Annotated in this window: 113 protein-coding genes, 5 pseudogenes and 1 riboswitch (2 of these 119 only partly in view); of the genes and pseudogenes, 56 read left to right on the forward strand and 62 right to left on the reverse strand. The window is 59.3% G+C overall.

Features of this window, described 5'->3' with window-relative positions; all coding sequences use genetic code 11:
• The 3 genes in view from fdnG to fdnI are tightly spaced (at most 11 nt apart) and all read left to right on the forward strand, a layout consistent with a single transcriptional unit that may run on beyond the window.
• On the forward strand, nt 1-1410 hold the 3' portion of the coding sequence (gene fdnG / locus OHJ17_RS11890) for a formate dehydrogenase-N subunit alpha (protein WP_087744780.1). Its footprint begins 1638 nt before the window's first position; 1410 of the gene's 3048 nt are visible here — the last part of the coding sequence; its start codon lies off the left edge, out of view; its stop codon occupies nt 1408-1410.
• Nucleotides 1411-1421: 11 nt separating this feature from the next.
• Nucleotides 1422-2306 (forward strand): formate dehydrogenase subunit beta, encoded by an 885-nt coding sequence (gene fdxH / locus OHJ17_RS11895; RefSeq protein ID WP_004143747.1) that lies wholly within the window; start codon nt 1422-1424, stop codon nt 2304-2306.
• Nucleotides 2299-2955 carry a formate dehydrogenase-N subunit gamma gene (gene fdnI, locus OHJ17_RS11900; protein WP_002906457.1) on the forward strand — a complete coding sequence of 219 codons (657 nt, stop codon included), beginning with the start codon at nt 2299-2301 and terminating at the stop codon, nt 2953-2955. The genes fdxH and fdnI overlap by 8 nt, the downstream gene beginning before the upstream one ends.
• 162 nt (nt 2956-3117) lie before the next feature.
• Here the strand turns inward: fdnI and OHJ17_RS26445 are convergent, their stop codons facing one another.
• The 4 genes from OHJ17_RS26445 to OHJ17_RS11920 all read right to left on the reverse strand — a co-directional run bounded on the left by OHJ17_RS26445 (nt 3118) and on the right by OHJ17_RS11920 (nt 5020).
• Complete coding sequence (locus tag OHJ17_RS26445) at nt 3118-3264, reverse strand: CcdB family protein (protein ID WP_228958389.1); 147 nt, start codon at nt 3262-3264, stop codon at nt 3118-3120.
• A 65-nt stretch (nt 3265-3329) separates the two neighbouring features.
• A complete protein-coding gene (locus OHJ17_RS11910; protein WP_004175994.1) occupies nt 3330-3515 on the reverse strand; it encodes a hypothetical protein in 186 nt (61 codons plus the stop codon).
• A 178-nt stretch (nt 3516-3693) separates the two neighbouring features.
• Entirely contained in the window at nt 3694-4512 is an 819-nt protein-coding gene (ppk2, locus tag OHJ17_RS11915; RefSeq protein WP_004180084.1) for a polyphosphate kinase 2, read from the reverse strand.
• Between the two features lie 67 nt (nt 4513-4579).
• Nucleotides 4580-5020 carry a VOC family protein gene (locus tag OHJ17_RS11920; RefSeq protein ID WP_002906451.1) on the reverse strand — a complete coding sequence of 147 codons (441 nt, stop codon included), beginning with the start codon at nt 5018-5020 and terminating at the stop codon, nt 4580-4582.
• 264 nt (nt 5021-5284) lie between these two features.
• Between OHJ17_RS11920 and araJ the strand changes: the two genes are divergently transcribed.
• Nucleotides 5285-6439, forward strand: a complete 1155-nt coding sequence (gene araJ, locus OHJ17_RS11925; RefSeq protein WP_017880161.1) for an MFS transporter AraJ — start codon at nt 5285-5287, stop codon at nt 6437-6439.
• Between the two features lie 6 nt (nt 6440-6445).
• On the opposite strand, the gene OHJ17_RS11930 is transcribed toward araJ, so the two are convergent.
• The 7 genes from OHJ17_RS11930 to adhP all read right to left on the reverse strand — a co-directional run bounded on the left by OHJ17_RS11930 (nt 6446) and on the right by adhP (nt 14748).
• The gene (locus OHJ17_RS11930; protein WP_004151235.1) at nt 6446-7537 is read right to left on the reverse strand and encodes an alkylhydroperoxidase domain protein; all 1092 of its coding nucleotides are present in this window, start codon (nt 7535-7537) and stop codon (nt 6446-6448) included.
• Between the two features lie 9 nt (nt 7538-7546).
• A complete protein-coding gene (locus OHJ17_RS11935; RefSeq protein WP_004184178.1) occupies nt 7547-8533 on the reverse strand; it encodes a putative FMN-dependent luciferase-like monooxygenase in 987 nt (328 codons plus the stop codon).
• Nucleotides 8533-10149 carry a dipeptide ABC transporter ATP-binding protein gene (locus tag OHJ17_RS11940; protein WP_023286493.1) on the reverse strand — a complete coding sequence of 539 codons (1617 nt, stop codon included), beginning with the start codon at nt 10147-10149 and terminating at the stop codon, nt 8533-8535. The genes OHJ17_RS11935 and OHJ17_RS11940 overlap by 1 nt, the downstream gene beginning before the upstream one ends.
• Nucleotides 10146-10994, reverse strand: a complete 849-nt coding sequence (locus OHJ17_RS11945) for an ABC transporter permease (RefSeq protein ID WP_023286492.1) — start codon at nt 10992-10994, stop codon at nt 10146-10148. The genes OHJ17_RS11940 and OHJ17_RS11945 overlap by 4 nt, the downstream gene beginning before the upstream one ends.
• Nucleotides 10991-11935 carry an ABC transporter permease gene (locus tag OHJ17_RS11950; protein WP_032433127.1) on the reverse strand — a complete coding sequence of 315 codons (945 nt, stop codon included), beginning with the start codon at nt 11933-11935 and terminating at the stop codon, nt 10991-10993. Before OHJ17_RS11950 ends, OHJ17_RS11945 begins: the two co-directional genes overlap by 4 nt.
• 10 nt (nt 11936-11945) lie before the next feature.
• Entirely contained in the window at nt 11946-13568 is a 1623-nt protein-coding gene (locus OHJ17_RS11955; protein ID WP_002906226.1) for a TIGR04028 family ABC transporter substrate-binding protein, read from the reverse strand.
• A gap of 169 nt (nt 13569-13737) precedes the next feature.
• Nucleotides 13738-14748, reverse strand: a complete 1011-nt coding sequence (adhP, locus tag OHJ17_RS11960; protein WP_002906221.1) for an alcohol dehydrogenase AdhP — start codon at nt 14746-14748, stop codon at nt 13738-13740.
• Nucleotides 14749-15000: 252 nt separating this feature from the next.
• Here adhP and OHJ17_RS11965 point away from each other — a divergent pair, with 252 nt between their 5' ends.
• Nucleotides 15001-15600 carry an inorganic diphosphatase gene (locus OHJ17_RS11965; protein ID WP_032433126.1) on the forward strand — a complete coding sequence of 200 codons (600 nt, stop codon included), beginning with the start codon at nt 15001-15003 and terminating at the stop codon, nt 15598-15600.
• Between the two features lie 188 nt (nt 15601-15788).
• The gene (locus OHJ17_RS26450; protein ID WP_004176019.1) at nt 15789-16742 is read left to right on the forward strand and encodes a bifunctional helix-turn-helix transcriptional regulator/GNAT family N-acetyltransferase; all 954 of its coding nucleotides are present in this window, start codon (nt 15789-15791) and stop codon (nt 16740-16742) included.
• Between the two features lie 36 nt (nt 16743-16778).
• Here OHJ17_RS26450 and OHJ17_RS11985 read toward each other — a convergent pair whose 3' ends face one another.
• The 4 genes from OHJ17_RS11985 to OHJ17_RS12000 form a co-directional block, all read right to left on the reverse strand.
• Nucleotides 16779-18494 carry an ABC-F family ATP-binding cassette domain-containing protein gene (locus OHJ17_RS11985; RefSeq protein ID WP_004176020.1) on the reverse strand — a complete coding sequence of 572 codons (1716 nt, stop codon included), beginning with the start codon at nt 18492-18494 and terminating at the stop codon, nt 16779-16781.
• A 361-nt stretch (nt 18495-18855) separates the two neighbouring features.
• Nucleotides 18856-19542: a hypothetical protein gene (locus OHJ17_RS11990; protein WP_032433125.1), complete on the reverse strand. Its 687-nt coding sequence runs from the start codon at nt 19540-19542 to the stop codon at nt 18856-18858.
• A complete protein-coding gene (locus OHJ17_RS11995) occupies nt 19539-20234 on the reverse strand; it encodes a hypothetical protein (RefSeq protein WP_008804751.1) in 696 nt (231 codons plus the stop codon). The genes OHJ17_RS11990 and OHJ17_RS11995 overlap by 4 nt, the downstream gene beginning before the upstream one ends.
• Nucleotides 20235-20417: 183 nt before the next feature.
• Nucleotides 20418-22115 carry an NAD-dependent malic enzyme gene (locus tag OHJ17_RS12000; protein ID WP_002906125.1) on the reverse strand — a complete coding sequence of 566 codons (1698 nt, stop codon included), beginning with the start codon at nt 22113-22115 and terminating at the stop codon, nt 20418-20420.
• Nucleotides 22116-22171: 56 nt separating this feature from the next.
• Between OHJ17_RS12000 and OHJ17_RS12005 the strand changes: the two genes are divergently transcribed.
• The gene (locus tag OHJ17_RS12005) at nt 22172-22300 is read left to right on the forward strand and encodes a hypothetical protein (RefSeq protein ID WP_002906122.1); all 129 of its coding nucleotides are present in this window, start codon (nt 22172-22174) and stop codon (nt 22298-22300) included.
• Here the strand turns inward: OHJ17_RS12005 and sra are convergent.
• Complete coding sequence (gene sra / locus OHJ17_RS12010) at nt 22297-22437, reverse strand: stationary-phase-induced ribosome-associated protein (protein WP_004143727.1); 141 nt, start codon at nt 22435-22437, stop codon at nt 22297-22299. The two genes, OHJ17_RS12005 and sra, sit on opposite strands and share 4 nt — an antisense overlap.
• A gap of 177 nt (nt 22438-22614) precedes the next feature.
• Nucleotides 22615-23466: a Vmh family MBL fold metallo-hydrolase gene (locus OHJ17_RS12015; RefSeq protein WP_004189881.1), complete on the reverse strand. Its 852-nt coding sequence runs from the start codon at nt 23464-23466 to the stop codon at nt 22615-22617.
• Nucleotides 23467-23579: 113 nt separating this feature from the next.
• Here OHJ17_RS12015 and OHJ17_RS12020 point away from each other — a divergent pair, with 113 nt between their 5' ends.
• Nucleotides 23580-24473, forward strand: coding sequence for a LysR family transcriptional regulator (locus tag OHJ17_RS12020; RefSeq protein WP_004184171.1), 894 nt, complete (start codon nt 23580-23582; stop codon nt 24471-24473).
• 67 nt (nt 24474-24540) lie between these two features.
• On the opposite strand, the gene OHJ17_RS12025 is transcribed toward OHJ17_RS12020, so the two are convergent.
• Nucleotides 24541-24786 (reverse strand): YmjA family protein, encoded by a 246-nt coding sequence (locus tag OHJ17_RS12025; RefSeq protein WP_002906114.1) that lies wholly within the window; start codon nt 24784-24786, stop codon nt 24541-24543.
• A 196-nt stretch (nt 24787-24982) separates the two neighbouring features.
• Nucleotides 24983-25897 (reverse strand): SDR family oxidoreductase, encoded by a 915-nt coding sequence (locus OHJ17_RS12030; RefSeq protein WP_020316423.1) that lies wholly within the window; start codon nt 25895-25897, stop codon nt 24983-24985.
• Between the two features lie 655 nt (nt 25898-26552).
• On the opposite strand from OHJ17_RS12030, the gene OHJ17_RS12035 reads away from it, so the two are divergent.
• From OHJ17_RS12035 to OHJ17_RS12055, 5 genes are all read left to right on the forward strand, one after another.
• Nucleotides 26553-26738, forward strand: coding sequence for a con-10 family general stress protein (locus tag OHJ17_RS12035; RefSeq protein WP_004143718.1), 186 nt, complete (start codon nt 26553-26555; stop codon nt 26736-26738).
• Between the two features lie 365 nt (nt 26739-27103).
• Nucleotides 27104-27319, forward strand: coding sequence for a hypothetical protein (locus OHJ17_RS12040; protein ID WP_004143717.1), 216 nt, complete (start codon nt 27104-27106; stop codon nt 27317-27319).
• Between the two features lie 23 nt (nt 27320-27342).
• Nucleotides 27343-27849: a ferritin-like domain-containing protein gene (locus OHJ17_RS12045; protein ID WP_004151243.1), complete on the forward strand. Its 507-nt coding sequence runs from the start codon at nt 27343-27345 to the stop codon at nt 27847-27849.
• A 16-nt stretch (nt 27850-27865) separates the two neighbouring features.
• On the forward strand, nt 27866-28048 hold the full coding sequence (locus OHJ17_RS12050; protein ID WP_020324736.1) for a hypothetical protein: 183 nt from the start codon (nt 27866-27868) through the stop codon (nt 28046-28048).
• Nucleotides 28049-28087: 39 nt separating this feature from the next.
• Nucleotides 28088-29713 (forward strand): alpha-amylase family protein, encoded by a 1626-nt coding sequence (locus OHJ17_RS12055; RefSeq protein WP_004184169.1) that lies wholly within the window; start codon nt 28088-28090, stop codon nt 29711-29713.
• Here the strand turns inward: OHJ17_RS12055 and OHJ17_RS12060 are convergent.
• The 3 genes from OHJ17_RS12060 to OHJ17_RS12070 form a co-directional block, all read right to left on the reverse strand.
• The gene (locus tag OHJ17_RS12060) at nt 29710-30705 is read right to left on the reverse strand and encodes an SDR family oxidoreductase (protein WP_004151245.1); all 996 of its coding nucleotides are present in this window, start codon (nt 30703-30705) and stop codon (nt 29710-29712) included. The two genes, OHJ17_RS12055 and OHJ17_RS12060, sit on opposite strands and share 4 nt — an antisense overlap.
• Nucleotides 30706-31023: 318 nt before the next feature.
• Nucleotides 31024-31470 (reverse strand): DUF421 domain-containing protein, encoded by a 447-nt coding sequence (locus OHJ17_RS12065; RefSeq protein WP_004148482.1) that lies wholly within the window; start codon nt 31468-31470, stop codon nt 31024-31026.
• 8 nt (nt 31471-31478) lie between these two features.
• Nucleotides 31479-31982, reverse strand: a complete 504-nt coding sequence (locus OHJ17_RS12070; protein ID WP_023287680.1) for a hypothetical protein — start codon at nt 31980-31982, stop codon at nt 31479-31481.
• 144 nt (nt 31983-32126) lie between these two features.
• Here OHJ17_RS12070 and OHJ17_RS12075 point away from each other — a divergent pair, with 144 nt between their 5' ends.
• The 4 genes from OHJ17_RS12075 to OHJ17_RS12090 all read left to right on the forward strand — a co-directional run bounded on the left by OHJ17_RS12075 (nt 32127) and on the right by OHJ17_RS12090 (nt 34212).
• Entirely contained in the window at nt 32127-32531 is a 405-nt protein-coding gene (locus OHJ17_RS12075) for a YdeI family stress tolerance OB fold protein (protein WP_002906035.1), read from the forward strand.
• Between the two features lie 15 nt (nt 32532-32546).
• Nucleotides 32547-32693: a hypothetical protein gene (locus OHJ17_RS12080; RefSeq protein ID WP_002906033.1), complete on the forward strand. Its 147-nt coding sequence runs from the start codon at nt 32547-32549 to the stop codon at nt 32691-32693.
• 113 nt (nt 32694-32806) lie between these two features.
• Nucleotides 32807-33238: an OsmC family protein gene (locus OHJ17_RS12085; RefSeq protein WP_002906030.1), complete on the forward strand. Its 432-nt coding sequence runs from the start codon at nt 32807-32809 to the stop codon at nt 33236-33238.
• A 104-nt stretch (nt 33239-33342) separates the two neighbouring features.
• Complete coding sequence (locus OHJ17_RS12090) at nt 33343-34212, forward strand: oxygenase MpaB family protein (protein WP_009485847.1); 870 nt, start codon at nt 33343-33345, stop codon at nt 34210-34212.
• Nucleotide 34213: 1 nt separating this feature from the next.
• On the opposite strand, the gene OHJ17_RS12095 is transcribed toward OHJ17_RS12090, so the two are convergent.
• Both OHJ17_RS12095 and OHJ17_RS12100 read right to left on the reverse strand, forming a co-directional pair.
• Nucleotides 34214-34900, reverse strand: a complete 687-nt coding sequence (locus OHJ17_RS12095) for an ABC transporter substrate-binding protein (RefSeq protein WP_004184165.1) — start codon at nt 34898-34900, stop codon at nt 34214-34216.
• On the reverse strand, nt 34890-35072 hold the full coding sequence (locus OHJ17_RS12100; RefSeq protein ID WP_004143707.1) for a hypothetical protein: 183 nt from the start codon (nt 35070-35072) through the stop codon (nt 34890-34892). Before OHJ17_RS12100 ends, OHJ17_RS12095 begins: the two co-directional genes overlap by 11 nt.
• A gap of 49 nt (nt 35073-35121) precedes the next feature.
• Between OHJ17_RS12100 and OHJ17_RS12105 the strand changes: the two genes are divergently transcribed.
• The 5 genes from OHJ17_RS12105 to OHJ17_RS12125 all read left to right on the forward strand — a co-directional run bounded on the left by OHJ17_RS12105 (nt 35122) and on the right by OHJ17_RS12125 (nt 41410).
• Entirely contained in the window at nt 35122-36045 is a 924-nt protein-coding gene (locus OHJ17_RS12105) for a cation diffusion facilitator family transporter (RefSeq protein ID WP_004151892.1), read from the forward strand.
• A 249-nt stretch (nt 36046-36294) separates the two neighbouring features.
• Nucleotides 36295-37212, forward strand: coding sequence for a bestrophin family protein (locus OHJ17_RS12110; RefSeq protein WP_004148478.1), 918 nt, complete (start codon nt 36295-36297; stop codon nt 37210-37212).
• Between the two features lie 315 nt (nt 37213-37527).
• Complete coding sequence (locus OHJ17_RS12115; RefSeq protein ID WP_023287678.1) at nt 37528-39828, forward strand: FdhF/YdeP family oxidoreductase; 2301 nt, start codon at nt 37528-37530, stop codon at nt 39826-39828.
• 149 nt (nt 39829-39977) lie between these two features.
• Nucleotides 39978-40859: a LysR family transcriptional regulator gene (locus OHJ17_RS12120; RefSeq protein ID WP_023287677.1), complete on the forward strand. Its 882-nt coding sequence runs from the start codon at nt 39978-39980 to the stop codon at nt 40857-40859.
• 236 nt (nt 40860-41095) lie between these two features.
• Nucleotides 41096-41410 (forward strand): PTS lactose/cellobiose transporter subunit IIA, encoded by a 315-nt coding sequence (locus OHJ17_RS12125; RefSeq protein WP_004180041.1) that lies wholly within the window; start codon nt 41096-41098, stop codon nt 41408-41410.
• A 40-nt stretch (nt 41411-41450) separates the two neighbouring features.
• On the opposite strand, the gene OHJ17_RS12130 is transcribed toward OHJ17_RS12125, so the two are convergent.
• Nucleotides 41451-42857 (reverse strand): MFS transporter, encoded by a 1407-nt coding sequence (locus OHJ17_RS12130; RefSeq protein ID WP_023287676.1) that lies wholly within the window; start codon nt 42855-42857, stop codon nt 41451-41453.
• Nucleotides 42858-43444: 587 nt separating this feature from the next.
• On the opposite strand from OHJ17_RS12130, the gene OHJ17_RS12135 reads away from it, so the two are divergent.
• Together OHJ17_RS12135 and zapE are read left to right on the forward strand one after the other, a co-directional pair.
• Nucleotides 43445-44125 carry an MgtC family protein gene (locus OHJ17_RS12135; RefSeq protein ID WP_002906011.1) on the forward strand — a complete coding sequence of 227 codons (681 nt, stop codon included), beginning with the start codon at nt 43445-43447 and terminating at the stop codon, nt 44123-44125.
• Between the two features lie 96 nt (nt 44126-44221).
• Nucleotides 44222-45283 (forward strand): cell division protein ZapE, encoded by a 1062-nt coding sequence (gene zapE / locus OHJ17_RS12140; RefSeq protein ID WP_032433124.1) that lies wholly within the window; start codon nt 44222-44224, stop codon nt 45281-45283.
• 34 nt (nt 45284-45317) lie between these two features.
• Here zapE and katG read toward each other — a convergent pair whose 3' ends face one another.
• Together katG and OHJ17_RS12150 are read right to left on the reverse strand one after the other, a co-directional pair.
• A complete protein-coding gene (katG, locus tag OHJ17_RS12145; RefSeq protein WP_009485840.1) occupies nt 45318-47495 on the reverse strand; it encodes a catalase/peroxidase HPI in 2178 nt (725 codons plus the stop codon).
• A 268-nt stretch (nt 47496-47763) separates the two neighbouring features.
• Nucleotides 47764-48696, reverse strand: coding sequence for a LysR family transcriptional regulator (locus OHJ17_RS12150; protein ID WP_032433123.1), 933 nt, complete (start codon nt 48694-48696; stop codon nt 47764-47766).
• A 99-nt stretch (nt 48697-48795) separates the two neighbouring features.
• On the opposite strand from OHJ17_RS12150, the gene OHJ17_RS12155 reads away from it, so the two are divergent.
• The 4 genes from OHJ17_RS12155 to OHJ17_RS12170 all read left to right on the forward strand — a co-directional run bounded on the left by OHJ17_RS12155 (nt 48796) and on the right by OHJ17_RS12170 (nt 52675).
• Nucleotides 48796-49230, forward strand: coding sequence for a DMT family transporter (locus OHJ17_RS12155; RefSeq protein WP_002905764.1), 435 nt, complete (start codon nt 48796-48798; stop codon nt 49228-49230).
• 9 nt (nt 49231-49239) lie between these two features.
• The gene (locus OHJ17_RS12160; protein ID WP_019705686.1) at nt 49240-49716 is read left to right on the forward strand and encodes a DMT family transporter; all 477 of its coding nucleotides are present in this window, start codon (nt 49240-49242) and stop codon (nt 49714-49716) included.
• 198 nt (nt 49717-49914) lie between these two features.
• Nucleotides 49915-51825, forward strand: coding sequence for a penicillin-binding protein 2 (gene mrdA / locus OHJ17_RS12165; RefSeq protein WP_002905759.1), 1911 nt, complete (start codon nt 49915-49917; stop codon nt 51823-51825).
• A gap of 112 nt (nt 51826-51937) precedes the next feature.
• Entirely contained in the window at nt 51938-52675 is a 738-nt protein-coding gene (locus OHJ17_RS12170; RefSeq protein WP_032433122.1) for a glutamine amidotransferase, read from the forward strand.
• On the opposite strand, the gene pqqF is transcribed toward OHJ17_RS12170, so the two are convergent.
• The 7 genes from pqqF to OHJ17_RS12205 form a co-directional block, all read right to left on the reverse strand.
• Complete coding sequence (gene pqqF, locus OHJ17_RS12175; protein ID WP_032424997.1) at nt 52672-54957, reverse strand: pyrroloquinoline quinone biosynthesis protein PqqF; 2286 nt, start codon at nt 54955-54957, stop codon at nt 52672-52674. The two genes, OHJ17_RS12170 and pqqF, sit on opposite strands and share 4 nt — an antisense overlap.
• Nucleotides 54957-56099, reverse strand: coding sequence for a pyrroloquinoline quinone biosynthesis protein PqqE (gene pqqE, locus OHJ17_RS12180; RefSeq protein ID WP_004184158.1), 1143 nt, complete (start codon nt 56097-56099; stop codon nt 54957-54959). The genes pqqF and pqqE overlap by 1 nt, the downstream gene beginning before the upstream one ends.
• A complete protein-coding gene (pqqD, locus tag OHJ17_RS12185) occupies nt 56086-56364 on the reverse strand; it encodes a pyrroloquinoline quinone biosynthesis peptide chaperone PqqD (RefSeq protein ID WP_004143686.1) in 279 nt (92 codons plus the stop codon). The genes pqqE and pqqD overlap by 14 nt, the downstream gene beginning before the upstream one ends.
• A 2-nt stretch (nt 56365-56366) precedes the next feature.
• Nucleotides 56367-57122 (reverse strand): pyrroloquinoline-quinone synthase PqqC, encoded by a 756-nt coding sequence (gene pqqC, locus OHJ17_RS12190; RefSeq protein ID WP_032433121.1) that lies wholly within the window; start codon nt 57120-57122, stop codon nt 56367-56369.
• Nucleotides 57116-58042, reverse strand: a complete 927-nt coding sequence (gene pqqB, locus OHJ17_RS12195; RefSeq protein ID WP_004148467.1) for a pyrroloquinoline quinone biosynthesis protein PqqB — start codon at nt 58040-58042, stop codon at nt 57116-57118. The genes pqqC and pqqB overlap by 7 nt, the downstream gene beginning before the upstream one ends.
• A 54-nt stretch (nt 58043-58096) precedes the next feature.
• Nucleotides 58097-58168, reverse strand: a complete 72-nt coding sequence (pqqA, locus tag OHJ17_RS12200) for a pyrroloquinoline quinone precursor peptide PqqA (protein ID WP_002905689.1) — start codon at nt 58166-58168, stop codon at nt 58097-58099.
• 136 nt (nt 58169-58304) lie between these two features.
• Entirely contained in the window at nt 58305-59324 is a 1020-nt protein-coding gene (locus OHJ17_RS12205; RefSeq protein ID WP_023283754.1) for a dipeptidase, read from the reverse strand.
• Nucleotides 59325-59567: 243 nt separating this feature from the next.
• On the opposite strand from OHJ17_RS12205, the gene OHJ17_RS12210 reads away from it, so the two are divergent.
• The 4 genes from OHJ17_RS12210 to OHJ17_RS12225 all read left to right on the forward strand — a co-directional run bounded on the left by OHJ17_RS12210 (nt 59568) and on the right by OHJ17_RS12225 (nt 64020).
• On the forward strand, nt 59568-60560 hold the full coding sequence (locus OHJ17_RS12210; RefSeq protein ID WP_004189934.1) for an alpha/beta fold hydrolase: 993 nt from the start codon (nt 59568-59570) through the stop codon (nt 60558-60560).
• An 86-nt stretch (nt 60561-60646) separates the two neighbouring features.
• Nucleotides 60647-61387, forward strand: a complete 741-nt coding sequence (locus tag OHJ17_RS12215) for a response regulator (RefSeq protein ID WP_004176065.1) — start codon at nt 60647-60649, stop codon at nt 61385-61387.
• On the forward strand, nt 61384-62727 hold the full coding sequence (locus tag OHJ17_RS12220; protein WP_020802158.1) for an ATP-binding protein: 1344 nt from the start codon (nt 61384-61386) through the stop codon (nt 62725-62727). The genes OHJ17_RS12215 and OHJ17_RS12220 overlap by 4 nt, the downstream gene beginning before the upstream one ends.
• A gap of 102 nt (nt 62728-62829) precedes the next feature.
• Nucleotides 62830-64020 carry a cytochrome c biogenesis protein/redoxin gene (locus OHJ17_RS12225; protein WP_032433120.1) on the forward strand — a complete coding sequence of 397 codons (1191 nt, stop codon included), beginning with the start codon at nt 62830-62832 and terminating at the stop codon, nt 64018-64020.
• 331 nt (nt 64021-64351) lie between these two features.
• On the opposite strand, the gene OHJ17_RS12230 is transcribed toward OHJ17_RS12225, so the two are convergent.
• The 7 genes from OHJ17_RS12230 to tenA all read right to left on the reverse strand — a co-directional run bounded on the left by OHJ17_RS12230 (nt 64352) and on the right by tenA (nt 71739).
• On the reverse strand, nt 64352-65245 hold the full coding sequence (locus OHJ17_RS12230) for a LysR substrate-binding domain-containing protein (RefSeq protein ID WP_032416538.1): 894 nt from the start codon (nt 65243-65245) through the stop codon (nt 64352-64354).
• Between the two features lie 193 nt (nt 65246-65438).
• Complete coding sequence (locus OHJ17_RS12235; RefSeq protein ID WP_004217942.1) at nt 65439-66920, reverse strand: pyridoxal phosphate-dependent decarboxylase family protein; 1482 nt, start codon at nt 66918-66920, stop codon at nt 65439-65441.
• 9 nt (nt 66921-66929) lie between these two features.
• Nucleotides 66930-68315: a diaminobutyrate--2-oxoglutarate transaminase gene (locus tag OHJ17_RS12240; RefSeq protein ID WP_002905540.1), complete on the reverse strand. Its 1386-nt coding sequence runs from the start codon at nt 68313-68315 to the stop codon at nt 66930-66932.
• A gap of 306 nt (nt 68316-68621) precedes the next feature.
• On the reverse strand, nt 68622-69557 hold the full coding sequence (locus OHJ17_RS12245) for an ABC transporter substrate-binding protein (protein ID WP_023287669.1): 936 nt from the start codon (nt 69555-69557) through the stop codon (nt 68622-68624).
• 24 nt (nt 69558-69581) lie between these two features.
• Entirely contained in the window at nt 69582-70322 is a 741-nt protein-coding gene (locus OHJ17_RS12250; protein ID WP_004180004.1) for an ABC transporter permease, read from the reverse strand.
• Nucleotides 70319-71047, reverse strand: a complete 729-nt coding sequence (locus OHJ17_RS12255) for an ABC transporter ATP-binding protein (protein WP_004224984.1) — start codon at nt 71045-71047, stop codon at nt 70319-70321. The genes OHJ17_RS12250 and OHJ17_RS12255 overlap by 4 nt, the downstream gene beginning before the upstream one ends.
• Entirely contained in the window at nt 71044-71739 is a 696-nt protein-coding gene (gene tenA, locus OHJ17_RS12260; RefSeq protein ID WP_015958456.1) for a thiaminase II, read from the reverse strand. Before tenA ends, OHJ17_RS12255 begins: the two co-directional genes overlap by 4 nt.
• Nucleotides 71740-71807: 68 nt before the next feature.
• A riboswitch (TPP riboswitch) is annotated at nt 71808-71909 on the reverse strand.
• Between tenA and OHJ17_RS26455 the strand changes: the two are divergent.
• Nucleotides 71910-72090: pseudogene (locus tag OHJ17_RS26455) on the forward strand (hypothetical protein). It abuts the riboswitch before it with no gap.
• 65 nt (nt 72091-72155) lie between these two features.
• Complete coding sequence (locus tag OHJ17_RS12270; protein WP_004184150.1) at nt 72156-73271, forward strand: DUF4056 domain-containing protein; 1116 nt, start codon at nt 72156-72158, stop codon at nt 73269-73271.
• Between the two features lie 37 nt (nt 73272-73308).
• Here OHJ17_RS12270 and OHJ17_RS12275 read toward each other — a convergent pair whose 3' ends face one another.
• The 3 genes from OHJ17_RS12275 to OHJ17_RS12285 all read right to left on the reverse strand — a co-directional run bounded on the left by OHJ17_RS12275 (nt 73309) and on the right by OHJ17_RS12285 (nt 76651).
• Nucleotides 73309-74481, reverse strand: coding sequence for a Gfo/Idh/MocA family protein (locus tag OHJ17_RS12275; protein ID WP_004184149.1), 1173 nt, complete (start codon nt 74479-74481; stop codon nt 73309-73311).
• Nucleotides 74482-74494: 13 nt separating this feature from the next.
• Nucleotides 74495-75418 (reverse strand): TIM barrel protein, encoded by a 924-nt coding sequence (locus OHJ17_RS12280; protein ID WP_032433119.1) that lies wholly within the window; start codon nt 75416-75418, stop codon nt 74495-74497.
• A gap of 192 nt (nt 75419-75610) precedes the next feature.
• Nucleotides 75611-76651 carry a LacI family DNA-binding transcriptional regulator gene (locus OHJ17_RS12285; protein WP_004176090.1) on the reverse strand — a complete coding sequence of 347 codons (1041 nt, stop codon included), beginning with the start codon at nt 76649-76651 and terminating at the stop codon, nt 75611-75613.
• A 397-nt stretch (nt 76652-77048) separates the two neighbouring features.
• Between OHJ17_RS12285 and OHJ17_RS12290 the strand changes: the two genes are divergently transcribed.
• Complete coding sequence (locus OHJ17_RS12290) at nt 77049-78305, forward strand: sensor domain-containing diguanylate cyclase (RefSeq protein WP_032433118.1); 1257 nt, start codon at nt 77049-77051, stop codon at nt 78303-78305.
• Between the two features lie 97 nt (nt 78306-78402).
• Here the strand turns inward: OHJ17_RS12290 and guaD are convergent, their stop codons facing one another.
• A complete protein-coding gene (guaD, locus tag OHJ17_RS12295; protein ID WP_004199969.1) occupies nt 78403-79713 on the reverse strand; it encodes a guanine deaminase in 1311 nt (436 codons plus the stop codon).
• Nucleotides 79714-79814: 101 nt separating this feature from the next.
• Nucleotides 79815-81311, reverse strand: coding sequence for an NCS1 family nucleobase:cation symporter-1 (locus tag OHJ17_RS12300; protein ID WP_004176095.1), 1497 nt, complete (start codon nt 81309-81311; stop codon nt 79815-79817).
• A gap of 144 nt (nt 81312-81455) precedes the next feature.
• Here OHJ17_RS12300 and OHJ17_RS12305 point away from each other — a divergent pair, with 144 nt between their 5' ends.
• From OHJ17_RS12305 to puuE, 3 genes and pseudogenes are all read left to right on the forward strand, one after another.
• Entirely contained in the window at nt 81456-82172 is a 717-nt protein-coding gene (locus OHJ17_RS12305; protein ID WP_023287666.1) for a GntR family transcriptional regulator, read from the forward strand.
• Nucleotides 82172-83043, forward strand: a pseudogene (gene hpxA / locus OHJ17_RS12310) (allantoin racemase). The gene OHJ17_RS12305 and the pseudogene hpxA overlap by 1 nt, the downstream one beginning before the upstream one ends.
• Nucleotides 82928-83860, forward strand: coding sequence for an allantoinase PuuE (gene puuE, locus OHJ17_RS12315; protein WP_004176098.1), 933 nt, complete (start codon nt 82928-82930; stop codon nt 83858-83860). The pseudogene hpxA and the gene puuE overlap by 116 nt, the downstream one beginning before the upstream one ends.
• 88 nt (nt 83861-83948) lie before the next feature.
• Here the strand turns inward: puuE and OHJ17_RS12320 are convergent, their stop codons facing one another.
• The gene (locus tag OHJ17_RS12320; protein ID WP_023158316.1) at nt 83949-84740 is read right to left on the reverse strand and encodes a sulfite exporter TauE/SafE family protein; all 792 of its coding nucleotides are present in this window, start codon (nt 84738-84740) and stop codon (nt 83949-83951) included.
• A gap of 109 nt (nt 84741-84849) precedes the next feature.
• On the opposite strand from OHJ17_RS12320, the gene OHJ17_RS12325 reads away from it, so the two are divergent.
• The 5 genes and pseudogenes from OHJ17_RS12325 to OHJ17_RS12345 form a co-directional block, all read left to right on the forward strand.
• On the forward strand, nt 84850-85617 hold the full coding sequence (locus OHJ17_RS12325) for an AraC family transcriptional regulator (protein WP_004176100.1): 768 nt from the start codon (nt 84850-84852) through the stop codon (nt 85615-85617).
• Between the two features lie 202 nt (nt 85618-85819).
• Nucleotides 85820-86044: a hypothetical protein gene (locus OHJ17_RS12330; protein ID WP_023287665.1), complete on the forward strand. Its 225-nt coding sequence runs from the start codon at nt 85820-85822 to the stop codon at nt 86042-86044.
• 4 nt (nt 86045-86048) lie between these two features.
• Complete coding sequence (locus OHJ17_RS12335; RefSeq protein ID WP_004184140.1) at nt 86049-86192, forward strand: hypothetical protein; 144 nt, start codon at nt 86049-86051, stop codon at nt 86190-86192.
• A gap of 71 nt (nt 86193-86263) precedes the next feature.
• Entirely contained in the window at nt 86264-86884 is a 621-nt protein-coding gene (locus OHJ17_RS12340; RefSeq protein ID WP_004189986.1) for a histidine phosphatase family protein, read from the forward strand.
• A 110-nt stretch (nt 86885-86994) separates the two neighbouring features.
• Nucleotides 86995-87099 (forward strand): annotated as a pseudogene (locus OHJ17_RS12345) (LysE family translocator); the annotation flags it as partial.
• A gap of 45 nt (nt 87100-87144) precedes the next feature.
• Here the strand turns inward: OHJ17_RS12345 and OHJ17_RS12350 are convergent.
• The gene (locus OHJ17_RS12350; RefSeq protein ID WP_032409460.1) at nt 87145-87654 is read right to left on the reverse strand and encodes a cysteine hydrolase family protein; all 510 of its coding nucleotides are present in this window, start codon (nt 87652-87654) and stop codon (nt 87145-87147) included.
• A gap of 325 nt (nt 87655-87979) precedes the next feature.
• Here OHJ17_RS12350 and OHJ17_RS12355 point away from each other — a divergent pair.
• Nucleotides 87980-88513, forward strand: a pseudogene (locus OHJ17_RS12355) (SDR family NAD(P)-dependent oxidoreductase); the annotation flags it as partial.
• A gap of 6 nt (nt 88514-88519) precedes the next feature.
• Nucleotides 88520-88723 (forward strand): hypothetical protein, encoded by a 204-nt coding sequence (locus tag OHJ17_RS12360; protein ID WP_167317763.1) that lies wholly within the window; start codon nt 88520-88522, stop codon nt 88721-88723.
• Between the two features lie 134 nt (nt 88724-88857).
• Here OHJ17_RS12360 and OHJ17_RS12365 read toward each other — a convergent pair whose 3' ends face one another.
• Complete coding sequence (locus OHJ17_RS12365) at nt 88858-89583, reverse strand: type 1 glutamine amidotransferase (protein WP_023287663.1); 726 nt, start codon at nt 89581-89583, stop codon at nt 88858-88860.
• Between the two features lie 119 nt (nt 89584-89702).
• On the opposite strand from OHJ17_RS12365, the gene OHJ17_RS12370 reads away from it, so the two are divergent.
• Nucleotides 89703-90476 (forward strand): AraC family transcriptional regulator, encoded by a 774-nt coding sequence (locus OHJ17_RS12370; RefSeq protein ID WP_004212113.1) that lies wholly within the window; start codon nt 89703-89705, stop codon nt 90474-90476.
• 460 nt (nt 90477-90936) lie between these two features.
• Here OHJ17_RS12370 and OHJ17_RS12375 read toward each other — a convergent pair whose 3' ends face one another.
• Nucleotides 90937-91836, reverse strand: a complete 900-nt coding sequence (locus OHJ17_RS12375; RefSeq protein WP_004189996.1) for a hypothetical protein — start codon at nt 91834-91836, stop codon at nt 90937-90939.
• Between the two features lie 197 nt (nt 91837-92033).
• The gene (locus OHJ17_RS12380) at nt 92034-92390 is read right to left on the reverse strand and encodes an ASCH domain-containing protein (RefSeq protein WP_072143287.1); all 357 of its coding nucleotides are present in this window, start codon (nt 92388-92390) and stop codon (nt 92034-92036) included.
• A 177-nt stretch (nt 92391-92567) separates the two neighbouring features.
• Between OHJ17_RS12380 and OHJ17_RS12385 the strand changes: the two are divergent.
• Nucleotides 92568-92735 (forward strand): annotated as a pseudogene (locus OHJ17_RS12385) (EamA-like transporter family protein); the annotation flags it as partial.
• Nucleotides 92736-92738: 3 nt separating this feature from the next.
• Here OHJ17_RS12385 and fabF read toward each other — a convergent pair.
• The 5 genes from fabF to OHJ17_RS12410 are packed head-to-tail and all read right to left on the reverse strand — an operon-like array spanning nt 92739 to nt 97295.
• A complete protein-coding gene (gene fabF, locus OHJ17_RS12390; protein ID WP_023287662.1) occupies nt 92739-94013 on the reverse strand; it encodes a beta-ketoacyl-ACP synthase II in 1275 nt (424 codons plus the stop codon).
• Nucleotides 94014-94032: 19 nt separating this feature from the next.
• Nucleotides 94033-95595, reverse strand: a complete 1563-nt coding sequence (locus tag OHJ17_RS12395) for a DHA2 family efflux MFS transporter permease subunit (protein ID WP_015958439.1) — start codon at nt 95593-95595, stop codon at nt 94033-94035.
• Complete coding sequence (locus OHJ17_RS12400) at nt 95592-96635, reverse strand: HlyD family secretion protein (protein WP_004179962.1); 1044 nt, start codon at nt 96633-96635, stop codon at nt 95592-95594. Before OHJ17_RS12400 ends, OHJ17_RS12395 begins: the two co-directional genes overlap by 4 nt.
• Nucleotides 96619-97176 carry a winged helix-turn-helix transcriptional regulator gene (locus OHJ17_RS12405; protein ID WP_009307830.1) on the reverse strand — a complete coding sequence of 186 codons (558 nt, stop codon included), beginning with the start codon at nt 97174-97176 and terminating at the stop codon, nt 96619-96621. The genes OHJ17_RS12400 and OHJ17_RS12405 overlap by 17 nt, the downstream gene beginning before the upstream one ends.
• A complete protein-coding gene (locus OHJ17_RS12410) occupies nt 97173-97295 on the reverse strand; it encodes a hypothetical protein (protein ID WP_032433117.1) in 123 nt (40 codons plus the stop codon). The genes OHJ17_RS12405 and OHJ17_RS12410 overlap by 4 nt, the downstream gene beginning before the upstream one ends.
• Nucleotides 97296-97496: 201 nt before the next feature.
• Here OHJ17_RS12410 and asd point away from each other — a divergent pair, with 201 nt between their 5' ends.
• Nucleotides 97497-98615, forward strand: coding sequence for an aspartate-semialdehyde dehydrogenase (asd, locus tag OHJ17_RS12415; protein WP_023287661.1), 1119 nt, complete (start codon nt 97497-97499; stop codon nt 98613-98615).
• 37 nt (nt 98616-98652) lie between these two features.
• Here asd and OHJ17_RS12420 read toward each other — a convergent pair whose 3' ends face one another.
• From OHJ17_RS12420 to hpxW, 5 genes are all read right to left on the reverse strand, one after another.
• Complete coding sequence (locus OHJ17_RS12420; protein ID WP_004176111.1) at nt 98653-99075, reverse strand: GNAT family N-acetyltransferase; 423 nt, start codon at nt 99073-99075, stop codon at nt 98653-98655.
• An 85-nt stretch (nt 99076-99160) separates the two neighbouring features.
• Nucleotides 99161-99547: an oxalurate catabolism protein HpxZ gene (gene hpxZ, locus OHJ17_RS12425; RefSeq protein WP_002905421.1), complete on the reverse strand. Its 387-nt coding sequence runs from the start codon at nt 99545-99547 to the stop codon at nt 99161-99163.
• Nucleotides 99544-100941, reverse strand: coding sequence for an AtzE family amidohydrolase (locus OHJ17_RS12430; RefSeq protein ID WP_009485801.1), 1398 nt, complete (start codon nt 100939-100941; stop codon nt 99544-99546). Before OHJ17_RS12430 ends, hpxZ begins: the two co-directional genes overlap by 4 nt.
• Entirely contained in the window at nt 100938-101123 is a 186-nt protein-coding gene (gene hpxX / locus OHJ17_RS12435; RefSeq protein ID WP_004179955.1) for an oxalurate catabolism protein HpxX, read from the reverse strand. The genes OHJ17_RS12430 and hpxX overlap by 4 nt, the downstream gene beginning before the upstream one ends.
• Nucleotides 101124-101133: 10 nt before the next feature.
• Nucleotides 101134-102720: an oxamate amidohydrolase gene (hpxW, locus tag OHJ17_RS12440; RefSeq protein WP_004891835.1), complete on the reverse strand. Its 1587-nt coding sequence runs from the start codon at nt 102718-102720 to the stop codon at nt 101134-101136.
• A gap of 179 nt (nt 102721-102899) precedes the next feature.
• On the opposite strand from hpxW, the gene hpxU reads away from it, so the two are divergent.
• From hpxU to hpxK, 7 genes are all read left to right on the forward strand, one after another.
• Nucleotides 102900-103739, forward strand: coding sequence for a MurR/RpiR family transcriptional regulator HpxU (gene hpxU / locus OHJ17_RS12445; RefSeq protein WP_004176115.1), 840 nt, complete (start codon nt 102900-102902; stop codon nt 103737-103739).
• Between the two features lie 214 nt (nt 103740-103953).
• Nucleotides 103954-104739: a transporter substrate-binding domain-containing protein gene (locus tag OHJ17_RS12450; protein ID WP_115244505.1), complete on the forward strand. Its 786-nt coding sequence runs from the start codon at nt 103954-103956 to the stop codon at nt 104737-104739.
• A 9-nt stretch (nt 104740-104748) separates the two neighbouring features.
• Nucleotides 104749-105414, forward strand: a complete 666-nt coding sequence (locus tag OHJ17_RS12455; RefSeq protein WP_004176117.1) for an amino acid ABC transporter permease — start codon at nt 104749-104751, stop codon at nt 105412-105414.
• Nucleotides 105414-106070: an amino acid ABC transporter permease gene (locus OHJ17_RS12460; RefSeq protein WP_004176118.1), complete on the forward strand. Its 657-nt coding sequence runs from the start codon at nt 105414-105416 to the stop codon at nt 106068-106070. Before OHJ17_RS12455 ends, OHJ17_RS12460 begins: the two co-directional genes overlap by 1 nt.
• Complete coding sequence (locus tag OHJ17_RS12465) at nt 106051-106788, forward strand: amino acid ABC transporter ATP-binding protein (protein WP_004143660.1); 738 nt, start codon at nt 106051-106053, stop codon at nt 106786-106788. Before OHJ17_RS12460 ends, OHJ17_RS12465 begins: the two co-directional genes overlap by 20 nt.
• A 15-nt stretch (nt 106789-106803) precedes the next feature.
• Nucleotides 106804-108045 (forward strand): pyridoxal-phosphate-dependent aminotransferase family protein, encoded by a 1242-nt coding sequence (locus OHJ17_RS12470; RefSeq protein ID WP_114505227.1) that lies wholly within the window; start codon nt 106804-106806, stop codon nt 108043-108045.
• Entirely contained in the window at nt 108042-109301 is a 1260-nt protein-coding gene (gene hpxK, locus OHJ17_RS12475) for an allantoate amidohydrolase (RefSeq protein WP_032411097.1), read from the forward strand. Before OHJ17_RS12470 ends, hpxK begins: the two co-directional genes overlap by 4 nt.
• 32 nt (nt 109302-109333) lie before the next feature.
• On the opposite strand, the gene OHJ17_RS12480 is transcribed toward hpxK, so the two are convergent.
• A complete protein-coding gene (locus tag OHJ17_RS12480; RefSeq protein WP_004179941.1) occupies nt 109334-110311 on the reverse strand; it encodes an NAD(P)H-dependent flavin oxidoreductase in 978 nt (325 codons plus the stop codon).
• A gap of 174 nt (nt 110312-110485) precedes the next feature.
• On the opposite strand from OHJ17_RS12480, the gene OHJ17_RS12485 reads away from it, so the two are divergent.
• Nucleotides 110486-111283: the 5' portion of a LysR family transcriptional regulator gene (locus tag OHJ17_RS12485; RefSeq protein ID WP_004218747.1), read on the forward strand. 93 nt of this gene lie beyond the right edge of the window; 798 of the gene's 891 nt are visible here — the first part of the coding sequence; the start codon lies at nt 110486-110488; its stop codon lies beyond the right edge, outside the window.

Genomic DNA, 111283 nt, shown 5'->3' on the forward strand with positions numbered 1-111283 from the left:
GGCAACGTCACCGGCTATATCTGCCAGGGCTTTAACCCGGTTGCCTCCTTCCCGGACAAAAACAAAGTGGTTCGCAGCCTCAGCAAGCTGAAATATATGGTGGTTATCGACCCGCTGGTGACCGAAACCTCGACCTTCTGGCAGAACCACGGCGAGTCTAATGATGTCGACCCGTCGGCGATTCAGACCGAAGTCTTCCGTCTGCCGTCGACCTGCTTTGCCGAAGAGGACGGTTCGATCGCCAACTCCGGCCGCTGGCTGCAGTGGCACTGGAAAGGTCAGGATGCCCCAGGTGAAGCGCGCAATGATGGCGAAATCCTTGCCGGGATTTACCATCGCCTGCGCGAACTGTACCGCACCGAAGGCGGGAAGGGCGCGGAACCCCTGCTGAAGATGAGCTGGCGCTACAAGCAGCCGGACCATCCGGAATCGGAAGAGGTGGCAAAAGAGAACAACGGCTACGCGCTGGCGGATCTCTACGATCAAAATGGCACTCTGCTGGCGAAAAAAGGCCAACTGCTCAATAGCTTCGCGCTGCTGCGCGATGACGGCAGCACCGCGTCGTCTTGCTGGATCTATACCGGCAGCTGGACCGAGCAGGGTAACCAGATGGCGAATCGTGATAACGCCGATCCTTCGGGCCTGGGCAATACGCTGGGATGGGCCTGGGCGTGGCCGCTCAATCGTCGGGTGCTGTACAACCGCGCTTCGGCCGATATCAACGGCAAGCCCTGGGATGCGAAGCGGATGCTGATCCAGTGGAACGGCAGCAAGTGGGTCGGGAATGATATTCCGGACTTCAATACCGCGCCGCCAGGGAGCAACACCGGGCCGTTTATCATGCAGCAGGAGGGGCTGGGTCGCCTGTTTGCGCTCGATAAACTGGCGGAAGGGCCGTTCCCGGAGCACTACGAGCCGATGGAAACCCCGCTTGGCACCAACCCGCTGCACCCGAAAGTGGTCTCCAGCCCGGTGGTGCGGTTGTATGAAGAGGACGCCATTCGCTTAGGTAAGAAGGATAAATTCCCGTATGTCGGGACCACCTATCGTCTGACCGAGCATTTCCACACCTGGACCAAGCATGCGTTGCTCAATTCCATCGCGCAGCCGGAACAGTTTGTCGAAATCAGCGAAGGGCTGGCGAAAAGCAAAGGTATCGCTAACGGCGATTGGGTGAAAGTCAGCAGCAAGCGCGGCTTCATTCGCGCGGTTGCCGTGGTGACCCGCCGACTGCGCACGCTGAACGTCAACGGCCAGCAGGTGGAGACCGTCGGGATCCCGCTGCACTGGGGTTTTGAAGGCGTGGCCCGCAAAGGCTACATCGCCAACACCCTGACGCCTAACGTTGGCGATTCCAACTCGCAAACGCCGGAATACAAGGCGTTCCTGGTCAACATCGAGAAAGCGTAAGGAGCGATTCAATGGCGATGGAAACCCAAGACATTATTAAACGCTCCGCGACCAACCCGATCACCCCCGCGCCGCGCGCGCGGGACTATAAAGCGGAAGTCGCCAAGCTTATCGATGTCTCCTCCTGCGTGGGCTGTAAAGCCTGCCAGGTGGCCTGTTCCGAGTGGAATGACATCCGCGATGACGTGGGGCACTGCGTCGGGGTGTACGACAACCCGGCGGATCTCAGCGCCAAATCCTGGACGGTAATGCGCTTTAGCGAGACCGAACAGAACGGCAAACTGGAGTGGCTTATCCGCAAGGATGGCTGTATGCACTGCGCAGAGCCGGGCTGCCTGAAAGCCTGCCCATCCGCCGGGGCGATTATTCAGTACGCCAACGGCATCGTCGATTTCCAGCAGGAAAACTGCATCGGCTGCGGCTACTGCATTGCAGGGTGTCCGTTTAACGTCCCGCGCCTCAATAAAGAGGATAACCGGGTCTATAAATGCACCCTGTGCGTGGATCGGGTCAGCGTCGGCCAGGAGCCGGCCTGCGTGAAAACCTGTCCTACCGGTGCTATCCACTTCGGTACGAAGAAAGAGATGCTGGAGGTGGCCGAGGAGCGGGTGGCTAAGCTTAAAAAACGCGGTTATGCCAACGCCGGGATTTACAACCCGCCGGGCGTCGGCGGAACCCACGTGATGTACGTCCTGCATCATGCCGACCAGCCGGAGTTGTATCACAAGCTGCCGAAGGAACCGCAGATCGATACCAGTATCAGTCTGTGGAAGGGGGCGCTGAAACCGCTGGCGGCGGCGGGCTTTATCGCCACCTTCGCCGGGCTGATTTACCACTACATCGGTATCGGGCCGAACAAGGAAGTTGACGACGACGAGGAGAAGCATGATGAGTAAATCGAAGATGATTGTGCGCACAACGTTTATCGATCGCGCCTGTCACTGGACGGTGGTTATCTGTTTCTTCCTCGTGGCGCTGTCGGGAATATCGTTCTTCTTTCCGACGCTACAGTGGCTAACGGAAACCTTCGGCACGCCGCAGATGGGGCGTATTCTGCACCCGTTCTTTGGGGTGCTGATTTTTGTCGCGCTGATGTTTATGTTCGTGCGCTTTGTCCACCATAACATCCCTGATAAACAGGATATTCCGTGGCTGAAAGGCATCGTCGAGGTGCTGAAAGGCAACGAGCATAAGGTGGCGCGCGTCGGTAAGTATAACGCCGGGCAGAAGATGATGTTCTGGACCATCATGAGCATGATATTTGTGCTGCTGGTGACCGGGGTGATTATCTGGCGCCCATATTTTGCGGAATATTTCCCGATGCAGGTGATTCGCTATAGCCTGCTGATTCACGCAACATCGGCCATCATTCTGATCCACGCCATCCTTATCCATATGTATATGGCGTTCTGGGTGAAGGGGTCGATTAAGGGAATGATTGAAGGCAAGGTGAGCCGCCGCTGGGCGAAGAAACACCACCCGCGCTGGTATCGCGATGTCGAACGCCTGGAAGCGATGAAAGAGAGTCGTGAAGGGATGAAGTAAGCCTTCACGGCGCGAAACCCGCTCCGGAGATGTCGGAGCGGGTTCCCGGCAGTCAGCAGTTCGTGATAAGTGTATCGATTGAATCGATAACGCCCTGGCGCGCATGACTCAGATTGCAGACGAAATCCTGTGGCGGGATCCGTTTATTAATTAAGTTACTGCTCATTGGCGTACAAAGTAAAAAGCTGTCAATTCTATATTTATCCTTGGTACGGCATGCTGATGCCAGCGTGGTAACTGTTGTGGTCGCATTAAAGGAATAATGACTCTCGTGGCCAGGTCTGCATAATAATCATTCTGCACGATCATATAATATGGCAGGGTTTTATTTGTCTGAGCAGAACAATTTCGATAAACATTGAATTATTCAAGCATCATAGCACCCTGAAAAATTCATCATCAGTAAGAGTGCCTCCTTTTGCAATAAATTCATTCATTGCGGCAATGAATTCCTTGTGCTGTCGCTGTTTATCTGCTTCTCGTAAATCCTTACCTGGCTGTTCTGACGCCTTCTGGACGGGTACGTCAGTGGGTCTTTTACGTAGCGTATTACTTTTCATCATAGGCTCCTTGCGGTTGGTTCTGTGATTATTTACTTTACCCACTAAAAAATAAATACCAGCAGTAAGTTTAATATTTATTTTGCGAGACAGCTTCCAGAGGGAAGTAACAGCCTGAAATATTCATGGTTATAGTAATAAACCTGGCGCTGGCATTAACCAGCGCGACGGGAAATAATCAAAACTTCTCTGGAATGAAGCGGAAAGGAAAATTAGTCTGTTTCATTTTGCCAATTTTGCGCTTCGGCAGCGTCACAGGCTCCACCGGTAAAGCTTCATAGGGGATCTGCGACAGCAGATGGGTGATGATATTCAGACGCACGCGCTTTTTATCCTCCGAGCGGGCGACGAACCACGGCGCCCAGGCGGTATCGGTGGCGGCGAACATGGCGTCGCGGGCAGCGGTATATTCATCCCAGCGGTTGAAAGACTTAATGTCCATCGGCGAGAGCTTCCAGATTTTACGCCCGTCGTCGATGCGATCCCGCAGACGGCGCTCCTGCTCCTGCGGAGAGACCTCCAGCCAGTACTTGAGCAGAATAATGCCCGATTCGACCATGCCGCGCTCCACCATCGGCGCGCCGTCGAGGAACTTCTGCACCTCCTCCGGCGTACAAAAGCCCATCACCCGTTCGACGCCGGCGCGGTTATACCAGCTGCGATCGAAAATCACGATTTCGCCGGCCGCCGGGAGATGCTTGATATAGCGCTGAAAGTAGAGCTGGCTTTTTTCGCGCTCGGTGGGCGAGGGTAAGGCGACGACCCGAAAGATACGCGGGCTGACGCGCTCGGTGATGGCCTTAATGGTGCCGCCTTTCCCGGCGCCGTCCCGGCCTTCAAAGACAATGCACACTTTCAGTCCTTTGTGCACTACCCAGCGCTGCAGTTTCACCAGCTCAACGTGGAGTTTGCGCAGCGCTTTCTCGTACGCTTTGTTGTCGAGCGGCGCGATTTTTGCCGCCGTGTCGACCGGATTACCGCTTTTCTTGTTGCCCATCGCCATGCTCCGTGTTGCCGAGGTATCCCTTTGAAGTGTAATCCTCCCCCGGCGAGGCGGTGGAAAATTATTCGCCGGGTTTTCCCGCCAGGATGACTTCCAGTCCCACCCGCTGCCCCCACGACAGCTCCAGGGTGTTACCGTCCGGGTCGGCAAAGAAAGCGAAATAGCCCACCGGATCGCCCAGCTGCTCCGGCTCCCGGCGTAAAACACCTTCCCGCCGTGCGAGGGCCACTTTCTCATCGATCTCGGCCTGGGTGGCGCAGGCGACGCCGAGATGGCCGAACGGTCCCAGCGGCGTATCGGCCGGATCGTCACTTTGCACCAGCACCAGGGCGAAAGGCCGGGTGCGGTCGCTGAGCCATGCCACTTTCCGCGCCGAGGGGAGGTCGGGCTCGCGCTGGTGAATGACGGTCATCGCGGTATAGCGGGTATAAAAATCGATGCTGCTGGCCAGACAGCGGACGGTAAAGGCGACATGAGTAAAACCGACATCAACACTTTGCATGGATAATTCTCCCAAGGTGAACGATGTTTTGACTTTACAACCTCAAGTTAACTTGAGATCAATGAGGTGTTTATCTCTTTGAGCTCACTGATTTTGATAGGGGATTGTTTCTACGAAACCACGCCGCCGGTATGCCACGCGGCTGGGGAACATGAACGAATCAGGCTGTTGTATGGAGGAAACTGCCGTCGGGCGTTTTTAGCTGGTGTGTCGGGGCGGGATGGTAAATAATGCCGGCCGGCTCTCAATACCCCTATAAGATGTATGAAAAAAACGATTTTTTCACTGGCGCTGGGCACCTTTGGACTTGGCATGGCGGAGTTTGGCATTATGGGCGTGCTGCCGGATATGGCGCACGATGTCGGAATATCCATACCCGCCGCCGGCAATATGATTGCCTGGTATGCCTTCGGCGTGGTGATCGGCGCGCCGATCATGGCGCTGCTCTCCAGCCGATTTTCCCTGAAATCGGTGATGCTGTTCCTGGCTGGCCTGTGTATTCTCGGCAATACCCTGTTTACCTTCTCCAGTAGCTACGCCATGCTGGCGCTTGGCCGGCTGGTTTCCGGGTTTCCCCACGGGGCGTTCTTTGGCGTCGGCGCGATTATCCTGTCGAAAATCGCGCCGCCGGGGAAGGTGACCGCCGCGGTGGCGGGGATGATTGGCGGCATGACGATCGCTAACCTGGTTGGCGTCCCGGGTGGCACCTGGCTTGGGCATCACTTCAGCTGGCGCTATACCTTTGCGCTTATCGCGGTATTTAACGTGGCGGTATTTCTGGCGATCTTCTGCTGGGTGCCCACGCTTTATGACCGGGCCAGCACGCGGCTGCGCGAGCAGTTCCGTTTTCTGGCCTCCCCGGCGCCGTGGCTGATTTTCGCCGCCACCATGTTCGGTAACGCCGGCGTGTTTGCCTGGTTCAGCTATATCAAGCCCTTTATGCTCAACGTCTCCGGCTTTGCTGAAAGCAAGATGATGCTGATTATGATGCTGGCGGGGCTGGGAATGGTGGTCGGCAATCTGTTCAGCGGCAAAATTTCCGGGCGCTACAGCCCGCTGCGCATTGCGGCCATGACCGACGGGGTCATTGCCGTGACGCTGCTGCTGATCTTTGCCTTCGGTGAACACAAAGTCGCTTCGCTGGCGCTGGCGTTTATCTGCTGCGCGGGACTATTCGCCCTGTCAGCGCCGCTGCAGATCCTGCTGCTGCAGAACGCCAAAGGCGGCGAGATGCTGGGGGCGGCCGGGGGACAGATCGCCTTTAACCTCGGCAGCGCCATCGGCGCCTTCTGCGGCGGAATGATGATCGCCCAGGGCTTTGGCTGGAACAGCGTGGCGCTCCCCGCCGCCGCGCTGTCGTTTCTGGCGATGAGCGCCTTGCTCATCTATGGCTGTCATCAGCGGCGACAAGCTTACTAACGACGCCTACTCACGCCAGGGTTCGCCCAGGGTCAGCATCAGGCGGTTGGCCCAGGCGAAAAAGGCCGCGGACTGCAGCAGATCCAGCTGGGCCAGAGTATCTAAGCCCTGCTCATCAAGCGCCGCCAGATGATCGGCGTTTAACGCGGGTGGCGTCACCGATAGCGCGGCGGCGGCGTCGATTTCCGCCTGCCAGCGCGGCGATTGCCCGTCGCGTAGATCCTCTCCCGGCGTCACCGCCAGCAGCGTGTCGACGGCGGTCTCGTCCTTCGCCAGCTGCGCCGCTTTGCGGGCATGCACCGAGGCGCAGTAAATACAGCCGTTGATTTTACTGGCGACCGTGGCGGCCAGCTCGCGTTCGGCGCGCGGCAATCCTCCCGCGGTATAGAAAATGCCCTTATCGGTCAGGGTCCGCTGCTCCAGCACCGGCTGGTTGCGCGCCAGCAGGCGAAAGTAGGGGGAGTCGCTATGGCCATATTTGGCCAGAATCGCCTGTTCTTCAGCGTTGAATTCCGCCAGCGGTTTATCGGCCAGCCAGGGTTCCCAGTGCAACTCGTCGCGGGTGAAGCGAACCGGGGCCGCTTTGCCGCTCTGCGCGTACGGGGTGGTATGCCAGTATCCGGCGACCAGCGGCGTATCTGCGCTGACGATGGGCTTATGGTTGAGCGCCCGCAGGCCCAGCAGCAGTCGGCTCTGGAAGCTGACAAAGGCTACCAGCTGCGCCAGGGTGACGATGCCCCGCAGGCTCCAGCCCGCGCTGGTTAAGGTGTGCAGCGCGCCGGGAGTGGCTTCAACGGGGGTGAAGGTGAGCAGGCGGGCAAAGGCCAGCGCCGGGACCAGACGATCGGTGGTCGGATCGGCGAGGCCGAAACCGGCATAGTGCGCCGCCAGCGCGTCCGCCTGGTGCAGTTTCGCCACCTTTGCGGCCACCGCGAAGCGTTCATCAAGAGGAAAGTCAGCGTCCTGCTGGCGGAACAGCACTTCATAACTTCCCTGGGCGTGACGGGTGGCGGCATCGCGGACGGCGCGCGCCTGATCGAGCGGGGAACCGGGGGCGATCTCCGCCAGTTCGGCCAGAATATCCTGACTCAGCGTCATGGGGACTCCTTATCTGATGTGGGGGGCAATATGCTGAGCGATCAGCTCAATGGAACGCAGCGTATCCCGGTGCGAAGGCTCGACCGAGTGCACCTGAAACGAAATATCGGTGGCGCGGGCCAGCACGCTGTCCTGCGCCAGGGAGGCAATAACATGCTCAGGATCGCCAACGTGGGCATCCAGCTGTTGCAGATAGTCGGTGACACTGTCACCTTCTATCGTATGACCCGCCGCCCGGTGCTGAGTTGCCTGCTTGCGCAGACCGGGCTCGGCGACCTGCAGGGCGTGGGCGTGACTGTCGGCGACGAAGGCGGTGCGCGAGGCGAGGATCCGCGGCGCAACGCCGTCCGGCAGCGCCGCCAGGTAGGCGTCAATGATCGGGTTCTGAATGGCGTCCAGCGGCAGGCGTGGCTCGCCGGACGGCCGTGGCTGAGTGCGGGACAGCATCAGCCCGTGTCCCGCCTGACCGGCGCGGATGGCGCCCTCCGCCGAGAAGGTGGCGATCCAGATACGCTCCGCCAACTGCGGCGCCGGCGGATAGAGACGGTTGTCCGGGTGGCTCAGCGTGTCGCCGCGCCAGGCGCTATGGATCAGGTGCAGATGGTCGGCAAACGCCGCCCCGCGCTGCTCGCTGGTCAGGCCGAAGGGCAGAAATGACGTTGGCGTGCCGCCGGAGCCAAAACCCACCTCCAGACGTCCGTCGGTGAGTAAATCCAGTACCGCCGCGTCTTCGGCGACGCGCAGCGGATTTTCCATCGGCAGAGTGATAATCGCTGTGCCGAGACGGATCCGGTCGGTCTGTGCCGCGACGTGGGCGAGAAACACCAGCGGTGAAGGCAGGCCGCCTTCCTGTTCATGAAAATGGTGCTGGGCAATCCATGCGCTGTCGAAGCCCAAACGCTCCGCGTGGCGGATCTGTTCGGCCGCCAGCCGGTAGCGCGTTTGCGCGGAGCCCTGATCGAGCAGACGGGTAAAAAAACCGAGGCGTTTTGGCATTATGCGTTCTCCGTGTGGGCCTGTGCTAAGCGGGAGGAAACCTGGGGAATGGCGGCGATCAGTTCGCGGGTGTAGGCCTGCTGCGGGGCGGCGAACAGGCGGTTTACGTCGCCATGCTCCACCACCTGGCCGGCGCGCAGCACCGTGACGCTGTCGGCGATCCGCCTGACCGTCGCCAGATCGTGGGTAATGAACAGGTAGCTCAGACCCAGCTGCTGCTGTAGCTGCTGCAGCAGGGCGAGGATCTGCGCCTGAACGGTGACGTCGAGCGCCGAAGTCGCTTCGTCAAGGACCAGTATCGCCGGCTCGAGGATCAGCGCCCGGGCAATCGCCACCCGCTGGCGCTGGCCGCCGGAAAGCTCCCGCGGCGTACGCGACAGCAGCTCGGGGGCCAGGGCCACCCGGGCGGCAACGCTCTCCACACGCTGGCGACGCGTCGCCGCGCTGAGGCGCTCAAAGTTTTTTAACGGCTCTTCGATAATCGCAAACAGCGTCTGGCGCGGGTCGAGCGAAGCGAAGGGGTTCTGGTAGACAAACTGGATCTTGCGCCGCAACTGACGCTGTGCCTCGCGGCTGAGATGCCCGGCGTCGATACCGTCGATGATGACCTGTCCGGCGTCGGCGCGCTCAAAGCCCAGCAGGATCCGCGCCAGGGTGGTTTTCCCGGAGCCGGATTCGCCCACCAGCGCATGGGTGCTGCCGCGGCTGACCTCAAAGCTGACGCTGTCGAGCGCCTGCAGCGCCTGTTTGCCCAGCGAGAAGCGTTTGCTGATCCCCTCCACGCGAATGGCCGGCGTGGCCAGCGGCCGGTGACGAGCCGCCGCCAGCCCCAACGGCGCATCCAGCAGGTCGTGGAGCAGCTGGCGGGTGTAAGGATGCTGTGGACGCTGGACAATCGTCTCGGTGGCGCCTTGTTCCTGAATCTCTCCCTGGCGAAACACCATGATCCGGTCGGCGCGTTCGGCGGCCAGCGCCAGATCGTGGGTGACAAACAGCACGGCGGTACCCGACTCGCGACGCAGGATATCGAGCAGGTCGAGAATGCGCTTCTGCACCGTGACGTCGAGGGCGCTGGTGGGCTCGTCAGCAATAATCAGATCCGGCTGCAGGGCAATGGCGATGGCTATCAGCACCCGCTGTTTCATCCCGCCAGACAGCTGATGCGGATACTGGTCAAAACGCTGTTCCGGGTGGCTGAGACCGACTTTAGCGAGCAGGTTAAGAACCTGCTGTCGGCGCTCAGCGGCGGAGAGGGACTGATGCAGCCGCAGGATCTCTTCCACCTGCTGACCAATGGTTTTTACCGGGTTGAGCGAATTACCGGGATCCTGCGGGACCAGGCTGATGCTCACTCCGCGCAGGCGGTTCAGGCGTTTATCCGACCAGTCGCTAATCACTTCGCCATTGAGGACAATCCGCCCGGCATCCCGGCGGGCATTATCCGCCAGCAGGCCGATAATGGCCTGCGCGGTGGTGGTTTTCCCCGAGCCGGATTCTCCGACGAAGGCCAGCATTTCGCCGCGCTGGATGGAAAAGCTGATGTTGTGCACCACCTCGCGCCATTCGCCCCGCGAGCGGTAGCTGATGCGTAGATCTTCAACGGACAGAACGGTCATGGGCGTGCTCCACTCCACTGGCGGCTAAGACGATTGGCGGCAAGGACCACGGCGACCACGGCGAGGCCGGGGAAGGTGGTCAGCCACCAGGCGGTTGACAGGTAATTGCGACCTTCGGCGATCAGTAGTCCCCACTCCGGGACCGGCGGCGGAGTGCCGTAGCCGAGGAAGCTGAGGGTGGCCAGGGCCAACATCGCCTGACCGAACTGCAGCGTCGCGAAAGCAAGCACCGCAGTGAGCGAGTTGGGCAGAATATGGCGCCAGAAGACGGCGAAAAAAGTGCCGCCGCTGCCCCGGGCCGCCTCGACGTAATCGCTGTGGCGCACGCGCACCACTTCTGCTCGCGCCAGGCGCGCGAAGCTGGCGATAGCCGCGACGCCAACCGCCACCGCCGCATTTACCGTGCCGAAACCCAGCAGAATAATCACCGTGAGCTGCAGCAGCAGGGAGGGGATAGCCAGCAGGACATCGACCAGGCGCATGATGGTGGATTCCACGCGTCCGGCCAGCGCCCCGGCGAGGGTGCCAAGGGCGGTACCCACCACCAGGCCGATGGCGACGGCGATCAGCGCCGCCGACAGGGAATGCACCGCGCCGTAAACCACCCGCGTCCACAGGTCGCGCCCCAGCTGGTCGGTACCCAGCCAGTAGTGCGCCTGCGGCGCCAGGCGCTGAGCGCCGGGGATCCCCTCCAGCGGGTTAGAGGAGGAAAACCACTGTGGGGCAATGGCCATTAACAGGGCGGCGATCATCACCGCCCACGCCAGCCACAGGCCAGGCTGCAGGCGCACTCTACGCCACTCCGGGCGGCGGCGAACCGCGATGGTATAGTCGACCAGGCTCATTTCGCACCTCCGGTCTGTAAATGGAGTCGGGGGTCCAGTCGCGGCATGACCAGGTCGACCAGCAGGTTGATCAGGACGAAACCGAGGGCGGAGATCATCACCACCGCCTGTAGTACGGCGATATCCTGGTTATTGACCGCCTGCTGGGTCAGCTGGCCGAGGCCGCTGCGGCCGAAGACGGTCTCGGTGATCAGCGCCCCGGCAATCAGTTCGCCGAGCAGCAGCCCGGCAATATTCAGCGCCGGCAGCAGGGCATTCCCCATCACATGGCGCCAGAGGACGCCCGTTTCGCTCATGCCCTTGGCGCGGGCGACCGCGACGAAGGGCTGAACCGCCACCTGATCCATGCTGCGCATCAGGATCTGCGCCAGTGGGGCGGAAATGGGCAGTGCGACGGCGATAACCGGTAAAATCAGTCCTTCCAGTGGGCCGGGGTTGATCACCGGGATCCAGCGCAACTGAAACGAGAAGAGCTGGATCAGGGCGATACCCAACCAAAAGGTAGGTAGAGAGATAAACAGCACCGGTAGCGACTGCAGAAAATTGCTCAGCCAGCGCAGCCCCGGCAGCCGCGAGGCGAAAGTGAGGGCGAACGCCAGCGCCACCGCCAGCAGGAAGGCCGGCAGCGCGAGGCTTAAGGTATCCGGCAGGTTGCTGGCAATCAGACTGCTGACCGCCAGACCCGCCTGCAGGGAATAGCCGAAGTCGCCGTGCAGCATCGCCAGCAGCGTGTGCAGGTACTGGCGCCACAGCGTGCTATCGGCGCCGTAGGCCAGCCGCATCTCCGCAATTTGCGCCGGGCTCAGGCCAAGGTCCGGGTTCTGAAACTTGATCAGCACCGCATCCCCCGGCAGGACCTGCAGCAGGAAAAAGGTGAGGGTAAAGGCCGCCCACAGGACCAGCAGCCCCTGGCCGAATCGTCGCAGAAGATAAGCGCTCATAACCGGCCTCTTAGTGCTTGTCCAGCCACGCGCCGTAGAACGACGGACGACCGACGGCCTCGAAGCTGACGCCTTTGACCCACGGCGCGCCGGCGAACACCTGCGGCTCTTCGAAAATAGGGATCACATAGGCGTTATCGATCAGATAGCGCTGGGCGTCACCGGTTAACTGCAAGCGCTGCTGCGGCTCAACCGCCGCGGAGATGCCGGTCAGCAGGTCATTGAGCTTATCATCGCGGAAGCGCTGCACTTTATCGCTGGAGCCGCCTTTCTGCAGCAGCGCATCGCGGTTGTTGGGGAAGAACATACTTTTCACCACATCCGGGTCGGCGCGCCCCACTTCTGAGACGGTGAGCGGGGTTTTCTGCGGGTCGAGGTTATCCAGCGTACGGCTACCGGCATCCCCGGCTTTGACCGTCAACGCCACACCCACCTGGCGCCACTGCTGGGCGATCAGCTGCAGCACTTCCTTATTCTGCGGCTGCGGCAGCGACTCATAGACGGTCAGCGCCAGCCGCTGACCGTCTTTGCTGCGAATACCGTCGGCGGCGGGCTTCCAGCCGGCGTCATCCAACAACTGCCGGGCTTTGGCCTGGTCGAAGGTGAGTTTATCGCTGAGATTGACATAGCCGGCGGCAGAGCTGGCCAGCACGGAGGTGGCTTGCGGGTAGTTAGCGGAGAATAGCGTCTCCACCACCTGCCTGGCGTTGGTGGCATGGAGCAGGGCCTGACGCACCCGCAGGTCGGCGACCAGTGGGTTATCCGGGCGGAAGCTCAGACTGTCGTTGACCCCGCGGGTAGGGGCAGCGTAGATCTTAAATCCCTGATCGGTAGCCTGCTTTTCATCGTAGGCCTGCACCTGGCGAATAAAGCCCGCCTGACCTGCCAGCAGCGCGCCGATACGCACGCTGTCTTCCGGCGTCACAATATAGGTGATGCCGTCGAGGTTAGCGGGCCCCTGCTGGGCAATGTTTTTCGGCCCCCACTGGTAATCCTTGCGCGCCACCAGCGTCAGCTCGCGGCCTGGTTTTTCATCCTGCACGACGAAGGGGCCGGAGCCGATAATATGTCGGGCATCGCCCAGCTCTTCAAAATTACGCTGCAGGGTGCTGAGAGATACCAGACCGGAGCCGATGGTGGCGGTTCCCTGCAGGAAGCCCGGCGACGGCTTGTTGAAGTAGAATTTTACCGTCAGCGGGTCGATCACTTCGCTGCGCTGGTAGTTATTGATGACCTCCGAGACGGGCAGACGATGGGCTTTATCTCCCAGACCATAGGTATCGAAGTTTTTGGCGACGGCGGCGGCGTCCAGCGGTGTGCCATCTGAGAAAGTGACCCCTTTGCGCAGGTGGAAGGTGTACTCGGTTTTATCGGCATTGCTGGTCCAGCTCTCGGCGATCCACGGCTCAATCTCCAGCGTTTTCGGGTTCTGCCAGGTGAGCTTGTCGGTTATCTGATTGAGAATCCCGCCATTCGGGTAAAAGCCGCCGGCGGGCGGATAGAGATTGGTGTGCGGTTGCTGCTCCAGATAAATTAAGGTGCCGCCTTTAACCGGCGTGTCGGCGGCCCAGACGGAAAAGGCGCCGGTGAGAAACAGCGCGGCCAGCGCGGGCAGGCGAAAATGACGATGCATGGTGAATTCCTTTGTTATCTATTGTGTTGCCATCATCGGGCGCGGCTAAAAACAAAGGAACCAAGGAATTGCGCTAAGCATTTGCGGAAATTGCATTTACTTCCCGGGTTGGGAAGCGAGAGGACGTGCCAGGGGGATCGCCTCTCCCGGACGGGAGAGGCGCGGGTGATTAGCTACGCAGATCGATAACCATACGGCCGCGGATCTGACCTTGCTCCATCTCTTTGAAGATAGCGTTGATATCTTCCAGCGGACGCAGGGTGACTTTCGGCACCACTTTGCCTTCGGCGGCAAACTGGAAGGCTTCCACCAGATCCTGACGGGTGCCGACCAGCGAACCGACCACTTCGATGCCGTCCAGCACCAGACGCGGAATATCGAGGCTCATCGCCTCCGGCGGCAGGCCCACCGCGACCACGCGGCCACCGGCGCGAACGGCATCCACCGCCGAGTTAAAGGCCGCTTTAGCCACCGCGGTTACTACCGCAGCGTGGGCGCCGCCGGTTTTTTCCTGAATCACTTTCGCCGCATCTTCATTGCGGGAGTTGATGGTCAGGTCGGCACCCATCGAGGCCGCCAGCTCCAGCTGTCCGTCGTTGACGTCGATAGCGATCACTTTGGCGTTAAACACATTCTTCGCATACTGCAGCGCGAGGTTACCCAACCCGCCGAGGCCGTAGATGGCGATCCACTGGCCCGGTTTGATGTGGGAGACCTTGACCGCTTTGTAGGTGGTGACGCCCGCGCAGGTGATGCTGCTGGCGGCGGCGGAGTCGAGGCCGTCCGGAACTTTTACCGCGTAGTTGGCGGTGACGATGCACTCTTCCGCCATGCCGCCATCGACGGTATAGCCGGCGTTTTTCACCGAGCGGCAGAGCGTCTCGTTGCCGCTGTTACAGTAATCGCAGTGGCCGCAGCCTTCGAAGAACCACGCCACGCTGGCGCGGTCGCCCGGCTTCAGGGAGGTGACGCCCGGGCCGACTTTTTGTACCACCCCGATCCCTTCATGGCCGAGAATGACGCCGGTTTTATCGCCAAAATCGCCGTTTTTCACGTGCAGGTCAGTATGACACACGCCGCAGCATTCCATTTTCAACAGCGCTTCGCCGTATTCCAGCGGGCGCAGCGTTTTTTCCGTGACGTTAACCTGATGGTCGTGGGTAACAACAGCTGCCTTCATGCCTGTCTCCTTGTGGGGGAATTGATTAACTTAATTAATGCAATAGTACCCAATAAGGATTAGACGCTGAGCGGTAAAATACAAGGCGCTTAGTACAGAATGTGGCTTTTTGCTACAGGGATAGCACAAAATTCAGACAACATCGCTATATTTGGTAGGTAATAATATTGACGCTGAATGGTCATGTTTTTGTCATCACTCGAATCTATTGTTTTGCGCATCAATTTCTTATAACAACAGAGTGATACAACAATGCATCTGGTAAAAACCATCCTCACCGCCGGTCTGCTTTTGTCCGCCGCCGCCCAGGCCCACAATGTGCTGGAATTTCCCCAGCCGGAAAACAACCCGGAAGAATTTTACGCCGTCACTGAGATCCCGACGGGCGGGATCATTAAGTACGAAACCGATGCTAAAACGGGGTTTATCGTCGCCGACCGCTTTCAGTCGATGCCGGTGGCCTACCCGGCGAACTACGGCTCGCTGACCCAGTCGCTGGCCGGGGATGGCGACCCGCTGGACGTGGTGTTTTATACCCGCGCGCCGATGGCCCCGGGCACGCTGATTAAGCTGCGGGCAATTGGTGTGCTGAAGATGATAGACGGCGGTGAGAAAGACGACAAAATCATCGCCGTACCGGCCAGTAAAATTGACCCGACCTACGACGACATCAAGACCATCTCCGATCTGCCGAAAATAGAACAGCAGCGGCTGGAGGCCTTCTTCCGGGTCTATAAAGAACTGCCGGAGGGGCGTAAAAAGGTCGAGCTGGCCGGCTTTAATGACGCCGCGGTCGCGAAGCAGGAGATCAAATCGGCCTGGGAGGCCTGGAAGGCGAAGAACCCGCAATAATATTCATCGCGGGCGCTGTCCGGCGCCCGCGGCATTCGCTTTCACGATCCCTGTGGCGGCAAAATCACACGTCACACGTCACACGTCACACGTCACACGACAACGCTTATCCCACCATATTGCATCTTGACGCAGGATGAAGGTGATGGTTGTATTGTACAACCATTTCATTTTCTGGACCCGCCGCTATGCCTGATACCCCCTTAATCCAACAGATTCGTACCGCCTCGCGGTTAATGGTGCGCGAGCTGGGCTTTATGAGCACCACGCTGGCCGCCACCCATTATTCACCTTCGGCGGTGCACACCCTGCTTGAGGTATCGATGAGGGGGGAGATGACGGCCGCGCAGCTGGTCACGTTGCTGGGACTGGAAAAATCAAGCGTCAGCCGGATGGTCTCTCGTCTGCTGGCGGCTGGTGAGCTGGAGGAGCGTCCTTGCGCGGAGGATGCGCGCGCGAAATCACTCGCCCTGACGGCAAAGGGGCACGATACGGTGGCGAAAATTAACGCCTGGGGTACCCGTCAGGTGGTGGAGGCGTTAGACCATCTGGATGAGACGCAGCAGCAAACTGTCGCCACTGGACTGGCGGCCTATGCCCGGGCGCTGGCGCAGTGTCGGGATAGCGCGCTCGCGGATACGGCTCCGCAAATTTCGCTGATGACCGGCTACCAGCCGGGGATGATCGGCCGGATAGCCCAGATGCACGGGGAGTATTACGCCCGTCATCATGACTTTGGCGCTTTTTTTGAAGGCAAGGTCGCCAGCGGCGTAGCGGAATTTGCCACCCGGCTCTCCTCCCCGGCCAACCAGATCTGGCTGGCGATCCGCGAAGGGAAAATCGTCGGCTCGCTGGCTATCGATGGCGAGGACCTCGGCCAGCAGGAGGCGCATTTGCGCTGGTTCATTCTCGATGACAGCTGCCGGGGAAGCGGCATTGGCAGGCGGCTCCTCAGCGAGGCGATGGCTTTCTGCGATAGTCGCCAGTTTAGCGCGGTGCAGCTGTGGACCTTTAAAGGGCTGGACGCGGCCCGCAAACTGTATGAATCCTTTGGCTTCACGTTAATCCGAGAATGGCAGGGGGAGCAGTGGGGAAAGGTAATGACCGAGCAGCAATTTACCCGGTCCGGAAACACCGGCTAAGGGCGTGGCGCCTTAGCCGGTGGGGGGACATGGAGATTACGTCAGTTGGTTAAGCAGGCGGGCAATCTCCTCTTGCCACTGTGCCTGCAGTGACGGCTTTTGATGTTTTGGCTTGCGGGCCATGTCGTCAGCCAGCCACTGCTCCAGGTCAATCAGCCGCGCCAGCAGCGCCTCCTCATCATCGTCAGCCCCGGCGGGTGTACTCTGCAAAGCGAGCCGACTGTCCGGGGCGGGCGCCACGGCCTGCAGACGGGCATAGACCTCCTCCAGGCTGTGCCACTCCGTTAGCCCGGCGCTGTCAATCAGCCAGAAGCGGTTACAGCTTTCGCTAATCAGCTGGCGGTCATGACTGACCAGCAGCACGCCGCCGGGGTAATCGCGCAGCGTCTGCGCCAGCGCCGCTTTACCCTCCATATCAAGATGGTTGGTGGGTTCATCCAGCAGCAGCAGACTGTAGCGCGCCAGCGACAGGCCAACGAACAGCAGCCGCGATCGCTCGCCGCCGCTGAGGGTGCTGACCTTCTGGCTATGTCTCGCCCAGCCAAACCCGGCGGCGATCAGCGCCCGTTTACGGGTGTCCGCCGACGGGGCAAACGGCGTCAGGGCCTCGAGCAGGCTGGCCTCGTTCGGCAACTGCGCCAGCGTCTGGTCATAGTAGCCGGGGTGCAACCGGGGATGCAGGCGCAGCCCCGGGAGAGGCGATGCGTTGTTCATCTGCTGCCACAGCAGGCGCAGCAGGGACGATTTGCCGCCGCCATTACGTCCCATGATGGCCACGCGATCGCCGCTGCGCAGGCGCGCCACGCCGGTGGTGAAGAGGGATGGCTGACCCGGCGCGGGCGAGACGGGAAGGGTGTCCATCTCCAAAAGGCGGTCGGCCGGCAGGGCGTCCCCCTGTAACACCAGGCGCCACGGCGGGCCGACGCTGAGCTCGGTCTGCTCGTCTTTCAGGCGGGCGACCTGCTTCTCCATCTGTTTGGCTTTGCGGGCGAGATCTTCATTGTCATAGACCCGACCCCAGGTGGCCAGCCGCCGGGCGCTGGCGCTGACCCGGTCGATCTCTTTTTGCTCCGCCTTATGACGTAACGCGGCGCTTTCATCCTGCTCCTGCAGTGCCTGACGGGCAGCGCTGCAGGGCAAGGCGAAGCAATGTAGCGTCTGGTCACGGAGGATCCAACTCGCATTAGTTACAGCATCCAGTAAGGTGTTGTCGTGTGACACCAGTACGAAGCTCCCCTGCCAGGTTTGCAGGAAGCTTTCCAGCCACAGCAGGGTGGGCAGATCGAGATGGTTGCCTGGCTCATCCAACAAGAGCAGATCAGGCTGGCGGATCAGCGCCCGGGCCAGCAGCAGACGCGTGTGCTGGCCGCCGCTCAGGGTGGCGGTCTGCTGCTCCATCACCGCCGGGGTAAAGCCCATCTGCGCCAGCAGGCGTTCGGCCAGCCAGCGCTGCGCTTCCCGTACATCAGCGGGTAATGGGGCCAGCACCGCCTGCAGCAGCGACTGCGTATGCAGCGCCTCCGGCAGATGCTGTTCAACGCGGGCCATCAGACACTGACCGGCAAGCGAGACGCTGCCCGAGGTGGGCGCGAGGGTGCCGTCCAGCACCTGCAGCAGGGTGCTTTTGCCGCAACCGTTATGGCCGATGAGACCGATCCGGTCGCCTTTCTTCAGGGTGAAGGAGAGGGAGTTAAACAGCGGCCCAAAAGCCGTCTCCACGTGGAGCGCATGGGCAGTTAGTAATGTACTCATAGTCAACTTACTCAAGAGTTACAGGCATGCAAATGCCTCGTCAAAACTCGCTGACGATAACCCGGTAAGCCGGAGAGAAGGGATTGCGTGAAGGGTCTTCGCTCAAGCCATAGTTATCGCAGCACGATACCGATAACGCTTGAGCTGGCGCAATTGCCTAAGGCATGTGAAACAATAAACATTTCACAATACAGCATGGGGGGCCTCCTTTTTTATTCAGTAAGTGGATGGGTGATGGCAGTGTAGTGGGGAAAGGGAAAGCGCGCCAGTGACAAAACTGGCAGGGGCCGATACCCACCAGTTTTCGTGTTCAGTGCCATTACCGGCGAGATATTGTTGGCGCAAAAGGCTAGTGTGTTTGCTAAAACGTAATGGGAAACCAGCGGGCGTGGTCGCGGGTATATTCCGTCATCGCCTGGGGATCCTTTATCGCCTGGCAGGGAGCCTCGAGAATATTCGGATACGAATCCGGATACCAATCCTCTTCGGTCGTTAAGGTAAAAAAGCGAGACTCCCGGTGGGTTTCACAGGTATAGGCGTTTTTAATATTGTCGACTTTGCGATATCCCCTGGGATCACGATATTCGATATACACGTTGTACTCAGAGCGGGTACCCCGCCACGCGCCAGGCTCCGGTTTCTGCCAGCGTATCGTCTGGTAGTAGCGCTCCCGCTCGCCGTAGCGATAGACAGGGGTTTCCCCGCCGGGAATCACGTCGGGTCTCAGGAAGAAAAACAGCAAACCCGCCAGCAGGAGTAACACCGATGGGAGAGTGTGGGTCAGCAGCCGCGGCGCCCGACGGTTAACCAGCAGCAGCCACAGCAGCGGCGGGATCGTGCTGACGATAAAAGCAAAGAGGATTTTCGCCGGCGTATAGAGTTCATGCACAGAGACCTCGCCGGCTTTCGCCGCGTAAAACGCCTGCTTATCGCCGAAATACCAGTACTCACCGTGAAAGGCGCTGATGGCGCTCACCAGCAACAGTACGCTAAACAGCCCCAGCCAGAGGCGTAATATCGGCTGCAAAACCATTTTTTGCTGGCTCATTTACGGCTCCTGATGGTTTTAGTGACAAGCAGCTCGTCTTCAGAGACCGTATCCAGATCGGCAATCTGACTACACTGGTTGGCAAGGACCTGCGGATTGATGTTCGGAAACCAGCCTTCATTGAATGACAGGGTGTAAAACTGGCTATGCCGCTCCACTTCACAGCGCCAGGCTCGGCCAAGATTGTTTCTGTCGATAAGCCAGCGGGGATCTTTTGCTTCAACAAAGGTTTCATATTTTGATTGCTTAGCGGAATGACTACCTGACCGGGTTTTCATCCAGAATATGGACGCATAATAGGTATTGTGTTTACCGTACTGAATACTGGCATCCCGACCCGGGGTGACCTCCGGGTGGAGGAAAATAAATATCCCGGCGGCAATCAGTACCATCAGCGGTAATATAGGATGCTGTATCGGCCGCCAGGGGATTTTACGTACCGCCAACAGCCAGACCAGGGTAATAATAAACACGTAGAGCAGGGCGAAGAAAAATTTACTCGGTTCATAGATGACGACATCCACCAGATCGCCGGTGGCGGGCTGATACTGTTCCGCCCGCGGGGTGAGCATCCACATATCACCGCTGAAGAGGCACATTCCGGTGATGATGGCGATACCGCCGATAAGAAACAAGACAATACGGATCAGAATCGCATTCGCTTTATTCGCGCCAGGGGTTAATTTTAGCATTTCACATTCCGTTGTGAGGGGGTGAGAAACAACTATTTTGCACAGCGGAGGGCGCGCGGCAAATGCTATCCGTTTTATATTTTTACGATGAATGAATATGGGCGAAAAAAACGTTTCTGTGGCGGGAGATATTATTCTGACGTTATTAAAAACCGGGCCGATATGTCGACCCGGTGAGCGTGATTAAATCGAGGTGCGGCGATAATTGCGATATTCCGGCAGCCAGAAATTATCGCTAATGGCCTGCAGCAGCGCTTCAGCGGAGGTTTTCACCGCCACGCCTTGCTCCTGGGCCACCTTGCCGACCGCGAAGGCAATTGCCCGTGAGACGGTCTGGATATCCTTCAGCTCCGGCAGCACCGGACCTTCGCCGTTGTTGACCAGCGGCGAGTGCTGCGCCAGGGTTTCGCTGGCAGCCATCAGCATCTCGTCGGTGACCCGCGACGCGCCGGAGGCGATCACCCCCAGTCCAATACCCGGGAAGATATAGGAGTTATTGCACTGGGCGATGGGATACTGCTTGCCTTTCACGGTAACCGGGGAGAATGGACTGCCGGTGGCGACCAGCGCCTCGCCGTCGGTCCAGCTCAGGATATTCTGCGGCGTCGCTTCCACCCGTGAGGTTGGGTTGGAGAGCGGCATCACGATCGGCCGCGGGCAGTGCTTGTGCATCTCGCGGATAATCTCTTCCGTGAACAGTCCCGGCTGACCCGAGACGCCGATCAGGATGTTCGGCTTCACGTTGCGCACTACGTCCAGCAGGGACAGCGCCTCGCTGGTGGTATCCCAGCTCTGCAGCTGCTCACGCTTTTGCACCAGCTTGTTCTGGAACGGTAGCAGATTAGGCATGCCGTCGGTTAACAGGCCGAAGCGGTCAACCATAAACACGCGCTGGCGGGCCTCTTCTTCACTGAGTCCTTCGCGGACGATCTGGGCGATAATCTGTTCAGCGATACCGCAGCCGGCCGAACCCGCGCCGAGAAAGACGATTTTTTGCTCGCTCAGCTGGCTACCGGCGCCGCGGCTGGCGGCGATCAGCGTCCCGACGGTCACCGCCGCGGTGCCCTGAATATCGTCGTTAAACGAGCAGATTTCATTGCGGTAGCGGTTGAGCAGCGGCATGGCGTTCTTTTGCGCAAAATCTTCAAACTGCAGCAGCACGTCCGGCCAACGGGCCTTAATCGCCTGGATCACGTCGTCAACGAACTGATAGTACTCGTCGTCGGTAATGCGTGGATGGCGCCAGCCCATATACAGCGGATCGTCGAGCAGCTGCTGATTGTTTGTTCCGACGTCCAGCACGATAGGCAGGGTGTAAGCCGGGCTGATGCCGCCGCAGGTGGTATACAGCGACAGTTTACCGATCGGGATCCCCATTCCGCCGATTCCCTGGTCGCCGAGGCCGAGAATGCGCTCGCCATCGGTGACCACAATCACTTTCACGTTGTGGTTCGGGACGTTCTGCAGGATGTCGTCAAGGTTATGGCGATTCTGGTAGGAGATAAAGACGCCGCGGGCGCGACGATAGATCTCGGAGAACCGTTCGCAGGCCGCGCCTACCGTCGGGGTATAGATAACCGGCATCATCTCTTCAAGGTGGTTGCCGATCAGGCGATAAAACAGGGTTTCGTTGGTGTCCTGGATGTTACGCAGATAAATATGTTTGTCGATTTCAGTTTTGAATCCCTGATACTGGATCCAGGCGCGTTCCGCTTGCTCTTCGATAGTTTCAACCACTTCCGGCAGCAGGCCGAGCAGATTGAAATTGCTGCGCTCTTCCATACTGAAGGCGCTTCCCTTGTTGAGCAGGGGGAATTCAAGCAGAACGGGACCCGCGTAGGGGATGTACAGGGAACGGTTTTTCTTATGGGTAAATTGCATCGCACTAACTCCTTGATCATGACCACAGTCCCGGCGCGGCGATAAGCGAAGGGCGGGTGGAAAGCAGCGGGCAGAGTATAGAGCAGAAGGTCTTCAAGCGGGTAAACAAGCAGTCAATTGCCATAAAAAAACACCATCCTGGCAACAGGACGGTGTTGTTTATCATCACTCAGGCTGAAAATTAACCACCGCGGCGTTTGCGGCCGGTAGCATGGATGTGGTTGATGGTGGTTTCTTCATCGCCTTCCAGCACCACTTTTTTCTGCCGGGAAAGCTTATAGTTCAGACCGAGAAGATGACGTGCCTGATGGTTCGATTTCATTCTGACTCCTTTATCCTGTTCTGGTTTCAAGGGCAAACCCGGTAATGACCGGATGAAATGTAACCCAAAGTCGGCCGCGCGTTTTTTGTGCAGCCACAGGTAGGGTGGTCCATTTTCTCGGTAATAGCAACCCTGGGTAGCCAGATTAAGAACAGTCCTCCTTGCGCGCCGCAGGGGTCACCACTTCATCTCACCGGTATTAACTTTGGCGCTTAACTCCAGCGAGCTGGTCTCCGCCAGGCCCGGCCACTGTGCCTCCATCGCCTTGATCACCCCGGCCGAATCCGAATGCGTCTTCAGCGCCTGCTCGAACTGCTGGAGATAAGTTTTTGTAAAGCGCACCGCGCTGTCTCCCTCCGGCGGGGTGCCGAGATAATGGCCCGGGATCACCCGCTGCGGGTGCAGGGCGATCATCTGGTCCAGCGTATTACGCCATTGCTGACGACTGGCCGGCGTCTGGGTGTCGGCGGTCCAGAGATGCATACCCCACGCCACGCCGGTGCCGCCGAGGATCGTTTTGTTCGCCCGGATCCAGACGAACGCCGCGTAGTCATGCGGCTGCATGATGGTCACTTTCTCGCCATCGATGGTAAAGCTGTTGGCCTCCAGCGCCTGCGGGACATACACTTGCGTCGGCGCGCCGTCTTTCATTTGCGGGCCCCAGTACGCCAGTTTGGCCGCTTTGGTGGCTGCAATATGTTTGACGACCTCCGGCGTGGCGACCACCTCCGCCTGCGGGAAGGCTTTTACCAGCGGCTCAAGACCAAAATAGAAATCCGGATCGCCAGAGGTGATCACAATCCGCGATAGCGGTTTGCCGTTTTTCTTGATCATCTCCACCAGCTTTTCCCCATCTTTGACGCTGAACTGCGCGTCGAAAAGTACCGCTTCATGCGGACCGGAAACGAGGGTCGAGTTGACGGCAAAAAGTCCTTTTTCCTGTGGGTTGTAAGTTTGCAGCGTCAGAGGCGCCGCGAAGACCGCGCCGCTGAACAGGGCGGTAGCAACAGCAAGGGCAGATAATTTCATGATTTATTCTCAGTAACAGGTGAATGCGTTCCATTGTACGGATTTCGCTATTTGATAGAATTCCTGAAACAAGAGATGCTGAGTTTCATAAAACGTGCAGATCAGGGGGAGTGATGGACAGGGTGATTGCTGCGCAGGTGTATCTGCGCATCTGCGAGCTGGGAAGTCTTAGCGCCGCGGCGCGGGCGCTGGGGATGTCGCGCCCGATGGTGAGCCGCTATCTGGAACAAATGGAGAGCTGGGCCGGCGCCCGGCTGATCCATCGCTCAACCCGGCGGCTGACGCTGACCCCGGCCGGGGAGAAGGTATTGCTCAAGACCCGCGGTTTGACGCGGATCGCCGATGAAATCGCCGGCGAGCGTCAGCGGGCCGATCCCAGCGGCACACTGCGCGTCGCCTGCGCGCACTTTACCGCCATGCAGCTGATCTCTCCGCTGCTGCCGGACTTTCTCGCCCGCTATCCACTGCTGCGCCTGGAGCTGGATATCAATAACCATCCGGTCAGCCTGATCGGCGAGCGTATCGACGTGGCCATTCGCATTACCGACAACCCGGAGGCGGGGGCCATCGCTCGTCGCCTCGGAGTGTGCCGTTCGCTGCTCTGCGCCGCGCCGGGCTGGATGCGCCAGCATGGCCCATTGACGACGCCCGACGATCTGCAACGACATAACTGCCTGCTATACAGCCATTTCGCCAGCCAGCACTGGCAGTTCAGCGATGCGCAGGGGCGGGAAGCGTCGGTGGCGGTGAACGGTAATCTGAGCGCAGGGATATCTTCATTGCTGCTGGAGGCGGCGGTTGCCGGGTGCGGCATTGCGATGCTTCCCGAACTGGAGGCCCGGGGCGCGATTGCCAGCGGCACGCTGGAGGTGGTGCTTCCGGAGTGGACGCCGAAGGCGTTGAGCGTTTACGGCATCTATCTTTCCCGCGACTACCAACCTGACGGATTACCGCTATTTCTTGATGCGCTGCAGAGGCGTCTGGGAGAGGAGACTGGCCACGGCTGAGTCTTGGCGCTTCGCGCCCCGACAGCACCGGCGGAAGGCAATTCCGCCGGTAGGCTGACGTTGAGCTTTATTCGTTGCCCCACTGATTAAGGAAATTAGCGATATCGTCAATGCGGTCTTCGTTAATGGCCGCCTCGCGGGCCATTTCTCGCTGCGCCTCTTCGTCAATCTCTTCGTTATTAGTTAACCGCGCAATCAGCAGTTGGAAATAGCGCGCCAGCGCATCGCGTTCTTCATCCTTTACCGGCGCAGCCGCTTCGGTCTCGTATTCGTCCACGATGTCATAAAATTTCAGGGGGATGTCATTACTCATCTGTCGTCCTCAGGGGTGGCGTCGGGGCCAGGGTTAGCGCACAGCGGCGGGCGGACATCATAGCATGCGGCCAGAGTAGCGGAGTGGAGGAAAGAAAAAATTGCCGCAACCGGGAGGCGAGGGGCCAGTATATAGCCGCAAGGGTTGGCCGGGAAAATACCGGCGCGCGCTGGCGCGCGTCGGTATGCCGGGAGGCTTAGACCACACCATCCCCGCCGTCAGAACACCACACCTGTCCGGAGGTATATGAGCAGGCATCGGATGCCAGGGTGACATACAGCGGGGCGATCTCTACCGGTTGCCCCGGGCGCCCCATCGGCGTGTCTTTGCCAAACTGTTTCACCTTCTCGTCCGGCTGGCCGCCGCTGGATTGCAGCACCGTCCAGTAAGGGCCAGGCGCTACGGCGTTTACGCGAATGCCTCGTTTCGCCACCTGTTTAGCCAGCGATTTAGTGAAGATCGCGAGACAGGCTTTGGTCTGCGCATAATCGAGCAGGATCGGGCTGGGTTTATACGCCTGCACCGAGGTGGTATTGATAATCGCGCTTCCGGCCTGAAGGTGAGGCAGTGCGGCGCGGGTGATCCAGAACGGCGCGTAGACGTTGGTTTTGAAGGTAGCGTCGAAATCTTCGGTAGTGAGTTCCTCAAGGGTTTCACAGTATTGCTGACGCCCGGCGTTATTAACCAGGATGCTCAGACCTCCCAGCTGTTCCACCGCGTCGGCCACCAGCGACTGGCAGAAGGATTCTGAGCGAATATCACCCGGGAGGGCGACCGCGGTGCGCCCTTCGGCTTTGATCAGGGCGATAACTTCATCCGCATCCTTTTGCTCTTCGGGCAGATAGTTTATCGCGACGTCGGCGCCTTCGCGGGCAAAGGCGATCGCCACCGCACGGCCAATACCGGAGTCGCCGCCGGTAATTAACGCTTTCTTACCGGCCAGTCGTCCGGAGCCGGAGTAGCTGGTTTCACCGTGGTCCGGGGATGGCTCCATTTCCGCATCCAGACCCGGCGGGGTTTGTTCTTGCTCCGGGAACTCCGGACGTGGAGCCGTCTCTTCTGGCAACATGGAGGTGGGTAACTTCTTCATTGGCGGTTTTTCATCTTGCATAGTCATCTCCTTCAGACAGAACGGGCCAGCTCTAAGAATAGGTCAGCTTCTCCTGGCGACAGACCCTGGATGACTCGCAACATCGCAGTCAATGGCCAATCGTAGGCGTAACGGTATGCCTTAACCGACTGATCCTTGGCGTATTTCGGGGGATAGCGTTGCGTTATTATTGCTGACGTTAAATTAGGATTATTCCATCCTTAATCAAGGGCCAAGGGCTATTTTCGTAACGCGCATGATCTTTTTCTCAAGTTACGATGAAGGTGCTGCCTGAATAAACGATGAAGATGTTCATTCGCAAACCATGGTCTATAAAGTAATACCTCTTTAGGGGTAATATTCCTGGGGTTGTGTTCCGCGGGATAAAGAAATATTTATTCATTAAATCGTTTGCATTTTTTTACAAACGGCCGTTGGACGTTTCTGTTTTACCCGCCGGTGAACATAACCTACGTCAAATAAAGGAGTTGTGTGAGGTATATTTTATCTTACCGCTTCGTTAGTAAAGCTTTATTTTGTCAGTGCGCGGATGGGTATCTGAAATTAATTTGACTCCTGCAGGCATTCCTCTAGTGTTAGATATCGAGGGCGATGATTTGTAACAGGGTCATTTTCCATTTACCAACCGATATTGATCAAACCAAAGGTGAAAATTATGGCAGAGCATAGAGGCGGTTCAGGTAATTTTGCAGAAGATCGTGAGAAAGCATCCGAAGCCGGGCGTAAAGGCGGACAGCACAGCGGCGGGAACTTTAAAAATGATCCTGAACGTGCATCCGAAGCCGGTAAGAAGGGTGGTAAGAACAGTCATGGCGGCGGCCGTAAATCCGGTGACAGCTAGCGACTGATGAGCTGTGACGCCGACAAATCGGCGTTGAGACAAAACCTGTGGGCCAGATGGTCCGCAGGTTTCTGCATATTCAGGGTTTATTTATCTATAACGACATTCATTATCCGCGATGTGGGGAAACTAAAAGGTGAGGAGGAAATCGCCGCATCACTAGCAATTAAAGACGGCCGCAGCGGCAATAAATTAGCCGGACGGTAAAGACAGAAAATAACGGAACGGGACAATACGCAACGCTGTTTTCTTTTTTATGCTTAGGCAAAAGAAAGACATTTTCAGCGTAAGGTTTAGCGCCTGACGCAGCGGTCAGAGCGTCGATAAAATGGTCGCTCAATATTGTTCGGTCCTAAGGTAATAAAATGAAGTTGACGCCAGTGTTTATTAAGCGCTGTCATCTTGTCGCCGCCGTTATGTGGGTGGGTCTGGCGATACCCTCGTTAATCTGGTGGAAAGACAGCGTACTGTGGGTCATTCTCATCAGTATTTATGCCAATATTGTTGGCCATTTATCCGGATATAGCGCAGCGCGAGCTGACCAGGCGGCGGAAGAGAGTGAAGATTCCACGTCAAAATAAAAGGTTAATGATCAGAGGTGTATATGACGGATATTGAAAATTATCACAACTGGCTTCGCGATGCGCATGCCATGGAAAAACAGGCTGAGTCGCTGCTGGTGGCCACCATCAGACGCCTCGATAATGAACCGCAGTTACGCACCCGCCTTGAACAACATCTCTATGAAACCCGACGGCAATTGTCCGCCCTGCAGGATATCATCGCCCGCAACCATATTTCCCGCTCTGCGCTGAAGGATGCGATGAGCCGGGTGGCGGCGTTAGGACAGACCATTGGCATCATGCTGCCCGGTGATGAGGTTATTAAAGTGATTATCACTGCCTACGTTTTTGCCCATTTTGAGGTCGCCTGCTATACCGCTTTATTAACGGCGGCGAAAAGAGTAGGCGACCACAGCGCGATGCATACACTGGAGGGTATCCTGGCTGAAGAGAGAGGAATGGCTGATTGGCTGCTCCATTATCTGCCAGCGCTGACCGGGCAATATCTTATGGATACCGATATGCCTGGCGTTGAGGCCGGGCATTAAGCCGCCGGAGAACGCTATGGTCAAACGGCAAACCATCGCGCTCCTCGCCGCCGAGGAAGAGGTTCCGCTGGTATTAACCGCCAGGCAGCAGGCGCTGGTGGACGCGGTAGCGAACAGGATGCTACCAGCGGAACGCAATCCCGTATCGCCTGTCGGCAAACCGCGCGCGAAGGCCAGGGCGGGGTCCGGATCGCGCTGAGGCGGCTGACAGGGACGGGCAGAACGCGAGGTGAGAGTGATGCAACGGGAAGAGTGGTTTCACAGAGCGGTCATCTATCAGGTTGACAGTTCGCTCTTTTATGATGCCAATGGCGATGGTTTTGGCGATCTCGCGGGCATTCGCCAAAAGCTACACTACATTCGCAGCCTCGGAGCGACGGTGCTCTGGCTGACTCCGTTCTATCTCACTCCTCTGCAGGATGATGGCTATGATATCAGCGATCATCTGCAGCCCGATCCGCGGTTCGGCACTATCGCTGACGTGATTGAGCTGATTGCCCGCGCCCGCGAGCTGGGACTGCGGGTGATCGTTGAGCTGGTGATCCAGCACACCTCCGCGCAGCACCCGTGGTTCCAGGCGGCGCGACGCGATCCCCGGTCGCCGTGGCGGCCGTATTATCTGTGGGCCGATCGGCCGCCGGAAAACGACGATCCTCCCATGTTTCCCGGCGTTGAGGAGAGCGTCTGGCGCTGGGACGAACAGGCTGGGCAATATTATCGCCACATGTTTTATCACCACGAGCCCGACCTTAATCTCGCCCATCCGCCGGTGATCGCTGAAATCGAAAACATTATCACCTTCTGGCTGCAGGCTGGGGTGTCTGGCTTTCGTCTCGATGCCGCGTCACATCTGGTCAAGCAGGCCGGAAAGGGCGACGAGACGCGCGGCTACCCGCTGCTGACCCATCTCCGGCAGGTTGTACAGCGCCTCAATCCCGATGCGATACTCCTGGGTGAAGTGGACGTCGCGGTAGAAGATTACCGTCATTATTTCGGCCAGGGCGATCGGCTGCAGATGGTGCTTAATTTCTGGCTTAACAAATACCTCTACCTCAGCCTGGCGCAGCAGCGCGCCGCGCCGGTGGTGAAGGCCCTGCAGGCGATGGTGACCCCGCCGGACGGGTGCTGCTTCGTCAACTGGCTGCGCAACCATGATGAACTGGATCTTGAGGGGATTGGCGAGCGCAACAAGCGCCAGGTTATCCGCACCTTTGCCCCTGATAAATCGATGTCCGTTTACCAGCGCGGCGTACGCCGAAGACTGGCGCCGATGCTGGACGGCGATACCCGACGCATAGCGTTAGCCCATGCTATCCTGCTGGCGCTGCCCGGCGTGCCGGTGATGCGCTATGGCGACGAGATTGGCATGGGTGACGATCTCTCCTTACCGGAGCGCTACGCGGTCAGAACGCCGATGCAGTGGTCAGCCGCGGCCAACGCCGGCTTTTCCCGGGCGGCGCGGGATGATTTGCCGGTAAAACCGGTGGCCAGCGGGCGGTTCCGCTACCAACGGATCAATGTCGAAACGGCGCTGCGCCATCCCAGGTCGCTGCTGCATCGGGTACGCAATATGGTATTGGCGCGCACGGAATATACTGAACCGGGCTCCCTCCCTTTTACTCTCCTTACCCTAAAGCCCGACGCGGTGCTGGGCTTGCTCTATCGCAGCGAATCGCGGGAGGTACTGATGCTGGCCAACTGCAGCCAGCAGGCGGTAGAGGTCCTGCTCCCGCCGCTGGCCGAGGGCTACTGGAGCCCAATTCTGGAAGATAAGCTCTATCAGGATGGGCTGCACGGCGGGAAAGATGCGCGGCTGGCACTCTCCGGATATGGTTACCGTTGGTTCAGCCGCAGCCTGAGTTAGCGCCGTTTTCCGGAACGACGGAACAACGCCCGCAGCGCCATCGTCGCCACCGCTACCCCGACGCCGGCGGCGACTTTACCCGGGAGATCGGCGCTGATGGTGACTGCTTTACGCCGTGCGCCATCGTTAAAGGGGCCGTGGCCCGGATGATTGCCGCGCACCGGCGTGAACAGGTCGTCCTGTTGGTCTGACGACTTTGGCTGACCGGTAAACTGTCCCTCCCACGCTTTTTTCACCATCAGCCGATCGAGCAGACGAGGGAAGAAGACCTGGCCGAGGATCGACTGGATGGTGCTTTTTCCGACCCACAGCTCGTTGACCGGGCGCTGGATGACGCTGTAAATAGCCTCGGCGGCGACTTCCGGCTGATAGACCGGGGGCACCGGCTGCATGGCCTGATCCATTTTGTTTCGCGCCCAGCCAAACTGGGCGGTGTTCATCCCCGGCAGTTGCACCATGGTCAACTGGATGTGGCTTTTCTCATGCATCAGTTCGGTACGCACGGCATCGGTAAAGCCGCGGATCGCCGCTTTCGCTCCGCAGTAAGCCGACTGCAGTGGGATTGAACGCCAGGCCAGCGCCGAGCCGGCCTGAATAATCACCCCCCGATCCCGGGGGATCATGACCTCCAGCGCCGCGCGGGTGCCGTTCACGTACCCGAGATAGGTCACCTCCGTCACCCGGCGAAACTCCTCCTCGCTCATCTGACGAAAGGGCGCCAGCACGGTGGTCATGGCGTTGTTGATCCAGACGTCGATTGCCCCGAGGGTGGTTTCCACCTCGGCGGCGGCGCGCTGCAGCGCCCCGGCGTCGACGACATCGGCGCTAATAGCCAGCGTTTTAATGCCAAACCGTTCACAGGCCTGTCGCGTCTCCTGTAAACCCGTTTCGTCTCGGGCGATCAGCGCCACGTGATATCCAGCGCGGGCGAAACGCAGCGCGGTAGCTTTGCCCGCTCCCGCGGTTCCACCGGTAATAACCATCACAGACATAGTGACCTCATTATGTTTTGGCTTTCACAATATTGACTGTACGGATCGGTTAATTATTTCTCACCAATGGCAATGACGAGGTGGGAAATATCCTGGAATAAGCGCAGTGTGAATCAGGCGGCATCTCCTGGTTAGTTTCGGCAGATCCTACATACTTCGGCGAAGGCGTTCTATAATTTGTAGGATCCCTGACAACCAGCGAGGAGGAAAAATGTTAATGTTGAACGTTGTTAACGGTGAAAAAGAAGAGGATGACGCCACTCGCGCTCCGGAATCAGGTGATAAACAACCGGAGCGTGATAAATAGCGAAGCCGATACTATTCCTGCTCAGGAATAATGGATATCTGGCCGTTACGCTCGAGAATAGCGAATTTGATCGCTTTCAATTCATAAATGCCATGGTGCTGCCTGGCCGCCAGCAGGATATCATCGACAGAGATATTGACGAGCTTAATCTTCTCGTCGATGACAGCACCATTTTCCACCACGATAACCGGCGTACCATCGAGAAAATTTTCTGCCTGAGCAAATTTTTTCTTAATATAGCCGAACAAAATATCAATACTAACCAGGGTGACGATAGTCAGCATCGACCCGGTAACCGAATAGTCTGTGCTGAGCATTGCCTGCTGGGTGGCTTCGCTGATAATCAGCAACAGTATCAGGTCAAAGTTGGTTAATTGCATCAGGGTTCTTCTGCCGGCAATCTTAAAAATAATCAACAGGATCAGATAGATTGCTGCGGCTCTAAGGACCATTTCCATAGCGACTCCTACGGATAGACAAACTGCTGCCAGGTTACAGAATAGCGATCGTTAACTACCGCCTGCAGAGAGATATTACCGGCCGTTTTTGGGGTAACGGCTAACCACACAGATATCGGTGAAGGGGGGTTCGACCGCTGATAGACGAGATGTAATTTCCCCTCGGCGCTATACATTTTATCCGGCTGCGGACGGATATCACCGATCTGGTAGCGGGTTAATAACGGGGCGGCGAAGCTGATAATGGTGTCGCTGGCCGTATCCGGTTTAATCTGAATATTAAGCTCGGTTTCACTCATCAGCCTGGCATAGCGCTGATAATCGACGCTTAATTCGCCTCCACTGGTTTCCCGGTGTGCTTCACTGAAATAACCGGAGGACCACAGGCCGCTTAACGCGGTAAGAATGATGAGACTCAAAACAATTATCCCATAGCGGCGGAAGCGATATTCAAAGCGTAAGGAGCGTTCATTCTCATCGACGATAGGACAAGGCTGTTGATTCTTAATCATTAATATTTTCCCCGCGTTTCGTTTCGCCAGGAGCGTAACGATAAGGACATTCTTATATTAGACGATATCAGAACAATTGACTTTGTAAAAATGGCCAGCCTCAGCCAGGCTTTATTCTCATCGTCAGCAAAAAACGGAGGCATGATGAAAAAACTAGCATTGGCCATGGCCTGTCTGTTTGCCGTAGGTGTCGCGCAGGCGGACGATAAGGGAGGGTTTAGTCAGGATGCCGCGCCGCCGCCGCCGCACAAACTCGATGACGGCTATCGCGGCGTCGAGGATGGCCGGATCATGACCGTTGAGCAGGCGAAAACCATGCACGATGGCGCGACCGTTTCGCTGCGCGGCAATCTGCTCAAGCGGCAGGGAGATGACCGTTATCAGTTTCGTGATAAAAGCGGCACCATCACCGTTATTATCCCGGTCGCCGCGTTTAACGAACAACACGTAGAGCCAGACGATCTGGTCAATATCAACGGCAGTCTGGATCGCAAAATGACGCCGCCGGTCGTGCGAATCGATCGTCTGCTCAAGCAGTCGCCTAAGTAAGCGGAGCACGTCGATATGAGCACCTTTTCTCACTCGCAAGACGAAGAGCGCGGTAAGCAACCTGCCCGTGAGGCGCCCGGGGAGCAGGGCGAAGTTCCGCGTAAACGGGACGACAGCAAGGATGACAAATCCGATCCCTGGCATCCGCAGGATGGCCGATAGCGTCACCAACGACACGAAAACCACGGGAACGTGGGAGCCAGAGGCTGCAAAAAGACGCAGCTTCGGCATCACGCACTATACTTTTTGTTCGACATCACTACAGGAGGAATCAAATGGCGATTCATAAGAAAGGGCTAGCGCACTGGGAAGGCGACCTGAAGCATGGCAAAGGCACCGTGTCGACAGAAAGCGGGGCGCTGAGCCAGCAGCCCTACGGATTTAACACCCGTTTTGAGGGGGTGAAGGGCACCAACCCTGAGGAGCTGATCGGCGCTGCACATGCCGCCTGCTTTTCGATGGCCCTGTCGCTGATGCTCAGCGAAGAGGGATATACCGCAACGTCCATTGACACTACCGCAGTGGTCACCCTCAATAAAACCGACGGCGGCTTTGCGATTACCGATATCGCGCTGCAAAGCCAGATCGTCCTGCCGGACGTGTCTCCGGCGGCGTTCGATGAGATCATCCAGAAAGCGAAAGCAGGCTGCCCGGTATCGCAGGTGCTGAAGGCCAACATTACCCTCGATTACCAGCTGAATCCGTAAGCCGTCGTGCCCGCGTGCTGCGGGCACTCTTTCCGCAATATCTCTCCCAATGCTGTCCAACAGTGGTATCTTTTGTCCTTTAGTTGCACGTAAGGGATACCATCATGATCGGCATTCGCCGGATGATCGAGGCGCAGGTGCTCGGCCTGACCGGCATGGCGCTAAAAGAGATCGACTTTGAACGACCCAAAGGAGAGCCGGGGCTGTTTGGTCCCCAGTCGGCCATCTGGCAGGTGCACGGCGATTTTACCTCGATGCTCTGCGGCGGCATTAGCGCGCTGTTGCTGCAGATGCTGCATCCTCTGGCGCTGGCCGGCGTCTGGGATCACTCTCGTTTTCGCGAGGATATTTTGGGCCGCCTGCGCCGCACCAGCCAGTTTATTTCTGCCACCACTTTTGCCACTACTCCCGACGCCGAACGGCTAATCGCCAAAGTACAGGGGATCCATCAGCGGATCGCCGGGGTGGATAAGGACGGAACCCCGTATCAGGCGAGCGACCCGGCGCTGTTAACCTGGGTGCACGTCGCCGAGTGCAGTCGCTTTATGGCTTCCCACCTGCGCTACAAGCGGACGGTGGTCAGTCCCGAGCGCCAGGAGGACTATTTTCGTGAGTCGGCGGAAATCGCCCGGCGGCTGGGGGCTCGGGATATCCCTCAGACACCGCAGGAGGTGGCGGACTATCTCGAGGCGATGCGCCCGCGACTGCGCTGCGACGAACGTACCCGGGAGGTAGCCGAGGTGCTGCTCTCCACCCGTCTGCCGGGGCGGATGAGCCAGCCGGTCGGCCGGGTGATGATGAACGCAGGAATTGACCTCCTGCCGGAATGGGCGCAGGAGATGCTGGGATTGTCGCTCACGCCGCTGCAGCGGCGCACGACGCGCCTGATGGTGCATGGCGTGGCCCGCGTACTGCGCGCCTCGGTACGCAACGGCGCCTGGCATTGCGCTATGCGCCGGATGACGGAGGCGTGATTCAGTTCGCTTGGCCCAGGTGACCGGCAATCAGCGCCTGCAGACTGCCATCCGCCCGCCACTCGCTAAGCGCGTCGTTTACCGCGTGAAAACGGTCCACGTCCGCCCGGGCGACGCAGATGGCCTGCTGGATCTCGGTAAAATTATCCGCCAGTACCCGCACCCCGGCGTGCTGACGGGCTGTCGCCTCCAGCGGCTGGCGGATGCCGGCGACCATATCCCCTTCACCGGCGAGGAAGGCGTCGATTGCCTCCTGCGAAGAGGGAAGGCGATGCAGGCTGGCGTGCTGCAGATGGCGGGTTAGCCATAGATCGTATGCGGCGTTTTGTCCGACGTTAATGGTGGTTGCCGGGCGATCCATGTCGGCCACGCTCTGGCAGGGCGAATCAACGCTGACCAGCGCGGTACCCTGGATGGTGATATAGGGCGAGGTAAAGCGCAGGGTGGCTTCCCGCGCCGGATCGATGGCCAGAAAGGCAATATCCCAGTGCTCGCCACCGGCGTCAGCCACCACTTTACCCGCGGCAGGATAGGGAACGAATTCGGCGCTGACGCCCCAGCGCGTCGCCAGCCGATGGCTGAGCTCGACGGTGATGCCCGCGGGCTTTCCTGTCTCCCCGAGATGGGCCAGGACCGCATTGCCCAGATTAATGGCGAAACGCAGCCGGGATGGTTTGTTATGTGACATCGCTGACTCCTGTGGTGGCTAAGCTAAAGTGGCCCGACCTGTGGCCACCCTTCAAAAGATAGTTCATTGGCGCAAGGTTGCAGCGTTCCAACGGCACATACAGTAAATAGTCATTACCGACCGCCGCGATATCGTTAAACGGCAAGGCAATGGCTTTTATATTGTTAAGCATAAACTCAGTTTGTCAGTTTATTCTTCCCGCTCACAAAGGGAGAGAAATAATGACACAACATAATTTTGAAAATGATAATAAATATCATGAGCGTTCGGTGCAGGCGCGAAAGAGTACCCTTGTTAGCGTGGTGGTTAATATTTTCCTTTCTGCCTTACAGGTAGTCGTGGGAATATTTTCCGGCTCTCAGGGATTAATTGCCGACGGAATGCACTCTTTTTCCGATCTGGTCGCCGATGGCGTGGTATTGATGGCGAATAAAAAGAGCCGTCGACCGTCTGACCACGATCACCACTATGGCCACTGGCGCTATGAGAACGGCGCCTCCCTAATCATCGGCGCGATGCTGCTGCTCGTCGGGGGTGGCATGCTATGGTCCGCGGCGGGCCATCTCGCGCAACCGCAAACTATTCCGCCGGTGCACAGCGCGGCGCTGTGGATGGCGCTGGTGGCGCTGGCCGTCAAGGAGGGGCTGTTTCGCTATATGCTGGCGGCCGCCAGGCGGCTGAATTCGTCACTGCTTATCGCCAATGCCTGGCATGCCCGCTCTGACGCCGCATCCTCCCTGGTGGTGGCCCTGGGGATTATCGGTAATCTGGCCGGGTTCGCCTGGTTCGACCCGCTCGCCGCGCTGGCGGTGGGGCTGCTGATTGCGCGCATGGGCTATCGTTTCGCCGTCAGCGCGCTGCATGATTTAATGGACCGTGCGGTTGATGAAGAGATGCAGCAGGCGATCGCCGATACGCTGCGAACTACGCCGGGCGTGGCGGGCCTCCACGATCTGAAAACCCGTAAGGCGGGGGATCTGGTGCTGGTGGATGTCCATCTCGAGGTGGCTGGCGAGATGTCGGTAGCCGAAGGGCATCAGATTGCCCGTCACGCGCGGGAGCGGGTGCTGGCGCAGCATCCGGTGCTTAATGTGATGGTGCATCTCGATCCCTGCGAAGCGCAGGGGTTGACGAAAGCGGTCTGATACACCCGGTAGCCTAAGCGGAAAAATGAATTGGCTCAGCGGTTATTTTTTCTTCTGAGCCATTATTGCTGGCGCATTGATTGCCTGAAATATAAAAAAGGCCCATACTAAAAACGCCATTACCATCGCTAAATAATGGCGCAGATCTGCCCATCGCAGTTAACGATAAAATAAACCAATCGGCTCATAGATAATCTCTATTCTGTATTCAGAGATAATGACCAGAGCGGTAATTCAGGAAGTCAGACAATGATCATTCGGCCAGAACAACACTGGTTTCTTCGCCTATTTGACTGGCACGGCTCCGTGCTGTCGAAAATCATCTTTCGCCTGCTGCTAAATGTGCTGATGTCGATCATCGCCATTATCAGCTATCAATGGTACGAACAGTTGGGGATCCACTTAACCGTGGCGCCGTTCAGCCTGCTGGGGATTGCGATTGCGATTTTCCTCGGCTTTCGCAACAGCGCCAGCTACAGCCGCTTCGTCGAGGCGCGCAATCTGTGGGGGACGGTGCTTATCGCCGAACGCACGCTGGTGCGTCAGCTGCGCAATATCCTGCCGGCGGAACACGATGCCCATCGCCGCATCGTCAGCTATCTGGTGGCCTTTAGCTGGAGCCTGAAGCACCAGCTGCGCAAAACCGATCCGACGGCTGACCTGCGGCGGTTGCTACCGGAGGAGAGGGTGACGGAGATCCTCGCCAGCTCAATGCCCACCAACCGGATCCTGCTGCTGGCCGGCAACGAAATTGGCCAGCTGCGGGAGGCGGGCAAGCTCAGCGACATCACTTACGGGCTGATGGACAACAAACTCGACGAGCTGGCGCACGTGCTGGGCGGTTGTGAAAGGCTGGCCACCACCCCGGTGCCTTTCGCCTATACCCTGATCCTGCAGCGTACCGTCTACCTGTTCTGTACGCTGCTGCCGTTCGCCCTGGTCGGCGATCTGCACTACATGACGCCGTTTGTCTCGGTCTTTATCTCTTATACCTTTTTATCGTGGGATTCGCTGGCGGAAGAGCTGGAAGATCCGTTCGGCACCGCAGCCAATGACCTGCCGCTGAACGCGATGTGCAATACCATCGAGCGCAATCTGCTCGACATGACCGGTCAGCATCCGCTGCCGGAGACGCTGCGTCCGGATCGTTACTTCAATCTGACCTGAGCCTGGCCCACCGGGCGGTTTCGCTGCCCGGTCATCACTTTCCGTAGCAATTTATCCGTCACAGCACCGCGGTGAAAACCGCAAAATTTGCAAATAAGTTAAATTTAACACCTGATAGATAACATCAATTATACAGAATTGTGGTGTATGTTATTATTCAGTTAACAAACGCAGTACCTACGCTTTCCCATCGTACTATCCTTGAGAAACAGCATTCTTTTCAGGTGACGCCATGCGATTCACGCTTCGTCGCCGGGGTTGTTGTACGCCTTTTTCGGCTAGCGACAGCCAGAACAGAGCAGCAGGAGTAAAGAGATGACCAATAAAAGACGCGCGGTTCCCGGTGTTCACCCCTATGACGGTCCGGCAGGCGGGTGGGGCGCGTTGAAGGCCACGGCCATCGCCGTGCGCACCCAGATGGATGCCTTTGAGGCGCCCGCCACGCTGCTGCGTACCAACCAGCCGGACGGTTTTGACTGCCCGGGCTGCGCCTGGCCGGATAAAGAACATAAATCGACCTTCCAGTTTTGCGAAAACGGCGCCAAAGCCGTGACCTGGGAGGCGACCACCAAACGGGTGACACCCGCATTCCTCGCGGCAAATACCGTATCTTCCCTGCTGGCAAAAAGCGATTTTGAACTGGAGGGCTACGGCCGCTTAACCCATCCTTTGGTTTACGACCGGGACAGCGATACCCTGCGTCCGGTGGCGTGGGAGCAAGCCTTCGCCCGTATCGGCGAGATCCTCCGCGGCCTGCAGCCGGATGAGGTTGAATTCTACACCTCTGGCCGAGCCTCCAACGAAGCGGCGTGGCTGTTCCAGCTGTTTGCCCGCGAGTATGGCACTAACAACTTCCCCGATTGCTCCAACATGTGTCATGAATCCACCAGCGTGGGCCTGCCACAGTCGATCGGCATTGGTAAAGGCACCGTCTCCCTCGACGATTTTGACCAGACCGAGCTGGTGATCTCCATCGGCCATAATCCGGGCACCAACCACCCGCGGATGATGGGCACCCTGCATGAGCTATCCCGCCGCGGCGTGCCGATTATCGTTTTCAATCCGCTGCGTGAACGGGCGCTGGAGCGTTTTGCCGATCCGCAGAACGTGATGGAGATGGCGACCCGGCGCTCGACGCCGATCGCCTCGACCTACTACCAGGTACGGGCCGGGGGCGACGCGGCGGCGCTGAAAGGGATCGCCAAAGCGCTGCTGCAGCTGGAGGAGGAACAGGGCAATGTGCTCGACCACGCGTTTATCGCCCAACATACCCAGGGATTCACCGCCTTCGCCGATGACCTCCACGCCACCCGCTGGCAGGATATCGAGCAGGAGTCTGGCCTGACGCGCGAATCCCTGACCCAGGTTGCGGCGGCTTACGCCAAATCCAGGGCCACCATCGTCACCTACGGTATGGGCATCACCCAGCATAACAAAGGCACCTCCAACGTGCGTCTGATTGCCGACCTGCTGCTGATGCGCGGCAATATCGGCAAGCCGGGGGCCGGGATCTGTCCTTTGCGCGGTCACTCGAACGTCCAGGGTAACCGCACTGTCGGGATCAGCGAAAAACCCTCCGCGGCTTTCCTCGACAGCCTGCAGCGGGTGATGGGGATTACGCCGCCGCGGCATCATGGCCACGATGCGGTAAAAGCCCTGGAGGCCATGATCGCCGGCGAAGCCAAAGCGCTGATCTGCCTTGGGGGCAACTTCGCCGTGGCGATGCCGGACCACGAACGCGCCTTCCCGGCGATGCGCGGCCTTGAGCTCAGCGTTCACGTCGGCACCAAGCTCAACCGCTCACATCTCCTGACGGCGAAAGAGACCTTTATTCTGCCGTGTCTGGGCCGCACCGAGCTTGACCTGCAGGCCAGCGGCCGGCAGTCGATCACCGTCGAGGATTCGATGTCGATGGTGCATGCTTCGTCGGGCAAGCTTAAGCCCGCCTCGCCGATGCTGCGCTCGGAGCCGGCGATTGTCGCCGGTCTGGCGAAGGCCACCTTGCCCGCCAGCAAAGTGGACTGGCAGTACCTCGTGGAAGACTACGATCGCATTCGCGATCTGATCGAACAGACCATTCCTGGGTTCGAGGATTATAGCCAGCGCATTCGCCATCCTGGAGGCTTCCGCATGCCGCTGCCGCCGACCGAGCGCATCTGGCCTACCGCCACCGGTAAAGCCATGTTCTCGGTATTTAAAGGGGTGCATGAGAACGTGGTGGTGGAGGGTGAGGACGTGATGCGCCTGGTGACGCTGCGCAGTCATGACCAGTACAACACCACCATCTACGCGATGGATGACCGCTACCGTGGCGTCTTTGGCCGCCGCGACGTGCTGTTTATGAACGAGCAGGATATGGCCGCCCAGGGTCTGGAGCATGGCGATCGGGTGGATATCCATACCGCGCTGCCGGGAAGCGCGCTGACGCTGGAAGATATCACGGTGGTGGCCTACGGCATTGCGCCGGGCACCGTCGGCGCCTATTATCCGGAAGCCAACGTGCTGGTGCCGCTGAACTATCTCGATGAAGAGAGCGGCACCCCTTCGTATAAGTCGGTTCCCGTTCGCCTGACGCTGCGCTCGAAAGAGATCCGTCCGCTGGCCGGCGGGCGCTAAAAAGGTATAGCGCAGAGCGGCGTCGCGCCGTCCTGCGCCCCGCAGCACCTCGTGATGTCCTCGCTTGAATTTATCGCTAGCGAAACTAACATTCTGGTAACCTGTGCGCGGCCCCGGGGGTGAACGGCGGGGTTCAAACGGGAAAGAGAATGGATATTAAGCAACTCAAGTATTTGATCGCGCTCGATCAGACGCGCCATTTTGGCCAGGCGGCGGCGGCCTGTCATATTACCCAGCCGACGCTCTCTATGCGCATTCGTAACCTGGAAGAGGAGCTGAACCTGACGCTGATCCAGCGCGGCCAGCGCTTTGAGGGGTTTACCCCGGAGGGAGAGCGGATCCTGGCCTGGGCGCGGGCGGTGCTGGCCGCTCATGACGGCCTGGCGGCAGAGGCGGCCATCTGTCGCGGGCAGATGGTCGGCCAGCTGCGGGTCGGTATGGTGCCGCTGGCGAGCCTCAATCCGATGCAGTTGATTAAACCCCTGGCGGAGAAATTTCCGGCGCTGCAGTTCAGCCTGTTGTCGATGACCTCGGAGCAGATTATCGATGGCGTCAGCCGTAATCAGCTGGATCTGGGGATTTGTTATCTGCAGCATCTGGATGAAGGTCAGTTCAAGATTGCTCGCTTGCCGCAAACCCGGATGGGGCTCCTGCACGATAAACGCCATTTCGACTTCAGCGCCGGGACGCCGGGATGGGAGACGCTGGCGACGCTGCCCCTCGGCTTTCTGACCAAGGGGATGTATTACCGGGAATCGATTGAAATCAGCTTTAAGGCCAAAGGGCTAACGCCGGGGTATGTCTTTGAAAGTGATTCGACGTTTCAGATTATCCAGGCGGTGCAGGCGGGGATCTGCTGCGCCATTATGCCGCTTAACAACGGCCTCGAAGCGCTAAGCGATAATCTTGAAATTCTGCCGATCGCCGAAACCCATGTTGATTCACAGCTGGCGCTGATTATGCGCCAGCAGGAACCAGTCTCGACCCTGGCGGAAAAATGCTTCGCCGAGGCGCAGGGGATATTTGGCTGAGGCCGGGCCGCCGACCTGGCGGCTTGTCACTAAAATGCCTAAACGCCCCTCTGATGGGAGAGTGTCAATATAGCCCCGGTGATGCTGGACCGTTGGTAAAAGTGGTATTGCGGCGCCGCTTAATGCTGTCCAGAAGTTACAAGCCTTAATGACAATTTTTTATCCCTCCTGCAGTACACATCACAAATATTAACTATGGCAACAGTCGTCATTCACTCAACAAGTAGGGAAACCGTATGGATATGGAAGCAACCGTCATGGAACTCATCATTAACGCCGGTGAGTCCCGCAGTCTGGCGATGCAGGCGCTGCAAGCCGCCAGAAAAGGAGTGTGGCAGGACGTTGATAGGCTGATGCAGGACGCCGCAGATGCCGCAAAACGCGCGCATGATGTACAAACCATGCTTATTGGTATGGATGAGGGCTGCGGCAAAGTACCGGTTAATCTTATTCTGGTACATGCCCAGGATCATATAATGACCTCTATGCTCGCGCGGGAGTTGATCGCGGAGCTTATTGAGGTTCAGCGCCAGCTGCAACATCGCAACTGATAAAATATGTCGCCGCCGGCACCCTCGGCGGCGACCGCCATCAGATATTCTCCAGACGAATGCCCCGCGTTCTCGGGCCGAAGATCCCTACCGACAGCATCACCATCAGCATACTGACGACGATAAAGCTAATTACTCCCGGCGTGCCGGCGTATTGCAGAATAATGCCGATCAGAATGCTGGTCACCGCGGTCGAGAGCCGGCTGAACGAGTAGCAGAAGCCGACGGCGCGGGCGCGAATATGGGTCGGGAAGACCTCGGCCTGGTAGGCGTGGTAGCTGATGGTCAGCCAGGCGTTGGACCAGGTGATCATAAACCCGCAGATCACCAGCAGAATCGGGTTGTTTTGCAGAGCGAACAGGGTGCCGAAGATAACGGTCATCAGCGCGGAGAGGACAATCTGCCACTTGTTTTCAAAGCGATGCACGAAGCGGGTGCAGAACAGGCAGCCCAGCGGATAGGCGAGGGTGATAAAGAAGGCGTACAGCAGGCTATGGGTGATGCTGGCGCCCTGACCGGAGAGCAGCGCCGGCAGCCAGTTGCCAAAGCCGAAGAAACCGATCGCCTGGAAGAAGTTCATCACCATCAGCATCAGGGTGCGCTGCCGATACTCCGGCGCCCAGATTTCGCGGAAGGTGCCGCGTTTGACGACGCTCTGTGCCGCATGCGCATGCTTCGGCGACGGCGTCAGGCCGCAGCGGGCTTCCATCTCACACATCACCGTATGCGCGTCATCATGCCGCCCTTTGCTTTCCAGCCAGCGGGCTGACTCCGGTAGCTTTTTGCGGATAAACCAGATCGCCAGCGAGAACAGTGCGCCAAAGATGATCACCCAGCGCCAGCCGCTGAGGCCGAACAGGGTGGTCGGCACCAGCATCCAGGACATCAGCGCCACCGCCGGAACCGAGAGGAACTGGATGAAGAAGGCAAAGGCAAAGGCTTTATTGCGCAGATGGGTTGGCACCCATTCGCTGAGGTAAGTATCAATGGTCACCAGCTCAATGCCGAGGCCGATCCCCACCAGAAAGCGGAAGAAGATCACCCCTTCCGCGCTACTCTGCGTCGCCATCAGCAGCGAAAAAAGACCGTACCAGGCGAGCGCCACCATAAAGGTCAGGCGGCGGCCCAGTTTGTCCGCCAGCGGCGCCAGCAGACTGGCGCCGATAAACAGCCCCATAAAGGTGGCGGAGGCGAAGGCCGCCTGGTCGGCGATGCCGAAGATGCCCGCCTGTCCGGTGTGGAAAATGCCCTCCGCCAGCAGGCCCGCGCTGATATACCCGGTCTGGAAGAGATCGTAGAGCTCAAAGAAGCCGCCAAGTGAGAGCAGGGTAATAAACGACCATAACCCAAATGAGGCGGGCAGCGCATCAATGCGTCCGGTTAAGCTGGCGTGCGGTTGTCCTGGCGAAGCATAGGGCGTTTCGCCGAGAACCTGGGTGGTAGACATGGTGTTGTGTTCCTCAGGAAGAATGGTTTGCCTGCTAATGTTAATTGATTGTTAATAGTTTTAAATTTTTAATCCTTAGCCTTAGCGACATTCTTTAGCGTAAGATCGCGCTGGGGAGACATAAAGATGATATTCATGCTGGTTTTCGCCGCATCCCAGCGACGGAATTGAAGTAAATCACCGCTGACGGCATTTTAGTCGCCTGGCGATGTCACGCTACGCAGGACCCGCGAAAGACAAACTAAACGAATCGTCACCGGCGGCGTTTTCGTGCTTTACCCATCATTACCCAGGGCTATAATGTGCCCACTTTTATTCAGGAGTCATACGTTGGACAGTCACCCTTATTGCGATTTTCCGGCAAGCTAACGCGATCATTTCGCTGCTTGCCGTCCCGGCGGGCAGCAATCTCTCAGTTCCGGATTGCCTCCCTCAATAATTTATGCGTCATTGAGCGCGAGAGGCAGCGTTATGTTTATGTTTTGCAGACCCTTATTTCCTCCACCATCATCCACCCGCTAATCGCCCGGCGCGGCTGAGCGCTACATCTGTAATTTTTGGCTTTCTGTTTTCTGGAGGAAGGCGCGATGGTATTTCCTTATATGACTCATTTACTCGCGGCAATGTTGTTGGGGGCGCTGATCGGCGCGGAACGACAGTGGCGGCAACGTATGGCCGGTTTACGCACCAATGCCCTGGTGGCCACCGGCGCGGCGGTGTTTATTCTCAGCGCGATGTCGGCCTCGCCGGACAGCCCGGGGCGTATTGCGGCGCAGATCGTCTCCGGTATCGGCTTCCTTGGGGCAGGGGTGATTATGCGCGATGGCATGAACGTCCGCGGCCTCAATACCGCCGCCACGCTGTGGTGTTCGGCCGGGATCGGCGTACTCTGCGGCTTGGGACAGTTCTGGAACGCGACGGCGGCTACGCTGATTATTCTGTGCGCCAATATCCTGCTGCGCGAGGCGGCGCAGCGCATTCATGCCTTGCCGGGGGCCGGTGACGAAGAGAAACGCTATGTCTTACGCGTCACCTGTCTGCGCGAACATGAAAATGCCGTACGTCAGCTGTTGCTGAATATTGCGCAGCAGCAGCGGTTTACCCTGCAGGGATTGCAGTCGGCGGCGGCGGACACCGCGGACCATCTGGAGATTTGCGCGCAGCTGATTAGCCATAAGCAGCACCAAAAAACGCTGGCGCAAATTATGGCGCAGATGGGCGTTCAGCAGAACGTCACATCGGTGCACTGGCGTGTCGGAGAGGCGTAGGGCTGGCGGCGGAGCAGCGGAAACGGCCGCTCGTCGCGCGATTCGCCATCCCGCGGGAAAGCGGCTAGAATGGCCTCCTGGCAGGAGGTTATAAGAATGTTAAATAATGGATGTGTACCCTCGGAATTTGGTCCCACAGAGGTGACGGCTAATTTTCGTTTTACCCGCGTGATGGCCGAGCAGGCGGCGCGGGCGCGTCTGACGCTGGACGACGATCAGCTGTCACTCATCGCCCGCCTTGACGCCCTCGGTCAGCAGTTGGTGTCCACGACAGGCAGCCCGCAGGGGGTATACGTCTGGGGACGTACCGGGCGAGGGAAAAGCTTTATCCTCGACCACTTTTTCGCCAGCCTGCCGCTCGCCGCCAGGCGGCGGGTCCATTTTCATCACTTCTTCCGCGAACTGCACCAGCGGCTGAATGCCCCCGGAGCGCCCGACCTGCAGACGGTGATGAGGCAGATGACATCCGGTTGCCGCCTGCTATGCTTCGACGAATTTCATCTGCACGACCCCGGCGACGCCATGCTGATTAAAGCCTTGCTGGAACACCTCTTTCAACACGGTATCGTGCTGCTGGCCACCTCAAACTACCCGCCGGAGATGCTGCTGCCCAATCCGCTGTATCACGATCGCTTTTTACCGTCGATCGCGCTGATCCGCGCCCATCTAACGGTGGTGGCGCTGAACGGCGAGGAGGATTATCGCGTACGGCATCTGAGCCAGGATAACGCCTTCTGCAGCGGGCGGATGTGGGTTAATCCGAATGCACAACAGCGTCAGCTGTATGACCTGCCGTCGCTGCCTGGCGAACCGGTTTCGCTGACGGTAGGCTATCGCACGCTGCTGGCGGCCGCGGCGTCGCCCGCGTTGCTGCACTTCACCTTTACCCAGCTTTGTCAGGCCGCCACGGCGGTGATGGACTATCTGACGCTCTGCGAAAGCTATGCCGTCTGGCTACTGGACGAGGTGCCGCCATTGGCTACGGTGGGGCCGGCGGCCCAGCAGCGCTTTATCAATGTGATTGATGTGCTGTATGAAAAGCAGATCCGCCTGCTGCTGGTGACCCGCTGCGACCTGGAGACGCTGGTGGCAGGGGTGGAACTGGAGGATATTCAACGAACGCGGAGTCGACTGCAACAGCTGCCGCGGGCGGTATAAGAAAAACGCCCCGGCGGGAGCCGGGGCGAGAGGATTACAGATCGAAGCGGTCGAGGTTCATCACCTTGGTCCAGGCGGCAACGAAGTCATGCACCAGCTTCTGCTGCCCGTCGGCGCAGGCGTACACTTCCGCCAGGGCGCGCAGTACCGAGTTGGAGCCAAACACCAGATCCACGCGGGTGGCGCTGTACTTCGCTTCGCCGGTTTTACGGTCGCTGCCGGTAAACAGCTCCGCGTTATCATCGGCCGTTTTCCAGACGGTAGCCATATCAAGCAGATTGACGAAGAAGTCATTGCTGAGCACGCCGACGCGGTCGGTAAACACCCCGTGTTTGCTGCCGTCGTAGTTCGCGCCCAGTACGCGCAAGCCACCGACCAGCACGGTCATTTCCGGGGCGGTTAGCGTCAGCTGCTGCGCTTTATCGATCAGCAGGGTTTCCGTCGAGACACCGCCTTCGATACGGCGATAGTTGCGGAAGCCATCCGCCAGCGGCTGCAGCAGATCAAACGACTCGACGTCGGTCTGCTCAGGCAGAGCGTCGACGCGGCCTGGGGTAAACGGCACATTGACGCTGACGCCGGCGGCAGCGGCCGCCTGCTCAACGCCGACCACGCCGGCCAGCACGATAATATCGGCCAGCGACGCTTTGCCGGAGGCGCGCTGGATCGCCTGCAGGGTCGGCAGCACCCGGCTGGCGATGGCGTTAACCGGCCAGTCTTTCTGCGGGGCCAGCGCCAGACGCGCGCCGTTAGCGCCGCCGCGTTTATCGCCGCCGCGGAAGGTGGAGGCGGACGCCCAGGCGACCGAGACCAGCTCACTGACCGACAGGCCGGCGCCGGCGATGGCGGTTTTCAGGCTGGCGATATCTTCCGCGCTCGGCTGATGGGTCGCTGCCGGCAGCGGATCCTGCCAAATCAGATCTTCTTTCGGCACTTCCGGCCCGAGGTAACGGGATTTTGGCCCCATATCACGGTGGGTCAGCTTGAACCACGCCCGGGCGAACGCCTCGTTAAAGGCCTGCGGATCGTTGAGGAAGCGGCGGGAGATTTTTTCAAACTCCGGGTCGAAGCGCAGGGTCAGGTCGGTGACCAGCATGGTCGGTTTGCGCTTTTTCTCCGGGTTAAACGGATCCGGGATAATCTCCGGCGCGTCTTTGGCTTCGAACTGGATCGCGCCAGCCGGGCTGCGGGTCTGCACCCATTCGTATTTGAACAGGTTTTCGAAAAAGTAGTTGCTCCACTGGGTGGGCGTCTGCGTCCAGACCACTTCCAGACCGGAGGTGATGGCGTCCGCGCCTGCGCCGCTGCCGTAGCTGGAGTGCCAGCCCAGACCCTGCGCTTCCAGCGGCGCGGCTTCCGGCTCGGCGCCGACGTGGCTGGTTTCTGCGGCGCCGTGGGTTTTGCCCAGCGTATGGCCGCCGGCGATCAACGCGACGATCTCTTCATCGTCCATCGCCATATTGCCGAAGGTGGCGCGAATGGCCGCCGCGGCGGACAGCGGCTCGCCGCTGGCGTTCGGACCTTCCGGGTTGACATAAATCAGACCCATTTCGGTGGCCCCGATGGCCTGTTTCGCCAGGCTTTCCGGATGACGGTGGGCCAGCCACTCTTTCTCATCGCCCCAGTCGACGTCGAGATCCGGTTCCCAGACGTCTTCGCGACCGGCGCCAAAGCCAAAGGTGCGGAAGCCGGCGTTTTCCAGAGCGACGTTACCCGCCAGCATGTAAAGGTCGGCCCAGGAGATTTTCTGGCCATATTTCTGTTTCACCGGCCACAGCAGACGGCGGGCCTTATCGAGGCTGACGTTGTCAGGCCAGGAGTTCAGGGGAGCAAAGCGCTGCTGTCCACGACCTGCGCCGCCGCGACCGTCAACGGTGCGGTAGGTGCCGGCGCCGTGCCAGGCCATACGAATAAACAAGCCAATATAGCTACCCCAGTCTGCCGGCCACCACTCTTGCGAATCGGTCAGCAGCGCTCTGAGATCAGCCTTCAGCGCGGAGTAATCGAGCTTTTTAAACTCTTCCCTGTAGTTAAAATTCTCACCCAACGGGTTGGAGCGATTGGAGTGCTGGTTTAACAGATCGACACGCAGCTGGTTCGGCCACCAGTCGCGGTTGGCGGTGCCGCTGCCGGCGCTCTGTTTTGGCGTCTCGGCGTGGAAAGGGCACTTCCCGGCGGATGCATTGTTGGATGGGTCGTTAGACGTGCTCATATCAGGCTCCGTTTGCTTTTGTGAATGCCGTTACGATATACACTGCTACCAATAAGCGATATTTGAATGAATCTACGGATTTAATAGCTATTTCCGTTCAATGAAGGGTTAGGCAACCCCCTGGTGGGACCGTGTCGGCCTGGAGATTGAGATTAACCTCATTAGTAACCATAGCCGTAACGAGGCGGCAAAGGAAACGATCCGCGTCAAGCTGGGCGAAGGAATGCTAATTGTTTGAGATATGACAAGTTTTACTACGAATCTCGCATTAGCGCTGCCAGTAGGGCGGCGATCCAAACACGTCGGCAAAATAGTCAATCACTGTCCGCACGTTGAGAGAGGGATGGCGGGTATAAGGATAAATCGCCGCGATATACGATTGCGTGTGGCTGATGGCCGCCGAATAGCGATCCATCAGCGTGACTAATGTCCCGTTGTGCAGCGCCCCGCTGACCATCCAGTCGGGAAATAACACGATCCCCATCCCGCCGATGGCTGAAGTGAGCAGGGCATCGGCATTGTTCGAGGTCATGAGCGGGGTCAACGGATAGTGCACCCATGCCTCTTCGCGCTGGCGAAACAGCCAGCGGTTGGCTCCCTGCGAACCGCCATACACCAGCGTGCGATGTTGATGCAATGCCTCCGGCGAAGTCGGGCTGCCGTACCGTGAAACATACTCCGGGGAGGCGGTCAGGTAATAGCGCTGGCTGCCAAACACTCTGGCGTGATAGCCCGCGTCCGGCAGGCTGCTGATGCGAAAAAGGATATCCGTCGCATCGCGATGGGGATCGATAAAATCGTCTGTCAGCGTCAGGTCAAACTGCAGTTTGGGATGCCGGGCCGCCAGTTCCGGAAGCCAGGGGGCGATATGCCGCTGACCAAAATAGACCGGCGCATTGATCCGCACCAGTCCGCCGGGGACCTGTGCCCGATCCTGTAACGCCCGTTGCGCGTCGGCGTACTGTCCCAGCAGTTCCCGGGCGGACGCTGCGAAAAGGCGTCCTGCTTCGGTCGGTACCACGGCACGGGTGTTGCGGTAGAACAGCTGCTGCCCGAGGGCATCTTCCAGCTGCTGGATGGTTCGCGAGATCAACGAGGGAGAGACCCCTTCGCGGCGGGCCACTACGGAAAAACTCTGGTTATCGTAAACCGCGATGAAAAGCTGAAGGGCGCGAAAATCGACGCTGCTGGCATCGGCCATCTGTGCAATTCCTGCAATAGTGTTTTCTGCATTATACCGTTTATCGCATCAGCACGCTGTTTTATCCTCAGCCGCCTGTTGTACAGAGGAGGCGCAGTAATGGCGTTATTATTCATTTTATTAGTGATTGCCGGCGGCATGGGATTATCGGTCGAGGCCGGCCTGCTGGGGCCGCTGGCGAGCCAGGTGGGGGATCTGTGGGCAACCATGAGCATCTTTGGGATTGGCGCAGTGTTAACCTTTTTTCTGATGCTCTTTTTCAGCCCGCGTAGCAGCCCGTCGTTCTTTTCTCTGCCCGGCTGGCAACTCACCGGCGGTCTGTTGGGGGCGGGGTACGTGGTGATCTTGACTGTGGCGACGCCGGTGATTGGTATTGCCATGACCATGATCGGCATCCTGGCGGGTCAGGTGGCGAAAAGCCTGGCGATCGACCATTACGGGTTATTCGGCAGCCCACGGCGCAAAATCGATCCGCGGCGCGCCATGGCGCTGATGTTGATTATGGCGGCGTTACTGCTGGTGGCTCTGGGTTAAGGAGGGGAAATGGATACGATAGTGATCATTCTGGCGCTGTGCGGCGGCGCATTGCTTAGCGTCCAGGCGGCGATAAATGGCCGTCTTGGCAGCCAGGTGGGGGTGCTGCGCAGCGCCTTTTTAACCTTCGCCACCGGCGCGCTGGTGACGGGATTGCTGATCCTGTTTTTTGCTCCAGCGACGTCGGTAAACCTGCTACAGGTGCCTAAGTGGCAGCTGCTGGGCGCTTTTTGCGGCGTGCCCTACATCGTCATTATGGTGCTGGCGGTGCAGCGGATAGGCACCGCTACGGCTACCGTGGCGGTGATCTTTGGCCAGCTGATGATGAGCCTGCTGATCGACAACTTTGGCTGGCTGGGCAACAGCACGATGGCGTTCTCGCCGGCGCGACTGGCGGCGGTGATATGTCTGGCCCTCGCGCTGTACTTAATCTACACCTCAGGGAAGTCGGCTACCTCCCACGAGGCGGCCCGCGCAGAACAGTGAGCTGCGCCGACGCGTCGGGCATCGTGAATATAGCCTGACGCGTCACGGGCAAGGTTAAGAATAACGATCCCTCTAACATGCTGAAACATTTCTGCCAGATCATTAGCAACCTTTCAGTAGGGCTGACGCTGCGATAAGGCTATGCTTCCCGGCCGTTACGCCGTTGGCTTTTCCAGTGATTCAGGTGATGTACCGCTAATGCCCCTTTTGAGAGATGAAATTCGCGACCACTCCGCGGAAGAGATGCTGTTTATCCGCCGGGCCGCAATTGCTTTTCTGCTGGTGGTGGTCTGCTTTGGCGTGCTGATCGTTAACCTCTACCATCTGCAGGTGGAGCAGCACGATTTTTACCAGACCCGGTCAAACCAGAACGACATCAAAATGCTGCCCATCGCCCCCAGCCGCGGGCTGATATTCGATCGCAACGGCATTCCGCTGGTGCAGAATATCACCCTGTATCGCCTGCAGGTGATCCCGAGCAAAATTCCCGATATGGCCGCGCTGTTGCAGCAGCTGACGCCTATCGTCGACCTGACGCCGGACGACATCGCCAGCTTTCGCGACGATATGCACCACACCAGCCGCTACAAAGCGGTCACCCTCAAGTCAGACCTCAGCGATGTGGAGGTGGCCCGCTTCGCGGTCAACGAATTCCGTTTCCCCGGCGTGACGGTGGAGAGCTACCAACAACGGGAATACCCCTACGGCGCAGAGCTGGCGCACGTGGTGGGCTATGTGTCGAAAATCAACGACAGCGATCTGCAGCGGCTGGCGAAAAACGGCGAAGAGGAGAACTACGCCGCCGACCGCAATATCGGTAAGCAGGGCATCGAGGGCTATTATGAAAAAGCGCTCCACGGCACCACCGGCTATCAGGAAGTGGAGGTGGATAACCACGGCCGGGTGGTGCGTCTACTGAAAGAGGTGCCGCCGGTGGCCGGAAAAAACCTCTATCTGACTCTCGACCTTCATCTCCAGCAGTATATTGAGTCGGTGCTGAAGGGACAGCGGGCGGCGGTGGTGGTGGTCGACCCGCGGGATGGCGGCGTGCTGGCGATGGTCTCCAGTCCCAGCTACGATCCTAATCCGTTCGTCAAAGGTATCGGCTATCAGGCCTATAAATCGCTGCTGGAGAATCCGGACCGGCCGCTGATCAACCGCGTCACCCAGGGGCTATATCCTCCGGCTTCGACGGTCAAACCCTATATGGCGCTGTCGGCGCTCTCCGCTGGGGTCATCACCCCGAACACCACCTTCTTCGGGGCGCCGACGTGGACGCTGCCGGGCACGCAACGCCGCTACCGCGACTGGCTGAAAACCGGCCACGGCATGCTCAACGTGACTAAAGCCATCGAAGAGTCAGCGGACACCTTTTTCTATCAGGTCGCCTTCGAGATGGGCATTGACCGGATCCATGAGTGGCTGAGCAAGTTCGGCTACGGCCAGTCCACCGGCATCGACCTTAATGAGGAGTACGCCGGGGTGCTGCCCAGCCGGGAGTGGAAACAGCGGGTGCATAAAAAGCCCTGGTATCAGGGGGACACCATCTCGGTCGGCATCGGCCAGGGGTACTGGATCGCCACCCCGATCCAGATGGTGAAGGCGCTTACCACTCTGCTGAACAATGGTAAAGTACAGGATCCGCATCTGCTCTATTCGATGAAGCAGGGCAACCATGTGGAACGTTATCAGCAGCCGGCGAACCTGCCGCAGGTGGGTGACCCGAAATCCCCGTACTGGGGCATTGTGCGCAACGGCATGTATGGGATGGCGAATCAGCCCAACGGCACCGGCTATAAGCTGTTTCATACTGCGCCGTATCAGATCGCGGCGAAGTCCGGGACCTCGCAGGTCTTTAGCCTGAAGCAAAACCAGACCTATAACGCCAAAATGATCCCGGTGCGTCTGCGCGACCATATCTTCTACACCCTGTTTGCCCCTTATCAGCATCCGAAGGTGGCGATGGCGCTGATTCTGGAGAACGGCGGCGGGGATGGGGTGGTGGCCGGACCGACGGCGCGCGCCATCCTGGACCATATTTTTGTCCCGCAGCAGGCATCTTCGGCGGCAGCCGATGTGCCGCAGCGTGATAGCGCCGATGCCCAGTAAGCGACAGGACTTATTCCGCAGGCGCATCGTCCATAGTAATTGGTTATTTGTCCCATCGTCTTCCCGGCGGCATAGTGTTTTACGGGAACATGACCCGGAGCGAGGAGGAAAGGTGACACGTAACCGATTACTGCTGGTCCAGACCGGCACGCCGCCGACGGCCATTCGCCAGGCGCATGGCGATCTGCCGCGCTGGTTTCGCACGCTGCTGGCGCCGTGGCAGACGCAGCTCACCACGGTGCGGGTGTTTGAAGATGAACCGCTGCCGACGCCGGATAACCAGACCATAGCGGTGCTAACCGGCTCGTGGGCGATGGTAACCGATCGTCTGGCGTGGAGCGAACGGACCGCCGACTGGCTCCGGCAGGCGGTGGCTATCGACATGCCGCTGTTCGGCGTTTGTTATGGTCATCAGCTGATGGCCCATGCCCTGGGGGGCGAGGTGGCGTATCATCCTGGCGGGCGGGAAAGCGGCAGCCAAACCATTACGCTGTCGCCATGGGGTGTCGATGATCCGCTGCTGAGCGGCCTGCCGGCTACATTTCCTGCGCATCTGAGCCATTTGCAAACCGTGACTCGTCTGCCGGAAGGGGCCACGGTGCTGGCCGCGTCCGCCCACGATCCCCACCAGATTGTGCGCTATGGGCTGCACGCGGTCTCTACGCAATTTCACCCGGAATTTACCGCGCCGATAGCCCGTTCGCTGATCCGCTACCGGGAGGCGGTGCTGCAGGCGGAAGGTATTGACGCGCAGCGGTTACACGACGAGGTGCAGGAGAGCCCGCAGGGCGCGGCGATCCTTACGCGCTTCGTCAGCGCCTTTCTGACCCCGGATGCCCCCGGCCATTAATCCCCTGTCGTGAACAGCACCTGCCAGCGGCGACGCCGGCGGGTCATTTCGCGTGCCAGATCGGCCACCTCTGCAACGCGCAGCGCGTCGACCGCCTGCGGCGTTAGCTCTGGTAAACCATACTCCTGACGCAGGGCGGACAGCGCCCGCGCCTCTGGCGGCCTGCTGGCGCGGATCTGAGCGGCCAGGCGCTGCTGTAGCGGTCTGAAGGTCGCCTCATCCATGGGGGCCAGCTGGCGCAGAAAGTCTTTACCACAGCGCAGCAATTCCCCGGCGCGGCGATCCGGGGACTGGAGCGCCATCAGCAGCCCGTCGCGATCGGCGACCCGCTGATAGCGGCAGCTCACCACATAGCCAATCTGCTGCTCCACCCGCAGGCGCTGGAAAAATAGCGGCTCACAATGCTGCGCCAGCAGCCGCAGGGCCGCCAGCGAGGCGCCATCCGGCAGCGGAATAAAGACCAGCAGCGCCGTATCGCCTCCCGGATAAACCAGACGTTCGACGCCGCGGCGGCAGGGCGCCGGAGCGGGCATCGGCGGATTAACCGGGGCGGTAATCAGGCTCAGCTGACGCGCTATCCACTGCGCATCTTCTGCGCTGCCGCCGGCCAGGGCCGCCAGCCAACCTTTCTGATGCCCGGATGTACCCAGCCGTTCGGGGAGTTGAGCCATGAGATAACGGATAGCGATACTTTCCGGCGGTGGGGTCAGCGAGGCGACCGGGAGCGCGAGCTGCCGCAGGATGGCCTGCAGGATCGCCTCCGGCCGTCGGCCTGGCTCCGGCAGCTGGAGGGTCAACTGCCAGCTGCCGTCGAACAGATGCCACTCGCCGTGTCCCCCGGCATGGCGCAGGGCGGCAAGCTGTGGGCGCAGCTGTTCCCCACGCGCCAGTCCTTCGGCCTGATCGGGCGAGCAGTAGAAGGGCGGTCGCAGCAGGAGCCTCGGCGGCTCTCCCGGTGACGGGAGGTGGAGCAGCGGCGCGGCTTTCTCCGGGCATTTGGCAACGAGATCGCCAGCGGCCTGCGGATAAAAAGCGAACGCCAGCGCCGGGTCAGACTCAGGGCGGCGGCGCCAGCGGCTAAGCGGCAGGCTAAAGCCCTGGGTGGCAACAGGCTCCCCTGGGGAAACGGTCTGACAGGCCAGGCTGACCGACGGGGCGGCCTGCAGGGCGGAGCAAAAATCGGCGAACCCGGCGGGCGGCGCGCCGGGGGCAAAGCCGAATGCCCGCTGGCGCAGCTGATCGAGAGGCGACAGCGCCTGAAAGCGGCGGCGGGATAGCTGATAGTAGTGTTGCTGCTGCTCAGGCGTCGTTTGCTGTAGCGCCTGCAGCCAGTGGGTTATCTGCCGGTCGACCTCTTCCGGCCGGTCGCTGGCGAAGACCAGCGCCAGCCAGCCGAGGTGCCGATCCTGATACAGCCAGTTCAGCGCCACATCCCCGGCCAGCCGGCGCTGGCGCAGGCTGGCCATCAGGCTGCCGGGGGCTTCATCCAGCAAAAACTCGCGCAGTAACGTGACGTTGTCACTTAAAGCGATCAGCGGGCAGCGCCACAGCGCGGGCTGGCTGGAGACCGCCAGCTGCAGTGCAGTGAACTCGCCCAGGCGCAGCGGCGGCGCCGGCGGCGGAGCCTCGCCTGCGGCAAGCCCGGCGGCGAAACGGGCCGCCAGCTCGCCGAGCGCCTCCAGCGACTGCGGCCCCTGCAGCCAGAGCTGCATTCGCCGGGCGACGTAATGGGTGCGGTGAAAATCGCCTAAGGCGGCCTGCAGCGCAGCGAGATCGCCCGCCAGCGCGTCGGCGCTGCCTACCTGAAAGCGGCGAAACGCCGGGGGCGCGCTGGCGGCGTGGCGCACCGCGGCTTCCCGGCGCGATGGCTCATGCTGCTGGATCAGGCGGTACTCGGCGTCAATCACCGCCACTTCGCGCTGAATATCTTCCCTGAGCAGCAGCGGGGCCTGCAGCATCTCCTGTAGACGCGCGACACCATCAGCCAGAGCATCGGCGGCAACCTCGAAAAAGAACGCGCTATGGCGAGCCAGGGTGGTGGCATTCACGCTTCCGCCCTGGCGCTGCACCCAGCCCATCAGTCGGTCATCATCCTGGTAGCGCTCTCCGCCGTAAAACAGCAGGTGTTCCAGCAGGTGCGCCAGCCCAGGGAAGCGCGACGGTTCGTGGTGGCTGCCGGCGGCGACCCGCGCCAGGGCAGCCGCGCGATCCGCCTGCGGCTGATGGACCAGGGTGGCCTGCAGGCCGCCCGGCAAAGTGACGGTGCGGGTCGCTAGCGTCATTACAGGTCCCGGGTTTGGTAGATCAGCTGCGAGCGGGTACGGTTGCGGAACTGCAGCTGGCTGACTTTTATGTCGCTGCAGGCCGCTTCGCGCCGGGCCTCGAGGATTTTGTGATGATGCGGGGATTTGCTGCACACCGGGTCGGCGTTATCGGCGCTGCCGGTCAGCATAAAGGCCTGGCAGCGGCAGCCGCCGAAGTCCTTCTCTTTTTCATCACAGGAGCGGCACGGCTCCGGCATCCAGTCATACCCGCGGTAGCGATTGAAGCCGAATGAGTCATACCAGATCGATTCCAGACTCTGCTCCAGCACCGACGGAAACGCCACCGGCAGCTGGCGCGCGCTGTGGCAAGGCAGGGCGGTGCCTTCCGGGGTGACGCTGAGGAAAATCGATCCCCAGCCGCCCATGCAGCCTTTCGGCCGCTCTTCGTAATAGTCCGGGGTGACGAACAGCAGGTTGGTGAGGTTGCCGCTGGCGGCCATTTTCTGCCGGTAGTCAGCGACCACCTGCTCGGCGCGGGCGATCTGTTCCCGGGTCGGCAGCAGCCCTTCGCGATTAAGAAACGCCCACCCGTAGAACTGGCAGGTGGCCAGCTCAACGTCATCGGCTTCCAGCTCAATGCACAGCTCGATAATTTTATCGAGCTGGTCGATGTTGTGCCGGTGGAGAACGAAGTTGAGCACCATCGGGTAGTCGCGCGCTTTCACGGCTTTGGCCATGGCCAGCTTCTGCTGGAAGGCTTTTTTGTTGCCGGCCAGCGCGGCGTTGAGCACTTCATCGCTGGCCTGGAAGCTAATCTGGATATGGTCCAGCCCGGCCTCGCTGAAGGCGTCCAGTTTGCTCTCCGTCAGCCCTATCCCGGAGGTGATCAGGTTGGTATAGAACCCGAGGTCGCGCGCGGCGCGGATCAGCTCCGGCAGATCTTTACGGGTCAGCGGCTCGCCGCCGGAAAAGCCCAGCTGAACGCTGCCCATCGCCCGCGCCTGGCGAAAGACCTCGATCCATTGTTCGGTGGTCAGCTCCTTATCCTGCCGGGCGAAGTCCAGCGGATTGGAACAGTAGGGACACTGCAGCGGGCAGCGGTAGGTCAGCTCCGCCAGCAGCCACAGTGGCGGATTGACGGTGGGTTTACTCTGGCTCACGGCAGGTGATCCACTTCTGTTGACAGGCGATCTGCAGGAACTCGATGACGTCGTCATCGACGCCGCCGGCTTCCGGGAAACGTTCATTAAGCATGGCGATAATCGCCGCGACGTCGCGCCGGCCATCGACCAGCTCGAGGATCGCCGCGGCGGTCTCATTGAGTTTGGCCATACCCTCCGGATAGAGGATCACATGGCTCTCCTGGGCGGCTTCCCACTGCAGTCGGTAGCCGCGACGAAAGGCAACGATGGACGTTTTCTGCATAATTACACCAGTCGGGTCGTGTGCCAGGCCGCCTTGTCGGTGACCGTGTGATAGGGCGGGCGCTGCAGGGCATAGGCCATGGTCATGGCATCGAGCATCGACCACAGAATGTCGAGCTTAAACTGCAGGATCTCCAGCATCCGGTTCTGTTTTTCAGCGCTGTCGCAGTAGGCCTTCGCCAGCGCCAGGCCATGCTCAACGTCGCGATTGGCCTGGCTCAGACGACTGCGGAAGTAAAAGTAGCCTTCCTCTTTGATCCATGGATAGTGCTGCGGCCAGCTGTCGAGGCGCGACTGATGGATCTGCGGGGCGAACAGCTCGGTCAGGGAGCTGCAGGCCGCCTCCTGCCAGCAGGCGCGACGAGCGAAATTGAGATAGGCATCCACTGCGAAGCGCACGCCGGGCAGCACGTGACGCTCGCTGAGCAGATCGTCGCGGCTCAAACCGACCGCTTCCCCCAGCCGCAGCCAGGCTTCAATCCCGCCGTCCTCGCCGTGGCTGCCGTCGTGGTCGAGGATCCGCTGCACCCATTTGCGCCGGGTTTGCGCATCCGGGCAGTTGGCCATAATCGCCGCGTCTTTCAGCGGAATAGTGGTCTGGTAATAATACCGGTTCGCCACCCAACCCTGAATTTGCTCGCGGGTCGCGTCGCCGTTATGCATGGCGATGTGGTAAGGGTGGTGAATATGGTAGAAGGCGCCTTTAGCCCGCAGAGCCTCTTCAAAGGCCTGCGGCGACAGCGTGTCAGTGATCAGCATGCGGTATCCTGAAGGGTGATTGCCATCCCGTCCCAGCTCACTTCGATCCCCTGTTGCGTTAGCGCCTGGCGCTGGGGAGACTGCTCGTTAAGGATCGGGTTGGTGTTATTAATATGAATGAGAATTTTGCGTTTTGCCGGCAGGGAGGCCAGCAGGGCCATCATCCCGTGCTCGTCGCCGAGCGCCAGGTGGCCCATATCGCGCCCGGTATTGCGCCCGACGCCGGCGGCCTGCAGCTCGTCATCCTGCCAGACGGTGCCATCGATCAGCAGACAGTCCGCTTTTTGCAGCCACGGCAGAAGGGTTTCATCCGGCTCACCCAGCCCCGGGGCATAGAACAGCGTCTGCCCGTTGCGGCGGTTTTCGATAAACAGCGCCACGTTATGACCCGGCAGCGGCCGGTCGCGATACGGCGAATAGGGCGGCGCGTTGCTGGCGATAGGCACCGCGGTAAACTGCAAATCAGGACAGGCGTCAACGGTAAAAGGCTGCTGCGGAGCGATGGGATGATGCACCAGGCCGCCGTTCCAGTGCCGCAGCATGGTAAACACCGGGAAGCCGGTGGAGAGATCCTCATGAACCTCCGGGGTGCACCAGACCTGATGTGGGCAGCCTTCCCGCAGGCTCAGCAACCCGGTGGTGTGGTCGATCTGACTGTCGGTGAGAATAATGCCGCCGATATGTGTTCCGCGCAGTACGCCGGCTTTATTTAACTCGGGGGTATGGGCAATCTGCTGGCTGATATCCGGCGAGGCGTTGCACAGCACCCACTCTTTACCGTTGTCGCTGACGATAATTGACGACTGGGTGCGGGGGGCAGCCTGAATGGTGCCATCGCGCAGACCCTGACAGTTGGCGCAGTTGCAGTTCCATTGCGGGAAACCGCCGCCGGCGGCGGAACCGAGGACTTTAATGAACATGAAGACGGACCGGGTAATGAATGAAGGTGCCCGCGCGAACGGCGGGCGGGGCGATTAACGGTTAGAAATGTACAGCGTCACTTCCAGACCGAGACGTAAATCGATAAAAGCAGGTTTCTTCCACATGTTTTGTTCCTCTTAAAAATGACTACAGGCCTCACGGATAATGGTGGATCTGTGACGGCTGCCGCATATTGCGCTTCACCGGGAGAGAGATCAACCCGGAATCTGTAAGGAATTAACTTTATGTTTACAATATAACCTATTGTTGCCAAACATTTTTTAATACCCGTAGCCAGTTACGCCACAGCAGCTTATCCAGCACCAATTGATCATAGCCGCTAGCGCGCAACGTATTGATAAGCCGCGGTAAGCCGGCCACATCGCCCAGCTCGTCCGGCAGGGTGATGCCGTCGAAATCCGAGCCAAGGGCCACATGATCCTCACCCATTATGTTAATAAGATAGTCGATATGCCGGACAATGGTGGTTAAGGGCGTGTCGCTATCGCGCCGGCCGTCGGCGCGCAGGAAAGCATTGCCGAAATTGACGCCCACCACGCCGCCGCTGTCGCGGATCGCCCGCAGTTGCTGGTCGGTCAGATTGCGCGGCTGCGGGCACAGGGCGTGGGCATTGGAGTGGGTGGCCACCAGCGGTGACGTTGAGTGATGGGCGGTATCCCAGAACGCTTTTTCATTCATATGAGACACGTCCATCTGCATCTTCAAGGCATTGACCTGCTTAATCAGATCGATACCTGCCGCTGTCAGTCCAGGCCCAGTGTCCGGGCTACCGGGAAACGAACCGTTAACGCCGCTGCCGAAGCGGTTCGCAATATTCCAGAACGGACCAATGCTGCGGACCCCGGCGGCATAAAAGGCCTGCAGGTCGCGGCCCTCGCCATCAAAACCTCCGGCACCCTCAATATGCGCCACCATCGCCAGTACCTTATCCTCGCGGCAGCGCTCGATATCCGCCGCGCTCAGACACAATCTCAAGCGTCCAGCGGAGTGCGCGATAAGTTGCTTCAGGATGGCCAGTTGCTGCCAGAGGATATCGATCGGATCCCATCGTTGGCTGGCGTATTGCGGCGTCATACGGGCAATATATTCCTGCGGTGGCACGAATAGCGCGAATAGCCCGCCGGCAAATCCGCCTTGCAGCATGCGCGGATAGTCGAGATGGCCGTTCTCAATCCCGGCAAAGAAGGCGCTCACCGGATCCTCGCGATGGTGAAGCCAGAGATTCAGCAGCAGGTCATTGTGACCATCAAAAATCGCCATAGCGGGTTCCTGCGTTCTTAAGTGGTGAAAAATGCCTGCCACGGTAACGGATTTATCTCCCGGGGCAAGCATAAATTCACATGCCCGCAACAATTGCCAACCTCGACTTTGTATCACACTGTATCTCGCGGCGCAGCGCTGACATTAAGAGATAAAAATGGCCCCGGTCGGGCACATGGCGGATACAAATTTCCGCTTTACTGGTCACGTACTCTCTTGATGACGATAAAAGGTGAGAAAACGATGAACAGATTATCCCTTGTCCGCTATACCAGCGCCGTGGCGCTGGGGTTATCCACCCTGTGGTCCGCCGCCGTTTGCGCCGCTGAAGACGCGGGGGCGTTCGACAAGATCCAGCAGATCCGCGCCGGCGACCTGAATATTGGCTACGTGGATATCGGCCCACGCGACGGCCAGCCGGTGATCCTGCTGCACGGCTGGCCCTACGACATTCAGAGCTATGCCCAGGTGGCGCCGGCTCTAGCGCAGAAGGGTTACCGGGTGATCGTGCCGTATCTGCGTGGCTACGGCACGACCCGTTTCCTCTCCGCCAGCACGCCGCGTAACGGTCAGCCGTCGGCGATGGCGGCCGATATTGTCCATCTGATGGACGCCCTTAACATCAGGCAGGCGGATCTGGCCGGTTTTGACTGGGGCGCGCGCACGGCGGATATCGTCGCCGCGCTGTGGCCGCAGCGGGTGAAATCCCTGGTCTCGGTGAGCGGGTATCTGATCAGCAGTCAGCAGATTGGCGAAAAACCGCTGCCGCCGCAGGCTGAGCTGTCGTGGTGGTATCAATTCTATTTTGCCACCCCGCGTGGGGAGGCCGGTTACCGGCAAAACACCCACGACTTTGCGAAATTTATCTGGCATCAGGCGTCGCCGCAGTGGCAATTCAGCGACGCGACCTTTGCCAAAACCGCCCGGGCGCTGGATAACCCGGACCATGTGGCGATCACCATCAGCAACTACCGCTGGCGCCTGGGGCTGGAGAAAGGGGAAGCGAAGTATGCCGGCTATGAACAACGGCTGGCGGCGCTACCGCCGATAACCGTGCCCACCATCACCCTGGAAGGGGCGAATAACGGCGCGCCGCATCCGGCTCCCGCCAGCTACCGTGCCAAATTTACCGGTAAATATGAGCACCGGGATCTGCCGGGAGCGGTGGGCCATAACCCGCCGCAGGAGGATCCGACGGCGTTTGTGCAGGCGGTGGTGGACGCCGATCGTTTGTAACCCGCGCCTTGCCGGCGGCGCGACGTTGCGCTTCCGGCAACACGGCTTATGCTTGTGAAGAGTTTATTTTGCCGCAGGAGCAGCCTTTGGAGCGTATTGACCACATCCTGGTCGTCGACGACGACCGCGACATCCGGGAACTGATTGTCGACTATCTGGAAAAATCGGGATATCGCGCCAGCGGCGCGGCGAACGGAAAAGCCATGTGGTCGGTACTCAAAAACCATCAAATTGACCTGATTGTGCTGGATATTATGATGCCGGGCGAGGATGGCTTAACGCTCTGTCGCCAGCTGCGCGCCAACCCGCAGCAGGATATCCCGGTGCTGATGCTCACCGCCCGCACCGATGACAGCGACCGGATCCTCGGCCTGGAAATGGGGGCTGACGATTATCTGATTAAGCCCTTTGTGGCCCGCGAACTGCTGGCGCGCATCAAAGCCATTTTACGCCGCACCCGGGCGCTGCCGCCCAACCTGCAGATCACCGAGGCGGGCAGGCTGATCGTCTTTGGCGACTGGCTGCTCGATACCGCCGCCCGTCATCTGCTGGACGACAGCGGCGCCATCGTCGCCCTCAGCGGGGCGGAGTATCGGCTGCTGCGGGTGTTTCTCGACCATCCCCAGCGGGTGCTGAACCGCGATCAGCTGCTCAATCTGACCCAGGGACGCGACGCGGAACTGTTTGAGCGGTCAATTGACCTGCTGGTGAGCCGACTGCGCCAGCGGCTGCGGGAGGATGCTCGCGAGCCGGCCTACATTAAAACGGTGCGCAGCGAAGGCTATGTGCTGTCGGTACCGGTCTCCATTCGCGAGAGGCATGAATGAGGTTCTGGCCCGCCTCGCTGCAGTCGAGGCTGATGGCGCTGCTGTTTCTGGCGCTGCTGCTGGCGAATACCTTAACCCTGTCGCTGCTGTTTTATGAGCGTATGAGCAGCGCTCGCAGCGTGATGCTGGGCAATCTGGCTTCCGATGTCGCCACCAGCGTGGCGATCCTTGACCGCCTGCCGGCCGCTGAGCGGCCACAATGGCTGCCGAAGCTGGCGCGCGGCAATTATCGCTATCTGCTGGACGCCGGGGAGCGCGGCGATTACCCGGACAGCTGGCGCGCCCGGGACGCAGCGCGCTCCCTGCAGGAGGCGCTGAGCGCGCAGTATCCGGTAAGTATTGTGGCGATCCCCGGCCCGCGGCAGCATATTCAGGCCCATATTACCCTTCACGACGGCGCGCCGTTGACCCTCGACCTGTGGCCGAAACTACCGGCCATCGCCCGCTGGCTGCCGGTGGTGCTGATCGCTCAGTTTGTCCTCCTGCTGGCCTGCGCCTGGTACGCGGTTCGCCAGGTATTGCTGCCCATCTCCCGCTTTACCCACGCGGTAAATGCCCTGGAGCCGGCCAGCGACACGGCGGGAACTATGGCCGAGCAGGGGCCGGAGGAGGTGCGTCGCGCCGCCCGCGCGTTTAACGCGATGCAGGCGCGCATCCACGATCATCTGCAGGAGCGAGCGCGGATCCTTGCCGCCATCTCCCACGATCTGCAAACCCCGATAACCCGAATGAAGCTGCGGGTGGAGATGGCCGACCAGCCGGAACTGCGCGATAAGCTACTGCAGGATCTCGACAATATGACCCGTCTGGTGCGGGAGGGCATCGCCTTCGCCCGCACCTCGCAGCCGCTGGAGGAGGCGCGACAGCGGCTGAATCTCGATGCGTTTCTCGACACCATCGTCTGCGATTATGCCGATGTCGGCCGGCCGGTCCAGTTTTGTCCCGAAGAGACCGCCGGGGTGGTGTGGATCCCGCCGCAGGCTCTGCGCCGGGTGATGACCAATCTTATCGATAACGCCTTGAAATTCGGTACGACGGCCACGGTAACCCTGACCCGTGACGCCGTGGGAGATATCACCCTTCATGTGCTGGATGAGGGGCCGGGGATCCCGGAGGCCTCGCTGCAGGCGGTGCTGCAGCCGTTTTATCGCCTGGAGGACTCGCGCAATCGCGATACCGGCGGCACCGGCCTGGGGCTGGCGATCGCCGCGCAGCTGGTCAGCCAGATGGACGGCGCGCTGCGCCTGGCCAACCGCCCGCAGGGCGGCCTGGACGCCAGCGTTCGCCTTGCCGCGGCGGGATTGTATCCTGCTGTATCTCCGGGAAAGACGGATAACTAAGCCGACAATTCTCCCCCTTTCCCGACACATTCGCCTTACATGGCCTTGCTGTAATGTCGTGGCTGCCACTCTCGGCAGCGACGGCATAATGAGGAGAAGGCGATGTCGATATTAATTGCATTTTTGGGCGGAATGTTAACCCTGCTGAGCCCCTGTACGCTGCCGGTGATCCCGCTGCTGTTCGCCAGCGTCCGGGGCCGCCGGGGGCAGCTGGCGATCATGCTGGCAGGAATGGCGCTGATGTTCGGCGCTGTCTCCTGGCTGGTGACGGTCGCCAGCGGCTGGGTGGTGAATCTGACCCTCGCAGGCCGCGGTCTGGCGCTGGCGTTCTTCGCCCTGGTCGGGCTGAGTCTGCTTTCACAACGCGTCGCGCAACGGCTGACCTCACCCCTGGTAGCGTTGGGGAATCAGCTTAACGATGCCAGTTCACGCCAGCGCGGCTGGATCGGATCTCTGCTGGCCGGGCTGGCGGTGGGCCTGCTGTGGGCGCCGTGCGCCGGGCCGGTATTGGGGGCGATACTTAGCCTGGGCTTTGTGCATCCGGGGCAGGCGACTACCGGCGGCTTGCTGCTGGCCTACGGCAGCGGCGGGGCGCTGATGTTATTCCTGCTGGGGTGGTGCGGGGCGGCGTTGATCACCAGATTGCGTCGCGGACAGGCGTTCGGCGAACGGCTGCGCCGGTTGGCAGGGGGGGCAATGCTGGCCTCGGTGGCGCTGATCGCCAGCGGCGGCGATCGCTATCTGCAAAGCGCTGGTGGACTGAGCCAGGCGCTGGAGCAGCGGCTGGCCGCCCGTCTGCCGCAGCCGGAGCAAAAGACCAGCCTCCAGCCGATCGCCGCGCCGCAGCCCAGTAGCGCGATGCCCTCTCTGGCGGGGGGCAGCGCATGGATCAACAGCCCGGCGTTAACTCCGGAGCGTCTGAAGGGCAAAGTGGTGCTGGTGGATTTCTGGACCCGGGAGTGTATCAACTGTCAGCATACCCTGCCTTACGTGCGCGACTGGGCGAACAAATACCGCGCGGCGGGCCTGGTGGTGATTGGCGTTCATACCCCGGAATATCCCTGGGAGCGTTCGTTGCCCCTGCTGCGCCAGGCGGTGAAGGACTGGCGGATAACCTACCCGGTGGTGGCGGATAATGAGTACGCCATCTGGAACGCCTTCGGCAATCAGTACTGGCCGGCGCATTACATTTTCGACGCTCGCGGACAGCTGCGTTATACCGCATTCGGCGAAGGGGATTATTCCCGCCAGGAGCAGGTGATCCAGCAGCTGCTGCAGGAGAGCAAAGCCTGACCCGCGGCGCAGGCGTCTGGCGGACGGAACCCTCCAGCCCTTATACCTGATGCCGGGCGGCGCTGCGCTTGCCCGGCCTACATGAGCGCGCAGGGAGAATGTAGGCCCGGTAAGGCGCAGCCGCCACCGGGCATTGAAGCGGGAGAGGTGCGGAATGCCTATTGTCGGTGGCTGCCGAACGGTTCCGTTCATCTCTTGTGCCTGTTGCCGGGCGGCGCTGCGCTTGCCCGGGAGACAGAATGTGGAGTGGGGTAACAGATGCTGCCGAACGGTTCCCTTTCCCTTCAGGGAGAGGGTTAGGGTGAAGGTGAATGGAAATGGCGTGACAGTGTCACCTGTCGAGCCATCCCTGCAGGGCCTCGGTCATCAGTTCGCCGAGCAGCGCCACGGCGGCGGAATGGTGTTCCTCACGCGGGGTTTGTCGCAGGCTGACGGCCAGACTTCCTGGCGCTGGCAGCAGTCCTCCTGCAGGGCGCAGGTTGCCTGGCATGCCGATGCGGGTGCGTATCGTCAGGCCCAGCCCGGCCTGCACCGCCGCCCAGATGCCGCTCAGGCTGTGGCTGACGAACACCACCTGCCAGGGGATCCCCGCGGCATCGAGACAGGCAATGGCGCGGGAGCGCATCAGGCACGGGCTGTCGAACATCACCAGCGGCAGCGGCTCGCCGGAGACCAGCAGAGCGCGAATGTCCAGGTCAGGATGCGCAATCCACGCCAGCGGGCAGAGGCCCAGCCCGGGACCCTGATCTTCGCTTTGCCACAGCAGCGCCAGATCCAGCGCCTCTTCCGCCAGCGCCTGGCGCAGCGGACCATTGCGATCCACCCTGGCGACTATCCGCACCTGCGGATGATGCCGTTTAAATTGCCCGAGGATCCCCGGCATCAGCGATTCGCCAAAATCTTCCTGCATACCAAGGTGGATCTCGCCGGTGAGCCGCTCACCCTGCAGCGCGCGCAGGGTTTCATCATTGAGCGCCAGCAGGCGTCTGGCGTAGCTCATCAGCTTTTCGCCTTCCGCGGTGAGCACCAGATGCCGCCCCTGTTTGGTCACCAGCGCCGTACCGCACTGGCTCTCCAGCTTTTTAAGCTGGGCGCTGACCGCGGAGGTGGAACGCGACAGGCGCAGCGATGCCTGGGCGAAACTGCCGCACTCCATGCCGGTCACAAAGCTGCGCAGGGCGTCGAGATCCAGCCCTGGTAAGCGTTTCTCCATCATTATCCCCATTTTCAGGACGTTTATCCTGAACGTTGTTATTTTCGGGATAGTACTGTGGCATCGCGCGAGGCAGGGGTCAACGGGCCCTGCGAAGAGAGCATTAGCGGTGCGGAAAGAAATAAAAAAAGCCGATAAGGACATTATCGGCTTATTGCAGGCAAGGCTGGCAGCGGGGCGGCAGGCGCCGCCTCGCTAAGGCAGGTTATTGCGCCAGCAGTTCCTGAGCGGTGCGCTCCACCAGGTTCAGCAGAACCTTCACGTCATCCAGCGTCACCACCGGGTTCAGCAGGGTCAGCTTCAGGCAGGTAACGCCGTTGTGCTCGGTTACGCCGACGTTAGCGCGGCCGGAGGCCAGCAGGGCGTCGCCGACGCGCTGGTTGAGCAGCGCGATAGCCGCCGCGTCGCTCCCGGCCATCTGCGCCGGACGGGAACGGAACAGCACGCTCGCCAGCTGCGGCTGCATCACCAGCTCCAGCGTCGGCTGCGACTTCACGTACTCCGCCACGTTTTTCGCCATCGTGACGCCGTGATCGATGATCGCCGCATACTGTTTCTGGCCCAGCGCTTCCAGACCCATCCACAGCTTCAGCGCATCGAAGCGACGGGTGGTCTGCAGCGACTTAGACACCAGGTTCGGTACGCCGTGTTCTTCATCGAACTCGGAGTTCAGATAGGCCGCCTGATAACGCATCAACTCGTAATGGCGCGCGTCCTTCAGCAGGAATGCGCCGCAGCTGATGGTCTGGAAGAACTGCTTATGGAAGTCCAGGGTAACGGAATCCACCAGCTCCAGACCGTCAAGGTAGTCGCGATACTGCTCAGACAGCAGCAGGGCGCCGCCCCAGGCTGCGTCAACGTGCAGCCAGATCTGATGTTCCGCAGCGATACCGGCGATGTCGCGCAGCGGGTCGATAGCGCCTGCGTCGGTGGTGCCAGCGGTGGCCACGATCGCCATGATCTGCTCGCCGTTAGCCTGCGCTTGCGCAATCTTCGCCTGCAGGTCGGACACGTCCATCCGCGCGAATTCGTCGGTTTTCACCAGCGTTACCGAGCGGTAGCCGAGGCCCATCAGCGCCATGTTCTTCTGCACCGAGAAGTGGGCGTTTTCCGAGCACAAGACTTTGTACTTGCGGATATCCCCCGGCAGCCCATCCTGCTGGATGGAGTGCCCCTGACGGGCGAAGAAGGCGTCGCGCGCCAGCATCAGGCCCATCAGGTTGCTCTGGGTGCCGCCGCTGGTGAAGACGCCGGCGTCGCCCGCCGGAAAACCGACCCGGGCGCGCAGCCATTCGATCAGCTTCATCTCGATAATGGTTGCCGACGGGCTCTGATCCCAGGAGTCCATGCTCTGGTTGGTGGCGTTAATCAGCACTTCCGCCGCCTGGCTAATCACCAGGCTCGGGCAGTGCAGGTGCGCCACGCACTGCGGGTGATGCACCGACAGGCTGTCTTTCAGGAAGTACTCGATCGCACGATCAATCGCCGCCTGGTTACCCAAACCCTGTTCGTTAAATTCAAGGGAGATACGCTCACGCAGCTCGTCAACGCTTTTCCCCTGATACATCTCAGGTTGCTTCAGCCACTGCACAACGGCCTGGCTGGTCTGCTCGATAACCTGCTGATAGGCTTCAACGCTCTGCGCTGAACCAGCAAGAATCGGATTCAATGTGGACATGGCGGTCACTTACTCCACTCAGACCGGTTTTACGCCGGCGGCCAGCAGGGCCTGTTCAAATTTGTCGAGGAACACGTCCAGCTCCGCGTCGCTGATCAGCAGGGACGGCAGCAGGCGCAGCACGCAGCCGTGACGACCGCCACGCTCGAGGATCAGGCCCGCTTCGAAGCATTTCTTCTGCAGCAGGGCAGAGAGTTCGCCGTCAGCCGGGTAGCAGCCCATGTGATCCTGCGCTTCGTTCGGCTTGACGATTTCGATACCGATCATCAGACCGAGACCGCGAACGTGGCCAATCACCGGGTAGCGTTTCTGCAGCTCGGCCAGTTTACCTTTCAGCCACTCGCCCTGGGCGGCGACTTTGTCGGCGATCTTGTTGTCGCGCAGATGACGCAGGGTGGTCAGGCCGGTGGCCATCGCCAGCTGGTTGCCGCGGAAGGTGCCGGTGTGGTGACCCGGTTCCCAGGCGTCGAACTGCTTTTTAATGCCCAGCACCGCCAGCGGCAGCCCGCCGCCAACCGCTTTCGACATCACGATGATGTCCGGCTGAATACCGGCGTGCTCGAAGGCGAAGAATTTACCGGTACGGGCAAAGCCGGCCTGCACTTCATCGACGATCAGCAGAATGCCGTGCTCTTCGGTCACTTTGCGGATGCGCTGCAGCCACTCGACCGGCGCCGGGTTCACACCGCCTTCGCCCTGAACGGCTTCAAGGATCACCGCCGCCGGTTTACGGACGCCGCTCTCCACGTCGTTGATCAGGTTTTCGAAGTAGTAGGTCAGGGCTTTCACGCCGGCTTCGCCGCCGATGCCCAGCGGGCAACGATACAGGTGCGGGTAAGGCATGAACTGGACTTCCGGCATCATGCCGTTAACCGCCGCTTTCGGCGACAGGTTGCCGGTGACGGACAGCGCGCCGTGGGTCATCCCGTGATAGCCGCCGGAGAAGCTGATCACCGCGGTACGACCGGTGTATTTTTTCGCCAGCTTCAGCGCGGCTTCCACGGCGTCAGCGCCGGACGGGCCGGTGAACTGCAGGCAATATTCTTTCCCTTCGCCCGGCAGGCAAGAGAGCAGGTATTCGGAGAAGCGATCTTTTAACGGGGTGGTAAGATCGAGAGTATGTAACGGCAAGCCGCTGGTAATGACACTTTGGATGCTCTGCAATACATCAGGGTGGTTGTGGCCCAGAGCGAGAGTACCGGCGCCCGCGAGGCAGTCCAGGTACTGTTTGTTATCCGCATCCGTCAGCCACACGCCTTCGGCTTTAGTGATAGCCAGCGGCAGCTTACGCGGGTAACTCCTGACATTCGATTCGAATTCGGCCTGACGGGCCAAAAAGGTTTCGTTGTTTGCGTCTAATAAATCGGCACGTAAAGTATCAATACGGACTTTATCCGTCATCATATCACTCCCACAACCAGCATTGCGGTTGAACGCTGGTTGAATAATTGGTGTAAGAAATTGAATTGGCATTCATAAAGCGCGCACAATATATGGCTTTTTAAATCCGCATTCAACGTTTTATTGATTGCGCTATTTTGACGTTATTCTTACCAGGGGCAAAATTAACGTAACTTGCTGAATTATAATAGAACAACGCTCTGTCACTATAACCCTTTAAAGTGTAATTATTAGTGAGAAAGTCTCTATATTTTTATTGCCGCTACGTTAAAGCGCTGACGGAATGCCTTCCGTCAGCGATAGCAAGACTCAATGCAGTTCCACCGCATAATTTGTTAAAGGTGTAACTTTTTTCACCAACTTATTGTTATATAAAAACTGTTCGTAAGTCTCGTAGCGCGCTTTATCCAGCGCTGCCGGATCGGTGGCGAACAGGGGCACGGTTTGCAACCACGCCTGGTGGTTGAGTTCGGTCCTAAGCTCCGGGTGGGCGGCGGCGAACGCCTCCCAGCTCTTCTGCGGATGGGCGCGCAGATAGCCCACTCCCGCCTGCAGGGCGGTGAGGAATTTACGGATCTTCGCCTCATGAATTGCGTCGCGATGGGCGACAATCACCAGCTCGTCATAGGCCGGCACGCCGTAATCTTCGACGTTCATCACTACCGGCGTTTTGCCCTGCAGCTTCAGCTCCTGCGCTTCTATATTACGATAGCCGCCGATAACCGCGTCCACCTGGCCGGCCAGCAGGGCGCTGGTCAGCTGGAAATTGACGTTCACCAGTTTGATGCTGGCCGGATCGATCCCTGCATGTTGCGCCATGGTCGCCAGGGTGGCCTGCTCAATGCCGCTGACCGAGTAGCCCACCTTCTTGCCTTGTAGATCTGCCGGGGTTTTGATCTGCTTATCCAGGGCGATAACCGTATTCAGCGGCGAATTAATCAGAGTCCCTACACGCACCAGCGGTAACCCTTCGTCAGCAAAGAAGTGCACCTGCGGCTGGTAGGTGATGGCCAGATCCGCTTGACGGGCGGCCACCATGCGCGGAGGCAGCGCGGGATCGGAAGGGGGGATAATCCTGACGTCCAGCCCCTGGGCCTTAAAGGCGCCGATCTGCTCGGCCACCATAATCGGCGCATGGTCGGGATTAATGTACCAGTCCAGGACCAGCGTCAGCGGTTCATTGGCCAGCGCGTGGCCGCTGAACAGGGCCGTCAAGGTTGCCCCGGCGAATAGCGACTTTCTCATCTGTTTTCCTTTATTACGTCATTCTTATTCCGGCGACCAGTCGATCAGCCGGTGTAGCAGGGTATCTACCGCCAGCCACAGCAGGAGGGTCAGTAGTACTAAAATAAACAGCGCGGCGAAGCAGATATCGGTTTGCAGTCGCGCATTGGCGTTGAGCATGACGTAGCCCAGCCCCTCGGCGGAGCCGACCCATTCGCCGATGATCGCGCCAATGGGCGCCACCGCCGCCGCCATGCGCAGGCCAGAGCCCAGCGCCGGCAGGGCGGCCATCAGGCGGACATGTCGCAGTTGAGCGCCGAAGGAGGCATTCATGCTGCGCGCCAGATCGAGATACTCCTGGTTGACCCGCCGCAAGCCATCAAAGAAGGCGGAAGTCACCGGAAAGAAAATCACCAGCACCGCCATCGCCACTTTGGCGCTCATGCCAAAGCCCAGCCACAGCACCAGCAGCGGGGCGAGGGCAAAGACCGGGATCGCCTGACTGGTGAGCACCAGCGGCATCAGCCAGCGCTGCAGACGGGGGGAGAGGATCATGCCCAGCGCCAGGGTGACGCCGAGCGTTACGCCCAGCGCCAGGCCGCTCAGGATCTCACTGAGCGTGATAAGCGTATGCCAGCCGAGATAGGCGCGATTAACCCATAGCGCCTCGGCGACCGCCAGCGGGGACGGTAAAAGAAAATGGGGAATGCCGCTGCGGCTGGCCAGACCCCAGAGGAGCATCAGCCCGCCGAATACCATGCCGCCGCGCCAGAGACGTCCAGTCATGGTTGGGCCCTCATCAGCTGCTGCAGCAGGGCGGCCTGGCCGATCAGGAGATCGGGCGCGTCCGGCGCGCGCGGAGGTGTGCCGGCGAGGTGATGGCTATCATCAATGTCGCCGTCGGCCGCCGAGAGGACCAGCAGGCGGTGGCTCAACCGGCAGGCCTCCTGCGGATCGTGGGTGATAAGCACCACCGTGCGACCGGCCAGCAGGGTGGCCGCCAGGGTCTGAATCCGCGTACGGGTGAGGGTATCCAGCGCCGAGAAAGGCTCATCCATCAGCACGATGGGGCGATCCTCATACAGCGTGCGCGCCAGCGCGGCGCGCTGACGCATGCCGCCGGAGAGAGTCGCCGGGCGGGCGTCGGCGCAGGATGAAAGCTCAACCTGTTCAAGCAGAGCGGCGACCCGGTCACGATCGACTTTTTCACCGCGCAGCCGCGCGCCGAGGGCGACGTTATCCCGAACGCTCAGCCAGGGGTAGAGCAGATCTTTCTGCCCCATCCACGCCAGACGGCCCTGAATCGGTTGCCCATCGCTGGCGACCACTTCTCCGCGGGTGGCGGGCGCCAGACCGGCCATCACCCGCAGCAGGCTGGTTTTGCCGGCGCCGCTGGCGCCGAGCAGCGACACCCACTGCCCGCCGGGGACCGTAAACGACAGGTTGTCGAACAGCCGACGGTCGCCGACATGCAGGCTCAGGCCACGGACCTCGATACCCGGCGCCGTCACGCCCGGGTCTCCGCCGCGGCGTTGAGGCCCATCTGCCAGAACTGCGCCTCAAGGCGGGTGGCGGTGGTGAAAATCTCGCTCAGCTCAGTGATTCGCGCCTCGCTCCCGCGCTGCTGCCACACCGTTTCCAACAGCGCCAGCGCGGCGCTGACGCCCTGCAGATAGCCTTCATCGCCATAGTTGCGGATCCATGAGGCGTAGGGGTTATCGTCCAGTCGGGTGGCGGGATGCTGCAGCAGGCCGAGACCGATTTCGGCGTAGCCCGCGACGCAGGGCATCAGGGCGACCAGCAGATCCAGCGCGTCACCCGAGTGGCCAATATCCAGCACGTAGCGTGTATAGTTGAGGGTTTCGGGGGCTTCAGGTTGGGCGGCCATCTCCGGTTCGCTAATCCCCCACTGGGCACAGTAGCCGACGTGCAGCGGCAGTTCGTTGAGGATGGCATTCATCGAGGCGGCCGCGGCCCGCATCTCCGGCAGCGCGCGCAGTTTACTCACCAGCAGCGCGTAGCTGCGGGCAAAGTGAATCAGAAACAGATAATCCTGGGTCAGATAGCGACGAAAGGCGTTTTCCGCCAGCGTCCCATCGGCAAGTTGCTGGACGAAAGGATGCGCCACATAGCGCTGCCAGTCAGCGGCGGCCAGCTGGCGTAAACGGCCGTAAAGACCTTGGCTAAAAGCGGGAACGATCACAGGACCTCCATTTATTCAGGGGAGATCCGGGCGTGCAGGGGTGTGAACAGGCAATGGCGGTAATGCTGGCAAAATTGCCGACCCGTCCCTTCGCTGGCATGACCCAGATCAGGTTCAAAGGGTTCGGCTTGCGCCATCTCAGCCCTCACGGGACACCCCTCGGTAGCGCTATGTTATACGACATTCACCTTTTGAATACAATCACCGCGCCACCTTGCCGCAGGATGATGGTAATGGGGGATAGCCAGCGCTTTTCCGCGCAAGAACTACTAACCACCGGGCCGCGACGAACGGAAGAGCGGCTTTTACGCGCGCAATAGTTTCGTTGTCGGCGCTGAATACCGTTTTTAACTAAAACCGCAGGCGCTATCTGCCGGTAAGATGCGCGCACTTTTATTGCTGTGGAGAGGCTGTTGATGCGTAAAGCCTTCTGGCTATTATTCGCGCTGGCGCTGCCGGCGCTGCCGGCGCTGGCGCAGGATCCGGTGCTACCCGCCGTGACGGCGATCCATACGGCGCCCACCCTCGGTGAGCTGCCGCCGCCGGAGTCGCTGCGACCGTGCTGCGCTTTTGGTTACGACCTGCACGTGCGCGCGGCGGGCATTCCGATCCCGATGTACCAGATAGGTAATGTGTTGACTCTGGGTACGCTGGGTAAGCACCATTACAACGACAGCGCGTTCGGTGCGGTGAAAAATCTGCTGGGGCTCAGCGAGGAGCAGAACGGGCTTATCTATACCCGCCGCGGCGGGTTTATTGATATCGCCCATGTGCGCGATACGGCGGACAACACCTTTTATCTGTTCAATCGTATTGCGCCGACGCTGGGTCAGGCGGGGCGGATCTTCTACAGTGAAGAACTGGGCGTGCGCCGCGTGCAGCTGAATGCCTTTACGCCGCCGGCGGGCGTCAGGCAGCGCTATCAGCTGGCGGCCTGGCTCGCCGGGCATCTGGCCTTCGAAATCGCCCAGTGGCATGAGATCGCCCAGTGGTATGGCTTCCAGTCGGTCCCCGGGTTTTCCGAAGAGATTTCCGCTTTTTCGCCCGAGGATCTCTACTCCAATTTACTGGGCGCGAGGCTGGCGATTAATGTCATCCTCAGCGGCCACGGCGGTTCGCTGGAGGATTATAACCAGGCCATGGATGCGGCGCTGAAACAAGTGCTGACCCGGCTGCTGGTGGCGACGCGCGGTGAGACGGAAGCGATGTTTCAGCAGATCGACGGCGACTGGTGGAATAGTCACCGGCGGGTGCCGGATAAGTTTCTGGTACTGAAGCGTAACTACGATCTACAGGAAAACCGGCTGCCGACGCCGGTCCCATTCGAAACCATGCCGCCGTATCGCCTGACCATGCCGGAGCAGGTCGGGGGATTCCGCTTACGCGACCTCGGCGAACTGCAGATCTATCCAGGGAACGATATGCAGGCATTGCCGGTTCCCGCGCAATACTATGGCGCCGGAGCGTTCCAGGGGCTGGCGGACCGCGCCCATGAGGCGGATAAAACCCAGCTGGCGCGGACAGAAAAATAGCCGTAAAGGCTCAGGACGAACGCCCTGAGCCGGCGAGTTAGCGGAAGTCGACCCAGCAGGCGCCGTTGTCGGCAGAACGCACGCAGTTTTCCACCCAGCGGACGCCGAACGCCCCGGCGCGGGCGTCCGGGTACCAGAAGTCGGCCAGCAGCGCCTCGTCGCGACTGTCGGCGGCATCCATGGCGATGGCGAAGCGGCGATAGAGATTCGACCATGCCTCAAACAGTCCCTCGGGATGGCCGCCGCCGATGCGATCATCCTGACGCGCCAGCGGATCGAGATAGTCCATACCGCGCTCGAGGATGCGCACGGGTTCGCCCTGGATTTCGTAGCGTAGCTGGTTGGGCTGTTCATCCCACCATTCGAGACTGGCTTTTTCACCGATGATTCGCACCTTTTGCCCGTGCATCGAACCGCAGTTGACGGCGGAGCTCCACAGTGAGCCGATGGCCCCGTTGTCATACTCCATCAGTACATGGGCGTTATCTTCCAGCGGCGCGCGGCTTTTGACGAAGCTTTGTCTGGCGCACATCAGCCGGGTGATCTTCAGCTGCGGGGCCATGGTTTCGACCAGAAACAGCGGATGGGTGGCCAGGTCGCCCAGCACATAGCTGGGGCCGACGAAGCGGGGATCGACCCGCCAGCGGGTACTGGCATTTTCCTGTTCCACCGGCTGGGCGTGAAAACCGTGGGCAAACTGCATATTAACGATACGGATATCGCCCAGCAGCCCGTCGGCGATCATCTGCCGGGCCTGCAGGATCAGCTGGTGGCCGGCATAGCCGTAGGTCACCCCGATAATCTTGCGCCGCCGCTGGCTGAGCGCCACCAGCTCGTCAGCTTCCTCGCTGCTGAAGCACAGCGGCTTTTCGCACACCACGTGCAGCCCGGCCTCCAGCGCGGCCCGGCAGATGGCATAGTGGGTGTTATTTGGCGTGGCAACTGACACCGCCTGAATGCCGTCAGGCCGGGCAGCCTCGCTGCGGAACAGGCTTTGATAGTCGGCGTAACAGCGGTCGGGATCCACCCCCAGCTGTTGGCCGAACTGGCGTCCGCGCTCGGCATCAATATCAAAGGCGCCGGCCAGCAGCGTGAAGGTGTTATCGCGCAGCGCTGCAGAGCGGTGAATATAGCCGATCTGGCTGCTGCCGCCGCCGCCGACCATGCCCCAGCGCAGGGTGCGGTCGAGAGGTTTTAAACCGTTAATCATGTCGTGCCTCCTGTCAGAATCCGACGTCGCGCAGATAGCGCAGACTTTCCGTGACCGCCTGCAGGCTGCCTGCGGCATGGCGCGGGTCGCGCTCTTGTTCAATGGTTATCCAGCCCTGATACCCCCGGCGGGCAAGAAAGTCTTTGATAGCCGGATAGTCAATGGCGCCGCTGCCGAGCGGGCACATCACCCCTTCGGCGCAGGCAGTGAAGAAGTCGATACCTTCATGGATAGCGCGCTGATAAACCTGCGGGTCGACATCCTTGAAGTGCAGATAGTCCAGGCGGTGGTAATAGCGATCCAGCCAGTCGAGCGGATCCATCCCGGCGTAATAGAGATGTCCGGTGTCCAGACACAACCCGGCGACGTCGTGCGGGATATCGTTGGCCAGCCGCTCGATCTCATCCGCGAATTCAATGCTGCCCCCGGCGTGCGGATGGATAACCGCCCGCACACCGTACTCCTGCCAGGCGAGGGTGCTAAGGGCGATAATGTGCTCCATCATGCGCTGCCAGTCTTTGTCATTGAGGCGCGGAGCCAGCGCGCCGCGCCCGGCAAAGCGCGCCCGTTCGGGGTCGCCGAAGTCGATAATCACCAGATAGGGCGGCTGGAAAGGGCGGCCCGGGATCGGTTCGGCAGCGGCTACCTGCGACAGATTGCGGCAGATTTGATGGGTCAGCGCCACCAGGGTGGGGAAATGGGCCTCGCTCACCAGATCGTCAAAGATCGTGCCGGCGACCAGCGACAGCTGATGCTGCTCCAGCGCCGCGCGCAGGCTGGCCGGATCGGTGGGGAGATAACCCCAGGGGCCGAGCTCAATGCTGCGATAGCCAGCCTGCGCCGCCTCCTTAAGCACGGTAGCCCAGGCAGGGAGGTTAGGGTTTTTCGGGTCATCGACGCCCCAGCTGCAGGGGGCGTTAGCGATAGGATGTATCATGTCGGCTTCCTTTTTCATACAAGGGATGCCGCTGAGTATTGAATAAAGATTTCATTGTCAACAATGATGGAATTTTGATTTTATGATAATCATCATGATTTTAATTGATGGATATTTTGATAATTTTTTATCAAGTCGAGAGGTGGCGCGGTCCGCCCGATAACCATCTCCGCTGGAGACGGAGCCGGAAATTTACATATTTTCTTTGGTGATGATATCGAAAGGCTGAGGGAGTGAAATCACCTCGCTATGGGGGCGTGAAGCGGCGTCCGCCATGGCGCGCAGCGTAACGGCGGCAAACTCATCCAGCCGGTGGTTAAGCATGATGTCGATGGTGCCATCGATCAGGGCCAGTTCACTGTCGCTGAGCGGACCGTGGCAGACCAGAGCGATCTCCTGCTGACGGCCGCTGTCGCGCAGCGCGTCGACGATCCCTTCGACGCCGCCGCAGGGGGCGTAGATCGCCTGCAGGGCCGGGTACTGAGTCAGCATCTGTTCCGTCACGGTCCTGGCGATATCCGCCCGTTCATGACTGCGAACCGGCTCAAGGATCTGTTGCCCCTTGCCCTGTTCTCGCAGGCAGGAGCGAAAGCTGATCTCACAGCTTTCCTGGCAGGTAAAACGATTATCGCCAATGATAATGCCAATTTCGCCATTCCCCCGGCATAAGCGCTCGATAAACCAGGCGGCGGTGCGCCCGGCTTTATGATTATCGAGGCCGATATACCCGCTGCGCTGGGGGACCGATAGATCGGAAAGCAGGGTGAGCACGCGCACGCCGCGGGCGGCGGCCCGGGCCACCGCGTGGCGAATCAGCGGGTGATCCAGCGCCACCAGGCCGAGCACCTCCACTTCATCGCTGAGTCGGTGAATGGCCTGAGCCATCGCTTCCACCGCATCGATGGCAAAATGCAGTATCACCGGCGCCTGGCCCGCCGGTAGCCATGGGGCAGCCTCGCGCGTCAGCGCCCGGGCCAACGGCAGGTAGAAGGAGTGGCTCTCCTGCAGCAGGATAAAGCCCATTCTGATCGTGACCGGCGCTTTGCCGGCAGCCAGGCGATAGTGGGGCTGCTCGAGGGTAAAACCCAGCCGGCGGGCGGCCTCCAGCACGCGCAGCGCCGTGGACTCTTTCACCGCCGCGCGCTTATTGAGCACCCGGTCAACGGTGGCTACGCCGACGCGCGCTTCACGCGCAATGTCGGCAAGGGTGATTTTAGTGGCGATTTTTTTCAAGGTATTTGTCGCTATGAATGAGCGTAATGATAGAAACTATCACGGTTAGCCTGGGCAGAAAAGCGACTCTCTGCCCGCCCTGGCCTATGCCGCTGTGCCTGCCGGGTAACCCTGTTGGCGATGCACACTCTGTGATCAAAAGCGACTACCCGTTCTGGCATTGCTGCTATGCTGTTGAAATAAAATTATTATTAAAGGCAGCATCGCTTCTGTTGGTTAAACTGCGCGCAAAGTCACCCTCAGAGGGCTTTACTGGGCGCATAACCGACTATACTTGGCGCGCTCGCGCGTAATTGCGGTTTCTCGGTGTCTATTTTGCTTTCACTTTAAACCAGCGTTGGGGCTGCACAGCGTTAAGTGCCGTTCCGCGCCGGCAGTGGGTCGGTTTGGGGCCTGTATGTTATTAAAAGAGCTGGCTGTTTTTGAGGTCTTAAGCACCCCGATATGGGTAGTTCATCCTTTTAACGAAAGGGTGGTCTATGCCAATCAGGCTTCCCGGACATTGAGCGGCGAGATGTCGCTCAATGAGATGCGTAACGGTATTTATTCCACCTGTCCGGAAACGCAACTGCAGCACTACCTTCGCTATCTCGACACCATGAGCGAGATATTCGAAGTCTGGACGTTACCCACCGCCAATGGGTTGCAGTCGGTGTATTGCAAAACCACCCTGATTGATACCGAAGACTGTGGTTGCTTGCTGCTGTTTGAAGCCGTGAAGCTGCTGGCGCAAAATCAGTCGATTCATACCGGCTCCCGCCGCTACCAGCGGCGTAACAATGGCTTTTTCGCTCGCTTTTTTATGACCAATACCGCGCCGATGCTGTTGATCGACCCTCATAAAGATGGCCGGATTGTCGATGCCAATATTGCCGCGCTACGTTTTTATCATTATTCCGATGAGGAAATGCGCACCAAACATACCTGGCAAATAAATACCCTGGGCCGGGACGTCATCCCCATTATGAATAATATTGCCAATCTGCCTGGCGGTCATAAACCGCTTAATTTTACGCATATTCTGGCTGACGGCTCGCTACGTCATGTCCAAACTTATGCCGGGCCGGTGGTGCTGTATAATATTCGACTGATGCTATGCATCATTCACGATATCACCGAAGAAGTGCATCTGAAAAAAGAGCTGGAATTTTCCGCCGCCCACGATCCGTTAACCGGCTTGCTTAATCGCCGGGAGTTTCACCGTCTGGTTGAGGCGCCAACTTTTATCCCCCGGGGTTATTGTCTGCTGTTAATCGATATCGATCATTTCAAGAGCATTAATGATATTCACGGCCATCAAAAAGGCGATGAGGTCCTGCTGGTGCTCTCTCGTATTCTGGAAACGTCGGTCGACCGCGAAGATAAAATTTATCGCTGGGGTGGAGAAGAGTTTCTGCTTTTTTTGCCCCATTCGCCGATCGGCCGCGCGCTGATACTGGCGGAGGGGATCCGCCAGGCGGTTAGCGAATACCAGACGCTGTCGGTGACCGTCAGCATCGGCGTAGCTGAACATCATGACGGCGAAACGGTTGAACAACTGTTTTCCCGCGTCGATAAAGCGCTGTATGCGGCAAAAAATGACGGGCGTAATCGGGTGACGCGCATGCCTTTTGACTGCTCTGAGCGACGGCGCAGTAGAGATGGCGCCGCCTGAATAAGCCCCGCCTGTAGTGGGTTAGCCTGCGTTAAGGTGGCAAACAAGGTATGGTGCGTTTTCTCGTTCTTTTCAGGAAGTGGGACTGGCTGAGGGGTCAATCCTGACACCACACCCGCTCGCCGTTCACCCACGTCTCGCTGATATTTCGTTCATCACCCAGGGTCATCAGCACGAACAGCTGCTCATAAATGTCATGGCAGCGGCCTATGCGCAGGCGCTGCAGCGGGGTGACCGCCGGGTCAATCACCACAAAATCCGCCTCTTTGCCCGGCTGGAAATTGCCAATTTTCTCCTCCAGCCGCAGGGCGCGCGCCCCGCCGAGGGTGGCGTGATAGAAGGCCTCGCTGGCGCGCAGGCGATAGCTCTGCAGTTGTCCTACCTTGTAGGCCTCGCCCAGCGTCCGCAGCATGCTGAAGGTGGTCCCGGCTCCGACGTCGCTGCCGATGCCCATCCGCACCTGGTGCTGCCAGCAGGCGGGCAGGCGGAACAGCCCGCTGCCGAGAAACAGATTCGACGTCGGGCAGAAGGCGACTGCGGACCCGGTGTCATGCAGGCACTGCCACTCGGCATCATCGAGATGGATCCCGTGAGCGAAGACGCTGCGTTCGCCGGTGAGCTGATAGTGATGATAGACATCCAGATAGCGCGCATGCTCAGGCCACAGCTGTTTAACCCAGGCGATCTCCTCCCGGTTTTCACTGAGATGCGTCTGCAGCCAGGTGTCGGGAAACTCGGCCCGCAGGCGCTGCACCGCCTCCAGCAACGCCGGGGTCGAGGTGGGGGCAAAGCGCGGGGTGATGGCATAGCCCAGCCTGCCGCGCTGATGCCAGCGGCGGATCAACGCCCGGGTCTGCTCGTAGCTCTCCCCGGCGGTTTCGCACAGGTAGTCGGGCACATGGCGATCCATCATCACTTTCCCGGCGATCAGGCGCATATTGAGGCGCAGCGCTTCGCTGAATAACGCCTCCACCGATGCCGGATGCAGGGTACAAAACACCAGCGCGGTGGTGGTGCCATGGCTTATCAGCTGATTTACAAAAAACTGCGCTATCTCCTGGGCATACTCCGCATCGGCAAACTGGCTCTCCACCGGGAAGGTGTAGGTGGTGAGCCACTCCAGCAGCTGTTCGCCAAAGGCGCCGATCATCTCGGTCTGCGGATAGTGAACGTGGGCATCAACGAACCCCGGCAGCAGCAGCTTACCCCTCAGATCGACATAGCCCTTCAGGGGATGCAGAAAGGCTTCCCCCTCCTGCCATGGCAGCAGGGCGATAATTTTCCCCTCCTGCAGGAACAACAAGCCATCATCGAGATAGCGGGCCTGGGCGGCCACCTCATCCGGGGTCTCCGCCACGCCGGCGATATCAAAAAATGCACCGCGCACCGCGGTCTGGTAATCCATCATCGAACCTGCCTTCTCTTAACGCTCTGGGAATAGTGATAAACAGCAAGATTGGTGCCAGTTTGCAGCCTGCCGCGGCCAGACGCCGCGGCAGGTGGGGAGGGTTACTCTTTTTGCGCCACCGCGCCGGAGCGGAAGGCAGCTTTCGCCTGCACTTCGCGCTCGTCGCGAGCCAGCCAGCGGTAGGTGGTGGCGCCGAGGAAGACGCCGATAAACCAGCTGAAGTTCGCCACTTCATGCAGGGCCGGAATAAAGCTGATAATCAGCCCCAGGCCCACCGACGGCAGCAGGGCGGCAATCGCTTTCGGGTTAAAGCCGTTGCGGTACCAATATTTACCCTGCGGCGTATCGTCAAACAGATCGTCCACTGACACCCGGCCGCGTTTGATCAGGTAGAAGTCGGCGATCAGGATGCCAAACAGCGGGCCAATAAAGGCGCCCAGCACGTCGAGGGTATAGTGGATCAGCTCCGGCGAGTTAAACAGGTTCCACGGCGTCAGGAGTATCGAGCCCACCGCGGCAATCATCCCGCCGGTACGGAAGCTGATTTTCTGCGGGGCGCAGTTGGAAAAATCGAAGGCCGGCGAGACGAAGTTAGCCACGATATTAATGCCGATGGTGGCGGTGATCATGGTCAGCAGGCCGATGGCCACCGCCAGATCGTTACCCACGCGGCTGACGGTTTCGATCGGGTCGGTGATCATTTTGCCAAACAGCGACTGGGTGCCGGAGACAATCACCACGGTAACCACCGAGAATAGCAGAAAGTTAAACGGCAGTCCCCAGCGGTTACCGCGGCGGATCTCGCCCATGCTTTTGCCGTAGCGGGAAAAGTCACCGAAGTTAAGCAGCGGCCCGGAGAAGTAGGAGACCACCAGCGCCGTGGCGGTGATCATCTGCCAGGTCTGCTCGCCGGCGCTCAGGGATTTGCTGGCGAGGGTAAAGGAGATACCGTCCAGACCAGTCTTGTATACAATCCAGCCGGCCAGCGCCAGCATCACCACATAAACCGCCGGACCAGCGATATCGATAAAGCGTTTGATGGCGTTCATGCCATGCCAGAACACCATCGCCTGCAGCAGCCACATAGTGGCGAAGCACAGCCAGCCGAGGGGCGACAGCCCGAGAAAGCTGCTGCTGGTTAGCGAGGCAAGGGAGGGCCAGAACTTGAGCAGGACCAGCATCAGGGCATTCGCCGCCAGATAGGTCTGAATGCCGTACCAGGCAAAGGCGATCAGCCCGCGGATCACCGCCGGGATATTGGCGCCGAAAACGCCAAACGCCTGACGACAAATCACCGCGTAAGGCACCCCGGCCATCTGGCTCGGCTTCGCCACCAGGTTGGCGCACAGCTGGACAATACAGATGCCCACCAGCAGGCAGAGCAGAACCTGCCAGCTGGCCAGCCCAAGCGTAAAGAAGCTCGCCGCCACTACGTAGCCGCCCATGCTGTGCACGTCCGACATCCAGAATGAAAAGATATTGTACCAGCTCCAGTTCTGGTCGCGGGTCGGCGCCAGATCGTCATTACATAGCCGCGGACTGTAGCCGGCGGCCGCCTTGTGAGTCTTCGTCTGCTGCGTGTGGGATGAATGTGGCATGAAACCTGCTCCTCTGAATGAAAACCCTTTGATATGGATTGCTGAGGCTATTGCAGGATCCAGGCCAGAATGATGAATCTTGTATACAAAAAATAAATTTTATGTATACGATCTGCTATCGATAAGTGAAACCGGAGTGGGTTAATGAATAATGAACATCGTCTCCAGGCCGCGCCAGCGCTGCAGGACAAGGACGAAAGCATTTACCAGGCGCTGATGACGGCTATCGTCGAACATCAGCTGCCGCCGGGCAGCAAACTGCCGGAAGAGGCGCTAGCGGAGGTGTTCGCCGTGAGCCGCACCGGCATCAGAAAGGTGCTGCAACGACTCGCCGCTGTGCAACTGGTCACGTTGACGCCCAAACGTGGTGCACACGTCACCAGCCCGAGCGTGGAAGAGTCCCAGGCGATCTTTCGCACCCGGGCGCTGCTCGAGGTCGCCAATCTCCCTGATGTGATCGCGCGCTGTCAGCCGCCGCATCTGGCGGCGCTGGAGAACATTATTCAGCGTGAACAGCAGGCCCATGCGACGCACGACGGCCCGGCGGCGATCCGCCACTCCGCTGACTTTCATATTCAGCTGCAGGCTATCTCCGGCAACCCGGTGCTCACCGAGATGGTGACCCGCCTCAGCCAGCGCTCCTCTTTAGTGATTGCCGCCTGGGGCGCCCCCTGGCGACAGGGCTGCCGTTGCGACGATCACCAGCAGCTGGTCGGTTTGCTGCGGGATAAAGCCCTGCAGCCGCTCAGCGAGGCGCTGATGCACCATTTTGATCATATTGTCGCCAGCCTGTGCTTCGAGCGCGATGGCGTCAGCCTGGCCGATTTTTCCCGGCTGTTCGCCGGCCACAAGGAGTCGTGATGTCTTCCGTTCGTATACAAGTGATTAACCCCAACACCAGCCTGGCGATGACCGAAACGATAGGCGCCGCCGCGCGTGCGGTCGCTGCGCCGGGCACCGAGATCCTTGCGGTCTGTCCCCGCGCCGGGGTGCCGTCAATTGAGGGCCACTTTGACGAAGCCATCGCGGCGGTCGGCGTGCTGGAGCAGATCAGGGCCGGACGCGAGCAGGGAGTGGATGGGCATGTGATCGCCTGCTTCGGCGACCCGGGGCTGCTGGCGGCGCGGGAGCTAGCCCAGGGGCCGGTGATCGGTATCGCGGAGGCGGCAATGCATATGGCGACGATGGTCGCCACCCGTTTCTCCATTGTGACCACGCTGCCGCGCACGCTGATCATCGCCCGTCATTTGCTGCACCAGTACGGATTTCATCAACACTGCGCGGCGCTGCACGCCATTGATTTGCCGGTGCTGGCGCTGGAAGACGGCAGTGGCCTGGCGCAGGAGAAAGTGCGTGAGCGCTGCATTCGCGCGCTGAAAGAGGATGGTAGCGGGGCGATTGTTCTTGGCTGCGGCGGGATGGCGACCCTGGCGCAGGAGCTGACCCGCGAGCTGCGGGTGCCGGTGATCGATGGCGTCAGCGCGGCGGTGAAGATGGTGGAGTCTCTGGTCGCGCTGGGCCTGGCGACCAGCAAGCATGGGGACTTAGCGTTCCCGGAGAAAAAAGCGTTAAGCGGACAGTTTCAGTCGTTAAATCCATTTTAAAAGGGGCAGGAGATGGGAGAGAACCAGGAACACTATCCTCGCGATCTGCGAGGTTACGCAGGGGAGCCGCCGCACGCGCGCTGGCCGGGTGGGGCGCGGATCGCGGTGCAGTTCGTCCTCAACTATGAGGAAGGCGCGGAGAATCACGTCCTGCATGGCGATGCGGGTTCGGAACAGTTCCTGTCCGATATTATCGGCGCCGCCAGCTACCCGGCGCGCCATATGTCGATGGATTCACTCTATGAGTACGGCAGCCGGGCAGGGTTCTGGCGCATCCATCGTGAGTTCAGCCAGCGCGGGCTGCCGTTGACCGTTTTCGGCGTGGCGATGGCGCTGGCGCGGCACCCGGAGATTGTGGCGGCAATCAAGGCCGCGGATTACGATGTGGTCAGCCACGGCTGGCGCTGGATCCACTATCAGCACATGGATATCGCCGAGGAGCGCGCGCATCTGCAAAAAGCGGTGCAGGTACTGACCGACCTGTTCGGCAAACCGCCCACCGGCTGGTATACCGGCCGCGACAGCCCTAACACCCGCCAGCTGGTGGTGGAGCACGGCGGCTTTGACTACGACAGCGATTATTACGGCGATGATTTACCTTTCTGGAGCGAAGTGGCCTGCAGCGACGGCAGCCAGCGGCCGCACCTGATCGTGCCTTATACCCTCGACGCCAACGACATGCGCTTCGCCACCGCCCAGGGATTCAACACCGCGGAGCAGTTTTATACCTATCTGAAAGACAGCTTTGACGTGCTGTACGCCGAGGGAGAAACCGCGCCGAAGATGATGTCCGTGGGGATGCACTGCCGGCTGCTTGGGCGTCCGGGCCGTTTCCGCGCGCTGCAGCGTTTCCTTGACTATATCCAGCAGCACGACAAGGTGTGGGTCTGCACCCGGCAGCAGATTGCCGACCACTGGCGCGAAACCCATCCGTATCGCGGGTAGCTTGTTGCCCCTGAACCTGGCCCTCTCTCCAGGGAGAGGGCTCCGCCCGGCCGCGTCTGTTGCACCGGTTCACCAGAATGTAATTTGATTATTGAATAAGCATGGCGAGGAGTACCAGGCACAGCAGCAGCACATAGATTCGCGCATACCATACATCAGGTACCGCAGGGATTGCCCGGCGGCTAAACACTATCCCGGCCCAGCCGGTCAGGACGAGCAGGCCTAAAATTTTCAGGCTGATAAACCCCAAAAATCCGCTCAGCGGAATGCTGTGCCAGCCAATGACGGCATAGGTCACAGCCCCGCATAGCGCCACGGGCAAAGAAAGCGGGTTGGATGCGCTAACGCACTCCTGCATTGCATACCCGTGTCGCCGTAGCAGGGGCACCGTCATGACGCTGCCGCCCACGCCCAGCAATGCGGCGATCGTACCGATAATCACACCGCCGCCGGTGACCACTGGCAGGGACAGGCGACGCCGAGCGCTGCCCGTGAAAAAACCCTTGCGCAACAAACAATCGCTGATGGTTGCCAGCATATAGAGAATAAACAGCGCGCGAACGATCTTCTCGCTCAATATCCCCGCCAGACAGGAGCCTACCACCGCCCCAATGGCAATAAACCATAACAACGGAAACAGCGTCTGCGCGGCAAGCCTGCCCGCCCGCCAGTTTCGATAGCTGACCCAGCCGGCGTTAAATATCATCACCGCCGTTGAGGTAGCCACCGCGACATGCATGGCATTGCCCGCAATCGCCGGCTGCCGGAGCATCAGTTGATAGACAAAGGGCACCACCACAAAGCCGCCGCCGAAGCCGAACAGCACCGTGGTAATGCCGGTAGTAAAGCCTGCCAGCGCAATAATAACGATCTCATTCAAGAGAGTATCCCCGACCTGAAAATGAGCGAGCAGCTTATACCGGTCGCGTACTGCTTCCCATTTGCGTAGCGCTCAATTACCTTTGTAAATCGGTCAGAGGGAGGCAGGTGTGCGCAACGTAAAAATTGACGAGGTCGATCGACTCGATCGTGATGTGGTGGCGTTAGGTAATGACTATGCGCAAGGGTTTATCCTGCCCCCGCACCAGCATCGTCGCGCGCAGCTGCTGTATGGCGCGACCGGACTAATGTATGTCACTACGCAGGACGGAGAATGGGTGGTTCCTCCGCAACACGCTGTCTGGATCCCCCCTGAAACCGTGCATGCCGTCCGATTTGCAGGGGTGACCACGCGTAGCTTGTATATTGAGCCAGACTGTGTGGCCGCTTTCATTAAACACCGTCGTTGCGAAGTGATCAGCGTCTCGCCGCTGTTGCGCCAGCTACTGCTTGAGGCTGTGGATTTACCACCGTTGTACGACAGCCCACGCGATCGCACGCTGATACAATTGATGTTGCTGGAACTGGCCGCTATGCCGGTCCGCGAATTTGACATTCCGTTGCCGCAGCATCCGGCGCTGCTGGCGCTTTGTCAGGCTTTTTTGCTTAACCCCTCTATCCATGATCCTGCGGCGCGCTGGGCCAGGGCGCTGTTTATGAGTCCTAGTACCTTTCGCCGCCATTTCCTGAAGCAGCTGGGCCTGTCATTTTCCGCCTGGCGTCAGCGAGCCTGCGTGGTGAGCGCCCTGGCATGGTTGATAGCAGGCAAACCGGTGAACGAAGTGGCATTATCCCTTGGATACGACAATGCGTCCTCTTTCGCCACCATGTTCCGCCGCGTGACCGGGCAGCCGCCGTCGTTTTATCACCCAGCCTGATGCGTCGGAGAAGGGGACTCCGGCAGCATGTGTCGGAAATGAATGTCGCTTTTATGGCGTTGCTATGCGTTTACGCGGTCATAAGACAGATAATCCGGGAAGGCCTGGCTTCGTATTCAGGTACCCCTACATTTAGTGGTGGCTACATCCAGGCGGTTTATCTATTCTGCCTGTAACCGTGAGAAGACCGGAGTCTCTCTTTGTGAACCATCTTATCGTTGAAAAAATCATCATCATCTTTCTTCTCGTCCTGTGGGGATTCGATACATTTAGAACCAGGAAAAGAAAACGTTATGATCCCGCGATTGAAGCCGCTGATGCCAGCGAACGCCATCAATGGCGCTATCTGAGATGGGGGTTTCGGATCATACAGGTGGTAGCGGGAGTGTATATCCTCGTTCAACTGATACAGGTATTACTGAGATAGAGGCATGGGCAGAGTTGCTTTTCGCGTCGACAAGGGGAAGCGTTCGCTCTGTGCCAGAGCAGACGTTAACGTCGATAACTACGTCACTTCTGAAGCTGAACATAACCATTATCAGCTACACTTGTTCCTGTTTTTCGTCGAGAGCTGAGAACTTGCCTGCATATCAAAGGAGGGTTTTTAGATGATAACATTTCAAATAACGGCTTATGTGACCCTGCAATGATGCAAGTGATACTGGTTCGACACGCGGAAACAGAATGGAATGTAAAAAATATTATTCAGGGACACAGTGATAGCGCATTGACGCTTCGTGGGGAGCGTCAAACATCAGCTTTATTGGCAGCGTTTGCAGAGAGTGATTACCGGGTAGAATGTGTTTACGCGTCTCCACTTGGCCGGGCCTGGCAAATGGGACAGCGCCTGGCTGAGCGTTTTTATTGTTCACTGATAGCTGAACCGGCTCTGAAAGAACAGGCTTTTGGTCAGTTTGAAGGCATGACAACCGTAGCGCTGCTGCAAAATAATCCGGACGCCGCAGAAGCATTATTCACCCTGGATGCAGAGTATTGTCCGCCAGGGGGTGAGTCTCTCTCAGATGCTTCGCAGCGAATGATACATTTTTTATCCAGTCTGGAAAAAAAACATCATCATCGAACAATATGTATTGTGTCTCACGGGCAGGTCATTCAGGGCGTGCTTGCGACATTAAAAAGTGGATCTGTGGATGATTTTCACCGCTATGCACAACCCAATGCGAGTTACGCCGTTTTCGAGCTGATTAATGGAAGCTGTACCGTTCTAAGCTGGGGGATAGCGACACATTTACGTCACCTGGATTAGCCGTTACCTTGCTGTCATTCAAATCGATGATGATTGAAGTACAACGTCCGCTTCTTGCCCGCATCGAACGGAGGTAACGTAGCGGAAATATGTTTTCGGACTCTACCAGGATGCCTTCCATCGAAACGTTTATGACTTTCCTTCTCGCACTGACGCTTCTGGAGATTTCTCCTGGGCCAGACATGATGCTGACTATCGCCACCAGGAGCGGACGTTCAGATGACTGGGGATCCCCGGTTATATCCTCCCGTTTTTTGACGTCAGAAATTCATAGTTTTATGCCCAGGTTTTGATATTTCAGAGGAACTGGTAACAAAAGCATGTTGAGGTAGAACTTTTTTAAGTAAAAACATATTGGTGTCAGGATCTGGATCTGCGCAATAATCATTCACAACGATAAGGCGGTAATCCAGATCAAAAGCTTGTCCGACTGTGGAAAGCACCACACGACTGGTAGTTACACCCGTAAGAATCAGGTCTTCGATGCCTTGAGCACGAAGGATCATCTCAAGTTCAGTAAACGAGAAAGCTCCGACTCTGCGTTTGACGATGACGACTTCATTTTCTGCTGGAGCAACATCAGGATGAATAGCCGTGCTCTCGTTATCAGCCATAAAAACTCCATTCTCCTTAATCGAAGCGAAGATAGTGTTGTTTTTGCTGACCTCTGGATACCCCTTGCGGAATCCGACGCTGACATAAATGACCGGTACGCCTGCTGTGCGCGTAGCGGCAATCAGCGGAAAGCCGCCTCCGCCTTCTTGAGGCAATCAATTCAAGCAGACGTAGCCTGAGGGCGAGGGGTATTGCGATATCCTAATATAAGTCGCCAGTTTTGATGACAGAACGACAAAAATCCGCTTTTCGCTCACAGCGGATCTTCACCTGCGTTAGCTCGTCCGCTCCTCCCTTAAAGCTGCCCTTTACGGCAGACTAGTGCCAGGAGCGGATGTTGCATGCCCACAGGAGCGCGATGGAAATGTAGCAGTACAACTTATCCCTATCGTCAAAAAATGGCACTAACTGAAAGATGTCAATCTGCTTCCTCATATATATCTACATTCCCCCCTATTCATTAATAAAGGATGGATGAAGATGCTGAGAGGTAAAAGAGCTGTAATTACCGGTGGTGGCACGGGATTTGGTCAGGCGCTGAGCGTATGGTTAGCGCGAGAAGGCGTCGAGGTGGATTTTTGCGCGAGGCGCGCTGATGACATTCAAAAAACTTGCAGTATCATTACGGCTGAAGGCGGAATGGCGAAAGGGCATCTCTGTGATTTAACCCTACCTGAATCCCTTTCTCAGTTTTCTTCACAGTTGTTAACTTTAGACAAGCCCATAGACATTTTAATCCTCAATGCTGCTCAGTGGCTTTCAGGAACGTTAGACGATCAATCAGACACAGAAATCATAAATACTATCAGTTCAGGCCTGACAGGTTCTATTCTGCTGACTCAGGCATTGCTACCCGGGTTAAGACGTTCAGAAAGTGCGGATATCGTCTCAATTATATCTTCATGTGGGATTCCTAATTTTACAGATTCAATTGCGCACCCCGCTTTTTTTGCCAGTAAACACGGGCTTAGCGGGTTTACAACTAAACTTTCGTACCAGTTGTCTAAAGAAAATATACGTGTGACTGGGTTGTATCCCCCGGATTTCGAGCTGACAGGGTTAGAGGCGTTTGTCGATAGCCAGCCCAAAATGGGGGAACGTCTGATGAATGGGCGTTCAGTCTGGGAAGCAATTCGCTTTGTGCTGACTCAACCCCGTAATTGCCATATCAGGAGCATCTACTTTGAAGGCCCAACTCGCGAAAAACTGGCAGTCAGAAGCTGAGTCTGCGACGTTTAACAGTGTAGCCAACGTCCGCTGATCGCTCATATCAGACCTTCAACTCAGATAGCTTGTCCGCTCTGTGCCAGGAGCGGACATTAAAATCAAAACCGATGGCAAGCTCACCGAGCATAACATTATGCTTGCGCTGCTTTGTAACGTGCTTCCAGCTTATGCAGAAAGTCAAAAAGCACTTGGTTCATTTCACTGTAATCGTGCGCCCGGAGCGCTTCAGGCGTGTCAACGAAACGATATTCTGCTGCACGGCTCAGGTCTTTCTCAGAATGAGCGATCAGCCGTTCTACGACGTCCAATGTGAGCTCCATGTGGCACTGGAAACCAAAGACGCGGTCTGAATAGGCAACGATCTGCCGCGGACAGCCTTCGCTGTAAGCGATAATTTTAGCCTCTGGCGTCAAACCTGGCATATCGTTATGCCAGTGACCCACTGCCAGTGTTTTCCCAAAGTGAGAGAACATCCCATCCTTACTGCCGTCTTCGGTCAATGTGATCGGGAATTTACCAATCTCTTTTTCCGGGCTATGAGAGAACGGCGCGCCCAGCGCTTCACCGATTAGCTGTGAACCCAGGCAGATACCGATCACCGCCTTACCGGTTTTAACCGCGGAAGCAATCAGCGCCTGTTCCGCTTTAGCATTAAAGTGCGGGCACTCTTCAAGCGTGGTGTCAGGATCTTGCGGACCGCCCATAACGATAAGAAAATCGATGCCTACGGCGTCAGCAGGTAGCCGATCGCCTGCATAGACGCGTGAGTAAGTTACATCATGACCCTGGTTTATTGCCCAGGTTTCATATGCGCCCGGGGCTTCAAAACTTTCATGTACGATAAAGTGTACACGCATGAGGTTAAGCTCCTGTAATATCTTTGATGATCAGGATGATAAGTCACGCACCCATTGCCTAAGGCTCTACTCCGGGTGGTTCCAGTTTCGATATGATAATGGCAGGGGCTAAATCTGAAATGCCAGGTAGCATAGATAAAGCGCCAAGACATGATGAAGCCACAGGCTGGTCCAGTACTGCGATAAGCTATCAACGCGGCGAGGCAGATCCTCCCCATCATCATGTTGAGGGGCAGCTACTCTTCGCCACCAGAGGGGTTATGCTGGTGCAAACAGAGAGCGACCGTTGGGTGATCCCTCCTCAGCGGGCATTATGGCTACCGCCTCTGCATATCCATAGTTATCATCTGCTTTCACAAACCGATCTCAGGGCGATCTATTTCAGCAGTAGCCTTATCGCAGAATGTACGAGCTTTACGAAGAGTCAGCAGGTACATGTGATCACGGCTACGCCGTTAGTCAAAGAGCTTATCGCTGGGCTGTTCAGTGAGGACTACGCCAGACCGAGTCAACGGAAGATAGCGTTGTTGCTTCTGGAAATTCTCAGCGAGGCTCCACCTTTAACGATGGCGCTTCCCATGCCGAATGATGAGCGATTATTCAGCGCGGCCAGATCGCTACTGGTCAATCAGCGCTGGGAAGCATCGCTGAGCGAGCTGGCTTTTATGTCGGCCATGTCGGAACGGACCTTTTCCCGATTGTTTATGAAGGATACAGGCTTTAGTTTTAGAACATGGAAGCAGAGAGCCAGAATTTGCGCTTCGTTGGATCTTCTCGCGAACGGCGTTCCAATCAAACAGGTCGCTTACCAGCTTGGTTTCTCATGCCCGGCGGCCTTTACCGCTGCTTTTCGCTGCATTTTGGGGGCAACGCCACGCGATTATGTGCCTTAAACCGGGAAACCCTCAAAGCGGTCTTTGAGACTGTCATGGGCATATTACCAGACGCAGAAACCCTGCGAGGGTAGGGGTATCCCGCCTTTGCTGTTGAGAAAGGTAGTTTAATTTGCACCCGACATCACTCTCATTGATTAAAGCACGGAGTGGAGATTACTGCGGTCCATAGTTCTGACAAACCGTGAAAGAGAAGGCCTGCATGAAGAAAAAAGGTGTCGCGATGTGTGATGAAATTACCTTATGACAGACCTTGCGGTGATTTACGGCACCGGGTGGATTCCGGACGCTGTGAGCCCCTCATTGCTACGAAGCCTGATTCTGCTGTACCTCAGGCCATATGATAGCCTGCGCAACAATCACATCCTGCCCATTAATGCGTCCAGGGGAGTACTCCCGGGCCCTGCACGTCCCTGTGTGCCAAAAGCGGAAGTAGGCTGAAGATAAATTAGCATTGCTGTTAGTCGTGGGTTTTGCAGATGGGTAGAAATTGATAACTTAGGATGCAAGTTCGTCCCGCTCTTTCTGCAGTTTTCATCGAGGGGATATTCTCCGGAATAATTGTACCCATATACAAAGATAGTTCCGAATCGGAATGAGTTAATAATCGGTACAGCAGGCGTTGCGCTCGGGCTGACAATGATCGACCACGAAAAGCAGGAAGTATTATTTTGTCAGTAATACGATATCCTCTCAGAAAAGCGAGGTTTCCTTTCTGGCATATTAGCAACCCGGCGCGAACATCGTTTTCATAGATAATATATACTTCTCTCTCAGAAATATGGTCACACAACTCTTCGTCATCAACTGCTACCAAATTGCTTGCAGACAGTTCGCGAACTGTCTGCCATGTATGCTTATAGGCATCACCCAGGGCCTGACAACACCAGTCAAAATCTTCGTATGTCGCCACTTGCAAAGTAAGAGATTTATCATTGAATTCAGGGGGTTCAGAAAAAGAAGTGGCATATATATACTGGTCAGGAATACCCTGCGGGAAGGACTGGCCTGGCACAAGAATGCGGACATACTGAGCTCTGAGTTGTGACCATTCCTTACTAATGAGTTCTAATGCAGTATGATTTAGGTCAGAATCCATACCTACAATATCAATAAAAGGTTTGTTAATATTTCCGCCCTGATAACGGGGGCCAGTAAGAAATTGCTTTCCATCAATTTTGAGTTTTCGTTGTAAAAAATATTCCTGACATAATCCAGTTTCTCTCCAGGGAAATCGCGCCGAGAAACTTCTGTCTGTACACCTCGATTCCTGCTCTGACAACCATTGTTTTAACCATGAACGTAGAGTAACTTCAGGCACAGGTAGCCTGGCATATTGAGATAGCATGTAAGATAGCATAAAAAATATTTTGCCCTTGGATGTAAAAATGTTTTTTTAAACAAATCAGAATAGTTCTACTCCCATTTTATTACCAATTATAGCTGGCACGTCCGCTCCTTGCTCAATGCGGACCTTTAGCTCGATAGCTTGTCCGCTCCGCGCCAGAAGCGAACATTGTTATGAGTGTGATAAAATGTCAGCCCGTTGACCTTGCCTTACAGCACCTCAACCACTTCAAATTCTTCTGCGATCAACTCCATATCTTCAGAAAAATGACCTTCAGAGCTGAAAAATCTCTGATGCTCTTTCTTCCAGTATTCAAGGCTTAAATCGCCTTCACCTTCTTTGCGGGCGAACGCTTCAGTGACATCACAAAAACGAACCAGCTGCATCGAAATCAGTCTGATCACGCAAACTGGAACATTCTGACCATCAAGAATAATGTTATAACTCCCGATTCTCGGGGCGGATTCTTCCTGCTGGTAAGAGGCAAAAGATCCGCAAGAGGCCGTTTTGATCCCTTTTTTGATCAGGTCAGCAAGCTCGTTAGCCAGTTGCGGACTGTCACCCATTTGCCAGGCATCTGCGCCGGGATATTTCTTTTTTATTTCCTCAACCTCAACCATGAAAATTCCTTCGTTATCGTCAATGAAAAGAAAAGCTATCCCTTTTTTAACATGAGCGGTCCCAACATAATAGGCGATATCATTCTTTAGATAGTGTGGTCCGTTCTTCGCTCAAAACTGACCTTGATCGATAACTTCGGCTGGCTGGACAATGCGTCGATTCCATTCTCGATGAGCCGAATAGGCGCCATTGTCTCCCTGGGTATCGCGCTGTACTTGATTTACTCCAGCAGCAGGGCAAAAGCCGCAACGGTGGAAATCCCCCGTCGGCCAGTACCGCAGGGGAGCTGACGATTATTGCCAGCGTTTCAGCAGCAGGCTGGCGTTAACGCCGCCAAAGCCAAAACCGTTCGACAGCGCATAACGCATCTTCTGCGGGCGGGCCTGCAGCGCCACCAGGTTCATGCCTGCCGCGTCTTCATCGGGGTGATGCAGGTTCAGCGTCGGCGGCACCACCTGGTCACGCAGGGCCTGAATGGTGAAGATGGCCTCGATCCCGCCGGCCGCGCCTAACAGATGGCCGGTGGCGGATTTCGTCGAGGTAATGGCGACCGGATGCGCGCCAAACAGCGTTTTAATCGCCGCCAGCTCACCTTTATCACCGACCTGCGTCGAGGTGGCGTGGGCATTGATATGGTCAATCTCGTCGACGGTCACCCCGGCCTGGCGAATAGCGATCTCCATGGCCCGACGTGCGCCGTTCCCGTCTTCCGGGCCTGCGGTCAGGTGATAAGCATCTGCGCTGGTGCCGTAGCCCACCAGCTCGGCCAGCGGTGTGGCCCCGCGCGCCAGCGCGTGCTCCAGAGATTCGATCACAATAAGCCCGGCGCCTTCTCCCATCACAAAACCATCGCGGTCACGGTCAAAGGGGCGGGAAGCGCTTTCCGGCTGGTCGCTGTAGGCGCTGGACAGCGCCCTTGCCGCGGCAAACCCGGCCAGGCTAACGCGATGAATTGCCGCTTCCGCGCCGCCGCAGAGGGCAATATCCGCCTCGCCGCTGCGGATCATCCGCGCTGCATCGCCGATGGCCTGGGCACCCGCTGCGCAGGCGGTGACCGGCGCGCCGATGGGGCCCCGGAAGCCGTGGGCGATAGACACATGCCCGGCGGCCAGGTTGGCCAGAAAAGAGGGGATAGTGAACGGCGAGAGACGACGCGGCCCGCGTTCATCGGTGGTATGTACCGCATTGGCGATCTCGCTGAAGCCGCCGATCCCGGTGGCGATCACCGTGGCGGTACGTTCCTGTTCGGCCGCAGATGCTGGCGACCAGCCGGCCTGGGTCAGCGCTTCACGGGCGGCGACCAGCGCAAACTCGATAAAGCGATCCATCTTTTTGCGCTCTTTCGCCGGGATGGTCGCCAGCGGGTCGAAGCCGTGCAGCGGATCGCTGTCAATGGACGGCACCTGGCCGGCCACTTTGCAGGGAATATCCGCGACCAGCTGCTCGCTGAGCCGGGTGACCCCTGACTTTCCTGCCAGCAGCGACTGCCAGACGTGCTGTACGCCGCAGCCCAGCGGGCTGACAATCCCCATCCCGGTGACGACAATGCGTTTAACGGAAACGCCCATAGTTAACTCTCCTGTAGTATCAGTGTGCCGGCGGCTTTTTCATCAAGGGAACCAGCAGCGCGGCAAGTAAAAAACCCATCATGATGAGGTAGAAAGCATCGGAAAATGCCTGGGTTCGCGCCTCCCGTAGCGCCAGCGCGGAAAGATTTTTCAGCGCCGCCGTCTGCGCGGCATCCGGCGAGATCCCCTGGACGGTGAAGTTTGCCGCGCTGCGCTGAACAAAATCGCTCATTGCCAGGTTGGCGTTATTCAGATGGTCCGCCAGGCGGCTATAGTGCAGATTGGTTCTGTCGTTAAGCACCGTGCCGCACAGGGCGATGCCGATGGCGCCCCCGAGGTTGCGCATCAGATTAAACAGCCCGGAGGCCAGCTTCAGGCGCGCGGGCGGCAGGCTGCCCAGCGTCAGGGTCACCGTTGGCGCGACGGCAAACTGCTGCGCTAGTCCGCGAAAGGCCTGCGGGAGCAGCAACTGGTCCGCCCCCCAGTCGTGAGTGATCGGAACAAAGCTGTACATTGACACCGCAAAGCCGATCAGCCCGGCCATCAGCAGCCAGCGCAGATCGACGCGGTTGGCGAGCCACGAATAAAACGGAATAGACATGACCTGGAACAGACCGGTGGAAAATACCGCCAGGCCGATCTCCAGCGCACTGAAACCGCGCACGCTCCCCAGATACAGCGGGGTTAAATAGATGGTGGCGAAGATGCCGACGCCGGCCATAAACGAGAAATAGCAGCCGAGGCTGAAGGTTCGATCCTGCAGGGCGCGGAGATCCATCACCGGCTGCGGATGGCGCAGGGTGCGGATAACAAAGGCCACGCCGCAGAGTAGGGCGACCCAGGCGGTGGTCGTCAGGGTCGCGTCATCAAACCAGCCCCAGCGCGGACCTTCTTCGAGGGTATATTCCAGGCAGCCGAGGGACAAGGCCAGCAGCAGAATACTGAGATAGTCGGCGCCGCGCAGCAGAGTGGGGTCGGCGCTGTCTACTTTTACCAGCAGCGGCACTGCCACCGCGATGTAAATCCCCGGAACAACGTTGATAAAGAACAGCCAGTGCCAGTTGTAGTTTTCGGTGATCCAGCCGCCCACCGTTGGACCCAGCGTAGGGGCGAGGGAGGCCAGGCCGCCGATCGTCGCCGCGGCAATAACCCGCTGTTTGCCCTGAAAAAAGGCGAAAGCGGTGGTGAACACCAGGGGGATCATCGACCCGCCCGCCAGTCCCTGCAGGGCGCGGAAGGCGATCATACTCTGGATGTTCCACGCCCAGCCGCACAGCAGGCTCATCAGCGTGAAGCCCGCCGCGGAAGCGGCAAACAGCCAGCGGGTCGACATGACCCGGGCCAGCCAGCCGGAAAGCGGGATAATAATGATCTCGGCGATCAGGTAGCTGGTTTGTACCCAGACGGTTTCATCGTCGCCCGCCGACAGGCCGCCGCCAATATCCCGCAGCGAGGCGGAGACGATCTGGATGTCGATAAGGGCAATAAACATCCCCACGCACATGCTGGCGAAGGCGAAGATCTTCTTCGCCGTCGGCATCGACAGACCCTGCGGGGCGGACAGCGCCTGAACGGTGCTCATCGAGGGCTCTTTTCGTTCACGGTGACGATCACCGACAGTCCCGGGCGCAGGACGTCAAGCTTTGCCCCGTCACCTTCCAGCGCAATGCGGACAGGCACCCGCTGCACGATTTTAGTGAAATTCCCGGTCGCGTTCTCCGCCGGCAGAATGCTGAAGCGTGAGCCGGTCGCCGGCGCCAGGCTGGCGACATGCCCCTTAAAGGTATGGTTCGGCAGCACATCGGCGACGATGGTCACCGGCTGGCCGGCACGCATATGCGCCAGCTGGTTTTCCTTGAAGTTAGCGTCAATCCACAGGCCGTGCGCGGGTACCAGGGAGAGCAACTGCGTACCGCTGCTGACGAAGGAGCCGGACCACGCGCGGCGGTTGCCAATCACCCCATCGAACGGTGCGCGAATGTCGGTATAGCTGAGGTTCAGCCTGGCCATCTCGAGGTTAGCCTGGGCCTGCGCCAGGGCAGCCAGGATTTGCTGCTGGCGAGCATCCAGCACCGCCAGCTGACGTTCGGCCACGGTTTTGTCCGCTTTGGCCTTCTCCTGCTCGGCGTGCGCCCGGCGATAATCGGCGGAGGCGTTATCGCGGATCTGTGCGGAAATCGCGCTCGACGCGGCCAGGGCGTTATAGCGTCGGTTGTCGTTAGCCAGTTTTTCGGTTGCCGCCGTGGCGGCCAGTAACGAGGCCGCAGAGCCGGCAATGGTCGCCTGCTGAAGCTGGCGGGTAGCCTGGATATCGGCCAGCGCGGCCTGCTGCGCCGCCACTTCTCCGGCGGCTTTCGCGAGGGCGGCGCGATAATCGCGGTCGTCAATGCGGATCAACAGGTCACCTTTTTTCACCGCCATATTGTCCTGCACCGCCAGCTGCTGGATATAGCCGGAGACTTTGCTGGAGATGGCGCTAATGTCGCCGCCGACATAGGCATCATCGGTGGTCTGCATAAAGCGCCCGGTATGCCACCAGTAAGCGCCGTAGCTCGCTGCCGCCAGGGCGGCAGCCCCCAGGGCCGCCAGGACAAGAATATTTTTCTTACTGGTCGGATTCATTGCTGGCATCTCTGTAAGGTTCAGGCTGGAATTTTTGCCCGCTATCGCCTTCGCGTTTGCGCAGCAGATATTCATGACGATATTTCATCAGCGGCGAGGCGGCGGGGCCCGGCACCATGGCGTATTTACCCGGAATAATCTCTTCCCCGGTCGCTTTATCCACCATGACTGGCTCAACCCGTCGCTGGGTGGCGGTTTCCACCAGCTGCATCTGACGGCCTTCGGGGGCGAAGTGGCGGTTACCCCATTCCGCCAGCGCCAGCAGCACCATGCGGAAATCGCGGCCGCGCGGCGTGAGGTGGTATTCGTAGCGCGGCGGGGTGCTGCTGTAGCACACCTTCTCCAGCAGTCCGTCATCGACCAGTTCCTTCAGGCGGCGCGACAGAATATTGGGCGCGACGTTGCTGCTTTTCTGAAACTCGTCAAAGCGGGTAAAGCCCGCGAAGGCATCGCGCAGGATCATGATGCTCCAGCTGTCGCCGATGCGGCCCAGGCTGCGGGCGATGGGGCAGGGAGCGTGGCAAAGCGGTTCATTTTTCATGGGCTGTCCAGTAACCAGGTGGCTTTTGCCAGCAAATTGATATAGTAACTATCAAAATGCAAGTTACTCTTCATGGTACCCAGAGAAGAAGCTGCTGCCGTTTCGCTACGCCGTTTCACCTTTGAATGCCGAAAACTGGACAGTCGCCGCCGCCTTATATCTGCTTGACCGTAATAAGAGATAAATATCGCTGATGGCAGATGAAACATTTTAATAATGATAAAAATCGATGTGCTGGGTAATGACCTTTATTGGGGGATACGATATAAGGTATGGCGACACTCAAATTAACATTCTCATAACTTATAAAGGTTAAATAAATGAAGCAGGTGGGTATTGTTGGTTGGCGAGGGATGGTGGGCTCTGTATTACTGCAAAGAATGATCGAAGAAAATGATTTTGACGGTATTTCAGCGCATTTTTTTAGCACCTCCAGTGCGGGCGGCGTGGGCCCGGTTATTAATGGTAAAAGCGACAAACTGAAAGATGCGAATTCCCTTAGCGCCCTCGCCGAAATGGATATTATTATAACCTGTCAGGGCGGGGATTATACCAAAGCCATCTATCCTGCGTTAATTAACCATGGCTGGCAAGGTTACTGGATTGACGCCGCTTCGGCGCTGCGGATGGATGAAAAAGCCTGTATTATTCTCGACCCGGTCAACCGCGATAATATCGATAGTGCGGTAAAAGCGGGAGTGAAACTGTTTGTTGGCGGCAACTGCTCCATTACGCTGAGCCTGATGGGGTTGGCCGGGCTGATCAAGGCTGACCTGATTGAATGGATGAGCGTGATGACCTATCAGTCTGCCTCCGGGGCGGGCGCCAAACAGGTGCGGGAATTAATCGCGCAAAGCGCTTATATCAGTCAGCATTTATCCGCTGATGAACTGACATCATCAGGTTCCGTGCTGCCATTGGTAAATAAAGTGAGTGAGTTGATTAACAGCGCGGGCATGCCGGTGGAGAATTTTGGCGTACCGCTGATGGGCAGCATCATTCCGTGGATCGACAGCGATCTGGGCGATGGAAACAGCCGCGAAGAATGGAAGGGCGAGGCGGAAACTAATAAAATTCTTGGCCTTGCGCCGGGTACCATCCCGGTCAATGGTTTATGCATTCGGGTCGGGGTGATCCGCTGTCACAGCGCGGCGATTACGCTGAAACTTAAACGTGAGGTCAGCGAAGCAGAATTTGCTGAGTTAGTCACCCATTCCCATCCGTGGGTAAACTATGTCCGCAATAATAAGCAAGAGAGTGTCAGTAAATTGACCCCGGCTGCTATTAGTGGTTCGCTGCAGGTAGGTATTGGTCGCTACAAGAAAATGTCGCTAAATAATGACCCAGTCTACTCGGTGTTAACGGTTGGCGATCAGCTATTGTGGGGCGCTGCGGAGCCCCTGCGCCGCATGTTAAATATCCTGCTGGGCAAAATATAGTTACGGTCATCCGGGGAAAGCCCTCGCGCGCAGGCGGTTAAGACAAATGTTTAACGAAGCGTTTGCGAACCTCCTTGTAGCCGTTATTTTCATAAAATTGATGCGCTCTGATTCTTTTTTCACTACTTGAAAGCTCGATCTGAGCGCATTGTTTATCACGGGCGAGGCGCTCTGCGGCCTGGAGAAGCTGCTGGCCTATCCCTGATCCACGTGACGATTCCTCGATGACCAGCGCGGAAATTAATGCCCATAAACGGTTCTCATGTACCGGTAAAATAAAATTGATAACGATTACGCCACACACGGCGTTTTCTGTTTCCGCCACCAGCGCACTCATCATGCTCTGCGGGGCAGTGATGCGTTGCGCTAAGATCGCCGTCTCCGTCTGATAGCCCAACTGCAGAAATAGCGTTTGCAGCGAGGGGATATCTTTTGCTTCAGCAGCTCTGATGAACACCATGATCTTCGACTCCAAATAGCGTGTTACCGGACCGGAAGCGGGCCGGTGGATACCTTATTCTCCGGTCCGCTCCCGTATACGCCACTCAGTCCATCAGACTGACCTGGGCGGCGACAATCCGCCAGCCGTAGGGGAAGCGTACCCAGGTCTGCTGCTGGCGGCCCAGGCGGGCGCTGCCTTCGCGGGTGAACTCGGTGCTGCACACCGCCATATCCGCGCCAAAGGTAGTGATGGTGGTATGGCGCAGATCGCGGGCCAGACCGGCGGCGGGGCGGGCGGCGCGAAAGGCGCGGATCGCCTCGATGCCATACAGATTTTCGCCGGCTCCCAGCCGTACGGTGCGCGGGTCGTGCCAGAATAGCGCATCCAGCGCCTCGATGTTATTGCTGACCAGCGCCTCTTCATACTGATAAAACGCCGCCGTCACCTCGGCGAGGATCGCCGGGCGGTCTACATTATCCAGATTGATCATGCTGCACTCTCCGCCACTCGGGCATCGGTAATGCCCATCGCTTCCAGCGCCCGCGCGGCGCGAAGACAGGCTTGTTCGTTAAACGGCGCGGCAATCAGCTGCAGGCCAATCGGCTTACCGCTGGCGGTACGCAGGGGCACGGTCACCACCGGCAGACCGAGGAAGGAGATCGGCTGGGTCAGCATGCCCATGCTGGCGCGCACCGGCAGCGGCTGGCCGTTAATCACTATCTCCTCGGCGCCAATCGGCGTGGCGCTGCATGGAGTGGCCGGGGCAATCAGCACGTCGGCCTGACTGAACAGGGATTTGATCGCCTGACGGGCATGACGGCGGAAGCGCTGAGCCTGCAGATACCACGCCGAGGGGATCATCGCCCCGGCCAGCAGCCGCTCGCGGGAGTGGGGTTCAAAGCGCTCGGGCGAGTGGCGAAGATCCGCCAGATACTGATTGCCGCCTTCGCTGGCGCTGATGATAAAGGCCGCCGAGCGGGCCAGGGCGGCATCCGCGAACTGCAGCTCGCTGTCGGCGCTCAGCGCGTGGGCGACCCGATCCACGGCCGCCCGGGCGTCGTCATCGCACCAGGTGGTGAAATAGCCCCCCAGCCGCGCGCAGCGCAGCCCCTCCAGTCCGCGCTCCAGCAGGTTGCCGGTGCGCTCGCTGGCTTTATCGGCCTGAAAGTCATCGGCCGGGTCGCGTCCCTGCAGGGCGTCATACACCGCGGCGAGGTCGGCCACCCGACGGGCAAAGGGACCAATATGATCCAGACTGGCGACAAACGGATGGCTGCCGGAGCGGGAGAGGCGACCGAAGGTGGGTTTCAGGCCAAAGATCCCGCACAGCGACGCGGGGACGCGAATCGAGCCGTTGGTGTCGCTGCCGAGGCTGAAATGGACCAGTCCGGCCGCCACCGCCGCGGCCGAACCGCCGGAAGATCCGCCGGCGATCCGCGACAGATCGTGCGGGTTGCGCGTCGCGCCATAGTGGCTGTTTTCGGTGGTGAAGCCGTAGGCGTAGGCGTCCATATTGAGCATCCCGCTGAGCAGGGCGCCGGCGCTGTGCAGCTGGCGCACCGCCCAGCTATCGCTGGCTGCCGGCGGCCGGTCGCTCAGCAGTTCGGCGCCGGCGAGGGTGGTGTGCCCGGCGACATCAAACAGATTTTTCACCGCGTAAGGAATGCCTGCCAGCGGCGGCAGGGGGCGCTTTTCCCGGCGCAGGGCGTCGATGCTGTCGGCCTCCGCCAGCATGCGCTGGGCGGTGACCTCGGTCCAGGCGTTGATCTGCGGATTCACGCGGGCGATATCGTCCAGCGTCTGGCGGGCGATCTCCCGGGCGCTCAGTTCGCCTTCGTGCAGCGCACGCTGGATCTCGGCGATGGTGAAATGGTGAAGTGTCATGCTTTATACACCCCCGCAATCTCCTCGCGCGGCCCGAGGGGATAGTCCATCAGCGGCTGCGCCATGGCGGCGATGCGGGCAAACTGGCGCTCCAGCTCCTCACGGCGCGGCGCATCCAGCTCCATATCCAACAGGTGAGTCATCTGCGTCAGATACTCGCTCCAGTCTGGCTGTGTGGTCATGGTCTGCTCCTTAGTACCCGGCGGCGGCGCCGTTGCTGCGTGGATCGGTCGCCCCTTCAAGCAGACCGTTGGGATGGCGGACAATGGCCCCGGCGTGGCCCATCGCTTCGCTGAAATCGGCCAGCACTTCTACGTCATGCCCCAGCTCGCGCAGGCGAGCGATACAGGCGGGGGCAAAGCGTCCCTCCAGCTTCAGTGAATCGGAGGACTGGCCCCAGGTGCGGCCCAGCAGCCAGCGCGGACGGGAGATGCTCTCCTGCAGCGGCACCCCCTGCAGGATATAGCGAGTAAACAGCGCCGCCTGCGTTTGCGGCTGACCGTCGCCGCCCATCGAGCCATAGACCATCACCCGGCCATCGTTCAGGCGCGCGGCGGCAGGGTTGAGGGTATGGAATGGCTGTTTGCCTGGGGCCAGAGCCAGGAGATGCTGCGGGTCGAGGCTGAAGGCCGCCCCGCGGTTTTGCCAGACGATCCCGGTGTCCGGGAGTACCACGCCGCTGCCGAACTCGTGATAGATACTCTGAATAAACGACACTGCCAGTCCGCTGTTATCCACGACGCCCATCCAGACGGTATCGCCCGGGCCTTTGCCGCCGCCCCAGGGGGAAGCGCTGGCGTCGTCGATGCTGTCGGCCAGCGGCTGCAGGGCTTCCGGGGTGAGCAACTGCTGTACATCCACATCCAGATGGCGTGGATCGGTGATATGCGCATCGCGCAGGGCAAATGCCCGCTTGGTGGCTTCGACGATACGGTGCACCGTTTGCGCGTCGTCGGCATCGGCCATCTTCAGACGGTCGGTGATGCCAAGGATCGCCAGCGATACCAGCCCCTGCGTGGGTGGGGCAAGATTCCACAACGTTCCCTGCTGGTGCTGGAGCGTCAGCGGCCCCGGACGCCTGGCGCGGTGGGCCTGCAGGTCGCCGAGGGTGACAGGCATCCCCAGCGTGGCCATACCCTGCGCCAGACGCTCGGCCAGCGGCCCGCGATAAAAGCTGTCGAGACCGTCGCTGGCCAGCATGCGCAGGGTACCGGCGAGGGCGGGCTGGCGGAAGCGGCTGCCGGGCCGCGGGGCCTCGCCCGCGACCAGCCAGGTTTCGCTGAAGCCCGGCTGATGGCGCAGCTCTTCCAGTTTGCTGGCGGTGGCGTGGGCCTGCGAGGCAGTGACCGGAATGCCGTCTTCGGCATAGCCGATCGCATCGGCCAGCAGGCGGGCCACCGGCAGCGCGCGGCCGGTTAAGTCCCGAGAAATACGCAGCGCCTCGTCCCAGCCGCTGACGGTGCCGGCGACGGTCAGCGCGGCCTGCGGTCCCCGGTGGGGAATATGCCGCTGTCCGGCGTAGGCCTCGAGGGTCGCCAGCGATCCGGCGGCCCCGCTGGCGTCAATGGCGATGGGGTCTCCCTCAGGCGGCACGATCAGCCAGAAGCCATCGCCGCCGAGGCCATTCATATGGGGATAGACGACGGCGATGGCCGCCGCGGCAGCCACCATCGCTTCAATGGCGCTGCCGCCCTCGCGCAGGATCGCCAGCGCGCTCTGACTGGCGAGGTGGTGGGGGGCCACCGCCATGCCGTGGGTCGAAACGTTGCTACTGTGCATAAATTATCCTTTCTGAACGAATCACCCGCAGAACACTGCAAAAGCTGTTCCATCTCTGAACGTTTCGTTTCATTGATAAAAACGATGACCAGAATTTTCCCACTGGCACGCTATGTGTAAGGCATAGCAGATACAGTATGATGAGGAATGGATGATGAAACGAAAGTTACAGGGGCGCTATGCAACAACTCGATGAACGACTGAAAGGGCAATACGCCTCGCTGTCGCCGCAGGAGCAGCGGGTGGCGGATTTCATCTTTGACCACTTTGACGACCTGATAAGCTACAACAGCGCCGAGCTGGCGCAGCTGAGCGGCGTGTCGAAAGCCACCGTCAGCCGGCTGTTTAAGCGCCTCGGTTACGACAAATATAAGGATATGCGCGATGAACTGCGCACTCTGCGTCAGAGCGGGATGCCGCTCACCGACCAGCGCGACGCGGTGCAGGGTAACACGCTGCTGGCGCGCCATTATAAGCAGGAGATGGCAAACCTCACCCAGTGGGTCAACGCCCTCGACGCCCGCCAGTTCGCTGAGGCGCTGACGGCGATGGTGGCCGCCCGCCGCATTGTGGTGATTGGCATGCGCAACGCCTATCCGGCGGCGCTGCATCTGCGCCAGCAGCTGCTGCAGGCCCGCGGCCAGGTGCTGGTGCTGCCCCAGCCGGGTCAGAGTCTCAGCGAAGAGCTGGTCGATCTGACCGCCGATGATCTGGTGGTAATGATGGCGTTTCGCCGCCGGCCGCGAATAGTACGCCCGCTGCTGCAGCAGCTGCAGCGCGACGGGGTGCCGGTCCTGTTAATGTGCGAGCCGCAGGCCCACAGCCTGTTTCCGCTCTCCCGCTGGCAGCTCTGCGCGCCGCTGGACAGCGTCTCCGCCTACGATAGCTATGCCTCGGTCAACAGCCTGATTAATCTGCTGGCCAATGCCTTTCTCCATGAAACGCTCGACAGCGGTCGTCCGCGCATCCACGATATCGCCACGCTTTACCAGCAGCTGGACGAGCTGGAACAACGCTGATGGGGCGCCAGCGTGGTGCTGTGCATTATTATGGTGCAATAAAAACCACGTCATGGCGCCGCCGCTCTCTGAACACTTTTCCGTTAACGCTTGTCCTTTCTCACTTTTTGTTTTAATTCCTCGCCAACCCTCGCCTCGTCTGTGTTTGGCACATTAGTTGCAAAAACAGATTCAAAGAATCTTTTGTTTCATGCTAACGTAACGGGTAAACATCATGAAGAAACTGTTGATCGCGCTGGCCGGGGCCGCTTGTTTCCTATCGTCTGTTTCTGCCGCGCAGGCTGACCAGCTCCAGGATATTGAAAAACGCGGCGTCATCCGCATTGCCGTACCCCAGGACTTTCCACCGTTCGGCTCGGTGGGCACCGACCTGCAGCCGCAGGGGTATGACATCGATATGGCGCGCTATCTGGCGAAATCGATGAAGCTCAAGCTGCAGCTGGTCCCGGTGACCAGCGCCAACCGCGTGCCGTATCTGCAGACTGATAAGGTGGACCTGGTGATCTCCAGCCTCGGCAAGAACGCCGAGCGCGAGAAGGTGATCGACTTCAGCCGCGCCTACGCCCCGTTCTTCCTCGGCGTGTTTGGCCCGAAAGGGGCGGAACTGAAGGACGCGGCCGCGCTGAGCGGCAAAAGCATCGGGGTGACCCGCGGGGCGGTGGAAGATATGGTACTGACCAGCGTGGCGCCGCAGGCGGCGCAGATTAAGCGCTACGAGGATAATAACACTACGCTGTCGGCTTACCTGTCCGGTCAGGTGCAGTATGTCGCCACCGGCAATCTGGTGGTGGCGGCCATCTCCCGGCAGAACGCCGACAAAGCGCCGGTGCCGAGCTTTATGCTGAAGGACTCGCCGTGCTTTATCGGTCTGAAAAAGAACGAACCGGCGCTGAAGGCGAAAGTGGATACCCTCATTGAGCAGGGCATTAAGGACGGCACCCTCAACGGTCTGTCTGAGAAGTGGCTGAAAGCGCCACTGCCTGCCAGCCTCGGCGCGTAAGGTCTGGGTATGACGGAGCAACTTCATTTCTCTGAGCTCTGGCCGCACTGGCCGGAGCTGCTGGCCGGCCTGTGGGTGACGGTGCAGTTGACGGTGCTGGCGACGATCGGCGGACTGGCGATCGGCATCCTTGGGGCGGCGATCCGCAGCGGTCGCCCGGGAATGCTCAGCCGGGTATGGGGCGGATATGTGGAAATCATCCGTAATACGCCGTTTGTGGTGCAGCTCTTTTTTATCGTCTTTGGTTTACCGAACCTCGGACTGAAGATGACCGCCGGTGAAGCGGCGCTGCTGGCGATGGTGGTTAACCTCGGCGCCTATAGTACCGAGATCGTCCGCGCCGGCATTCAGGTGACGCCGAAGGGCCAGTGGGAAGCTGGTCGCGTGCTCGGGCTCAGCCGGACGCAAACCTTCGTTCGCGTCGTACTGCCCCCGGCACTGCAGCGGATTTATCCGGCGCTGGTCAGCCAGTGCATCATTGTGATGCTCGGCTCGTCAGTGGTGTCGCAGGTCTCCTATGAGGAGCTGACCTTCGCCGCCAACCTGATCCAGTCGCGGACATTTTTGAGCTTTGAGGTCTATCTGGTGACCACCGGGATCTACTTAGCGTTATCGATAGCGATGCGCCAGCTGCTGATGGCGGCGGGGCGTAAATGGCTGGGGGTACAGGCCTGATGACCACTTTTACTGACTGGGACATTATCCGCAACCTGCTACTGGCCGGTCGCTGGACGGTGCTGCTGTCGCTGGTCGCGTTCACCGGCGGGGCGCTGGTGACCTTACCGTTACTGCTGCTGCGTCTCACCGGCGGACGCCAGGTGAAACGGCTGATCCGCGGGTATATTGAGCTGTTCCAGGGCACGCCGCTGCTGATGCAGCTGTTTCTGGCATTCTTTGGCGTGGCGCTGTTCGGCGTCGACGTCTCGGCGTGGACCGCCGCCTCGGTCGCCCTGACGCTCTACACCAGCGCCTTTCTGCTGGATATCTGGTTCGGCAGCATTCGCGCGCTGCCGAAAGGCCAGTGGGAAGCCTCGCGCTGTCTCGGGCTGAGCTTCGGCCAGACCCTGTACCGGGTGGTGGCGCCGCAAGCGCTGCGCATTGCCATCGCGCCGACCGTCGGGTTCGCAGTACAGGTGATCAAAGGCACGGCGCTGGCATCGATTATCGGCTTTGTGGAGCTGACCAAGGCAGGGACGATGCTGACCAACGTCACTTATCAGCCGTTTAAAGTGTTTGCCCTTGTGGCGCTGGGCTATTTCATTCTGTGCTATCCGCTGTCCCGCTACAGCCGCTATCTGGAGAACAAATTCAATGCCTCTCATCACCATTAATCAGATGCAGAAGTACTACGGCGACAACCATGTGCTGAAGGGCGTCGATCTGGATATCGACATGGGGGAAGTGATCTCGATCATCGGCCGCAGCGGCTCGGGTAAAAGCACCCTGCTGCGCTGTATCAATGGTCTGGAGGGCTACCAGGAGGGAAGCATCAAGCTCGGGGGCATGACCATCACCAACCGCGATTCCCAGGCCCGGGAGATCAGCCGCTCCATCGGCATGGTGTTCCAGAACTTTAATCTCTTTCCGCACATGACGGCGCTGGAGAACGTCATGCTGGCCCCGCGGCGGGTGCTGAAGAAGTCCCAGGCAGAATGCCGGGAGCTGGCGCAGCGGATGCTGGAGAAGGTCGGGCTCGGCGACCGTCTGGATTACTACCCGGCCAACCTCTCCGGCGGCCAACAGCAGCGCGTGGCCATTGCCCGGGCGCTGGCCATGTCGCCGAAAGTTTTACTCTGTGACGAAATCACCTCGGCGCTCGACCCGGAACTGGTGGGTGAAGTGCTGAAGGTGCTGGAGCAACTGGCGGCGGAAGGTATGACGCTGATCCTCGTCACCCATGAAATGAATTTTGCCCGCGAAGTGGGCGACCGCGTGGTGTTTATGCATCAGGGACGCGTCTGGGAGCAGGGCGACAGCAAAACGCTGTTCGCCAGCCCGCAGACCAGCGAACTGAAACAGTTTATCTCCTCGGTGCGCGGTCTTAACTAACGTAAGGAATGGCAGATGGATATCACTCAGTTTTCGCAAATTAACCCGCCGCAGCGCCTGCTGATGGGGCCGGGGCCGATCAATGCCGACCCGCGCGTGCTGCGCGCCATGTCGAGCCAGCTGGTTGGCCAGTACGATCCGGCGATGACCCACTACATGAATGAAGCCATGGCGCTCTACCGCGGCGTGTTTCGCACCGAAAATCGCTGGACGATGTTGGTCGACGGCACCTCGCGCGCCGGGATCGAAGCGATTCTGCTGTCGGCGATCCGTCCCGGTGACAAGGTGCTGGTGCCGGTGTTCGGCCGGTTTGGTCATCTGCTGTGCGAGATCGCGCGTCGCTGTCGGGCAGAAGTGCACACCATCGAGGTGCCGTGGGGCGAGGTCTTTAAACCGGATCAGGTTGAGGATGCGATCAAGCGCGTGCGGCCGCGCCTGCTGCTCACCGTGCAGGGCGATACCTCCACCACCATGCTGCAGCCGCTGGCGGAGCTGGGGGAGATTTGCCGTCGTCACGATGTGCTGTTCTATACCGACGCCACCGCGTCGCTCGGCGGTAACCCGCTGGAAACCGACGCCTGGCAGCTGGACGCGGTGTCCGCCGGGATGCAGAAGTGCCTGGGCGGTCCTTCCGGCACCTCGCCCATCACCCTCAGCCCGCGGATGGAAGAGGTCATCCGCCGCCGCCGCTGCATTGAGCAGGGGATCCGCACCGATGCCCATCACGATGGCGTCGACGAGATGATCTACTCCAACTATTTCGATCTCGGCATGGTAATGGATTACTGGGGGCCGGAGCGCCTTAACCACCATACCGAAGCGACCTCGGCGCTGTTCGCTGCCCGGGAGTGCGCGCGCCTGATCCTCCAGGAGGGACTCGACAACGGCATCGCCCGCCACAAACTGCACGGCGATGCGCTGCTGAAGGGCATCCAGGCGATGGGGCTCGAGACCTTTGGCGACCTGCGGCACAAAATGAATAACGTGCTGGGGGTGGTGATCCCCAACGGGGTCAACGGCGATCAGGTACGCAAACTGATGCTGGAAGATTTCGGCATTGAAATTGGCACCTCGTTTGGTCCGCTGCACGGTAAAGTCTGGCGCATTGGCACCATGGGCTATAACGCGCGTAAAGACTGCGTGATGCAGACGCTCAGCGCGCTGGAAGCGGTCCTGAACTACCTCAGGTTCACCACCACTCAGGGCGCGGCGATGCAGGCGGCCTGGGATCACTATCGCACCGAGGCCACCCTATGAGTGACACCGTCCGCCAGCAGGCGGAGAGAGAGGCGGCCGCCAGCCGGGTGATGGCGCGTGCCGATCGGCTGGCCGCCCTCAGCGAAACCGCCGATGCCCTGACCCGGGTCTATCTGTCGCCGGAACATCTGCAGGCCAACCAGCTGGTGGGGCAGTGGATGCAGGCTGCCGGCATGATGGTATGGCAGGACAGCGTCGGCAACATCTGCGGACGTTATGAAGGACAACAGGAGGGGGCGCCGGCGGTGCTGCTGGGCTCTCATCTCGACACCGTGCGCAACGCCGGACGCTACGACGGCATGCTCGGCGTGCTGGCGGCGATTGAGGTGGTCCAGCGTCTGCACCAGCAGGGGCGACGGCTGGCGAAGGCAATCGAGATCGTCGGCTTTGGCGATGAAGAGGGCACCCGCTTTGGCATTACCCTGCTCGGCAGTCGCGGCGTCACCGGCACCTGGCCTGAAAGCTGGCTGTCACAGTGCGATACCGACGGGGTGAGCGTCGCCCAGGCGCTGGTGAATGCCGGACTCGATCCGGCGAGGATCGCCCACGCGGCCCGTCACCCGCGGGATATCGCCGCCTACCTGGAACTGCATATCGAGCAGGGGCCGTGCCTGGAGCAGGCGGGGCTGGCGCTCGGCGTGGTGGAGGCGATTAACGGCGCCAGACGGCTGAACTGCCGTTTTACCGGCGAAGCTGGCCATGCCGGCACGGTGCCGATGCTTCATCGCAAGGACGCCCTCGCCGCGGCGGCGGAATGGATGGTGCAGGTGGAAAACCTGACCCGCCAGCGCGGCGGTAACCTGGTGGCGACGGTCGGCACCCTGCGCTGTGCGCCGGGCGCGGTAAACGTGATACCGGGCGAGGTGCAGTTGACGCTGGATATTCGCGGCCCGCAGGATGCGCCGCTGACGGCGCTGCTGGAGGAACTGCTGGGGCAGGCGCAGGCCATTGCCGGGCGCCGCCAGCTGAGTTTCGCCGCCGAGGAGTATTATCGCATCGCCGCCACCGCCTGCGACAGTCACCTGCAGGCGGTGCTGAGCGAGGCGGTGGTGGCGGTGCAGGGGCGTTCCCTGACGCTGCCGAGCGGCGCAGGGCATGATGCTATCGCCATCGCCGAGCGCTGGCCATCGGCGATGCTGTTTGTGCGTTGCCTGGGGGGCGTCAGCCATCACCCGGCGGAGTCGGTGACCGCCGCCGACGTCGGGCTGGCTATCGATGCTTTCTCCCGAGCGGTAGAGAAGGTGGCCGACGCCTGATCGCGCCGGTCACCGTGCCCCGGCTGGCGGCTTTACACCGCCAGCTGGTTGACCACCTCGGCGACGGAGGTGATGGCATGGATGTTGCCGATCCCCGCGCCCACCGAGATATATCCCTCATCGGTATTCCCCTCCAGCATGCCCAGCCGCATCCCGCGCAGCCCGCCCATCGCCTGGGCCAGCTCGGTCCTGGAGGCGCCGGCCCGGTCCATGGCCACCAGTGTGTCGCTCAGTTTGCCGGGCAGCGCGCGGTAGTAGTCCGGCAGGGTACGGAACAGGCGCAGATCCAGGCCGTTGGCGGCCACAATTTTCGCTTTCACCGAGTCGGGAACCCGGCTTTCGATGGTGCTGATAAATACCGAACCGGCGAAGACGCCCTCCGCACCCAGGGCATGAACGGCGCGCGCGCCCCGGGCGTCGGTGATCCCTCCGGCGGCCATCACCGGAACCCGCTGTACCGCGTCAACGATCAGCGGGACGATGGTGAAGGTCCCGAGGGCGGTACCCGGCAGCGTGCCGCCTTCGTCAAAGCCGGTGGCGACAATAATATCCGCTCCGGCCTGCTCCGCGCGGCGGCTGTTCTCCGGCGTCGGGTTGATGTCACGATAGATAATGGTGATCCCGGCGGCTTTCAGTTCGTCGAACAGCGCCGGTTTTAACGAACCGTCGCCGTAGCCGGTGTAGACCACCACCTTAACCCCTTCCTCTTTGATCACCGGGAGGATCGCCGGCGTCCAGATGTCATTTTCCGCCGTCGGGATCAGGTTGACGCCAAAGGGTTTCTCCGTCAGCTGTTTGGTTTTGCGGATCTCTTCGCGCATTTTCTCGGCGGTGGCCTCCGGGGTGGAGACGGCGGTTGCCGCCGTCAGTCCGGCGTTCGGGCCCAGCACGCCAAGCCCACCGGCGTTGCCGACGGCCGCCACCAGACGAGCATCGGTTAGCCAGGAGAGGGGCCCCTGGACCACCGGTTTTTCAATACCCAGAATGCGGGCGACGCGGTTAGGTTGCATGCTATTTTTCCTTGTATGTTAATAAGTTATAAATGTGTTCGCCCCAGCGATGCGGCAATGAGGGCAGTGTAGGCGTCTTTATTGTTTTAAAAAATGAGCAAAAACTTTCATCACTATTATTAAATTAGTAATAATGTGAACTGATGAAGAGGTGGGAGGCGGGCCATCATGCAAATGAATCTGTTTGAAAATATTAAAATTTTTATTGAAATCGTCGATGCCGGCAGCTTTGCCCAGGCGGCGGAAAATTTGCAGATCCACCGACCGGCGGTGACCAAAGCACTGCAGCAGCTGGAGCAGGAGAGCGGGGTCCGGCTGCTGCAGCGCACCACCCGGCGTCTGTATCTTACGCCGGAGGGGGAAGAGTTTTATCGTCGCAGCAAACCGTTGCTCTCCCAGGCCGACGATCTGCTGGAGTCGTTCGCGCCGGACCGGCCGATCCGCGGTCAACTGCGCGTTGATATGCCGATCGCCTTTGCCCGGCTGCTGGTGATCCCGCATCTGCCGGATTTTTATCAGGCCCATCCGGAGGTGGAGATTGTCCTCAGCAGCTCCGACGTACGCCGGGATATGCTGCGCGATGGTCTGGATTGCCTGCTGCGGGTGGGGGATCTTGAGGATGGCGACTATGTGGCGCGTTCGCTGGGGGAGGTGGCGTTAACCACCTGCGCCAGTCCGGGCTATCTGGCGCGCTATGGGGCGCCCGCGACGCTGGAGGACCTGCAGTCGCATCTGGCGGTGAACTGGGTGAACAGTAGCAGCCGGCAGATTATGCCCTGGCGATTCCAGACCCCGGAGGGCATCAGGCAGATCGCCATTCCCGGTAAACTGGTGCTGGACAACTCTGAAGTCTTTACTGCTGCCGGGCTGGCGGGGCTGGGGATGCTGCAGGGGATGCGTTTCTTTTTGCAACCTTATATCGACAGCGGGCAACTGGTGGAAGTTTTGCCGGACTTTCCGGCGCCGCGTCGA

Source organism: Klebsiella sp. KP20-425-1, from assembly GCF_025813515.1.
GTDB classification, from domain to species: domain Bacteria; phylum Pseudomonadota; class Gammaproteobacteria; order Enterobacterales; family Enterobacteriaceae; genus Klebsiella; species Klebsiella pneumoniae.

What these genes read in the sequence shown, in the direction of transcription:
- OHJ17_RS11985 (WP_004176020.1), bottom strand. Translation starts at nt 18,494, where the DNA reads ATGAGTACATTACTAACTGCCCATGCGCTCCACGTGGAGACGGCTTTT.
- OHJ17_RS12150 (WP_032433123.1), bottom strand. Translation starts at nt 48,696, where the DNA reads ATGGCCGATGCCAGCAGCGTCGATTTTCGCGCCCTTCAGCTTTTCATC.
- OHJ17_RS12130 (WP_023287676.1), bottom strand. Translation starts at nt 42,857, where the DNA reads ATGTCTACCACCCAGGTTCTCGGCGAAACGCCCTATGCTTCGCCAGGA.
- guaD (WP_004199969.1), bottom strand. Translation starts at nt 79,713, where the DNA reads ATGATGGATTACCAGACCGCGGTGCGCGGTGCATTTTTTGATATCGCC.
- OHJ17_RS12070 (WP_023287680.1), bottom strand. Translation starts at nt 31,982, where the DNA reads ATGATTAAGAATCAACAGCCTTGTCCTATCGTCGATGAGAATGAACGC.
- OHJ17_RS12205 (WP_023283754.1), bottom strand. Translation starts at nt 59,324, where the DNA reads ATGGCGATTTTTGATGGTCACAATGACCTGCTGCTGAATCTCTGGCTT.
- pqqC (WP_032433121.1), bottom strand. Translation starts at nt 57,122, where the DNA reads ATGCTGATCACTGACACGCTGTCGCCGCAGGCCTTTGAAGAGGCTCTG.
- OHJ17_RS12240 (WP_002905540.1), bottom strand. Translation starts at nt 68,315, where the DNA reads ATGATGACGGATAAAGTCCGTATTGATACTTTACGTGCCGATTTATTA.
- fdxH (WP_004143747.1), top strand. Translation starts at nt 1,422, where the DNA reads ATGGCGATGGAAACCCAAGACATTATTAAACGCTCCGCGACCAACCCG.
- OHJ17_RS11990 (WP_032433125.1), bottom strand. Translation starts at nt 19,542, where the DNA reads ATGAGCCAGCAAAAAATGGTTTTGCAGCCGATATTACGCCTCTGGCTG.
- OHJ17_RS12120 (WP_023287677.1), top strand. Translation starts at nt 39,978, where the DNA reads ATGGATATTAAGCAACTCAAGTATTTGATCGCGCTCGATCAGACGCGC.
- OHJ17_RS11940 (WP_023286493.1), bottom strand. Translation starts at nt 10,149, where the DNA reads ATGACCGTTCTGTCCGTTGAAGATCTACGCATCAGCTACCGCTCGCGG.
- OHJ17_RS11935 (WP_004184178.1), bottom strand. Translation starts at nt 8,533, where the DNA reads ATGCCAAAACGCCTCGGTTTTTTTACCCGTCTGCTCGATCAGGGCTCC.
- OHJ17_RS11930 (WP_004151235.1), bottom strand. Translation starts at nt 7,537, where the DNA reads ATGACGCTGAGTCAGGATATTCTGGCCGAACTGGCGGAGATCGCCCCC.
- OHJ17_RS12365 (WP_023287663.1), bottom strand. Translation starts at nt 89,583, where the DNA reads ATGCGTGTACACTTTATCGTACATGAAAGTTTTGAAGCCCCGGGCGCA.
- pqqF (WP_032424997.1), bottom strand. Translation starts at nt 54,957, where the DNA reads ATGACGCTAGCGACCCGCACCGTCACTTTGCCGGGCGGCCTGCAGGCC.
- OHJ17_RS12455 (WP_004176117.1), top strand. Translation starts at nt 104,749, where the DNA reads ATGACGGAGCAACTTCATTTCTCTGAGCTCTGGCCGCACTGGCCGGAG.
- mrdA (WP_002905759.1), top strand. Translation starts at nt 49,915, where the DNA reads ATGCCCCTTTTGAGAGATGAAATTCGCGACCACTCCGCGGAAGAGATG.
- OHJ17_RS11965 (WP_032433126.1), top strand. Translation starts at nt 15,001, where the DNA reads ATGCATCTGGTAAAAACCATCCTCACCGCCGGTCTGCTTTTGTCCGCC.
- OHJ17_RS12430 (WP_009485801.1), bottom strand. Translation starts at nt 100,941, where the DNA reads ATGACACTTCACCATTTCACCATCGCCGAGATCCAGCGTGCGCTGCAC.
- OHJ17_RS12090 (WP_009485847.1), top strand. Translation starts at nt 33,343, where the DNA reads ATGATCGGCATTCGCCGGATGATCGAGGCGCAGGTGCTCGGCCTGACC.
- hpxU (WP_004176115.1), top strand. Translation starts at nt 102,900, where the DNA reads ATGCAACAACTCGATGAACGACTGAAAGGGCAATACGCCTCGCTGTCG.
- OHJ17_RS12095 (WP_004184165.1), bottom strand. Translation starts at nt 34,900, where the DNA reads ATGTCACATAACAAACCATCCCGGCTGCGTTTCGCCATTAATCTGGGC.
- OHJ17_RS12075 (WP_002906035.1), top strand. Translation starts at nt 32,127, where the DNA reads ATGAAAAAACTAGCATTGGCCATGGCCTGTCTGTTTGCCGTAGGTGTC.
- OHJ17_RS12035 (WP_004143718.1), top strand. Translation starts at nt 26,553, where the DNA reads ATGGCAGAGCATAGAGGCGGTTCAGGTAATTTTGCAGAAGATCGTGAG.
- OHJ17_RS12340 (WP_004189986.1), top strand. Translation starts at nt 86,264, where the DNA reads ATGATGCAAGTGATACTGGTTCGACACGCGGAAACAGAATGGAATGTA.
- OHJ17_RS12300 (WP_004176095.1), bottom strand. Translation starts at nt 81,311, where the DNA reads ATGCCACATTCATCCCACACGCAGCAGACGAAGACTCACAAGGCGGCC.
- OHJ17_RS11945 (WP_023286492.1), bottom strand. Translation starts at nt 10,994, where the DNA reads ATGAGCCTGGTCGACTATACCATCGCGGTTCGCCGCCGCCCGGAGTGG.
- OHJ17_RS12405 (WP_009307830.1), bottom strand. Translation starts at nt 97,176, where the DNA reads ATGAAAAATGAACCGCTTTGCCACGCTCCCTGCCCCATCGCCCGCAGC.
- OHJ17_RS12480 (WP_004179941.1), bottom strand. Translation starts at nt 110,311, where the DNA reads ATGCAACCTAACCGCGTCGCCCGCATTCTGGGTATTGAAAAACCGGTG.
- OHJ17_RS12020 (WP_004184171.1), top strand. Translation starts at nt 23,580, where the DNA reads ATGGACAGGGTGATTGCTGCGCAGGTGTATCTGCGCATCTGCGAGCTG.
- OHJ17_RS26450 (WP_004176019.1), top strand. Translation starts at nt 15,789, where the DNA reads ATGCCTGATACCCCCTTAATCCAACAGATTCGTACCGCCTCGCGGTTA.
- pqqD (WP_004143686.1), bottom strand. Translation starts at nt 56,364, where the DNA reads ATGCAGAAAACGTCCATCGTTGCCTTTCGTCGCGGCTACCGACTGCAG.
- OHJ17_RS12115 (WP_023287678.1), top strand. Translation starts at nt 37,528, where the DNA reads ATGACCAATAAAAGACGCGCGGTTCCCGGTGTTCACCCCTATGACGGT.
- OHJ17_RS12065 (WP_004148482.1), bottom strand. Translation starts at nt 31,470, where the DNA reads ATGGAAATGGTCCTTAGAGCCGCAGCAATCTATCTGATCCTGTTGATT.
- OHJ17_RS12420 (WP_004176111.1), bottom strand. Translation starts at nt 99,075, where the DNA reads ATGGTGTTCATCAGAGCTGCTGAAGCAAAAGATATCCCCTCGCTGCAA.
- OHJ17_RS12025 (WP_002906114.1), bottom strand. Translation starts at nt 24,786, where the DNA reads ATGAGTAATGACATCCCCCTGAAATTTTATGACATCGTGGACGAATAC.
- OHJ17_RS12395 (WP_015958439.1), bottom strand. Translation starts at nt 95,595, where the DNA reads ATGAGCACCGTTCAGGCGCTGTCCGCCCCGCAGGGTCTGTCGATGCCG.
- hpxK (WP_032411097.1), top strand. Translation starts at nt 108,042, where the DNA reads ATGAGTGACACCGTCCGCCAGCAGGCGGAGAGAGAGGCGGCCGCCAGC.
- OHJ17_RS11920 (WP_002906451.1), bottom strand. Translation starts at nt 5,020, where the DNA reads ATGCAAAGTGTTGATGTCGGTTTTACTCATGTCGCCTTTACCGTCCGC.
- OHJ17_RS11910 (WP_004175994.1), bottom strand. Translation starts at nt 3,515, where the DNA reads ATGAAAAGTAATACGCTACGTAAAAGACCCACTGACGTACCCGTCCAG.
- OHJ17_RS12290 (WP_032433118.1), top strand. Translation starts at nt 77,049, where the DNA reads ATGTTATTAAAAGAGCTGGCTGTTTTTGAGGTCTTAAGCACCCCGATA.
- OHJ17_RS12465 (WP_004143660.1), top strand. Translation starts at nt 106,051, where the DNA reads ATGCCTCTCATCACCATTAATCAGATGCAGAAGTACTACGGCGACAAC.
- fabF (WP_023287662.1), bottom strand. Translation starts at nt 94,013, where the DNA reads ATGGGCGTTTCCGTTAAACGCATTGTCGTCACCGGGATGGGGATTGTC.
- OHJ17_RS12160 (WP_019705686.1), top strand. Translation starts at nt 49,240, where the DNA reads ATGGATACGATAGTGATCATTCTGGCGCTGTGCGGCGGCGCATTGCTT.
- OHJ17_RS12105 (WP_004151892.1), top strand. Translation starts at nt 35,122, where the DNA reads ATGACACAACATAATTTTGAAAATGATAATAAATATCATGAGCGTTCG.
- araJ (WP_017880161.1), top strand. Translation starts at nt 5,285, where the DNA reads ATGAAAAAAACGATTTTTTCACTGGCGCTGGGCACCTTTGGACTTGGC.
- hpxW (WP_004891835.1), bottom strand. Translation starts at nt 102,720, where the DNA reads ATGCACAGTAGCAACGTTTCGACCCACGGCATGGCGGTGGCCCCCCAC.
- OHJ17_RS12015 (WP_004189881.1), bottom strand. Translation starts at nt 23,466, where the DNA reads ATGAAATTATCTGCCCTTGCTGTTGCTACCGCCCTGTTCAGCGGCGCG.
- OHJ17_RS12230 (WP_032416538.1), bottom strand. Translation starts at nt 65,245, where the DNA reads ATGGGGATAATGATGGAGAAACGCTTACCAGGGCTGGATCTCGACGCC.
- OHJ17_RS12060 (WP_004151245.1), bottom strand. Translation starts at nt 30,705, where the DNA reads ATGTCTGTGATGGTTATTACCGGTGGAACCGCGGGAGCGGGCAAAGCT.
- OHJ17_RS12000 (WP_002906125.1), bottom strand. Translation starts at nt 22,115, where the DNA reads ATGCAATTTACCCATAAGAAAAACCGTTCCCTGTACATCCCCTACGCG.
- OHJ17_RS12275 (WP_004184149.1), bottom strand. Translation starts at nt 74,481, where the DNA reads ATGATTAACGGTTTAAAACCTCTCGACCGCACCCTGCGCTGGGGCATG.
- OHJ17_RS12245 (WP_023287669.1), bottom strand. Translation starts at nt 69,557, where the DNA reads ATGAGAAAGTCGCTATTCGCCGGGGCAACCTTGACGGCCCTGTTCAGC.
- ppk2 (WP_004180084.1), bottom strand. Translation starts at nt 4,512, where the DNA reads ATGGGCAACAAGAAAAGCGGTAATCCGGTCGACACGGCGGCAAAAATC.
- OHJ17_RS12155 (WP_002905764.1), top strand. Translation starts at nt 48,796, where the DNA reads ATGGCGTTATTATTCATTTTATTAGTGATTGCCGGCGGCATGGGATTA.
- OHJ17_RS12335 (WP_004184140.1), top strand. Translation starts at nt 86,049, where the DNA reads ATGGGCAGAGTTGCTTTTCGCGTCGACAAGGGGAAGCGTTCGCTCTGT.
- OHJ17_RS12375 (WP_004189996.1), bottom strand. Translation starts at nt 91,836, where the DNA reads ATGCTATCTTACATGCTATCTCAATATGCCAGGCTACCTGTGCCTGAA.
- OHJ17_RS12040 (WP_004143717.1), top strand. Translation starts at nt 27,104, where the DNA reads ATGAAGTTGACGCCAGTGTTTATTAAGCGCTGTCATCTTGTCGCCGCC.
- OHJ17_RS12270 (WP_004184150.1), top strand. Translation starts at nt 72,156, where the DNA reads ATGCGTAAAGCCTTCTGGCTATTATTCGCGCTGGCGCTGCCGGCGCTG.
- OHJ17_RS12030 (WP_020316423.1), bottom strand. Translation starts at nt 25,897, where the DNA reads ATGCAAGATGAAAAACCGCCAATGAAGAAGTTACCCACCTCCATGTTG.
- OHJ17_RS12305 (WP_023287666.1), top strand. Translation starts at nt 81,456, where the DNA reads ATGAATAATGAACATCGTCTCCAGGCCGCGCCAGCGCTGCAGGACAAG.
- OHJ17_RS12210 (WP_004189934.1), top strand. Translation starts at nt 59,568, where the DNA reads ATGAACAGATTATCCCTTGTCCGCTATACCAGCGCCGTGGCGCTGGGG.
- hpxZ (WP_002905421.1), bottom strand. Translation starts at nt 99,547, where the DNA reads ATGATCAATCTGGATAATGTAGACCGCCCGGCGATCCTCGCCGAGGTG.
- OHJ17_RS26445 (WP_228958389.1), bottom strand. Translation starts at nt 3,264, where the DNA reads ATGATCGTGCAGAATGATTATTATGCAGACCTGGCCACGAGAGTCATT.
- OHJ17_RS11995 (WP_008804751.1), bottom strand. Translation starts at nt 20,234, where the DNA reads ATGCTAAAATTAACCCCTGGCGCGAATAAAGCGAATGCGATTCTGATC.
- puuE (WP_004176098.1), top strand. Translation starts at nt 82,928, where the DNA reads ATGGGAGAGAACCAGGAACACTATCCTCGCGATCTGCGAGGTTACGCA.
- OHJ17_RS12470 (WP_114505227.1), top strand. Translation starts at nt 106,804, where the DNA reads ATGGATATCACTCAGTTTTCGCAAATTAACCCGCCGCAGCGCCTGCTG.
- OHJ17_RS12220 (WP_020802158.1), top strand. Translation starts at nt 61,384, where the DNA reads ATGAGGTTCTGGCCCGCCTCGCTGCAGTCGAGGCTGATGGCGCTGCTG.
- OHJ17_RS12225 (WP_032433120.1), top strand. Translation starts at nt 62,830, where the DNA reads ATGTCGATATTAATTGCATTTTTGGGCGGAATGTTAACCCTGCTGAGC.
- OHJ17_RS12125 (WP_004180041.1), top strand. Translation starts at nt 41,096, where the DNA reads ATGGATATGGAAGCAACCGTCATGGAACTCATCATTAACGCCGGTGAG.
- OHJ17_RS12045 (WP_004151243.1), top strand. Translation starts at nt 27,343, where the DNA reads ATGACGGATATTGAAAATTATCACAACTGGCTTCGCGATGCGCATGCC.
- OHJ17_RS12370 (WP_004212113.1), top strand. Translation starts at nt 89,703, where the DNA reads ATGCCAGGTAGCATAGATAAAGCGCCAAGACATGATGAAGCCACAGGC.
- hpxX (WP_004179955.1), bottom strand. Translation starts at nt 101,123, where the DNA reads ATGACCACACAGCCAGACTGGAGCGAGTATCTGACGCAGATGACTCAC.
- OHJ17_RS12400 (WP_004179962.1), bottom strand. Translation starts at nt 96,635, where the DNA reads ATGAATCCGACCAGTAAGAAAAATATTCTTGTCCTGGCGGCCCTGGGG.
- katG (WP_009485840.1), bottom strand. Translation starts at nt 47,495, where the DNA reads ATGAGCACGTCTAACGACCCATCCAACAATGCATCCGCCGGGAAGTGC.
- fdnI (WP_002906457.1), top strand. Translation starts at nt 2,299, where the DNA reads ATGAGTAAATCGAAGATGATTGTGCGCACAACGTTTATCGATCGCGCC.
- OHJ17_RS12460 (WP_004176118.1), top strand. Translation starts at nt 105,414, where the DNA reads ATGACCACTTTTACTGACTGGGACATTATCCGCAACCTGCTACTGGCC.
- OHJ17_RS12085 (WP_002906030.1), top strand. Translation starts at nt 32,807, where the DNA reads ATGGCGATTCATAAGAAAGGGCTAGCGCACTGGGAAGGCGACCTGAAG.
- OHJ17_RS12100 (WP_004143707.1), bottom strand. Translation starts at nt 35,072, where the DNA reads ATGCTTAACAATATAAAAGCCATTGCCTTGCCGTTTAACGATATCGCG.
- OHJ17_RS11955 (WP_002906226.1), bottom strand. Translation starts at nt 13,568, where the DNA reads ATGCATCGTCATTTTCGCCTGCCCGCGCTGGCCGCGCTGTTTCTCACC.
- OHJ17_RS12135 (WP_002906011.1), top strand. Translation starts at nt 43,445, where the DNA reads ATGGTATTTCCTTATATGACTCATTTACTCGCGGCAATGTTGTTGGGG.
- pqqB (WP_004148467.1), bottom strand. Translation starts at nt 58,042, where the DNA reads ATGTTCATTAAAGTCCTCGGTTCCGCCGCCGGCGGCGGTTTCCCGCAA.
- OHJ17_RS12055 (WP_004184169.1), top strand. Translation starts at nt 28,088, where the DNA reads ATGCAACGGGAAGAGTGGTTTCACAGAGCGGTCATCTATCAGGTTGAC.
- OHJ17_RS12250 (WP_004180004.1), bottom strand. Translation starts at nt 70,322, where the DNA reads ATGACTGGACGTCTCTGGCGCGGCGGCATGGTATTCGGCGGGCTGATG.
- sra (WP_004143727.1), bottom strand. Translation starts at nt 22,437, where the DNA reads ATGAAATCGAACCATCAGGCACGTCATCTTCTCGGTCTGAACTATAAG.
- OHJ17_RS12450 (WP_115244505.1), top strand. Translation starts at nt 103,954, where the DNA reads ATGAAGAAACTGTTGATCGCGCTGGCCGGGGCCGCTTGTTTCCTATCG.
- OHJ17_RS12050 (WP_020324736.1), top strand. Translation starts at nt 27,866, where the DNA reads ATGGTCAAACGGCAAACCATCGCGCTCCTCGCCGCCGAGGAAGAGGTT.
- zapE (WP_032433124.1), top strand. Translation starts at nt 44,222, where the DNA reads ATGTTAAATAATGGATGTGTACCCTCGGAATTTGGTCCCACAGAGGTG.
- OHJ17_RS11950 (WP_032433127.1), bottom strand. Translation starts at nt 11,935, where the DNA reads ATGAGCGCTTATCTTCTGCGACGATTCGGCCAGGGGCTGCTGGTCCTG.
- asd (WP_023287661.1), top strand. Translation starts at nt 97,497, where the DNA reads ATGAAGCAGGTGGGTATTGTTGGTTGGCGAGGGATGGTGGGCTCTGTA.
- OHJ17_RS12110 (WP_004148478.1), top strand. Translation starts at nt 36,295, where the DNA reads ATGATCATTCGGCCAGAACAACACTGGTTTCTTCGCCTATTTGACTGG.
- adhP (WP_002906221.1), bottom strand. Translation starts at nt 14,748, where the DNA reads ATGAAGGCAGCTGTTGTTACCCACGACCATCAGGTTAACGTCACGGAA.
- OHJ17_RS12080 (WP_002906033.1), top strand. Translation starts at nt 32,547, where the DNA reads ATGAGCACCTTTTCTCACTCGCAAGACGAAGAGCGCGGTAAGCAACCT.
- OHJ17_RS12280 (WP_032433119.1), bottom strand. Translation starts at nt 75,418, where the DNA reads ATGATACATCCTATCGCTAACGCCCCCTGCAGCTGGGGCGTCGATGAC.
- OHJ17_RS12380 (WP_072143287.1), bottom strand. Translation starts at nt 92,390, where the DNA reads ATGGGTGACAGTCCGCAACTGGCTAACGAGCTTGCTGACCTGATCAAA.